We start from the raw sequence: 115,343 nt of genomic DNA on the forward strand, positions 1-115,343 counted from the left end.
CTTCACCAAATGGTGCTTTATTTATAATCGTTGGAAACGCAAAGAATGCCAAACCAATCCCACCTTTTGCTACCTCGTTGACTTCTTGACCAGAAGCCGTGGCCATAAAGCCTAATGCTGCGAATACCCCTATTCCAGCAAGCAGTTCAAAACTACTATTAGCAAAACCTACAACGAGACCATTACCAGTAAGGTTTGAGTCCTTTTTGAGGTAAGAGGCGTAGGTTATCATAATGCCAAAACAAATAGAAAGTGAGAAGAAAATTTGTCCATAAGCCGCAATCCATACGCTTGGATCTGAAAGTTTTGACCAATCTGGTGTGAATAATGCATTTAAGCCTTTCTCAGCACCCGGCAAAAATAGTGATGATACAACAAGGATAATAAACATCACTAACAATACAGGCATTAAAATTGTTGAGGATTTTGAGATGCCTCTTTGTATACCGAGAGATAACACACCAAGTGAAATGAGCCACACAGCAATGAGAGGACCAACTACCATGCCGACAAATTCAAAACTGACACCTTGAGCAATATCACCCATTTTTAAAAAATCATGTAAGAAAAAGTCAATCGGCTTATCTCCCCAAGCAGAACTGAAAGAGAAATAGGTATAGCTAGCAGCCCAACCTAAAACAACAGCATAATAAATCCCGATAATTACATTGACCATTACTTGCCACCAACCGAAGGTTTCAAAATGTCGGTTGAAACGGCGATAAGATAATGGCGCTCCACCCCGGTGTCGATGGCCAATGGCATAATCGAGAAATAATAAAGGAATACCAGCGGTTAACAGTGCAATAAGATAAGGAATAATAAATGCGCCGCCACCGTTTTCGTATGTGGTATAGGGAAAACGCCAAATATTCCCTAATCCTACCGCAGAACCAATAGCAGCTAAAATAAATGCTCGGCTACCTGAGAAGGTTTCGCGTTTTGCTGATTGTGTCATATTTTTACCTATAAACGTTAAAGAAATGTTAAAGGTAAGAAATATAGCTGAATATCCAAGTTAGTCAATAGTTAAAAATACTATAAATAGATAAAGCTTCTGTATTTTTGGAATTTTTATAGTTTTAAATTTTGCTAAAAATTTAATTTTTAGAATTATATGCTAAAATGGTTGCATTAATAAATGATCGTGCTAAAAAGCCTATATTCTTTCCATATAAAAAACTGGTGTAAAAAAATGCAAAAAATTTTGTTAAAAATAACCGTTTTTTTGTTTGCATTTTAACCAATAAAAAACCTAGCACATTAAGCTAGGTTTTTTTATTAGGATTAAAGGTTTTTAAGTAACGGTTCTACATCTGGCATTATACCGCGCCATAAATAAAAGGCGTGGGCAGCTTGGCCGACTAGCATTCCGAAGCCATCGCTGTAATGTTGTGCGCCTTGTTGTTTGGCGAGGGCGATAAATGGCGTGTTTGCGCCTTTGCTGTATTGCATATCGTACACTGCACCTGCTTGTTGCAAAAGGGCTGGATGAATTGCCACGGTTTTACCTTGTAAGCCGAGCGAAGTGGCATTGATGATGAGATCGAATTTTTGCATAGGAATATCGGCAAGGGTGCAACCTTGAATATTGCCGTATGCGCTGAATTTTTCAGCCAATTCTGTGGCTTTGGCTAAGGTGCGGTTAGCCACAAGAATAGTTTGCTCCGCCTGCAATAAGGGAAACAACACGCCTTTGGTTGCCCCACCTGCGCCTAAAATCAGCACGGATTGTTGTGGTTTGAGCCAGCCTAAACGCTGTAAATCGCTCACCAGCCCTGCGCCGTCTGTGTTATCCGCATAAAGCGTGCCATCGGCGAGTTTTTTTAATGTATTACAAGCACTTGCCAGTAAGCAACGTTCGCTGTGTTGAGTGGCTAGCTGAAAAGCGCGCTCTTTAAATGGCGCGGTGATATTGCAGCCTTTGCCGCCTTCAGCAAAAAAGGCAAGTAGTTGCTGTTCAAAGTGTTGTGCATCACCAAGTATTGCCACATAGTCCAAATCTTGCTGCGTTTGTTCAGCAAAAATATGATGAATTTGTGGGGATTTACTTTGTGCAATGGGATTACCCCACACGGCGTAGAGATCTTTGCCTTTGTTATTTATAGCCTTATTCATAAAAATCCTTATTAACCTTGACGAAAAAGTTGTTGGGTAAATAGATCGCGTATTTCTGAAGGGTTTTGCGCCGTACCGATAGTCATTTCTAACACGGGAAAGTGATCGCCAAATTGCGCTTTTACTTCCGCACTCGTGCGGCAAGGTGGCAAGCCGGTTAAATTGGCGCTGGTGGAGGTGAGCGCAAAGCCTGCTTGTTCGCAAAGCAGTTTTACCGCAGGGTGATCGCTTATGCGCACGGCAATAGTGGAAAATTGCCCTGTGAGAAATTTCGGCGTTTCGGCTTTTGCTGGCACAACCCAAGTGGTTGGGCGCTCATAATGGGCGTTTAAGCGCTGCCAATGCTGTTCGGAAAGCTGGCGTTCATCAATAAAAGGGAGCAGGAAATCCAAACTTGGCGCAATTAAAATCAAGCCTTTTTGCACAGGGCGCTGTTTTAAAACTAATAATTTTTGCACCGCACTTTCACTCAATGGATTGCAACCCAAACCAAACACCGCTTCGGTGGGGTAGGCGATGACTTCATTTTGTTTTAATTGCTCAACCAGTTGAGCCACATTCTGTTCGTTATTCATTGTCTGTTTCAAATTGATGACGGCACGCTTTGTTGGCACACAACCAAGTGCGATACAAAGTGCGGTCGGTTTTTTCTTCTTTTTTTAGCGTGCTAATGGGGTAAGCGCATTGCGGACAAGGCTCGGCATAGGGCTGGCTGGCAAGGGTAAATTTGCATTTTGGAAATTGATCGCAGCCGTAAAACACTTTGCCTTGGCGTCCGCGCCGTGGCACAAGATGACCTTTGCCACAAGCGGGGCAAGGCAAATGTGCTTGCTCAGGTTCAAGTTGCTCGTGAACAATATAATCACAGTGCGGATAATCGCTACACCCGATAAACATACCAAATTGCCCTTGTTTTAATTGCAAAAAATGACCGCACTTTGGACAATGTTGATCTAATTCTTTCAATACGTTGGTTTCGTGAGTGGGCTGTAATGGCTTGATAAAATCGCATTGCGGATAGGCGCTGCAACCTAAAAATAAGCCTTTTTTGCCCTTTTTAATTTGCAGCAACGCGTCACATTGTGGGCAATGTTCTTCGTGTTTGGTGGCTTGGAATAGGCTTTTACTCATTGCATTTCTCACTTGAACTGAATAAATTAACCCCAACTTTGCGCAGCAATTCCGCCGTTTCAAACACGGGCAAGCCCATCACACCGCTGAAACTGCCTTCAATATGAGAAATAAAAATGCCGCCCACACCTTGAATGCCATAAGCGCCTGCTTTATCCATTGGCTCATTTGTACGGATGTAAGCGGAAATTTCTTGCTCTGTCAACGGTTTAAAGGTTACTTGGCTGGTTTGCACAAGGCTATGTTTTTGATCTGGCAAGCTGACACACACCGCGGTTAGCACTTGATGTGTTCTGCCGGAAAGCAAGCGTAGCATTTGTGCGGCTTGATCGTTACCTTGTGGTTTGCCTAAAATTTGCCCATCGCACACCACGCTGGTGTCTGCGGACAAAATGGGTAAGTGCGGTGAAAAATTACCAAGTTTTTCAAGTTGTTGGCGCGCAGCGTGATTTTTCTCTTGCGCCATTCTGTGTACATAATCCACAGGCTGCTCATCGACTTTCGGGGTTTCATCAATATCTGCATTGAAGATTTCTACCTCCAATCCTAACTGTTGTAACAGCTGTAAACGGCGTGGGCTTTGCGAAGCAAGATAAAGTTGTGGTTGTGTTGTCATTTTTTCCGCTGATTAAACCAAAATTGCATTATACTTTATTACAGTTCCACAAAGATTTCATCTGAAAAATCCACCGCACTTTGAGCCACTGTACTTTGGAACGAGAAAATTTAGCTAAAAGTGCGGGGTAAATTTTGTTAATTTTAAGGAAAACAATGATCGAACTCACTCAATCTCAATGGCTAGGCGTTGCCGTCTTATTGCTTATTTTGTGCCTTGTGCTGTTTTTTATTAGTACTAAACATCAACGAGATAAGCAACAACTCGCTCAAGAGCTGAATAAAAATGTCAATGATTTTAACCAGTTATTAGAAAAATATGAAACCTTATCGCAGCTGCGTTATCAGCTTGAACAAGAGAGCGTGAAAGCACAAACGCGCGCGGAGGGCTTACAGACACGGCTCAATGAACGTGATGAGAAAATCCATTATTTGCAACAAGAATTGGACGAAGAACAAGCGCGCCACAGCAATATTGCTGAGAAAATTACCAGCCTTAAGGAGCAATTTGGCATTGCCACAGCACAGGTGCATAGCTTGCAAAATCAGCTTAATCAAAGCCGTGCAGAATTAAAAAGTAAGCAGCAGGATTATGTAGATTTAAGCGAAAAATCCACCGCACTTTTGCAGCAACTCACAGAGCTAAAAACGAGCCTTGGCGAAAAAGAAAAGCATTTTGCTCAGCAACAAGAGGATTTTATTAAAACGAAACAACAGCTTAGCGTTGAATTTCAAAATTTAGCGAATCGTATTTTGGAGGAAAAGAGCCAGAAATTCGATCAAACCAACCAAGCCAGCCTTGATGCCTTGTTAAAACCATTCCGTGAGCAAATTGAAGGTTTCCAAAAACGGGTGAATGAAATTCATTCGGAATCCTTAAAAGGCAACGCCAGCCTTGAAAGTGAAATTAAAAAAGTGCTAGATGTGGGGCTTGCGATGTCGCAAGAAGCGAATAATCTCACTTCTGCCTTAAAAGGGGAAAAGAAAACCCTCGGCAACTGGGGCGAGGTTCAGCTTGAGCGCGCCTTGCAATTAGCGGGCTTAGTGGAAAACGATCATTATAAAGCGCAGGATCATTTCCGTAATGCAGAGGGCAAATCCAATTATCCAGATTTTGTGGTGTATTTGCCGGATAATAAACATTTGATTATTGACAGCAAAATGTCTTTAGTTGCCTATGAAAATGCAGTGAGTGCCGACAATGAGCAAGCGCAGCAACAATTTTTGCGTGAGCATCACAAGGCGATTAAAAATCATATTGATGATCTTTCACGCAAGGATTACAGCAATTTAATTGGCGTGCATAGCCCGAATTTTGTGCTGATGTTCATTGCCATTGAGCCTGCTTATATTGAAGCGATGAAACAGGATAGCAACTTGTTTAATTATGCCTATGAAAAGAACGTCATTTTAGTATCGCACACTACCTTAATGCCGATTTTACGCACGGTGGCGAACCTATGGCGCATTGAGCGCGGTAATGCAGAGGCGCGCGAAATTAGTGGCAAGGCTGGGGATATTTATAACCAAATGTGTTTGGTGGCGGAGCGTCTGGCTAAACTGGGTAACAGTTTGGCAACAGTGAGTGGACATTATAATCACGCTGTTACCGCCTTTGCTGGGCAACAAGGTTTAGCAGGAAAAATTGAACGATTTAAAGATTTTTCTGCCAAAGCTAACAAAGTAATGCCACAAGTGGAATTGCTGCATAATGACCTTGATTTAGCCAAATTAAGCACCATTTCAGCAGAACAAATTGTATCTGGAGAGCATTGACATTTTGTGGCTAACTAGATGATTACTTATCTATTTTTTATTTATATATAGCATTATTAATGCTGATTATCATAGGACATTTATGCAACAAAAATCTTCAAATAAAGTACGAATGTACAAAACACCCGCCATTTTTAGTCAAATTATTTTTGCAAGCAGATGGCTTCAATTGCCGATTTATCTTGGTTTAATTGTGGTGCAGGGAATATATGCCTATAAATTTATGAAATCTTTATGGGAATTATTAACCTCTCTACAAGAATTAGATTCCAATGCTGTTATGCTTTCGGTGTTAAACCTGATTGATGTGGTAATGATCGCCAATTTATTGGTTATGGTGATTGTGGGCGGTTACGAGATTTTCGTTTCCAAGTTATATACTGAAGGCCATCCAGATGAACCAGAATGGCTTAGCCACGTTAATGCTTCGGTGTTGAAAGTAAAACTGTCGATGTCAATCATCAGTATTTCGTCTATTCATATGCTACAAACTTTCGTTAATGCAGCAAATATGCCTGAAAAAACAATGATGTGGCAATTATTCCTACATTTAGGTTTTTTAGTATCTGCGATTGCAATGGCTTATACGGATAAGGTTTTATATAGCACAAGTCATAAAAATCATTAAATTAATTTTTAAATTTAATAGAATGACTCAGACAAAATTGTACTGAGTCATTTTTTATTTATCGGTTTTTATATCCCGCATTTTGTAAGCCTTGCAAAGAGTAAACGTGATAATCATCTAAATTCTTCACGCTTTGTACTAAGGCTTCGGCAGCGGCGAGGGTAGTTTGGATAAACACTTTCTGTTGTAACGCACTGCGGCGAATGGAGTGGCTGTCTTCCACGCTTTCAGGCAAGCAGCCTACGGTGTTTATTACCATTGCGATTTCCCCATTTTTGATCGCATCCACAATATGTGGGCGACCTTCACGCACTTTATTGACGATTTGCGCAAAGATGCCATTTTCACGTAGGAAGTTTGCTGTGCCAATGGTGGCGCATAAGCCGTAGCCTTGTTCTTGCAAGCGTTGGGCGATTGGCAATAAACGCGCTTTGTCTTTGTTATCCACGGAAAGGAACACTTTGCCGGTTTTCGCAATGCGTTCGCCTGCACCAAGCTGGGCTTTGATGAAGGCTTCTGCAAAGGTTTCACCCACACCCATTACTTCGCCAGTAGAGCGCATTTCAGGGCCTAAAATGGTATCCACCCCTGGGAATTTGATGAATGGGAAAACCGCTTCTTTCACTGCATAAAAGTGCGGTTGAATTTCGCCTTGAATTTGCTGTTCGCTTAGGCTCATTCCTGCCATTACGCGTGCGGCAATTTTGGCTAATGGTCGCCCAGTGGCTTTACTCACAAATGGCACGGTACGGCTGGCGCGCGGATTCACTTCTAACACATAAATCACGCCATCTTGCACCGCAAATTGCACATTCATCAAGCCTACTACGTTCAAGGCTTTTGCCATTGCCGCCGTTTGACGGCGAATTTCATCTTGAATTTCCGCGCTTAAGGAATAAGGTGGCAGGGAGCAAGCGCTATCGCCACTGTGAATACCTGCTTGTTCAATATGTTGCATAATGCCACCGATCACCACTTGGCTGCCATCGCAAATGCAATCTACGTCCACTTCAATGGCGTTGTTTAAGAAGTGATCAAGCAAAATCGGGCTGTCTTCAGAAACTTGTACCGCTTCACGCATATATTTGTTCAGTTCGTCCACGTTATACACGATTTGCATTGCTCGTCCGCCTAGCACATAGGAAGGACGCACCACCAGCGGATAGCCCACTTCTTCCGCTAATTGCACTGCTTCAATGGCATTGCGTGCCGTGCGGTTATTCGGCTGTTTTAAGCCGAGTTGTTGCAGAATTTGTTGGAAGCGTTCGCGATCTTCGGCAGCGTCAATGCTGTCTGCGGATGTGCCGATAATATTCACGCCATTTTCCGCCAAGGCATTGGCAAGTTTTAATGGGGTTTGACCGCCATAATGCACGATCATGCCATAAGGCTGTTCAACGTGAATGATTTCTAACACATCTTCAAGGGTGAGCGGCTCAAAATAAAGACGATCTGAGGTGTCAAAATCGGTAGAAACCGTTTCAGGGTTACAGTTCACCATAATGGTTTCAAAGCCACTTTCACGCAAGGCAAGGGCGGCGTGTACACAGCAATAATCAAACTCAATACCTTGCCCGATACGGTTCGGTCCACCACCTAAGATCATAATTTTTTTACGATCAGAAGGATTGGCTTCGCATTCTTCTTCATAGGTGGAATAAAGGTATGCTGTGTCGGATTTAAACTCGCCCGCGCAAGTATCCACACGTTTATAAACAGGGTGAAGATTGAAAGATTTGCGTAAATTTCGCACCGCACTTTCCGTGCTTTTTACTAGCTGGGCAATACGTTTATCGGAGAACCCTTTGCGTTTTAAACGGCGCAGTTCGGCGTAATCCAATTGTTCCAGCGTTTTTTGCTCAAGCGCTAGCTCTTCTTGCACAAGATCTTGAATTTGCACTAAGAACCAAGGATCGATTTTGGAATAATGATGCACTTCTTCTAGGCTAAATCCTGCGCCAAAAGCATCTGCCACATAAAGAATGCGGTTAGGGCCGGGATTGCCAAGCTCGGTACGGATTTTTTCTGGCGCCTCAGACAGCAAATTGAACCCACAAATGCCCGTTTCCAAGCCGCGCAAGGCTTTTTGCAAGCTTTCTTGGAAAGTGCGCCCCATTGCCATCACTTCCCCTACGGATTTCATTTGTGTGGTTAAGCGATCGTCCGCTTGCGGGAATTTTTCAAAGGCGAAGCGTGGCACTTTGGTGACCACATAATCAATAGACGGCTCAAAAGAGGCAGGGATTAATCCCCCCGTGATGTCGTTACGTAATTCATTGAGCGTATAGCCCACGGCTAATTTGGCGGCTACTTTGGCGATTGGGAAACCCGTGGCTTTAGAGGCAAGGGCAGAAGAACGGCTTACGCGCGGGTTCATTTCAATCACAATCATTTCGCCATTGGCGGGATTAATGGCAAATTGCACATTTGAACCGCCTGTATCCACGCCAATTTCACGCAACACCGCAAGGCTGGCGTTACGCATAATTTGGTATTCTTTATCGGTGAGCGTTTGCGCTGGCGCAACGGTGATGGAATCGCCCGTATGCACGCCCATTGGGTCAAAATTCTCAATGGAGCAGACGATAATGCAGTTATCTGCTTTATCACGCACCACTTCCATTTCATATTCTTTCCAGCCTAACACCGATTGTTCGATGAGTAATTCGTGGGTCGGCGAGGCATCAAAACCGCGTTCGCAAATGGCGACAAATTCATCACGGTTATACGCGATCCCACCGCCAGAACCGCCCATTGTGAAAGACGGACGAATTAAGGTTGGAAAACCCACTTCGGCTTGTGCTGCCCACGCTTCATCGAAAGTATGGCAAACAAAGGATTTTGGCGTATTTAAGCCGATTTTCGCCATTGCTTCTTTAAAGCGTCCACGATCTTCCGCTTTATCAATGGCATCTTCGCTTGCGCCAATCAGTTCCACGCCGTATTTTTTTAGCACGCCATTTTGGGAAAGATCTAAGGCACAATTCAGCGCGGTTTGTCCGCCCATTGTTGGCAAAATGGCATCAGGACGCTCTTTCTCAATGATTTTTTCTACCGTTTGCCAAGTAATTGGCTCAATGTAGGTAACGTCCGCCATATCGGGATCTGTCATAATGGTGGCTGGGTTAGAGTTCACTAACACCACCTTATAACCTTCTTCACGCAACGCCTTACAGGCCTGCGCGCCCGAATAATCAAATTCACACGCCTGCCCAATCACAATCGGGCCAGCACCGATAATTAATATTGTCTTTATGTCTGTACGTTTTGGCATTTTGGTTTCTCTTATAATATTTTTAACGTTGTGTATAAATTGTTAATCCAGCTTTGTGGCGAATCATTGGTTTTATTTTTGTTTAGCTTGTTCTAATGCCGCTACAAACTTATCAAACAAATACGCTACATCATTTGGGCCGGGGCTGGCTTCGGGGTGGCCTTGGAAAGAAAATGCCACTTGGTCGGTTAGCTCAATGCCTTGCACAGAATCATCAAATAAAGAGCGGTGAGTTATTTTCACATTTTTTGGCAAGCTGTGTTCGTCCACTTCAAAACCGTGGTTTTGGCTGGTGATATACACTTTTTGCGAATCCAAATCTTGCACGGGGTGGTTGGCACCGTGGTGGCCGAATGGCATTTTTTTAGTTTTTCCACCCACCGCAAGGCCTAATAATTGATGACCTAAGCAAATGCCGAAAATCGGTTTTTTGCTTGCCAGTAAGGTTTGGATAGCGCTAATGGCGTAACCGCAAGGTTCAGGATCGCCTGGGCCATTGGATAAGAAAATGCCGTCTGGTTGATAAGCCAGCACTTGTTCGGCAGTGGTTTTAGCTGGCACTACAGTGATTTTACAGCCTCGTTCTGCCAACATTCTGAGGATATTGTGTTTGACACCGAAATCGTAAGCGACAATATGATATTTCTGTTCTGGCTGTGGATTATAGCCTTTGCCTAATTGCCATTCCCCTTGTGTCCATTCATAAGGCGATTGGCAGGTAACTTGCTGGGCTAAATCTTTGCCTGCCATTGAGCCAAAACTTTGTGCCAGTGCAAGGGCTTTTTGTTCATCAATTTCGCCCGCCATAATGCAGCCTGCCATTGCCCCTTTATCACGCAATAAACGGGTCAAACGACGTGTATCAATGTCTGCAATCGCCACTACGTTATTGGCTTTTAGGTAATCTGCTAGGCTTTGATTGGCGCGGAAATTGCTGTGTAATAAAGGTAAATCGCGAATGATTAATCCGCTGGCGTACACCGCATTGCTTTCTTGATCTTCATTATTGGTGCCAGTGTTGCCAATATGGGGATAGGTCAGGGTAACGATTTGTTGGAAATAGGAAGGATCGGTCAAGATTTCTTGATAGCCAGTGATTGACGTATTAAAAACCACTTCGCCAATGGTTGTACCACTTGCGCCAATAGACGTGCCGTGGAAAACGCTGCCGTCAGCCAATACTAAAATTGCTGGACTAGACATAAAAAACTCCTTAATTGTAGGTGAACACTTACGAATGCTCATTAACCGAAATTTAGCGAAAATACACCGCACTTTGGTTTGGTGTTTGCACTAAATTGGATTGGTTATTAGCTCACAGGCTAATTGCATCGATTCTAAAAGATAATTGCACATAACACAAGCAAATTCGCAAGGAATGAATTGTTATTTATGCTTTATTTTTGCATAAATAATCAATGTTATGCAACTAATTTATTTTTCTTTGATTTATTTTGTAGATTCTGGCTAAGTTGTTTACAATGTACCTTATTTTAAGTAACAAGGCTTATTTATGAAAAAATCTGTATTACTTGCCAGCGTTGTACTGGGCTCTGCAATGCTTACAGGCTGTGCGACTATTGATCCGCAAACTGGTGAGCGTAAAGATCCTCTTGAAGGATTTAACCGCGCAATGTGGGATTTCAACTATAAGGTTGCTGATCCCTATATTCTCAAACCTGTTGCTAAAGGTTGGAAAGATTATGTGCCGCAGCCCGTTAAAACAGGGATCATCAATGTGGCCAATAACCTTGATGAGCCAGCCAGTTTCGTCAACCGCTTATTGCAAGGTGAATTTAAAAAAGCAATGGTGCATTTCAATCGCTTCTGGATTAACAGTATTTTCGGCTTAGGTGGCTTGATTGACTGGGCGAGCGCCAGCCCACCATTACGCGTGGACGACAAACGCCGCTTTGGTGATACCCTAGGCGCTTATGGCGTAGAAACAGGCACTTATGTGATGTTGCCAATGTACGGGCCTGCCACTCCGCGTCAGGATCTTGGTAATTTAGTGGATACCACTTATCCAATGCTTTCTCTATTAGGTCCTTGGGGATTATTAAAGGCTGGGATTCAAGGCATTGATGCACGAGCTAAAATGTTAGATAAAGAAGCATTGTTAGACCAGGCACAAGATCCTTATGTGAGTTTTCGTGAAGCCTATTTTCAAAATTTGGAATATCACGTTAAAGATGGCAATGTGCAAAGCAAAGGCGAAACCCTTTCACAAGATGAATTAAAAGAAATTGATTAATTATAGGAAATAACACTATGGAAATGACCTCAACACAACGCTTAATTTTAGCCAATCAATACAAACTAATGGGATTGTTAGATCCTAATAATGCGGCGAAATACGCTCGTTTTGAAACCATTGTGAAAGGTGGTTTTGGCTTAGAATTAAAAGAGTTAGACAAAGAATTTTCTAACCTTTCAGAACAAGAATGCCAAACTGTGCGTGATACTCTTGAAATGTACCACGCCTTACAGGTTTCTTATAACAACTTAGGCGACACCACCAGCGTAACACCACACCGCTTACAATTTGCGGGTTATTGTGCGGTACGTGAGAAAAAATATCTCAACTATTTACGCTTTATTACCACCACGGAAGGCAAATATTCAGAGTTTATGCAGTGTGAACACGGTTGTGATTCTCAGACCCCAATGTGGGATAAATACATCAAAATGCTAGAAGCGTGGCGTAGCTGCCCGCACGAATATCATCTAAGTATGGCTGAAATAGAGAAAATTCTAAATGCCTAATTACTATAATATGGAATAAGATGCATTATATTGTTTAGTGTAGGATTGTTTATGAGTACAGAACCGATAAAGATTTTCGAAAATCCGCTTAATATTGAGGAAAAAACTTCGGAATTATTAGGAAAAGTCCACTCAATGGGAATGGATGATATTTTGAATAATTATGTGTTTCCTTACGGTACAAGAATTTTGCTTGCAATTGCTATTTATATGATAGGTAAACGTATAGCACGTTTTCTGAGTCGTTTATTATCAAAAGCAGTATATCATTCTACCGAAGATGAGATGCTACAAAGTTTTGTTAAATCCATCAGTTATTTCTTATTTTTACTCATAGTGATTATTGCATCGCTTTCCCAATTAGGGCTTAATACCTCATCATTAGTTGCATTGATTGGTGCAGCAGGATTAGCGATAGGTTTAGCATTACAAAATTCACTGCAAAACTTTGCTGCAGGGGTGATGATTTTAATTTTCAAACCATTTCGTAAAGGAGATACGGTAGAATCTGGCGGCGTAGTTGGTAAGGTTGAAAAAATTAGCTTGCTTTTTTTAGAATTAAGAACAGGGGACAATAAAACAATTTTGATTCCTAATGGCAAAGTATTTGGCGATAGTATTACAAATTATTCAAGTAATGCCACACGCCGTATCGATTTCATTTTTGATATTGCTTATGATGCCAATATTGAGCAGGCTAAGTCCATTGTGGCAAAAATAATGGAACAAGATTCTCGTGTTCTGAAAGAACCCAAATGTACGATTGCAGTGGGTGCATTGGCTCCTAATAGTGTTCAGTTGGTGGTGCGCCCTTGGGTCAATACTGCGGATTATTGGACTGTACATTTTGATTTAACGGAAAAAGTTAAGCTAGCATTTGATGAAGAAGGGATTGAGATCCCATTCTCAAAAACGAATATTCAATTGAGCGAAAATGCCAACCTTGAAGGTTGATTACAAATCACTTTTTAATTATTAAAAATGAAGTGCGGTGGAAAAATCACAAATTTTTCACCGCACTTTTGTTTTCTATACCATTCTTATTTAGAAGCTTTTCTCAAAAATCAGATTAATGCTTTTGTTTTGATAATTATAGAGTGATGGTAAATTACTGCGTTGTTTTCGCCATTGGAATTGCAATTTAGGGGTAATGCTAAGCCAGTGCCAATCACGTTTCCATAGTAAAATTTCCGCACGATAAATGTAATCTTGACGAATTTTACCCAGAGTGAAAATCGCAATTTTGGCTTTTGTGCTTTATTCCTGCATAAGTACGAGTGTAGAGATCATCATAAGCGTGATTATCCCAATAGGTTTTGCCAAATAATTCTGCGTTTAAATGTAGATAATAGGCTTGCCAAAGGTTGAAATCTCGTCTTGCTTGCAAGCTATAAGCAATGCCGTGTGCCGTTTGTGGTAACCAATCATCTTTTTTATAGAGCTGAGAGATACCTTCAATTTGCCTTGTATTATTGGCGTTATTCACATTTGTATCACGCACATAATACCCACTGAATTGAATTTCCCATTGGTTTCGATGTCGCAAGGTATTGAGATAGGTGCCGATTTCTCGTCGTAGTGGTGTGGGTAAATCTGGTGCGGAAAGTAATTTTTCAAATTGCGTGCATTATCATCTTGTTATTTAACAAAATAAGCTGAATTACAATTTATTTGCTGGGGTAAATCTCGGCACTTTAGGCATTCTTAATTGAATGCGTTCGCGGTTGAGTTTTAGGGCGTTTTCTGTGGGCTGATAATCTTGCCATAGGCTAGGATCTTGCGGTAAATCTTCCGCCCAAAAATATTGCACGTTAAAGCCGCGCGCTTTGCATTCTTGGTGGAGTAGATCGTAGCGGTTTTTGAGAAATTGCAGTTTGTTGAAAAAGAATCGAACGTGTCCTTCGCCTAATTTGTAATCCGCAGGTTGTCCTGTGAGATTGTATTTCCCTTTGGCAACGGCGTTGGGAATGCGAGTGAGTTCACGATGTTCAGCGAGCAGGTGTTGGTCACAAAGTTCTTGTGGCGGGACAACATTGATTCTTGTCATTATTTTTCCTTATTTATGAAAAGGTTAGGTCTAAATCTAATTCTTTTAATAATTTTTTTTCAGCGCTGAGATCATTTCGCACTAAGGGATTATGCACTAAATAATTTGGCTCAAATTGGATTGTCCATTGCGCTAAAGTGCGGTCGATTTTTAGTGCAATTTTTTCACTCCATACGGTGGCTTGGCGTGATTTATTCAGCAAAATGGCTAAGCGTAACAAACGCACAAGGGCGATAACGTCTTGTTCCGTATAACGAGAAAATTTCGCAAAATCAGCCTGTTTGATATTGTTGATTTGGTAACGAACCAAGGTGGTGAGCAATCGCTGTTGCTCTTTATCAAAGCCCGGTAGTTCCATATTTTGCAGAATGTAGGCGGAGTGCTTTTGCAAGCCTTTATGATTGATGACAATACCTACTTCGTGCAGACGTGCTGCCCAAAGGAGAATATCCACCATTTCATCTTGTAATTTGCTGTTTTGCCAAGCTTTGTATTGTCCGGCAAGGCGTTTAGCGCTTTGATAGACTCGCTCAGATTGCGCCATATCAAGGTTAAATTGTTCTGCAAGGGCAAGGGCGGTGCGTTGGCGGATATTGCTCACTTGGAAGTTTTTTTCTAGGCTGTACATCACGCCTTCACGCAATGCGCCGTCTGAATAACGCATTTGTTCAATGCCAAACACTTCAAATACCGCAGTGAGAATAGCTAGCCCCGGCACGAAAACGTCTGCGCGATCCTCATTTAAACCGTCCAAATGCAGATCATCAAAATGGCTGACTTGTAGCACTTTTTCACTGAGCTGCGCTAAACGGGCGGAGGTGATAATGCCATTGGGATCAAGATTTGCCGCAATCACTTGATAGACGGTTTTGATCGTACCTGATGAACCCAGCACCGATTGCCAACCTAATTTACGATATTCAAAGGCTAAATCTTCAATTTTATTCACCGCAATTTGTTTGGCACGCTGAAAATTTTCGGCAGAAATTTCACCTTGCGGGAAGAGTTTTTTGGCGAAGCTCACACAACCCATATGACGGCTTTCTGCAATTAGGGGATGAAAATCATCACCGATGATCATTTCTGTTGAGCCGCCACCAATATCCACCACAAATTTTCGCCCTGTTTCTGGCTGGGTGTGAGAAACGCCGGCGTAAATGGTTTTGGCCTCCATTTGTCCGCTGATAATGTTAATCGGATAGGGGAAAACTTGTTCCGCTTGGCGTAAAAATGCTTCATTATTTTTCGCTGTACGCAGGGTAAACGTGCCTACTACATTGACATTTTCTGGACGAAATCCTTGCAGCCGTTCAGCAAAGAGCGCTAAACAATTTATGCCGCGCTGAATGGCTTCTTGGCTTAACTGATTGTTCTCATCTAAGCCTTCAGCCAGTTGTACTTTCTGTTTTAGGCGTGAAAGCACTTGGATTGAGCCATTGATAATGCGAGCGATGATCATATGAAAGCTGTTTGAACCCAAGTCAATTGCAGCAATTTCACGTACTTCGCCACGCTGATATAAATAATCAGAGGCTTTGGCTAGAAGGTTTTCGTTATTCATAAAATAGTCCTAAAAATCAAAATGATAAAGTAGATCAAAGGCTTGATTGACACCGGAAACTGATTGTAAGTAAAGCTGTGGTAATAGTTTATAGCGCACAGTAAATTCTGCCAATCCGTCAAATAATCCAATGCCGTATTTGAGCTGTAATCGAGGCGTGATGTTACCACTTACCGTTACTTTTGAATTATCTCCAACGCCTTGAGTTCCCAAACTGAGATCTTGAATTCCAAATGCCTCACCAATACCGCCAACTAACTTACCGCTTTTCGCTAAGCCAATTCCGAGTAATGCTGCACCAATAGCACCTCCAGAACCGGCTTCACCACTATTCTCTAATGAACGACCTGTGAGCAAATAAGAAAGCGCCTCATCTTGTGAAGTGGCAGGATTAGAGAATACGGTAACCTGTGGTGATGTGGCCAAACCGATTACTTTCACTCCAGCAGTAATGTTGCTATTTTCCATCGCAGTTGGATTGCGAATTGCCTCGATATTAAGCATAGGTTGTGATGGTAAGCCTGAAAAGTTAATTTGCCCTTTGCGAATGAGTAAATCTTGTCCGTAGGCGGTATAACGTCCATTTTTTAGGTAAATTTGACCGAATAAACCTAGCTTGCCTTTATCTTGTTTTACTGAAAGCAAGCCGTCCAAGTTAGTATTTAAGCCATAAGCCTTGAGCGTGACATCATTCCCTATATTAATTTTAAGGTCAGAACGAATTTCCATTCCATTTTTTGTTCGGGCTTTTATTTCACCTTTCTTCACCCCAATTTTTGTTTTATCGGGGCCATCTAAAATTACCTCATCAGGACTAACTGTCACCGCGCTATCTGGTAATGCTTCGATAGCAATTCTTGCCCAAGGGATATCAACTGATCCTGATATTTCTAAAAGTTTAGGGCTAGCCACGAGTTCCACATTTGGGCTAATTTTTAATTTTGCCATTGATGGAATATTCATATTAAAGCGATCTGCTTGTGCTTTGATTCTGGTATTCCAGTTATCAATATCTTTCCAATTTGCCTCACCACTAATATCTAAACGACTTTCAGCGTTTCTTACATAGCCCAGCAAGGTAGAGCGATTGCCTGCAAAACGCATAGATAAATTACCGTCTTTGATGGTGAATGGCAGGGATTTCATTGTGGCACTTAAATGGTTGACATCAAAATTACCGTGAATAAGCGGTGCATTGAGATTGCCCCCTAAGGTAAGATTTGCTGCAATTTCACCATCGATTTTCTCGCCACTTGAAAGCAGTTGTTTGGCTAAATTGAGATTTAACCGCTGAATGTTAATGGTTCCCCCTAAGGTGCGAGATTTTGCCAAATCTTGCAATTTAAGTGCGGTGGTAATGCGACCATTTTCCATTAAATCAATGGCGGAATCCAAGTTTAGATTGTTGTTTTCCATTTGTGCTTTGATATCCACCTTCGGAATGGCAAGGTTGAAGGTGCGATAATCAATTTTTTTCGCCACAGATAAATGATTACCGGCTACCTGCACATTGAGTTTGAGCGGTTTATCACTAAACCACGCCACCGTACCCTGACTTTGTAATTGCCCTTTGATTTTCGTTTGGCTTTGTTCTTTATCCAATAATTTGTTGATTAAGGCTAAATCCAATTTACGCACTTGGAATGGCACTTCGCCGTTTTTCCCTGCGGTGAAATTTTTTGGGAAACATAATTCAATATCGCTATTTAACCAACAATGTGAGGAAATGCTTGCTTCCATTTTATTTTGATTGTAATTTACTGCAATGCCTTGATTAGTTTGCCATTTTCCCACCGGTGATTGAATATCCACGCCGCTAATTTGCCCTTTCCAGATTTGTGAAGTGCGGTCAAAATTTCCCGCAATTTTGAGATTAGCCGCTACAGGTTTGCCTTGTGATTGCAGTTGTAACTGATGGTTTTTTTCATCGCCTGATAAAGCAAAGGTCGCTTGGCTAATTGCCACATCGGCATATTTCAACCCCGTTACATTGGCGTTTAAATCACCGCTAATGATTTTCTGCGAGCGAATATCCCCTTTAACGGCGAATTTATTCAGCTGTAATTGTTGGAAACGAATATTGTTACCGCTTAAATCCACATTTAAATTAGGTTCACGAATATCTCCTTTCAATTTGACATAACCAAATAGAGTAGCGGAAAGTTCAGGCAGTAAACCACGCAAGTTTGGCGCGTGAATATCAAGGGATAAATCTGATTGTTGACCGATTCCCCCTTGCATTGCAATGCGGTTTTCACCGTAATTGAGCAACAGATTTGGTATTTGTAGCCATTTGTTGTTATCTGCACTGAGTTTACCTTTTAGGCTTAATGGCTGGCGAGAAAGCGAACCGTTAATGTCTAAATCGGGAACGTTAATGGTCCAATTTTGTCCATCAACTTGTCCTTGCGAGCTGAAATGACCAGACAGCACCGCGGGCATTGAAGGCAAATATTGAGTGATATTTAATTGTGAAAAATCTACCGCACTTTGCCATTGCATGCCTTTTTGCCAGTTTACTTCACCGCTTAAATTAGCCTTGCCTTGTAAGGTGTTAAGCTCAAATTGTGTAATGTTCGCTTGCCAAAGTTTGCCGTTAATTTGGCTGCTAATTTGCGTTTTTGGTGTACTCATTCCAGAAACGTCGGCATTCAGTTGCACTTGGTAATCCAGCAAATCGCCTGTCAGATTGAGCGTTAAATTTTGCACTTTCAGCGGATCTTTTTCCTTTTTATCAAAAGGATATTGCAAACTTTTACTGGTTAGCTTGAGATCAAAGGGCGTTTTTTCTTGGTTAAGTGCTACGTTGCCCACCAGCTCTGCATTAATATCCCCTTTGCTTTGTAGATGAAGTTGTGTTTTCCCACGTAATTTGCCTGAAAGTTGTAGGCTCAGATCGCCTTGTGGAATATTCAATGGCGCATAGCCTTTGAGTTGACTGTTAAGCTCAAAATCAAGGGGAAAATCATCGTCCAGCTGCATTGAGCCTTGCCCTGCTAGCGTTCCCAATGAACTGGCGATATTCAGGTTGTGCAGTTGCACTTGATTGCCTGTGGCATCCGCTTTGATTTGCAAAGCGGATACCTCAATTTGCTGTGTAGGGACAGGTATTGTTTCACTTTTCTCAGCCTTATTTTGTGCATTATCTTGTGTCTCATTTTTGCGGCTGAAATGCTGTTGATATTGCCAGTTTTTGCCTTGAATATCGGTAATATGGAGATCAAAAGGCAGCTCGATTTTGTCTAAATTACCGAGCAGTGCTGGGGTAAGGTGTTGTTCTAACTGTTGCCAATCAATGGCTTGCCCAGCTGGTTGAGCCGGTTTGCTTTCCGTTTTTTGTGTGGTTTTTTCTTCTTCTGGTGTGCCGTAAGTTTGTACTAACAAATCATTAATCTGCGTTGGCTCAAGGGTAAAACCGCTTTCATTGTTTAGGCTAAGTGCGGTGGAAAAATGGGCTAAATTAATCTGCGTTTGATCGATGGTTAAAGCTAAATCCTGCACTTCCACATTATCTGCTTGCACCGCCACAGGCAGATGAATTTTCTTCATCGAACTAGGATCTTTGTCCTTTTCTTGTGAAGGTGGAAGCAGTGAAGTGTCGATATGAATTTGCGGTTTTTGAATGCTCAGATCTTGTAGGCAAACTTTGGCTTGTAGCAAGCAAGATAAATCCAGTCGCAAATGAGCTTGCGGAATTGTCGTATCGACGCCTTCGGACTGAAATTTAACATTATGCAGGGTTAATCCGTTTTGCAAACCACCTTCTACCTGCTCAATAGAAAGGCTATCCATGAGTTTATCAACAAGTTGAATCAAACCACGCTGACCTTGATTAGTGGCAAGGGTGGCGAGCAAGGCAAAAACTGGCAAAAAAATCACCGCACTTATGCATAGCAACTTTTTCCATAACGGGCGTTTTTTCTTTAAGCTAGGGGATTGTTCCGCCTGATTTTCAGCGCCTTGGTTTTCTATACTTTGGTTTTCTGTACCATGCTTTTCCATATTTGGGGTGGATTGCGCTTCTTTTGTCATTTTTTTGCCTATAATTCCGAGCCTAAACCAATGTAAAACTGTACGTTTTTGCTGTTGTCTTTATCGCGAATTGGGGTGGCAATATCAAGTTTCAGTGCGCCGATGGGAGAGGCCCAACGTACCCCCATTCCTGCGCCATAGCGTAGTTCTTTTAAATTGAAACTATTCGCTGCAAGCCCTGTATCAGCAAAGGTGGCAAGCCACCAATTTTCATAGACTTGGTATTGATATTCTAGAGTACCCGTGGCAAGACGGGTAGCCCCAACTAATTTTCCTTCCGCATTTTTAGGGGAGATTTTTTTATAGCCATAGCCCCTAATGCTGCGATCACCGCCCGCAAAGAAACGAAGTGCGGGTGGAATTTTTTCTAAATTTTTAGTTTGTAACCAACCGAACTCTCCGCGTATTAAGAAGCGGTGATTATCGGCAAAAGTACGAATCCATGCTGTTGAACCTTGCACTTTGAAAAAATTTGCATCAGAAAGCCAGATTTTATGCCCGAAATCCACCGTTAAACGTTGTGCATCGCCCCAAGTTGGGAATAAACCACCTCTTAAACGTGTACGGCTAATAGACGCAGTGGGATAAACCAACCAAGTGCGATCAGAATGATTAGCTTGGGTGAAAGAATCATAGCGTACCCGTAAACCTAAAGCATGCCGCCAGCCTGACACGCGATTCCAATAGCGTAACGCTGCAAAAGTGCCAGAGGCTGTTTCCGTGTCGTTCGTTTTTTCGCGTTCGTAACCAGTAGAAAACTCGTAATAATAGCGTAATGGGTTTTTCAATAAAGGCATTTTATACACCGCTTCCACTGTTTGTTTTGGCGCAGAAGCATAAAGATTAAAACGGAAACTATGCCCACGGCTATTAATCCAAGGTTTTATCCAACTCCATTGAAAGCGCGGGCCAACATCGGTGGAATAACCTATCCCCACGTCCATTGCATTTTTTTTACGGGGTGTGAGTAATACTGTAACATCTACAATTTTGTTTTCTTCATCAAGATGAGGTTGCACTAACACTGAATTAAACCAATTGGTAGCGGTATAATCATTGGTAAAACGCGAGAGATCATCAATTAAATAAGGTTGCCCTTCTTTAATTTCCATCATATTACGCAAGTAATCTTCACGAATTTGTGAGCGCTCAAAGGTAAATTTGCCAAAGCGATAACGTTCGCCACTATCAAAAATAATTTTCCACCATCCTTGGTAAGTGGAGGGTCGAACCAATAATTGGGAAACATTAAAATCGGCATCAAAATAGCCTCTTGCTAGCGCCAAAGATTGAAGATCACTTTTATAGTCATCATATTTAGAGTGATACAGCAACTCCCCAAGTTTCGGTAATCTTTTATCTAAGGTTTTGAACGTATCGTCATCTTTCGCTTGACCAAGTATTTGAATATCCATTCCTGTCAGCAAAACAGGTTTACCCGCATTGACATCCGCGATGAGTACAGGGCGTTTACCTCCTTTGGCAGGTTGCAGGGTGAAATTAATTTTAATGTTGTAATAACCATAAACACGTAAGGCTTTCTTGATTTCTTCGCTCACAATATATTGATGACGATCCGAACCGTCGGATTCTTCAGGATCGATCATTTTGGTGTAAATGTCCACGTTTTCAATGGCTTTTACCCCTTTTACCCCAATCACTTTAAGATCCACGGTATGTTCAGCATAAACATTTAAACTAGTTAAAACAGCGGTCGCAAGTAAACTGAGTGCACTGAGTAAATGGCGTTTTTTTGACTGTAATAATTTCATAATGTTCCCCAATAATCTCGCTCTAGTTTACGTTTTAGTGGCGCCCTGCGCAAATATTCCTGCGGTAAAGTGCGGTGAAATTTTTCGTTATTTTTATAATCTGGTTTATGAATGGACTAAATGGCGTTTGCGAATGCCTAAAAGTAACAGCGCACCACCATAAATTACCGCTGCAACAGCAATCAGCCACACTAGCCAGTGAATACGCTGAACAAACGCCATTTGTTGCCACTGGATTAAACTTGGACAATAGTGCCAAACTACTGCCCCCATTGCCAGCCCCGCGATGAAAATTTTGGCAAAAAATACCGCACTTTGTTTGCTAAAGTGATAGACATTTGCTTGCACCAGTCCACGGTAGAGCAAATAGGCGTTTAAGGTGGCAGACATCGCCGAAGCAATGGCAAGCCCCACATAGCTAAAAGGAATGGCAAGCAGGTTGAATGCCATATTGCTCACCATTGCGATAATACCGATTTTCACTGGTGTTTTGGTATCTTGACGAGCGTAATAGCCGTTGGCGAGAATTTTGATCAGCATAAAACTAAGCAAGCCCATATTAAATGCCCACAAAGAATAAGATGCCGCTTGCACATCAGAAAATAAAAATTCGCCACGCATAAAGAGCACTAGCAACATTGGTTGGGCAAGCACGCCAATGCCGATCATCGCTGGCACGCCGAGTAATAAAATCATTCGCACGCCCCAATCCATTGTGTTACGAAAATCCACCGCACTTTGTTCAGCATTATCTGTGCGATTAACGTGGTGGCGTGCAAGTGTGGGTAAGATCACAGTAGAAATCGCAATACCAAATAAACCAAGGGGAAATTCGAGCAAACGATCAGAATAATAAAGCCAGCTGATCGAGCCTGTCATTAAGAAGCTGGCAATAAAGGTATCAAGTAGTAAATTGATTTGGCTTACAGAAACCCCAAATAACGCAGGGATCATCAGTGTACGGATTTTTTTTACCCCTTCATCATTCCACGCCCATTTTGGTTTCACCAATAAGCCAGCTTGCTTTAAGAAAGGTAATTGAAATAAAAATTGCAACCAGCCACCAATGAAGATCCCAATAGCAAGGGCAAGATCAGGGCTTGATGTGTATGGCGCAAGGAAAAGTGCGGCGCAAATCATCGCAATATTGAGTAACACGGGCGAAAATGCCATCACGCCAAATTTCCCTAAGGTGTTTAAAATTGCTCCTGATAAGGCAACAAAGGTGATAAACCATAAATAAGGAAAGGTGATTTTGAGTAACAGTGAAGCTTGCTCAAACTTCACACCATTTACTCCATCATTAAGCCAATCAATAAACCAGCCCGTGCCAAAAATGGCGACGACCACTGGTGAGAAAATCATCGCAAAGGCGGTCACGATAGTGACTAATCCGCCTAATGTCCCCGAAACTTTGCTGATAAATTGCTGGGTTTTGTTGAGATCACCAGCTTTTTGGTATTCTGCTAACACGGGTACAAAGGCTTGGGAAAATGCCCCTTCAGCAAATAAACGGCGTAAAAAATTAGGAATACGGTTAGCAAACAAGAACACATCAGCACTTAATCCTGCCCCGATGATTTGTGCGATAATTACATCACGCACGAGTCCAAGTACGCGTGATAATAAAGTCATTGCACTGACAATAATGCCAGATTTTAATAATCGTTTACTCAAAATAGCTTTCTCATCAAGAAAAATTTGGCTTAATTGTATAGAAATTTTGTTTTTAAGCTATATTCTAGGCAAAAAAACTGATAAAATTCGCCCACATCGTTTGGGTGGGCTACATTGAAAGCCGCATTTTCAGCGAACGATGCAGACTTTCGGTTGTGTCTCACCGAGTAATCAAGCTAAATTTTGCTAATTGTTTGTTGACAATTATGGAACGGAAAGGCATAGTTTACGCCTTTATTTATCTCATAAACTAACAGAAATTTTTAGGAGTTTGACCTTGGCTAATATCAAGTCAGCTAAAAAACGTGCGGTTCAATCAGAAAAACGCCGCCAACACAATGCAAGCCAACGCTCTATGATGCGTACTTACATTAAAAAAGTTTACGCCGCTGTAGCAGCAGGTGAGAAAGCTGTGGCTGAAGCCGCTTTTGTAGAAATGCAAAAAGTTGTGGATCGTATGGCATCTAAAGGCTTAATCCACAAAAACAAAGCAGCGAACCACAAATCTAAATTATCTGCTCAAATCAAAAAATTAGCGTAATTTAAGATTAAAAAATTCAGAAAAATAAAACCGCACTTTTTAAAGTGCGGTTTTTTTTATCATATCTATTGACGATTTGATTTTTATAACGCCTTCGCCAACAACGTGATCGGATGTAGGCAGGTAAGGCTGGTAGACATATCAATTTGCCATTTGCAGGTTTCGCACTCTGAAATCACAAAATCAAATTGGCCTTCTTCAATATGCTCAAACAAGGTTTTGCCAATGGCTTGGGAAACCTCATAGTTTTCAGCTTTAAAGCCATAAGTCCCAGCAATACCACAACATTGGCTTGGGAGCATTACCACCTCTAAATCAGGAATCCGTTTTAGTAGCGCAAGTGTATAAGGCGCCCAACCTGCTTTATCAACGTGGCAGGCGGTGTGATACGCCACTTTTAACGGCATTGATTTAAACTGCGGTGAATTTTGGCGTTGGATTAGCTGGTATAAATATTTGGTTACAATATTGATATGCGGACGCACTTTGGCGTTATCCATACCTAAAATATGATGATATTCATCACGTAAATTCATTGTGCAGCTAGAAGAGGTGCCAACCACATCAAGCTCTTGGTTAAGAATGGTATTTTCTAGTTGAGCAAGGTTAAATTCGGCAAGTTGTCTGGCACGTTTTGGAAATCCGTTCACGCTTAATGGCAAACCGCAACATTTTTCTTTTTCTAGCAACATTACGCCAATATCTAAGGCGTTGAAAACTTTAATTAAATCCTTACCGAGCTGTGGATTATTATAATTTACATAACAACCGTGATAGTACGCCACTTTGTCTTTGTAATAACACTGACGCTCAAGGGCATTATTTTTATACCATTGACGGAATGACCTGAAGGAATATTTCGGCAGGCTGCGATGCTGGCTGACTTGTAAGGTTTTTTCCAGCAGGAATTTTGTGGCTTTCAAGCCTGTAATCGTGTTCACCACTGGGGCAAAAGGCGTATTGAGTTTGCCCATTATGTCGGTGTTACTTAGCACCGCATCACGCAATTTATGAATAAGCGATTTTTTCTGCTCTTTCAAATGGTTATTGCGCGCACGAACGATCAAATCACCAATTTTTACATCAGAAGGGCAAGCCACTTCACAACGTTTGCAGTTGGTGCAATATTTCAGTGCTTCATCATAAAATGCGGTGCTTTTTAGACGAAAGCGTTCCCCGTCTGGGCCAGCTTGTTTTGGGCCGGGATAGAGTGGGTTTTGTTTTGATACCGGACAAACTGCCGTGCAAGCTGTACATTTTATGCAGCTTTCAAAACTGTTATCCACATATTGGTGGCTGGGTGGCAAGGTGGCATTTTGTTTTGCGTTTTCAATTAATTGTTGAATGTTCATTATTTGCCCCCTGCAAGAATCTGTTCTGCCACGGTGAGCGCGGTAATTACCGCCACACCAGAGCTACAACCGAGCTCTAAATTATTGTAGCCACCAATGACCGAGCCTACGGCGTATAAATTGGTTAAAATCTCACCGCACTTTTGTACTTGGCATTTTGCGTTAATTTTTACCCCTACACTTTGATAAGGCTGTGGTGCGGAGAAACGATCTTTCGTCCAAGAAAGGCGCTTGTCATTGTCAAAATCGCCATAGCCGATAATATCCAAATCAAAAATCGGTTCTAAAATGCGATCGAAATCGGCCACAATACCCGAGCTAAAATAATGCCCTGAAGCCAGCACAAAATGCTCGGCATAAAGCGCATCATCTTGATGTAATTGCGTGTAAAGGGCTTTCACTTGGTGATCGACAATTTCTGCACGCAAGGCTTTGTCACCATTGAGCAGCACACCGCCTAATTTCTCAAATTCTGTTTTTAAGGCTTTGCGCTGACGCATTCCCAATAAAGACGGTGGCAAGGTAGGTAGTTCGTATAAATTCAGCCCTGTTGCTTGTTTTAGGCTATTGAAAAAGTGCTGATCATCTATGCCAAAACAAGCCGGTAAAAACACCGCACTTGCACCATTTGCGGCTTGTTTGATTTCTTGAGCCAATTCACTAAAGGCCAGCTTATGCTCTAACATTTGGGAAATATTGACGCTACGAAATTCCCGTGCGTTGTTGCGCAGTTGGTCTAGCTGTGGAATATGCAGGTAGCCGATGTTGATTTCGCAATGGGCAAATTGCGGATTTTGTTTTAGGTTATCCGCCAATAATTGTGGTTGGAAATCGTGATAGCCTTCAATACCTAGCACTGCAATGCGTTTATGGGGAAATTCAGCTTGTGATAAAGGTAAGGTCGGCACGCTGTTGGCAGATAGCCAGGTACGGCGCAAGCCACCCAGTGGGGTAACTCGGAAGTGATTTTCCTTGCTTGAACCAACCAGATCCAGATTGAGCGATTGGGTCAATTGCTCAAAGCGTTCGGCCTTGGCTAGCACCTGTTCTTTGCCTAACAATGTATAAGGGTGGTGCGGCAGCAGTTTGGTAAAGTGCGGGTAAATTTCAGCGAAATTTTCCACCGCACTTTTTTCCACCGCACTTCCTTCGGGAAGCTGACTAAGTAAATCTAATGAGCCAGAGGAAAAATCCATTGCCGCTTGCCCATTATTGACAATAGCGCACTGTTTGCCTTGCTGTTGCAGTGCAATGGCACAGGTTAAGCCTGCTAAGCCACCGCCGATAATAATTACATCAAATTTCATTGCTATCTGTCCCCTGTGTGGCTTGTTCATCAAGTGGTTTAACATCATTCAAACCGAGTAAACTGTAATAAATCCAGCTGGTAAATTCTGCTTCGCGCACTGCTTCTCCCCAAGCAATAGGCTGAATGCCACGCCAACGTTCTTCCATAAAAGAAGCCAGTTGCGTGGTGGATTGGCGTGGTGTGGCAACATTAAAACGTGCCATTAAGCCCGCTGCACGACAGGCGCAAAGTTCCGCTTGGCAGGTTCCCATTCCTACACGGGTACGGCGGCGTAAATCCACCAAATTATTCACTTTGAGTTCATCAACGGCATAACGAATTTCCCCTGCGCTCACCGCTTCACATTCACAAACCAAGGAACGATCTAAGCGTTCTTGATCGAGCAATTTGGTGGCGCGCTGGCCGTGGCGATATACCGCAGAAATTTTAATTGGTGTTGGCAGTGAAATAATTTGTTTGTAGGTTTCTTCTTGTGTTGCGCCTGACCCCGGTAAAGGTTGACTCGCGGTAGTGCAAGTGGCGGATTTATTGAGTTTTTTGCACACCAAGTCCGTTGCCCATTCCGCCATTAGGCGATAGGTCATTAATTTGCCGCCTGTAATGGTTACGAAGCCCTCTAAGCCATCACGTTGTGCGTGATCGAGCAATACAATGCCACGGCTCACGTTGCGCCCTGAAGGATCGTCATCAGTGGCAACCAGTGGGCGCACCCCTGCATAAGCACGCAGCACACGGGTATGGCGTAGGGAGGGGGCGAGTTTTTCCCCTTCACGGAACAAAATATCCACTTCTTCAGGCGTTACCACCATATTATCAATTTGATCATAAGGAATACGACTTGAGGTTGTACCGATCACGCAAATGGTATCCCCCGGTACGAGAATATCCGCGTCAGCAGGTTTACGGCAGCGGTTAATCACCAGATTATTAATGCGGTGTCCCATAATTAACAATGCTCCTTTAGCCGGGAACATTCGGATTTTCAGATCGGCATATTCGGCAATGCCTTGCCCCCAAATCCCGCCCGCATTCACCACAACAGGGGCAAAAAACAAACGTTCGACTTTATTTTTATGATCGTAAACTTTCGTCCCAATCACGCGATCACCTTCACGGATTAGCCCTTTTACTTCGCAATAGGTGAAAATTTTTGCACCACGTTCGCTGGCATCAAGCATATTGGCGGAAGTAAGACGGAAAGGATCGATCGAACCATCAGGCACGACCACCGCCCCCACTAAATTTGGATTGACCGAAGGCTCTAAGCGTTTGGCTAAATCAGGCTCAATCGCCACCGCTTCAATGCCAGCATTATCGCAAGCGGTAAGAAAGGTTTTTTGATAGGCCAAATCATCTTCAGGCAGCGTGATAAATAGCCCTTTGGTGTCTTCAATACAATGGCGCGCGATATTTTTTAAAATGAGATTTTCTTGGATACATTCGCGCGCAGATTCTTCATCATTCACCGCATAACGCGCGCCACTATGCAACAACCCGTGGTTACGCCCTGTTGCCCCTGTAGCAATATCACGGCGTTCCAACAACACACAATTAATGCCACGCAACGCACAATCGCGAGCAATCCCCGCGCCCGTTGCACCGCCGCCAATAATAATCACATCTGTATTAATAGGTAAAAAGTCCTGTGCATTTTGATAAAAGTGCGGTGATTTTTTCATCGCTTTTCCCCACATTAAATGTGTAAACAAAAAGATAAAATTAATAGCTTTATCATACGATAAATGTTCGTTTTAGAAAATAAAATGAGCGAGTTTGTATTAAATTATGTGAGGTAGATCACTATTTGTCCACCATTGAAAAATTTTTGTTATTTTTTTGTGATAAATATCACATCTTAAACTTTATCTTCTTTTCGTTTTTTATTTTCTCGCTATGATATGTTGGAAATGTTCGTAAAAGAGCGTCTTTCATCTATAAAAAATAACAATTTGGAGAATTTCTATGTTTGGACCGTTTAAACCAGCTTCTCATATTGCGGAGCTGCCAAAAGAGAAAATCGATCCCACTTATCAACGCTTACGCTGGCAAGTATTTATGGGAATTTTCTTTGGTTATGCTGCTTATTACTTTGTGCGTAGTAATTTTGACTTAGCACAAAAAGGCTTAATCGAAGCAGGAATGTACACAAAAACTGAATTAGGGGTAATTGGTATTGCGCCTGGCTTAGCATACGGCTTATCTAAATTCTTTATGGCAGCAATTTCTGACCGATCTAACCCAAAAATGTTTTTACCTTTTGGCTTGGCGTTGTCTGGGTTGTGTATGACATTAATGGGACTTGTGCCTTGGGCGACCTCAGGCATTCTTATTATGTTTGTGATGTTATTCCTTAATGGCTGGTTCCAAGGTATGGGCTGGCCACCGTGTGGACGCACAATGGTGCATTGGTGGTCGAAAAAAGAGAGAGGTACGATTGTTTCGATCTGGAATACCGCTCACAACCTTGGAGGAATGGTACCTGCATTGTTGGTTGGTTTAGCAAGCACAATTTATGCTGCAAATCACCCTGAAGTGGCTAAAGTTACCTTCGGACACGTTTGGCAAGAAGCGCTTTATTATCCGGGCATTGCCGCAATGGTCGCCTCTGTCATTATCTTTTTCGTGATGAAAGATACACCACAATCTTGCGGTTTACCACCAATTGAAAAATACAAAAATGATTATCCCGAGGATTATGATGAAAAAACCTACGAACATAATCTTAGCACGAAAGACATTTTTGTGACTTATGTATTAAAAAATCGCTTATTGTGGTATATCGCTATCGCAAACGTATTTGTTTATTTGATTCGTTACGGCGTGTTGAAATGGTCACCTGTGTATCTAGGTGAAGTGAAACATTTCAATATTAAAGCTACCGCTTCTGCCTATGCAATTTATGAGTTTGCCGCTATTCCGGGCACGTTATTATGTGGTTGGGTATCGGATAAACTATTTAAAGGTAAACGTGGTTTAACCGGTTTTATCTTTATGGTGTTAGTCACAATTGCGGTGGTGATGTTGTGGCTCAATCCAGCAACGCCAGAGGCTGAACTTGCACATTATGCTCAATTACCGTGGTATGAAAATCCTTATCAATTAATGGATTTCATTATGATGACCACTATTGGTTTCTTAATTTATGGCCCAGTAATGTTGATAGGCTTACACGCCCTTGAACTTGCACCGAAAAAAGCAGCAGGTACATCAGCAGGCTTTACAGGTTTATTTGGTTATTTAGGTGGCACCGTAGCAGCAAGTGCAGTTATCGGCTGGGCGGCAGACAAATTTGGCTGGGACGGCGGTTTCTATGTGATGATCGGCGGCGCAGTATTAGCTTGTGTATTAATGCTAATCACAATGGTTGAAGAAGCTAAACATAAGGCAAAAATTGCTAAAGAAGATCGTTACGGTAACTAATTAAATATGAAAAAGGGCGGATAAAAATTCGCCTTTTTTATTGGACGCTATCAGAGTGTAAAAAACAGACACAGAAATATAAGTGTTTGATTGCAAAATAATATTGCATTACATCGTGTTGCCGCATTATTTGCACTGTCTTCAGCTTATGACCTTGTCTTATTTTAAACTGTAGTAAAATAAAGGAAAATTAAATATGAAAATGAACAAAAAGTTTAAATCTCATTTTTTATCTGGGTTAGTTGCACTTTCTGCATTGGCGGGCAGTGTCACGTTTAATCTAGCTCTTGCTGATAATATGAATAATACAAAATTAGTTATTGCACACCGTGGTGCAAGTGGTTACTTACCCGAACACACCTTAGAATCAAAAGCGTTAGCATTTGGTATGAAAGCGGATTACTTAGAGCAAGATCTGGTGATGACCAAAGATAACCATCTTATCGTTATTCACGACCATTTCTTAGATGGATTAACCGATGTTGCAGAAAAATTCCCTCAACGCCACCGTAAAGATGGCAAATATTATGTGATGGATTTCACACTAGATGAAATCAAAAGCCTTAATATGACGGAAAACTTCAAAACTGAAAATGGTAAACAAGTACAAGTTTATCCAAACCGTTTTCCTATGTGGAAATCTAACTTTAAAATTCATACCTTTGAAGAAGAAATTGAATTTATTCAAGGTTTAGAAAAATCTACTGGGAAAAAAATTGGTATTTATCCTGAAATTAAAGCCCCTTGGTTACATCATCAAGAAGGGAAAGATATCGCCAAAGCAACACTGCAAGTATTGAAAAAATATGGCTATACCAACAAACAATCACCTGTCTATCTACAAACTTTTGATTTTAATGAATTAAAACGCATTAAAAATGAGTTATTGCCAGAGTTAGGAATGGATCTGAAATTAGTTCAGCTTATTGCTTATACTGATTGGCACGAAACGGAAGAAAAAAATCCGCAAGGCGAGTGGGTAAACTATGATTATGGTTGGATGTTCAAAGAGGGGGCAATGGCAGAAGTGGCAAAATATGCTGACGGCGTAGGGCCAGGTTGGTATATGTTGATCGATGAAAACAATTCGACCAAAGACAAAGTGGTTTACACCCCACTTGTGCAAGAATTGAAAAAATACAATATGGAACTGCACCCTTACACGGTACGCAAAGATGCCTTACCTGCATTTTTTACTAACGTAAACCAAATGTACGATGCCTTATTAAACCAAGCCGGCGCAACAGGTATTTTCACGGATTTCCCTGATACGGCAGTTGAGTTTTTAGCTAAATAGTTTTATTTAGGTAATAAAAAACCCTACTTGCGTAGGGTTTTTTATCATCAACAATCTTATTTTGTGCTTGGAATGTTGAAACGTTTGTTGAAGCGTTCAACACGACCACCAGTATCAACAACACGCTGTTTACCAGTGTAGAATGGGTGGCAGTTGCTGCACACATCCAAGTTCAAATCTTTACCTAAAGTTGAACGCGTTTTGATTACGTTACCGCAAGAACAAGTTGCAGTAATTTCTTTATATTCTGGGTGAATACCTTGTTGCATAGAAAACCTCAATTTGAAGCCACTCCGCTCTCTAAAACTGAATTTAGCACCGAGTGTGGTTAATATTACGCTTATAACACATCGCCATAAGCAGGATCTTTCATTTAAGCTTGTAGATTATACCGAAAAAAAAGGAATATTCAAGGGGCGAGATTATTCCGCTATAATAAGGCAATTTTTATTTGTTAAGGTTCGCATAATGAAACTTGTTCGTGTGGCGCTGGCTGTGCCGCTGTTCCAATTTTTTGATTATCTTCTGCCCGAAGGCTTAAGTCCTGTGCTGGGGGGGCGAGTGGTGGTGCCATTTGGAACGCAAAAACGAGTAGGGATCGCGGTGGCTTTTCCTACTGAAAGTGAAATTGAGCCACAACAGCTCAAAGGGATCTTAGGCGTGCTAGATGAACAAAATTTATTTAACGAACCTGTGTGGCGCTTAATACACTGGGCGGCAAATTATTACCAAGCCCCTTTGGGGGAAACCTTATTTCAAGCCTTGCCAGTGAAATTGCGACAGGGCGAAAGTGCGGTGCAAAATGCACAAGTTTTTTTCCAGATCACAGAATTTGGTGAGCAAGCCTTGCGTGAGAATTGGCTGAAACGTGCGAAGAAACAGCAAGAAGCCTTGCAATTATTGGCAAAACAGCCAGTGGAAAAAGGGCAGAATCCCTTTGCAGCGAGCATCTGGCACAACCTGAAAGAAAAAGGCTATATGGTGGAAAAAGAACAGCTAGCGGAAATTCGCCCTTGGCAAGATATTGAACAGCCGATTGTGAATGAGCAAAATAAACATCGCTTAAATAAAGAACAGGCGTTGGCACTAGGGCAAATTTTATTTCATCAAGGCTTTGCAGCGTGGTTGATTGATGGCGTAACGGGGTCGGGCAAAACGGAAATCTATTTACAAAGTATTGAAGAAACCTTGAAAAAAGGGCGACAAGTGCTGGTGCTAGTGCCTGAAATTGGCTTAACCCCACAAACCGTGCAACGTTTCAAGGCGCGTTTTAATGTGGAGATTGATGTTCTGCACTCTAATTTGAACGATATGCAACGCTTGCAGGCTTGGAAACGGGCAAAATCGGGGCAAAGTGCGGTGGTCATTGGCACCAGATCGGCGCTCTTTACTCAATTTGCTGATCTTGGTTTGATCGTGATTGATGAAGAACACGACAGTTCCTTTAAGCAGCAAGAGGGGTGGCGTTATCACGCGCGGGATCTGGCAGTGGTGTATGCCAAACAGCTAGATATTCCCATTTTATTAGGATCGGCAACGCCAAGCCTTGAGAGCTTAAATAACGTGAAATTGGGCAAATACCAGCACATTATTTTGCAAAAAAGAGCAGGAAATAGCACCGCACTTCAACAGTTTGTCATTGATCTGAAACATCAGCGTATGCAAAATGGCTTGTCAGATGCCCTTGCCAACAAAATGCAGGAACATTTACAGCAAGGCAATCAAGTGTTGCTGTTTTTAAATCGCCGTGGTTTTGCACCTGTACTGTTCTGCCACGAATGCGGTTGGGTTGCTGAATGTCAGCATTGTGAAAAACCTTATACTTATCATCAACATCAACGGGTGTTGCGCTGCCATCATTGTAACTCACAAAAGCCCATTCCAATGCAATGTGGGCATTGTGGTTCAACCCATTTGATGACCACAGGGCTTGGCACAGAACAGTTGGAAGAAACCCTAAACCAACGCTTCCCTGATTATGTGGTAACCCGTATTGATCGCGATAGCACCGCGCGCAAAGGCAAACTAGAACAGCATTTGCAAGATATTCAGCAAGGCAAAAGCCAGATTTTAATTGGCACGCAAATGCTCGCAAAAGGCCATCATTTTCCTAATGTTACCTTAGTGGGCTTAATGAATGTGGATAACGCCTTGTTTTCTCTGGATTTTCGTGCAGAAGAACGACTTGCTCAGCTTTATGTGCAAGTGTCAGGGCGCGCGGGGCGTGGTGAAAAACACGGGCAAGTGGTGCTGCAAACGCACTATCCCGATCATCCCTTATTACGTACCTTGTTAAAAGATGGCTATGGCGAATTTGCTCAGCAAGCTTTGCAGTTACGCCAACAAATGGGGCTGCCACCTTATAGCGCACAAGCCTTATTTCGCGCGCAGAGCCGACATAGCGAAGAAGCTGAACAGTTTTTACAACACATTGCCGAACAGCTACAACAACAAAATGTTGCAGGCTTGCAAATTTACGGCCCATTGCCAGCACCTTTTAGTAAAAAAGCAGGGTTTTACCGCTGGCAATTATTGTTACAACATGCTTCCAAAGCGAAATTACAACAAGTGTTAAACCTATTTAAACAGCATATTCCGCAAAAGGCTCACCAAGTGCGGTGGATTTTAGATGTCGATCCGTTAGATTTAAGTTAAAACTCGCTAGCCATTGCTCCTATTTTTCAGTAGAATTGCGGTTATTTTTTATTACGGTTGGGGATAATTGTTAAATTCTCCACTGGTTAAGCAAATTTATCCTGAATTTTAACCGCACTTTTAATGGAAACTAGGTGTTATTGTGGCTAAACGTGATTATGTTTCTCGCCGATCTGGCGCAACAAATAAGAAAGCAAAGAAAGTCAATAAATCAGTAATTTTAACGATTGTGGCGTTAGTGATTGCCATTTTTGCTGGTGGATTATATCTTCTTAAACAAAAATCTAACCAAATTGCACCGGTGGTGCCAACACCAGAGAAAAAGGCCCCGAAAAGTGTTTTGCCAACCCCACCGGAAGAAGTGTGGAGTTATATTAAAGCCTTGGAAACTCGTACAGTACCAGTGGACGATAATCCAAAATCTTTAGAAAAAAATATGCGTCTAACAGAAGAGCAGAAAAAAGTGCTTATTGAAATGGAGAAAGAGCAAAAAGCTGCCGAAGCCGCACGCTTAAAACAGGCAGAAGAACGTAAGAAAGCAGAAGAGCTGGCAGCTAAAGAAGCGTTAAAGAAACCTGAACCAGCTAAAGTAACCGTGGTGGAAAGTAAGCCTGCAGTGGTGGAAACAAAACCAGTTTCGAAAGTAAAAGAAGAAAGCAAAAAAGTAGAAGCACCGAAGAAAGTGGAAACGGTGGTGACGAAAAATACCAGCGGAGAGAAAAAATATGGTTTGCAATGTGGTGCATTTAAAAATCGTCAGCAGGCTGAAAATGTGCAAGCGAAGCTGATTATGTCGGGCTTTAATGCGCGTGTCAATGCAAGTGCTGACTGGAATCGAGTAGTCATAGGGCCAATTGGCGATCGTGCGACAACGGTTAAATCCCTTGAGAAAGCTAAAGCTATAACACCTTGTGTGTTGGTGGGAATGTAATTCATATTAGTCAATTGAATTGTAACGAAAGCCATCTTGCCATCTCGCAGATGGCTTTTTTGATGAGAAATGAAAATAGTAATAATCTTTGTCTAGCTTGAGTGATCGCTTAAAGAAAATGAGCACATGTTGCTCATTAGTGTATAAATTGTAGTGTCATAGTAAAACTCCATTAAATATGGCTCACTAGCCACATGACATACTCATCAGGTTACCGGCAAATGATACAAGCGACGCTTGAAAGTGGTGCAGGTTTTCGAACGCTGGTATATGTAGTTTTATAGCGATTTCTAATGGTTTTTACTGTATACTGTAGTGGTGCAACAATTAAAGTGCTATTTTAGTAGCGCATAAGTCAGACCTTTTTATTATTCAAGTTAAGATTGTGGATTATTTTTGAAATACTAAGCTATGTTTACGCTTTAACCGTGCCTGTTGTGCTAATGTGTTATCAATAAAAAGTAGTCAGACACGTTGTGTGACTCATTTCAGAATTAAAAGAACGCATAGGGTTTCGATAGAACGTAGTTTATTGAATTACAAAGAAAAAAGTGCGGTAAAAAGACCGCACTTTTTCGTTTTGGTGACTAAGTTACATATTTGTCACAATTTCTTCAGCAAATTCAGACGTGGAACATAATTTTGCGCCTTCTAACATTTCTGCAAAATCGAAAGTAACAGTTTTGTTTTCAATAGCTTTGGCAACCGCATTTACCACTAAATCGGCGGCTTCTGTCCAGCCTAAATGGCGTAACATCATTTCACCGCTTAGGATTAATGAACCTGGGTTGCCTTTGTTTTGCCCTGCGATTTTGGGTGCTGTGCCGTGGGTAGCTTCAAAAATTGCTGCTTCTGCACCGATATTTGCCCCCGGTGAGATACCAATCCCGCCCACTTGTGCGGCAAGGGCATCGGAAATGTAGTCGCCGTTTAGGTTGAGCGTGGCGATAACATCGTAATCGGCTGGGTGGAGCAACACTTCTTGCAAGAACGCATCGGCAATGGAATCTTTGATGATAATTTCACGTCCTGTTTTTGGATTCGTCAGTTTCATCCACGGGCCTTCATCAATGAGGGTTGCGCCAAATTCTTTCGCCACGTCATAACCCCATTCTTTAAACGCCCCCTCAGTGAATTTCATAATGTTGCCTTTATGCACAAGGGTGAGAGATTTTCTATCATTATCAATGACATATTGCAAAGCCGCGCGCACTAAACGCTGTGTACCTTGTTTTGAAACAGGTTTGATACCAATACCACAATCTTGTGGGAAACGAATTTTATTCACGCCCATTTCTTGTTGCAAGAATTGGATCACTTTGTCCGCTTCAGGCGAGCCAGCTTTCCATTCCACGCCGGCGTAAATATCTTCTGAATTTTCACGGAAAATTACCATATTCACTTTTTCAGGGTGCTTCACAGGGCTTGGCGTGCCGCTGTAATAACGAATTGGGCGTAAACAGTTGTAAAGATCCAAGCCTTGACGCATTGCTACGTTTAGTGAGCGAATACCACCACCTACGGGAGTCATCAAAGGGCCTTTGATGGCCACGTGATATTCTTTAATAAAATCAAGGGTTTCTGCTGGTAGCCAAGTGTTTTCACCATAAACTTCATTGGCTTTGCCACCGGCATAGATTTCTAGCCAAGAAATTTTGCGTTTGCCTTGATAGGCTTTTTCCACGGCAGCATCGATGACGCGCTGCATTGCAGGCGTTACATCCACGCCAATGCCATCGCCTTCAATAAACGGAATGATCGGATTATCTGGCACCATTAATGCGCCCTGTGCATCTAAACGAATTTTTTCACCTTGTGGGATTACAACGGCGGATTGGGTTTGGCTCATTGGATTTCTCCTTTATGCTTGATGTTGTGTTATAGTGGACGAATAGTAAGCAAATTGAAATTGCGCTTTTAGATTTTTATTCACTGATTCACATAACATATATGAAGGCTAAATTTCTTTCAAGCCGTAATCATCAAGAACGGCAAAATTTACATAAAAAAACGGTTCAGCATTTTGCGCGTAAAAAAACAAGTACACCGAATTTCGCCCAAACCAAAGTGGTGCTGTTTAATAAGCCCTTTGATGTACTGACCCAATTTAGCGATGAAAAAGGGCGACGAACCCTGAAAGATTTTATTCCCGTTACGCATATCTACCCTGCAGGGCGTTTAGATCGTGATAGTGAGGGGCTGTTAATTCTTACTAACAACGGTGAAATTCAGCATCGCTTGGCCGATCCTAAATACAAAACGGAGAAAACCTATTTCGTGCAAGTGGAGGGGGAGCCAATGGAGAGCGAGCTTGAACCATTGCGTCAAGGCGTAATGTTAAAAGATGGCAAAACTTTGCCAGCGAAAGTGCGGTTGATTCCTGCACCAAATTTTTTATGGCAACGCAATCCCCCTATTCGCGAACGAAAAAATATCCCCACAAGCTGGCTGGAAATTAAAATTCGTGAAGGCAAAAACCGCCAAGTTCGCCGAATGACCGCGCATATTGGCTTTCCCACTTTGCGTTTAATTCGTGCCAAAATGGCAGGGTTTAGTGTGGAAAATTTGTCATTAGGGCAGTATTATCAACTCAATAATCAAGAACTAGAAGCGCTTTATCAACGGTTAAAATTAAGGAAATCGAATGCATAGACCTTATATTACAATGGCGTGCGTCGTGCATTGCCAAGGCAAATTTTTATTTGTCAAAGAATTTGAATACGGCAAAATGACCTTAAACCAACCAGCTGGGCATTTAGAGCAAAACGAAACGATCCTTGAGGGGGCAATACGAGAATTACGTGAAGAAACAGGGATTGACGCAACACCAAGTAAGCTGATTAAAATCTACCAATGGCACGCGCCACGTAGCCAAAAAGATTATTTACGCTTTGTGTTTGCTGTAGAGCTTGCGGAACCATTGCTCATTCGTCCAAATGATCCTGATATAGTAGGCGGTTTATGGCTCACTCCTGCAGAATTTCAGCATTATATCCAGCAACAAGGACAGGCAGAACGCAACCCACTCGTCAGCCAAGCCCTGCAAGATTATTTAAATGGTGAAGGGGTGAGTTTAGATGTATTGAAGGTGTTTGAATAAAAAGTGGTGAAATTTACACCGCACTTTATGTTAGGCAAAAATAAAGCCCGAATGATTTGAGCTTTACTTTATTTGCGATTAGGCTGGCCTTACCGTTCTTATTTGCATTTCGTTTTAAGTAAAGCACGATAGAAGGGTCATTAATATGCCACAAACATTGGTGTATGACTAATGGGATCTTGGTGAATTTCCCCTTTCAAAGAAAAAACTTGATACAATAATTCTTGGCTCATTACTTCATCTGGGCGGCCTTGAGCCATCAATTTCCCTTGCTTTATGACCACCAAATGATCGCAGTAGCGACTAGCTTGATTTAGATCGTGAAGTACGGTAATAATCGTTTTTCCTTGCGCTTGCAGGGCTTTCATCATTGCCATTAATTCTGTTTGGTGGTTTAGATCTAAATAAGTAGTGGGTTCATCAAGTAATAAAAATGGTGTATCTTGTGCTAATGCCATTGCAAGAAAAGCGCGTTGCCGTTGACCGCCAGATAAATCACTGACTAATTTTTGTTGTAAATGCGTGGTCTGAGTAATCTCCATCACTTCATCAATTTTTTCGCGATCAACACGACTTAATTTTCCCCATAAATTCACATAAGGGCTTCGTCCATAAGCCACTAATTCTTTAACGCAAATTCCCTCTGGTACGATATGTTGTTGAGGGAGTAAGGCGAAATATCGTGCAAATAACTTTGGTTTTATATCTCGAATGTTTTGATTGTCCAAACAAATTTTACCTTGCTGTAGGGGTAAAAGGCGAGCGATGCTTTTTAACAAGGTGGATTTTCCACAACCATTCGGGCCAATAAGTGCGGTGATTTTATTATGTGGAAAATCGAGGCTAAAATTGTTGATGATGGTATGTTTTTCGTAACCAACAGAAAGTTGATGGATTGAAAGTTGCATTAGTTTTTCCTCATCAATAACACAAAAAAATAAGGGGCGCCAATGATAGCAGTTAAAATGCCTGCAGGTAGTTCTATTGGTGGTGCAATGGCTCGTGCTAGAATGTCAGCGGTCTGTAATAGGAGAGCGCCAATGAAGCAAGAGGCGGGAATTAAAATAAGGTGCCGTCCGCCAAAGCATTTGCGTGCTAAATGTGGTGCGATAAGTCCTAAAAAGGAAATGGGTCCACATACGGCAACAGCGGTAGCGGAGAGTGCCACCGCAATAAGTAGCGTGATAAGTTGGATGGCACGCACATTAACCCCAAGATTATGGGCTTTTTCTTCTCCCAGTGCGAGGGTATCAAGTGATTTTGCCAGCATAATTGTGAGTGGTAAAAATACCAATAACCAAGGTACAGCGAACATCACAACGTGCCAACTTCTCCCCCAAAGGCTACCTGTAAGCCATAACATTGCAAGGTTAATTTCCAATGGATTGGCGAGCATCATATAATGGGTTATCGCAACATATAATGCTGACAGAGATATACCTATTAATGCCATTTTGAGAGGGGAAAAACGATAATGACATAGTATAAGCAGTAGTAAAAAGGCAAGCAACCCTGCGCCGAAAGCGATAGGTGGAAGCCAAAAGATAGATATTGTAGGGAAAAAGGTTAGTATGGTTACAGCGGCTAAACCTGCCGCGTTATTGATCCCTAACACTTCAGGAGAAGCAAGAGGATTACGGATAATCCCTTGAACCAGTGTACCAGATAGTGCTAATGCGGCCCCCAAGAAAATAGCTAATAAGGCTCGGGGTAAGCGATATTCAACGAGAGTGAAGTAGTCTTTATGTTGTGGTGTGGTGAGAATTTCGCCAAGTTCATTAAAAGATAGCCAATAAGTGCCAATCATTAGGCTTAAGATGAACAAGAAAATGACGCTTAAGGGCATTAAATATAGATAAAAACGTGAAATTTGCATTAGCGCTTTCCTCGTGCGATCCAAACAAAAAATGGTGCACCGATCAGGGCTAGAATCGCCCCGGCAGGTAATTCATTTGGAAAAACGACTGCTCTTGCTAGGTTATCAGCTAAGAGCATTAAACTGGCACCAAAGATGATTGCTATAGGTAAGCTCTTGCGCAAATCATAGCCAATCCAATAGCGAGCTAAATGAGGAATAAGCAAACCAATAAAGGCAAATGGCCCTGCAACACTGACACTCACCCCCACTAACACTAAAGCTGCAATATTCAATATGAGGCGTAATTTTTTCAGCTCAATGCCCAATGATTTAGCATTGTCATCACTTAAATTCATAATATTAAGCTTATTGGCAAGCAAAAGGCTAATAATGATCGCGGGCAAAGAAAAAAGGGCTAAAGTTTGCACCGCACTCCAACGGATATGGCTGATATTGCCAGCCAGCCAGCTCATAATGCCATAGGCGTTATCTTCGGATAAAATCAAGGTCATTTTTGTTAAGGCTGCACACAGCATTGAAACCGCAATACCTGCAAGGACAATGCGCGTACGCTCAATATGTTGTGCCCAGCCTTGACTAATCAGCATGACTAATGCCCAACTTAGTCCTCCTCCTAACGCGGCAATGAAACTGATACTCAAAGAGGATAATATACTAGGACTAATTGCACTTGCTATAACCATTGCTAAGGAGGCACCAGAATTAATGCCTAACAAAGTAGGAGAAGCGAGAGGGTTGCGTGTCATCGCTTGCAATAATGTTCCAGCCACAGCCAAGGCACTTCCAATTAGCATTGCACCTAAAGATCTTGGAAGACGCAAATTGGTTACCGTAATGTCTGCAATGCTGTTATCAGAACGAAAAAGTATTACACCTAATGCATCAAGTGGTGCTACCTTGAGGGGGTAAAAGAGAAAAAGGCTACCCCAAAATACAAAAAGTAATAAGATAATTGGGAGTAGCCAACGGAAAACTAAACGCATTATTCTTTCAATATTGCCGTTTGCAAAATTTGTGCAATTTGCTCAGCTGCATCAAGCCCACGAGAACGTGTCCATAAGGCAGAATCATTTGTATTAATTAGTTGATGTTTTTGCACGGCTGTTAAAGCTTGCCATAAAGGTTCATCAGCCCATTTTTTGGTAATACTTTCATCACGATAATGGACGATAACTAACCAAGCAGGGTTTGAGGCGGCAAGTTGCTCTAGACCTGCTGGATTGTTGGCTTTATTTTTACTATTTAATGGTTTATCCACAATAAAGCCTAGTGCCTCTAACAAACTACCTGTGTAAGATTCATTGGTGGTGATTAAGAATTGATTTTCGCGAGAAATACCTATCATAGCGTGTACTTTGGGTAAGGTTTTGCTAATCGCAGCGATTTTCTCATTATGTGCCTTGATACGTTGACGCATTTGCTCTGATTTGCCAACTACATCGGCAATCGTTTGTGCAGAAACTAAATTTTCTTGATAGGTTTCTTGACGCGATTTGAGTAATAATGTTGGGGCAATTTTTTTTAATTCATTATAAACAGCACTATGTCGATTTTGATCAGCAATAATTAAATCTGGTTTGAGTTCAGCAATCGCTTCAAGGCTTGGTTGTGAGCGTGTGCCCACAGACTGCCAGTCGTTAATTTTATCTCGTACACTTTGCAAAATACGGGTTTTATCTTTATCATCAGCCACGCCAATAGGGCTAACACCAACATTTGCTAAAGCATCAACAAAGGAATACTCCAATGCAACAATACGTTTAGGTTGGTAATTGATAGTAAATTCGCCTTGCGCATCTTTCACTGTAATAGCATTTGCAGTGAAAGAAAAAATAGCAAAAAAGAAGCATAAAAGTGATTTGGCCTGTTTTAACAACATTATCATTTCCTTAATTTTATTAAAATCAGTAAAAATAATACCAATAGGAGCACTTAAATACAAATGATATTTTTTATTATTTGCTAGATAACTAGACTAATCCTAAATTTAGAAATACGCGATATAGGCCAGAGAAAATCAGTTCTATAATGAGAAAGGAAAGCTGAAGTACAGATTTGTTACAAAGTGCTTGTATACATTGCTCAGATATAATTTGGCAAAAAATAATATGATCGAATATCGACCATATTATTTTACAATTAAGCTTAATTTTAGCTAATTATTTGTTTTCCTAAACAAAGTCAGGGAAATAAAAATAAAGGCAAGGATACTTGAGGCGATGAGTATATAGAATCCGCCGTCCCAGCCAAAATTATCAACTACTGCACCTAACACTGTCCCTGCACTAGCTGATCCTAGTAAATAGCCAAATAAGCCTGTTAATCCTGTTGCTGTGCCAGTGGCGACACGAGGCACAAGATCAGCGGCTTGTAAACCAATCATCATTACAGGACCATAAATGAGGAAGCCGATTGCGATTAAACAGATGTTATCCACCATTGGGTTACCAGCTGGATTTTTCCAATAAACGAAAATTGCAATTAATACGCCTACTAAGAACATTAGCATCGGTGGCGCACGGTGTCCTTTGAACACTTTATCACTCAAATACCCACTTGCTAGCATTCCAAAAATTCCTGCATATTCATAAAGGAAATATGCCCAGCTTTGTTTATCAAAAGTGAAGTGTTTAACTTCTTTCAGATAGGTTGGCGCCCAGTCAATAATACCGTAACGAATAAAATAAACGAATACGTTAGCAATTGTAATAGCCCATAAGAATTTATTGTTAATAATATATTTAAAGAAGATTTCTTTACCTGTTAAGGTGTGGGCAGATTCAATTTGTTGCACTTTACCTTCTTTGTATTCTTCAATGGGTGGTAAGCCTTGCGATTCAGGCGTATCACGCATTAAGAAAAACATCACAATACTAAGCAAAATGGCTATTGTGGCTGGGAGATAGAACAACGCTTGCCACGCACCAAAAAGGTATAAACCTAAAATAGCCAGTGGGCCAATTAAGCCGCCACCAAGGTTATGAGAAACGTTCCACCAACTCCACCAACTTCCTCGTTCGGAAGTAGAGAACCAGTTGGTCATTGTTTTTGCCCCCGGCGGATAGCCCATACCTTGGAACCAACCGTTTAAGGCACTAAGCACAATCATTGCTGAAAGTGAAGAAAGCACGCCGGGCACTAAACCAAAAATCATACTTACCATTGCTGAGGCAACTAAACCAATGGTAATGAAATATTTTGGGTTACTGCGATCTGATACATTCCCCATAATAAATTTACTAAAACCGTAGGCAATGGCTAAAGCAAAGGAAACGGTACCAAGCTGAGCTTTTGTGTAGCCATATTCTTCAATTAAATGTGGAATGGCGAGAGAAAAATTCTTGCGGATTAAGTAATAAGCCGCATAACCAATAAATACGCCAAAGAAAACTTGCCAACGTAAGCGATGATAATCTCGGTCAATCTTGGTTTTATCAGTGATACGTGGGGCAGGTGGTGAAGCCTTTAAAAATCGAAACATAAGATCTCCTATTTTGTGAAATTGGGCGTATTATTAGGTATTTGAATAAACTAATCTGTGATATTCTTCACAAAAAGATCATTGTGAAATTTAATTGCTTAATTAACTCTCAAATAGAGGACATAAAATGCGCCCTATGCTTGGCATTACAGGATACAGTGGCAGTGGCAAAACCACTTTGCTGGAAAAACTTTTACCTCAGCTTGCTGAGCTAGGTTTGCGTGTGGCGGTGATTAAGCACAGCCATCATAACGCGCAGGTGGATAAAGAGGGCAAGGATAGCTGGCGAATGAAAGAAGCGGGGGCGAGCCAAGTGGTAATGGTGTGTGATAACCGTTGGGCATTGATGACAGAAACACCACAGCCAGTGAGTTTAGCGTATCTGGCAGCGCAATTTGATCCGCAGCTGACGGATTTGATTTTGGTGGAAGGCTTTAAACACGAACCTATTGCAAAGATTTTATTACATAGAAAGGCAATGGAGAAAGCCTTGCCTGAGCTTGATGAAAAAGTGATTGCGCTGGCAACAGATTATCCTTTAGGTTGTGCGGTGCCACATTTAGATATTAATCAGGTTGAGCAAATTGCTGAATTTATTTTTCATTGGTATCAACAACAAATGAAATAAAGTGCGGTGTAGAATTGCAGAATTTTTATGACAGAAACGAATAATTATACCGGCTTGGCGTGGATTGCAGCTGTTGCCTTTTTTATGCAAACCTTAGATGCCACCATTTTGAATACGGCATTACCCACCATTTCGCATAGCCTAAATGAATCACCACTGAATATGCAGTTGGCGATTATCAGTTATGCCTTAACCGTAGCGCTATTTATTCCTTTAAGTGGTTGGATAGCAGATAAATTTGGTACGCTCAAGGTTTTTCGTTCTGCAATTGGCATTTTTGTGTTGGGATCGGTAGCGTGCGCCTTATCCCAATCTTTGTCGCAATTGATCTTTGCTCGTATTTTGCAAGGATTTGGCGGCGCGTTAATGATGCCCGTTGCGCGCCTTGCCATAATCCGTTGTGTGCCGAAAAACGAACTATTAAATGCGTGGAATATTATGGCGATGGCAGGGCTGATTGGACCAATTCTCGGACCTGTATTAGGTGGTTTAATCGTTAGTTATATGACCTGGTATTGGATTTTCTTAATTAACATTCCTATTGGGCTAGCAGGTATTTTTCTTGCGGGCATTTATATGCCAAATATGAAAGGGCAGTCGAACCGTTTAGATAAATGGGGTTTTGTGCTTTTTGCAGGCGGGCTTGTTGGCTTGACTTTGGGGTTAGATCTGATGGCAGAACATTTCACCGCAACTTGGATTGCGTTAGTCGTACTCGCTGTGGGAATGACATTCCTTGCCTGCTATTATCTTTATGCTAAACGCGTTCCCACTCCCCTAATGCCCCTTTCTTTGTTCCGTATTCGTACCTTCCGCTTAGGCTTTATTGCTAATTTATTTATTCGTCTTTGTGGCTCCGGCGTGCCGTTTTTGTTACCCCTAATGCTTCAAGTGATATTTGATTACAGCGCAGAAGTCACAGGTTGGCTAATGGTGCCGATTGCAGTGAGCTCCATCGCATTCAAACCGCTGATTCGCAGCATTCTTTTTCGTTTTGGTTATAAGAAAACGCTTATCAGCACCGCCATTGTGATGATTTTTGTGATTGCTGCAATGAGCTTACTGCAACGCCACACACCAATTTGGCAAATTGTACTGATTTTATTGGCATATGGTGGTTGTATGTCGATCAGTTTCACCGCAATCAATACCTTAACCGTAGGTGATTTATCAGACAACAACGCCAGCGCAGGTTCAACAATGTTGAGCGTGATTCAGCAAGTAGGGATTGGCATTGGCATTGCGGTTTCTTCGGTGATTTTAGGCTTATATCGCAATGCTTTTGGGGAAAGTGCCGAACAGCTACAACAGGCTTTTAGCTATACCTTCTTAACCTCCAGTTTATTCGGCTTTATTCTGGTACTGATTCTTTCTGGTTTAAGAAAGCAAGATGGTGAGAATTTGCAAATTAGAGTGGCAAAAAAATAGCAAAATTCTTACCCCACTTATCTTGTTTCTTATTGCGCAAGATAAATATCAAAACGATGGTTTTTGGTTTCTCGGCTAAAGTGCGGGGCTTTTTCTGCGAGAAATCGAGCGTAGCCGGGGCGTTTTACCACCACACGTTTTTGTGCGATGTGTAAGGCGGGAGCGAGTAGCGTATCCGCATCTTCATCTGCGCCTACTAAATGTTGAAAAACGCGCATTTCTTTTTTCACTAAGGCACTTTTTGCTTTATGAGGATACATCGGGTCTAGATATACCACATCTGCTCGCACGCCTTGTTGAGCAAGCTCACTGATCTGTTTTACGGGCAATAACTGCATATTTTGTTGCATCATTGCACCGATTTCAACATCTTGATAAGCCCGTTGCAAGCCGTCTTGTAGCAATAAATAGACCACAGGGTGGCGCTCAACTAAGCGTACTTGGCAACCAATGGCGGCGAGAACAAAGGCATCGCGTCCGAGCCCTGCAGTAGCGTCAATCACGCGAGGTAGGTAATCTTTTTTTATCCCAACCGCTTTAGCGATCGCTTCGCCACGTCCGCCGCCGAATTTTCGCCGATGCGCCATGGCACCGCTGACGAAATCTACATATACTGCGCCTAATTTGGGCTCGTCTAATTTGCGCAATTCTAAACGCTCAATGCCATTTTGTTCCGTTTGTACCAAGGCCAGTTGACTGTCTGGGTGGTGGATTAAACCTTGTTGTTCACAAAGTGCGGTGAAATTTTGCAAATTTTTTGTTTCGCAAATCAGTTGCACGGCTATTTTCGCATTAACCATACACCTGACTCCATATGTTCAGTATAAGGGAACTGATCAAACAGCGCCGCACGTTCAATGCGGTGGGTTTGACACAGGGTTTGCAAGTTATCGCATAGGGTGTATGGATTGCAGGAAATATACAAAATGCGATCATATTGTTGCACCAATTTTACCGTGTCAGGATCAAGCCCTGCCCGTGGTGGATCAACAAAAATGGTATTGCAATCATAAGCTTGCAAATCAATGCCTTTTAAACGATTAAAGGCGCGCACGCCGTTCATTGCTTGGGTAAATTCTTCTGCCGACATTCTTATAATCTGCAAATTATCAATATGGTTCGCGGCGATATTAAATTGTGCTGCGGCAACCGATGGCTTGGCGATTTCGGTTGCTAGCACATTACGAAAGTTTTGCGCTAGTGCGATAGAAAAATTGCCGTTACCACAATAAAGCTCGAGCAAATCCCCTTGGCTGTTTTGGGTGCAATCAATCGCCCATTGCAACATTTTGCTATTCACTATCGCGTTGGGTTGTGTGAAACTGTTTTCCACTTGGCGATAAATATATTCTTTGCCGTTTACAGGCAGAATTTCGTCCACATAATCCTGATCTAAACAAATTTTTTGTTTAGACGCGCGTCCGATGATCTGCACGTCAAAACCTTGTTGTTGTAAGGTTTGGCGTAATGCTACCGCAGCCTGTTGCCATTGTTCATCTAAGACTTTGTGATAGAGCAGGCTTACGACAATTTTATTGCTTAGCGTGCTGAGATAATCAATTTGGAATAAACGATGCTTGAGAATGGCTTGCTGTTTGAGCAGGGGTAGCAAGGCTTGCATCATTTCATTGATAAGCTGGCTGGCAATCGGAAAATGGTCAATGCGATACGGCTTGCGCGTTTGACGGTCAAACATAATATGATAAAAATCATCATCTTGATGCCAAACACGAAATTCAGCACGCATACGATAATGTTGTTTTGGTGAATCAAATACCGCTAATTTTGGCGCATTAAAGGGCACTAAAAGTGCGGTCAATTTTTGGTGTTTTTCTGCCAATAATTCATCATATTTTTCGATTGGTAAGGCTTGCATTGATAGTTCTCATTATTCGTTGCCAACAAAAAGAAAAGGCTTGATTGCTCAAGCCTTATGATCTTGTTAGGCAGATTAATCCGCGTTGCTGATCTCTTCTAGGTTATCCGCAACCACACCAGATAAGGTATAAACACGTTTTGTTGCGCTGGTTAATGTGCGATATTTATGCCAAGTTTTTTCAAAGAACGTTTCTGGCTGGCGCTCACCTTTACAAAAGGCCACAAAGTCTTTTTCCTCTTTTGTTACTGGTGTACGCTCACCGCTATCTAAAGCCTTAAAAGCTTGACCATATTGCTCTAAAGCTTGAGATTCTTTGATTGTATAATCACCGTGGCGAGCAAAACCGCGGGGATAGTTTTTATCGTCAAAAAAACGACGGGTTACGCTAAAATTTTCTGCCATAATATCCTCAAATATTGCGAATTCAAAATCGGCACGCATTAAACCAATTTTTGCTTATTTTTGCAATTTATTTGTTACTTTTGTAGCAGGCCTTTCACGGTTTCTACATAATCTTGAATGAAACCCTCTTGACTGTGCGATAATCCTTCTGGATTTACACGATATTTACCGTTTACGTAGAAATCTGGCACGCCGTGTACATCAAAACGCTTGGCGGCTTGCACTTGTTGATTATATAAACCCGTTACCGCAAAGCTGTTAATGCCACCGTCAAATTGCTCTGCCGTTACACCATTATCAAGAAAAATTTGACGAATCACGTCTAAACTCGGTGCACTTTGATCACGATTTTTCACCGCACTTTGTGCTGCTTCAAATAATGGTGCTTTGACTTTATCTTCCACGCCTAATGCCATCGCTAATGCCCAAGCACGAGTAAGATTTTCAGATTGGAAACCTAAAAAATCAACGTGATATTGCTTAAATTTTGTGCCTTCAGGTAATGCTGCGCTCACTTTTTCAGGAATGTGATAATCCATTTCAAAGGCATAGCAATGTGGGCAATAAAAGGAGAAAAACTCAATCACTTCAGGCTGAATCGCACGTTCTGTGTTTAACGCAATATATTGTTTTCCTTCTGTTAAATCCGCAGCTTGTACATTTGCTACAAAAAATAGTGATGCTAAGGCAACAAGAAATTTTTTCATTACAATTTTCCTTATTCAATAATGCCGCGTGCTTTTAATAACGCGGTTTTAAAATCTTCTTCATAGTCTTTTTTAATCCCAGGAATCGGCTCGTGCTTATCTGTGCCATACATTTTTAAATGGTAGATAATGACTTCATCCGTTAATTCTGCCACAGGTTTATCAAACCCCGCCTCATCAGCGATTTTTTGCAAAATCTGGGTTAAACTCAAATCAGGATCTTGCGACCAATAAGGTTGCAATAATTCCAATACTTCATTTAGACGATGACATTTCATAACAGTTCCTTACCTTGAATAACAAAGGTTAAATAATACTGTAATTAGGGGGAGAAAGGAATAAGTTGGCGGAAAAAAGCTGATCTAACAAGTGCGGTAGGAAAACGCATAATTTTTCCACCGCGCTTTTTTATTTACGGATTTATCAAGTAGAATGGCATCATTTGATGGTGGTTGGATGGTTAAAAATGAGAATAAGGGAAAATGAAAATTAGTGCGGTGATTCTTGCTGGTGGGCGGGCAAGGCGTATGGGGGGCGTGGATAAAGGGTTGCAGCTTTTCCGTGGGCAGCCATTGGTATGGCATTGTTATCAGCGCTTGAAAGCTCAAGTGGCACAGGTGGCAGTGAATGCCAATCGCAATCAAGAACGCTATGCACAGTTTGGGTTGCCAGTGTTTGCTGATGAATTGGCGGATTTCCAAGGGCCGTTGAGTGGTATTTTAACAGGGCTAAAACAGGCGGAGAGCGATTTTGTGTTGTTTGTACCTTGTGATTGCCCCTTTTTACCGTTGAATTTATTGGAAAAGTTGCAGCAGCCTATTTTGCGATCTTTGCAACATTATCAAAGCGATAGCCAAAGTGCGGGAGAAAATTCGCCAGTTTTACTCACTTATGCCTCTGATGGTGAGCGCGAACACCCGACATTTTGTTTGGTTTCCACCTTGTTGGTGGAAAAGCTCACCACTTATTTACAGAGCGGTGAGCGGCGAATGTTGCAGTTTATGCGAGAAAATGAGACGATTGCGGTAGATTTTAGCGATCAGAAAGACGCGTTCCAAAATTTTAATACGTTGGCGGATTTAGAAAGCAAAGAGTGGTGAAAAAATCACGGAAATTTGGCTTTTTATTCAAATCATAATCAGTATAATAAGGAAAATCTGATTAACAAAAAACGGATAAGTTATGTTCAAAATTATTTCAATTTCAGTGTTAAGTGCCTTTTTAGTGGCGTGTTCTTCTTTGACTTCTTATGTGCCGTTTATGGACAAGGAGAAAAAGGTCATCGATCTGGATAAAGATAAAATCGATCAAAAATCCTATGCCTCTGCTTATGCGGCAACGGTGCAAACCTATTCCGGTCGAGTGAATCAAGATTATGATGTGAATTCTTTTGCCAGCGGCGTGAATGATTGGTATCTCAACCGCATTTTAGTGCCGATTGAAGAAGTGAAAGCGAAATTATACCAAGGCGGTGGCGTGGATAGCCAAGTTTATGCGTATTATAGTGGTGTGGTGTTCGCTTCTGAATTACAGAATAATTTCAATCGCTTAAGTGCAAATTGTTGGTCGCAAATCAGCCAGTCAAGTGCAACGCAAGGGATTTATGATGCAATGCGAGATCTACAAAAAGGGCAACCCCGTTCCTTAGATGAGGGCTATATCGCAGAAGGCAGCGATCAAGTGTTGAAAGTCTGTACTGGTAAATAATGTGTGAGGTTACTGACGTTTAGTTAGTAACCTTTTCTTTTTTAGAAGATTCCTCATTTTGTAGAATCTTGACATTAAAAAATAATTTTAATATCCTTTTACATAGATATGTAGTAATACTTGTGATGACGTTGTCAATATTACATATCTTAAATAAGCCTTTATTATTTATTTAATTCAACAAATTAGGAGCGAAATTATGAATTGGGAGCAACTCGAAGGTAAATGGGATCAAATAAAAGGTACTATTAAAACCAAATGGGCTGAATTAACAGACGATGACCTTTTATTGATCGAAGGTAAAAAAGATAAATTTATCGGTATGCTTCAAGAGCGCTATGGCATAACTAAAGAAGAAGCAGAAAAACAAGCTGATGAATTTGATTTGGATTTATAAAATGTATAGAGCCTGCTTATAAAGCAGGCTTTTTTATTGGCGAATTAAATTTACATAGTAATCTGCGTTTATCCAAGATAATCTAGTCTATAGCAATAAGCTACTCTCTAGGTGTGGTCGTTAAAGCTAGAGAATAACTTTGTTAGTAAATATAATGCGTTATTTTATTCTTTCAGTTAAACGCAATAATATTGTGTCAAATGAATCTCATTGTATGAGATAAAAACATCCCCAAATAAATTAACTGAATAATATTATCTCAAGTAGATAAGTAGAAAGGTGATGTTGAGAGGTTTATTTTATTATTAAATAAGGGATGGTCCTAGATAGCGACTAAAAATAAAAACGCTATTTAGATTAACATAATACTATGAGAACAATCATTTAACTCAGCATAAACGGAATTGAGAATTTTGGAGCAAAGAAAAACGCCATTTACGCAAGTTTAACGGTATTCCGAAAGCCTATTTTGAGCTTTATTTAAAGGAATGCGAATAGCGTTTTTATTACAGTGATATACAAATTAAAATTTCCCTTTTAAGAGAGTTAATTAAGATTAAGGCTAGTTATTTGATATGATTTCGTTTACTATTTCAGCTGAAAGGTTTTTGCTTTGTTTGGCAAGCCGTTAGTCAAAATTATCACCAAATTGGTTTTGCGAAGAAGTCAGCCGGTATCACAACGCCATTTGGTATTCAAACCAATATTCTGGAGAGAAAATGCTTAACTTATCAGAAAAAAATATTCATTTATCGGCGCAGGCCGAAAATAAACAGCAAGCTATTGAATTGGTGGCGCAAGCCTTAGAGCAAGCAGGCAATGTGGAAGCGGGATATTTAGCAGGAATGTTGGCGCGCGAAACGCAAACGTCAACTTTCTTAGGCAATGGCATTGCCATTCCGCACGGCACATTGGAAACGCGTCCAATGGTAAAAGAAACGGGCGTGCAAGTGTTCCAATTTCCACAAGGGATTGAATGGGGCGAAGGCAATAAAGCTTATGTGGTGATTGGCATTGCAGCCCGTTCAGATGAGCATTTAACCTTGCTGCGTCAGCTCACTCAAGTGTTAGGTGATGAAGAAAAAGCAGCAAAATTAGCGACATTACAAGAGGTAGAAAAATTCCGTGCCATTTTAATGGGCGAAGAAACGCTGGAAGTGAAAAGTGAAGATCTGAGCCTTGATGTGGATACTAAAAGCCTGCTTACTTTAATTGCGATTAATGCCGGTAAATTGCAAAACCAAGGGGCGGTGAATAATCAATTTGTGGCAGAGGTGATCGCTTCCCCAGCCTTACCATTAGGCGGTGGGTTATGGCTTACTGATTCCGTGCAAGGTAACGAGAAAAATGCCCTTGTATTCAGCCGTGTAAAGCAAGCTTTCCAGCATAATCATAAAGACGTGAAAGGCGTGCTAACCGTCGCTTGTGTGAATGAGCAAATCGATGAGCTGCTTGCGCGATTGCTAGAAAATTCCGTGCAACAAGCCTTATTAAATGGAAATACTCACCAAATTTTGACCGCACTTAATGGTGGCGAAGTGAGTGTTGAAAGCCCTGCGCCTGCCAATACCAGTAGCGAAAATGCAGGGACGGTTATCGGCACATTCACCGTGCGTAATGAACACGGTTTGCACGCGCGTCCTTCAGCGGTATTAGTGAATGAGGTGAAAAAATTTGCCTCAAAAATTACGGTAGAAAATCTCACCCGTGGTGGTGAAGCCATTAGCGCTAAAAGCCTGATGAAAATCGTGGCATTGGGTGCAACCCTTGGACATCGTTTACGTTTTAGCGCGGTGGGTGAAGATGCCAAGCAAGCCATTGAAACCATTGGTAAAGCCATTGCGGACGGCTTAGGGGAAGAAGTGTCTTCTTTATCGCCGAAAGAGCCTGATCATATTGAAGTGATTGGCGAAAGCAACACGACTAGCGAAAAAACCGTTGAAAAAACCACCGCACTTGATAATCAAGATCCAAGCGAAAGCGTTGAAGCAGTGTTTGTGGTGCGTAACGAACACGGTTTGCACGCACGTCCTGCCGCTGTGTTAATTAATGAAGTAAAGAAATATAACGCTTCAGTGGCGGTGCAAAATCTAGATCGCGATAGCCAATTAGTGAGTGCTAAAAGTTTGATGAAAGTGGTGGCACTTGGCGTGGTGAAAGGGCATCGTTTACGTTTCGTGGCAACCGGTGAAGAAGCACAAAAAGCCCTTGATGGCATTGGTGCGGCGATTGAAGCTGGCTTGGGTGAGTAGGAGTTGATAATGGCAAAAGTGGCAACTATCACGTTAAATACCGCCTATGATTTAGTGGGGCGGTTAAAACGTATTGAGCTAGGTGAAGTTAATACGGTGGAAACCTTGGGCTTATTCCCTGCGGGCAAAGGCATCAACGTGGCAAAAGTGTTGAAAGATTTAGGCGTTGATGTAGCGGTGAGTGGTTTCCTTGGGCGTGATAATCAAGGGGATTTCAACATAATGTTTGCGGAACTGGGCTTAGAAGATCGCTTTCAGCGTGTGGCGGGCAAAACCCGTATAAACGTGAAAATCACCGAGACAGAAGCCGATGTAACGGATCTCAATTTCTTAGGCTATGAAATTTCACCACAAGATTGGCAAGATTTTGTGCAGCAATCCTTGTTGTTATGCAAAGATTTTGACATTGTCGCAGTGTGTGGCAGCTTGCCGCGCGGTGTCAGTCCAGCAGATTTTGCAGATTGGCTTAAACAGCTACAACAAGCAGGCGTAAAAGTGGTGTTAGACAGCAGCAATGCAGCGCTCAGCGCGGGGTTATCCGCCAATCCTTGGCTAGTGAAACCCAATCATCGTGAGCTTGAGGCTTGGGTTGGGCATTCCTTGCCAACCCTTGAAGAGATTATTGCTGCCGCAGAAAAATTGCGCGCACAAGGCATTGCCAATGTGATTATTTCAATGGGAGCAGACGGTTCTCTGTGGTTAAGCGAACAAGGTGTGATCCAAGCGAAACCACCAAAATGTGAACAAGTGGTTAGCACCGTGGGCGCGGGAGATTCGATGGTGGCTGGATTAATTTACGGATTGAGCAAATCGCTTTCACAGCAAGACACCTTGGCGTTTGCCAGTGCGGTATCTGCCTTTGCGGTATCGCAAAGCAATGTGGGCGTGAGCGATCCTACATTATTAACACCAATCTTAGAAAAAGTAGAAATTTCAGTGATTAAAGGGTAGAACAATGAAGATTTTTTTGACAAACACACAACAATTAGGCAATGCCAAAGCCTTTTTGATTAAACAGGTGCTTACTGTGGCAGCAAAACAGCAAGGTGATGAAGTGGTGGCAGAAGCCAACCAAGCGGATTTAGTGATCGCCTTAGGCAGTACGCCAAATAACAGCGCATTACAAGGCAAAAAACTGTTTGTGGCAGAGGTGGAAAACGCCTTTAATGCGCCAGAAGCGATCTTAAAACAAGCGCAGTTGGAAGCGGTGGAATATCAGCCTGAAAATTCAAATGGGGCAGAAAATAAAAGTGCGGTGCAAAATGCGCCAGATTTTTCTAATCAAACGAAAAATATTGTGGCAGTGACCGCTTGTCCAACGGGCGTAGCGCATACCTTTATGTCTGCGGAAGCCATTGCTGAATATGCTAAAAAACAAGGTTGGAATGTGAAAGTGGAAACCCGTGGGCAAGTGGGATCGAGCAATATCATTTCGCCTGAAGATGTAGCGAACGCGGATCTCGTCTTTATTGCCGCTGATATTGATGTGGATTTAAGCAAGTTTGAAGGCAAGCCGATGTACCGCACGTCCACCGGACTTGCGTTGAAGAAAACGGCGCAAGAATTTGAAAAAGCCTTCAAAGAAGCGAAAATTTATACGGGGGCAAATGTCGCCAAATCACAAGCCAGCGAAGAAAGCACTGGTGAGCGTAAAGGGTTGTATAAACACCTGATGACAGGGGTTTCCCATATGTTGCCATTGGTGGTCGCAGGGGGCTTGCTGATTGCCATTTCCTTTATGTTTGGGATTGAAGCCTTTAAAGATCCGAATATTGCAGGTGGTTTACCAAAAGCCTTGATGGATATTGGTGGCGGTGCAGCGTTCCACTTAATGATCGCGGTATTCGCAGGTTATGTGGCGTTTTCTATCGCTGATCGCCCTGGATTAGCCGTGGGGTTAATTGGTGGTATGCTCGCTACCACCGCAGGCGCTGGGATTTTAGGTGGGATTATTGCCGGCTTGCTTGCAGGCTATGTGGTGAAATTCTTAAACCAAGCCATTCAATTACCTGCTAGTTTAAGCTCATTAAAACCGATTTTAATTCTGCCATTGCTCGGTTCTGCGATTGTCGGCTTGGTGATGATTTATCTCATCAATCCACCGGTAAAAGGCTTAATGGACGCATTGGTGGAATGGCTCAACACAATGGGACAAAGCAATGCGTTGTTATTAGGCGCGGTGCTTGGTGCGATGATGTGTGTGGATATGGGCGGTCCAGTAAACAAAGCGGCTTATACTTTCGGTACAGGCTTAATCGCTTCTGGCGTTTACACCCCAATGGCTGCGGTAATGGCAGCAGGGATGGTGCCACCGATTGGAATGGCAATTGCTACATTATTAGCACGCAAAAAATTCACCGCCAATCAACGTGATGCGGGTAAAGCGTCTTTTGTATTAGGTTTATGCTTCATTTCTGAAGGTGCATTGCCATTTGTGGCGGCAGATCCTGTGCGTGTGATTGTATCAAGTATTATTGGTGGTGCAGTAGCTGGCGCGATTTCTTTAGGCTTATCGATCGGCTTACAAGCACCACATGGTGGCTTATTCGTGATCCCATTTGTGACTCAGCCATTAATGTATTTAGCAACAATTGCTATTGGTGCAGTGCTAACTGGCGTAATTTATGCAGTCATTAAACCAAAACTTACAGAAAAATAACCGCACTTTAGCGAACGTGTACAAGCTCAAAGCGTTATAAAAGATGTAAATAAAATGGATTATTGTTTGGTGATAAATTAATTTGCCAAAATAATCCATTTTTTACTAAGACTGTTGTTGATTTATGTCTTGAATTTGTAGTAGAATTCGCAGTCTATCCATATAGTTTGGATAGGTTCGTCCCGAAAGGGTGTTATTAATTTTAGCGGAGTACTAAGATGATCCAAGAACAGACTATGCTGGACGTTGCTGATAACTCAGGCGCTCGCAGTGTAATGTGTATCAAGGTTCTAGGTGGATCGCACCGTCGTTACGCTGCTATTGGTGATATCATCAAAATTACTGTGAAAGAAGCAATTCCTCGCGGTAAAGTTAAAAAAGGTGATGTATTAAAAGCAGTTGTTGTGCGCACCAAGAAGGGTGTTCGTCGCCCAGATGGATCAGTCATTCGCTTCGATGGTAATGCTTGTGTAATTTTAAACAATAACACAGAGCAACCAATCGGTACTCGTATTTTTGGACCTGTGACTCGTGAACTTCGTTCTGAGAAGTTTATGAAGATCATTTCTTTGGCACCAGAAGTACTATAAGGAGTAAGAAATGGCTGCAAAAATTCGTCAAAATGATGAAGTAATTGTTCTTGCTGGTAAAAGCAAAGGCAAACGTGGTAAGGTAACTAAAGTGTTACCAAACGGTAAAGTAGTTGTTGAAGGTATCAACATTATCACTAAACATGAAAAACCAGTTCCTGCATTAGGAAAAGAAGGTGGTTTAGTGAAAAAAGAAGCACCAATTGATGCGTCAAATGTTGCGATTTTTAACCCGAAAACAAATAAAGCTGACCGTGTAGGTTTTAGATTTGAAGATGGTAAAAAAGTACGTTTCTTTAAATCTAACAATGAAATTATTTAATCAAAAACTGGAGTAATGCGATGGCGAAACTGCATGATTACTACAGAGATCAAGTAGTTAATGAATTGAAAGAGAAATTCAGCTACTCGTCTGTCATGCAAGTCCCACGAATCGAAAAGATTACCCTGAATATGGGTGTGGGTGAAGCATTGACCGATAAGAAGTTGCTAGATAACGCAGTTGCGGATTTAGCAGCGATTAGTGGTCAGAAACCTTTAATTACTAAAGCACGCAAATCTGTTGCAGGCTTTAAAATCCGTCAGGGATATCCAATCGGTTGTAAAGTGACACTACGCGGTGAGCGTATGTGGGAGTTCTTTGAACGTTTAATTACGATTGCTGTTCCACGTATTCGTGATTTTCGCGGTTTAAGTGCTAAATCATTTGATGGTCGTGGAAACTATAGTATGGGTGTGCGTGAGCAAATTATCTTCCCTGAAATCGACTACGATAAAGTAGATCGCGTTCGTGGTTTAGATATCACAATCACAACTACTGCTCGCAGCGATGAAGAAGGTCAAGCACTATTGGCTGCCTTTAATTTCCCATTCCGTAAATAAGGCAGGTTACAAATGGCTAAACAATCAATGAAAGCACGCGATGTGAAACGCGTAAAACTCGCTGAGAAATTCTATGCAAAACGTATGGAGTTGAAAAAAATCATCTCTGATGTAAATGCATCAGACGAAGATCGTTGGGCTGCTGTGTTAAAGCTACAATCTTTACCACGTGATTCAAGCCCTAGCCGCCAACGTAACCGTTGCAACCAAACTGGCCGTCCACACGGTTTCTTACGTAAGTTTGGATTAAGCCGTATTAAAGTTCGTGAAGCAGCAATGCGTGGCGAAATTCCTGGCCTTAAAAAAGCAAGTTGGTAATTTACTACTTTATTTTGGAATCGGAGTAAAAGCACAATGAGTATGCAAGATCCAATCGCAGATATGTTGACCCGTATTCGTAACGGTCAAGCTGCGAATAAAATTGTGATCAGTATGCCTTCATCCAAGCTAAAAGTGGCAATTGCCAATGTATTAGCTGAAGAAGGTTATATTGAAAGCGTTAAAGTTTTAGAAGGTGTTAAGCCTGAACTGGAAATTACTTTAAAATATTTCCAAGGGAAACCAGTTGTAGAAAGCATTCAACGCGTAAGCCGTCCTGGTCTTCGTATTTATAAACGTAAAGACGAATTACCAAAAGTTATGGGTGGATTAGGTGTGGCTGTAATTTCTACATCTCAAGGTGTAATGACTGATCGCAAAGCTCGTCAAGAGGGCTTAGGCGGTGAAGTTATTTGTTATGTAGCTTAATAGAGAGGTAGGAAAATGTCTCGTGTTGCAAAAGCACCTGTTAGTATTCCTGCCGGCGTTGAGGTAAAACTTGACGGACAGCTACTAACAGTTAAAGGTAAGAATGGCGAATTATCTCGCACTATTCATAACTCAGTTGAAGTTAAACAAGATAATAATGAATTAACTTTCACACCTCGTGAAGGTGTTGTTGGTGCTGACGCACAAGCGGGTACAGCGCGTGCATTAGTTAATGCAATGGTTATCGGTGTTACTGAAGGCTTCACTAAGAAGTTACAATTGGTGGGTGTTGGTTATAGAGCGCAAATGAAAGGCAACGTTGTTGCATTAAGTTTAGGTTTTTCACACCCTGTTGAGCATACATTACCTGCAGGCGTTACTGGTGAATGTCCATCACAAACAGAAATCGTTCTGAAAAGTGCAGACAAACAGTTAATCGGTCAAGTAGCCGCAGATATTCGTGCTTATCGCCGTCCTGAGCCTTACAAAGGTAAAGGTGTACGTTACGCTGATGAAGTTGTACGTACAAAAGAGGCTAAGAAGAAATAATTAAGGTAACACTATGGATAAGAAATCAGCTCGTATCCGTCGTGCAGCTCGCGCTCGTCATATGATGAGAGAGCAAGGTGTAACTCGTTTAGTTGTTCACCGTACTCCTCGCCATATTTATGCGCAAGTAATCGCACCGAACGGTTCACAAGTGCTTGCCGCTGCTTCTACAGTTGAGAAAGCAATCAGTGAGCAAGTTAAGTATACCGGTAATAAAGATGCTGCAGCAGTAGTTGGTAAAATTGTTGCAGAAAGAGCCTTAGAAAAAGGTATCAAAGACGTAGCATTCGATCGTTCCGGTTTTAAATATCATGGTCGCGTCCAAGCTTTAGCGGATGCTGCCCGTGAAGCTGGTCTACAGTTCTAATAGAGGTAATTTGAGATGGCAAACATCGAAAAACAAGCTGGTGAACTGCAAGAGAAGCTCATCGCGGTAAACCGTGTATCAAAAACAGTTAAAGGTGGTCGCATCATGAGTTTCACTGCATTGACAGTGGTTGGTGATGGCAATGGTCGCATTGGTTTTGGTTATGGTAAAGCGCGCGAAGTTCCGGCAGCGATCCAAAAAGCGATGGAGAAAGCTCGTCGCAATATGATTACTGTGGCTTTAAATGAAGGCACATTACAACATCCAATTAAGGGTTCTCATACAGGTTCACGCGTATTTATGCAGCCTGCAAGTGAGGGTACTGGTATTATTGCAGGCGGTGCAATGCGTGCAGTTTTAGAAGTTGCTGGTGTTCGTAACGTTCTTTCTAAAGCATACGGTTCAACTAACCCAATTAACGTTGTTCGTGCAACAATTGATGCACTAGCAAATATGAAATCACCAGAAATGGTAGCTGCTAAACGCGGCAAGACCGTTGATGAAATTTTGGGGTAATGCAGAATGGCTAAAACTATTAAAGTAACTCAAGTTCGTAGTTCTATCGCTCGTTTACCGAAGCATAAGGCTACCTTGCGTGGACTAGGTCTTCGCCGTATGCACCATACTGTTGAGTTAATCGACACTCCCGCTGTGCGTGGAATGATTAACCAAGTTTCATATATGGTTAAAGTGGAGGAATAAGAGAATGCGTTTAAATACTCTATCTCCGGCTGAAGGTGCTAAGCATAGTGCAAAACGCTTAGGTCGTGGTATTGGTTCTGGCTTAGGTAAAACAGGCGGTCGAGGTCATAAAGGTCAAAAATCTCGTACTGGTGGCGGTGTTCGTCGCGGTTTCGAAGGTGGTCAAATGCCTTTATATCGTCGTTTACCGAAATTTGGTTTTACCTCAATGAAGTCGGCTGTAACTACGGAAGTTCGTTTGAATGATTTAACAAAAGTTGAAGGCAACATTGTGACATTAGACACGCTAAAAGCGGCTAATGTGTTAACTAAAGATATTCAATTTGTTAAAGTTATTCTTTCAGGTGAAGTAAAAGGTGCTGTAACTGTTCGTGGTTTACGCGTAACTAAAGGTGCAAAAGCGGCGATTGAAGCAGCCGGCGGTTCAGTTGAGGAATAGTTCATAAATGGCTAAACAACCAGGTTATCAAAGTAGAGCCACACAAGGTGGAACAGGAGAGCTAAGAACCCGATTACTATTTGTATTGGGGGCTCTGATTGTTTTTCGTATCGGTTCTTTTATTCCGGTTCCTGGTATTGATGCAGCTGTTTTAGCTCAATTGCTTGAGCAACAAAAAGGTACCATCATTGATATGTTCAACATGTTTTCTGGTGGTGCCTTGAGTCGTGCGTCAGTTTTTGCTTTAGGTATTATGCCATATATTTCGGCATCAATTATCATTCAATTACTGACAACGGTTCATCCAGCATTAGCTGAATTAAAGAAAGAAGGTGAAGCAGGACGCCGTAAAATTAGCAAGTATACTCGTTATTCCACATTAGTACTTGCTACTATTCAGGCGATTGGTATTTCAACTGGTTTACCACATATGCTACCAGGCTTAGTACCAAACTTGGGTTTTAGTTTTTACTTTACTGCGGTCATTAGCTTAGTAACTGGTTCAATTTTCTTGATGTGGTTAGGCGAGCAGATTACTGAGCGTGGTATTGGAAATGGTATATCTTTAATTGTTTTTGCTGGTATTGTTGCCGGATTACCATCAGCGATAGGGGCAACAATCGAACAAGCTCGTCAAGGGCAAATACATTTGTTAGCACTTTTATTAATCGCTGTTATTGTTTTTGCGGTAGTCTTCTTTGTAGTCTTTGTTGAAAGAGGACAGCGTAGAATTAAAGTTGAGTATGCTAAACGTCAACAAGGTCGTCAAATTTTAGGTGGACATACAACGCATCTTCCACTAAAAGTGAATATGGCGAGTGTTATGCCTGCAATTTTTGCTTCAAGCGTAATTTTGTTTCCAGCGACATTGACTTCTTGGTTTGGTCAAGGAACTAATTTTGATTGGCTGACTGATCTTTCAATGCTCTTGCATCCGGGTCAACCTTTATATTTGATCGTTTATGCTATCGCAATTATATTCTTCAGTTTTTTTTATACTGCGATGCAATTTAATCCACGTGAAACAGCAGATAATTTAAAAAAATCTGGTGCATTTATTCCAGGGATTAGACCAGGTGAACAAACATCACGTTATATTGATAAGATTATGACTCGCCTAGCCCTAATTGGCGGTTTATATATTACGTTTGTATGTTTAGTTCCTTATGTTATGACATCAGCTTGGAATGTTCGTTTCTATTTTGGTGGAACTTCTTTGTTGATTGTTGTAGTTGTAATTATGGATTTCATCGTTCAGATTCAAAGTTATTTAATGTCAAATAAGTATGAATCTGCGCTGAAAAAAGCAAACCTAAAAGGTTTAGGGCAGTAATGCCATATAGAAAAGGGATAAGCAATGAAAGTTCGTGCTTCCGTAAAGAGATTATGTCGTAATTGTAAAATTGTTAAACGCGAAGGTGTTGTACGAGTATTGTGCAGTGACCCTAAGCATAAACAACGTCAAGGTTAATGGCATAATTTTCTTGCAAAGAACCAGCTGAGCATATATAATGCTCAGCTCATTTATGTCCTTGGTATACTGTTTGAGTATCCTGAAAACGGGCTTTTCAAGATCAGTATATCAATTTAGTTAAAATAATAGGAGTGCATAGTGGCCCGTATTGCAGGCATTAACATTCCTGATCAGAAACATACTGTAATTGCATTAACTTCAATTTATGGTATCGGCAAAACTAGAGCAAAAGCTATTTGTGCTGCAACAGGAATTGCTGAAGACGTTAAGATCAGAGAATTGTCTGAAGAGCAGATTGATAAACTGCGTGACGAAGTTGGTAAATTTACCGTTGAAGGTGACTTACGTCGTGAAGTAACACTTAACATTAAACGTCTATTAGACTTAGGTTGTTATCGTGGTTTACGTCATCGTCGTAGCTTACCAGTGCGTGGTCAACGTACTAAAACTAATGCGCGTACCCGTAAGGGTCCACGTAAGCCGATCAAGAAGTAAGTCGGGGTAAATTAAATGGCAAAAACACCAGTTCGTGCACGTAAACGTGTAAAAAAACAAGTGGTAGATGGCGTTGCTCACATTCACGCATCTTTCAATAATACAATCGTTACTATTACCGACCGTCAAGGTAATGCTTTGGCATGGGCTACCGCTGGTGGTTCAGGTTTCCGCGGTTCTCGTAAATCAACTCCGTTCGCTGCACAAGTTGCTGCTGAACGTTGTGCAGAAATGGTCAAAGAATTTGGCTTAAAGAACTTGGAAGTTATGGTAAAAGGACCGGGACCAGGTCGTGAATCGACAATTCGTGCGCTAAATGCAGCGGGTTTCCGAATCACGAATATCACTGATGTGACCCCGATCCCGCATAATGGTTGTCGTCCACCGAAAAAACGTCGTGTGTAAGACGTACTAGGATAGTTGGAGAAAGAAAATGGCAAGATATTTGGGTCCAAAACTCAAGCTAAGCCGTCGTGAAGGTACTGACTTATTCCTTAAGTCAGGAGTACGCGCGATTGATTCAAAATGTAAAATTGATGTAGCGCCTGGTCAACATGGTGCTCGTAAACCGCGTTTGTCAGACTATGGTAGTCAACTACGTGAAAAACAAAAAGTTCGTCGTATCTATGGTATTTTAGAGCGTCAATTCCGTAACTACTATAAAGAAGCAAACCGCTTAAAAGGTAATACTGGTGAGAATTTATTGGTATTGCTAGAAGGTCGATTGGATAACGTTGTTTATCGCATGGGATTTGCAGCTACTCGTGCTGAAGCTCGCCAATTAGTGAGCCATAAGTCAGTAGTTGTAAATGGTCGTGTTGTTAACATTCCATCATTCCAAGTTTCGGTCGATGATGTTGTAGCTATTCGTGAAAAGTCTAAGAAACAAGCTCGTATTAAGGCATCATTAGAACTCGCAGAGCAAAGAGAAAAGCCAACTTGGTTAGAAATTGATTCTGCAAAAATGGAAGGTGTGTTCAAACGTGTTCCTGAACGTTCTGATTTATCAGCAGATATTAACGAACATCTGATCGTAGAGCTTTATTCTAAATAATAGTTAAAGCTTCGTAGCAAAGAGAGGATAAAATGCAGGGTTCTGTTACAGAATTTTTAAAACCACGTTTAGTTGATATTGAGCAAATTAGCCCAACTCATGCTAAGGTGATCTTAGAGCCGTTAGAGCGTGGTTTTGGCCATACTCTAGGTAATGCATTACGCCGAATTCTTCTTTCTTCAATGCCAGGTTGTGCTGTAACTGAAGTAGAGATTGATGGTGTTTTACACGAGTATAGTAGTAAAGAAGGCGTTCAAGAAGATATTCTTGAGGTTCTTCTTAACCTGAAAGGTCTAGCGGTTAAAGTTCAGAATAAAGATAACGTATTTCTGACACTACATAAATCTGGAATTGGCCCTGTTGTTGCAGCTGACATTATCCATGATGGTGATGTTGAGATTGTCAATCCTGAGCACATAATTTGCCATCTGACAGATGAAAATGCATCAATTAATATGCGTATTCGTGTTCAGCGTGGTAGAGGATATGTGCCAGCTTCTTCGCGTGCTCATAGCCAAGATGAGGAGCGTCCTATTGGGCGTTTATTGGTCGATGCTTGTTACAGCCCCGTTCAACGTATTGCTTATAATGTAGAAGCGACTCGTGTTGAACAACGTACTGATTTGGATAAGTTAGTCATTGAGCTGGAAACAAACGGAACTATTGAGCCAGAAGAGTCGATTCGTCGTGCAGCAACAATTTTAGCAGAGCAACTAGATGCATTCGTTGATTTGCGAGATGTTCGTCAGCCTGAAGTCAAGGAAGAGAAACCGGAATTTGATCCGATTCTTTTACGTCCTGTTGATGACTTAGAGTTGACAGTTCGTTCTGCTAACTGTTTGAAAGCAGAAACAATTCACTATATCGGTGATCTAGTACAACGTACAGAAGTTGAGCTATTAAAAACACCTAATCTTGGTAAGAAATCACTTACTGAAATTAAGGATGTGCTGGCTTCTCGTGGCTTATCACTTGGTATGCGCCTTGAAAATTGGCCACCAGCAAGCATTGCTGAAGATTAGTGGTCATTGGGTTAAGATTTTTCTGAGAAGGATAAGATCATGCGCCATCGTAAGATTGGTCGTCAACTAAATCGTAATAGCAGCCATCGTAAAGCGCTGTTTCGTAATTTAGCAACTGCATTAGTTAGTCATGAAATCATCAAGACAACATTGCCAAAAGCAAAAGAATTACGTCGTGTAGTTGAGCCGTTAATCACATTAGCAAAAGAAGACAGCGTTGCAAATCGTCGTTTAGCTTTTGCGCGTACACGTAACATTGAAACTGTTGCGAAATTATTCAACGAATTAGGGCCACGTTTTGCACAACGTGCTGGAGGATATACTCGTATCCTTAAATGTGGTTTCCGTGCTGGAGATAATGCACCAATGGCATACATTGAGTTAGTAGATCGCCCAGCAGCTGAAGAAGTTTCAGCATCTGAATAATATTAAATATAGCAGTTTTTACCGTTATATTTAATTAACGTACAATTGGCTTTAGCTATTTATAGTTAAAGCCAATTTTTTATTGTGATTATAAATCAAACAAATCATTATCACGTAATAAATGCACATTGCCTTTACGGCGTAAGAATCCGCAGCGATCAAAGTACTCCATTAATTGTACCGTCATTTTTCTTCCCCATTGCAATTCATCACGCAGCTGATTGACGGAAATCTCACCCTGTTGCAAAATGAATTCTTTGATCCAGCGAGCGTAAGCATAAAGGGTTTCGGTGAGCATAAAACGATCACGTATAATGGGGGTGAGATAGCCTAATTTGCCTGCTTTGTAGAGAAAGTTGCGCATTTCGCTTTCTTCAAGATTGAGTAAATTGGCTAGATCACGTACCCAAAGGGCTTGTCCTTGTTGCAGTTCAAAGTATGTTAAGATTTTCTGCCACAAAACGTGTTCTTCAGCATTGAAACGAATTTTATGCTCAGGAAGATGTAACCACCCTCGTGTCTGCTGAATTTTATTTTGTTCCAGAAGCTTTTCAGTAAAATGATAAATCAAGGTTTCAGGCTGATTAATGGCCGCAATGCGATATAAACGCGCTTTGCTTAATCCCAGTTGATCTGGCTGTTGTTGATGATAGTTTGCCAAGGTTTCAATGAGTTTATCGGATTGCGTTTGTTGATAGTCTTGGCTAAACGCCCAACCTTGCCAAGCCAGCGCCTGATTATCGACAATCAACGCGCTGAGTTGGGCTCCTTCCATTTGTTCCAGCCACGCCAGTTCAGCCAACTGCATAGGACGATGGTGTAAATAGTAGCTCAAGCGTTGAGCGGAATGCTGTGCAGTGAGTAAATTTTGCAAAAAATTCAACCGCACTTCGGTGCGTTTATAACGTTTTGGCGAATGAATTTCGATCACTTTGCCGCCTGCCAATAAGCATTTTGCATCGCCTGTACGTAAAATTAATTTATCACCATAGGTTAAAAATAGCGGTTCTTGTAAAATTAGCTCTGCCAAGGCTTTTTGTTGGGAGGGAAGCTGTTTAGCTTGTAATAATGTGAGCTTTCCAGTGGTGCGAGATGCTGCGTGATAAATATGTACCACCTGGCTTTCTTGCAAGTTTTGCGCGGCTTCTACTTCAAGGGTGATCCGATCCGTTGGCGAGAGTGGGGGGGAAGAAAAAAGCCAATCCCCACGTTGAATTGCCTCTCTCGAAACCTCGGTTTGAATATTTAACGCCAAACGCTGCCCCGCTTCGCCAAATTCGGCTTGGCTATCTTGGCTGTGGATATTTTTTACGCGCACTTTCTGCCCTGTGGAAAGATAAAGTTCATCATTGATTGTTACCTGTCCACTAAAAGCGGTACCCGTTACCACCGTCCCTGCACCTTTGATGGTAAAAATTCGGTCAATGGCATAACGGAAAGGTTTGTTACGATCTGCCAGTTCAGGTAAATTAGCTAAATAATGTTGTAATTGTGCAATACCTTGCTTTGTTTGGGCGGAAGTAATAAAAAATGGGCCTTCTGCTAGAAATGGATATTGCTGAATAATTGATTGTTTTACTTCATTAATTTTTGATTCACTGACTTTATCCGCTTTCGTCAGCACCACAATAATTTGTTCAAAATGCAATAAACGCAAAATGGCTAAATGTTCCGCCGTTTGTGGCTGAATGCCCTCATCTGCCGCCACAATCAACATTGCATAATACACGCCACCTAAGCCCGCGAGCATATTAGAAAGAAATTTCTCGTGGCCGGGGACATCAATAAAACCAAGCCTTTTCTCTTGCAATGGCAAATAGGCATAGCCTAAATCAATGGTCATACCACGTTTTTTTTCTTCAGGCAGGCGATCGGCATTCGTGCCAGTTAAAGCTCGTAGCAACGCGGTTTTGCCGTGGTCAACGTGGCCTGAGGTAACAATAATCATAGTTGCTCCAAGGTATTTAGTAGGCGCTCAAAATTCGCAAGGCTACGCAAATCGAGCCAAAGTTTATTTTGTTCCACTCGACCAATAATCGGTTGAGAAAGTTGTTTGAAGCAGTGGATAAGTGCGGTCAATTTTTGCGAGGTTTTTTCTTCAACGGTTACCGCAACAGAGGGAATTTTCGCTAAAGGCTGCGCACCACTGCCAATCTGTGCTTGGCTTTCTTCCACGCGGATTGTATAGGCAAAATTTAACTGATTTTCCAACCGCACTTTGAGTATTTCCGCTTGCTGGCGTAATGTTGAAACAGGCTGCGTGAGCAAATGCAAACTGGTGAGATTTTCCGCTAATTGCTCAGGCTGAAGATATAAACGCAAGGTCGCTTCTAAGCCCGCTAAAATCACTTTATCGCAACGCAACGCCCGTTTCAGCGGGTGGGATTGTAATTGGTCAATAAAATCTTTTTTCCCAACAATAATGCCTGCCTGTGGGCCACCTAGTAATTTATCCCCAGAAAATGAGATTAAATCCACACCTTGTTGCCATTTTTCCTGCACAGTGGGTTCAGCTGGCAAGCCATACTGGCTGAGATCCACTAATGCACCGCTGCCTAAATCAGTCATCACTGGCACATTCATTTCCTTGCCAAGTTGTGCTAATTCGGCTTCGCTGACAGAATGTGTAAAACCACAAATTTGATAATTACTGCTGTGAACTTTCATTAAAAAGGCGGTATTTTCGTTGATTGCACAGCGATAATCCGCCAAATGGGTGCGATTTGTTGTTCCCACTTCCACCAGTTTACAACCTGCTTGCTGCATAATATCTGGAATACGGAATGACCCGCCGATCTCAATTAGCTCACCACGCGAAATCACCACTTCTTTACCAGCTGCAAAGGTGGCTAACATCAGCAACACCGCCGCTGCATTGTTGTTCACCACGCAAGCTGCTTCCGCGCCCGTGAGCTCACATAATAATTCGCTGATATAATTATCTCGATGGCTACGCTTGCCTTCGAGTAAGTTATATTCCAACGCCACATTCTCTTGCATCGCCAATAACGCCGCTTGTTGTGCTGTGTTTGCCCATAACGCACGTCCTAAATTGGTATGCAGCACTGTACCTGTTAAGTTATGCACAGGCTGAATTTTGATTTGTTGTTGGGTTTGTAATTGTCGTTGAATTTCTGCGATCAGTGTGGAATTATCGTGAAAAAAGTGTGATATTTTTTGCGTGCTTTTTATCTGATAGCGTGCATTCTCAAGCAAGTTTCGGCAAATTTTCACTACTGCACTACGTCCAAATTCTGCGATCAAAGACGTAATTTCAGGCTGTTTTAGCAATTTATCAATGGAAGGAAGTTGTTGGAATAGGCTGTTCATTATGCTGTCCTATCTATCATTTATGCCATTCTAGGAAAATTAGCCTTAATCATACTGTTTTTTTGTTGAAAATTCAGCCCTAACTTATCAAGTGTGCCGTATTGACTAAATTTCCCTAGCAACACCTTGAATAATCAGCTGATTTCCTTTAAAGTGAACACACTTTTGGAAGATAGGCGTTTCCGGTGAAACGGCAGGACTTCAAATCCTGTTAAGGTTGCCAGCAATCTTGGGTGGGTTCGACTCCCATTGTCTTCCGCCAATTCACTGTTCTACACGTCTCTAACTAAATCCCACTGCTTCAAAAATCCTTGTAAAATCTAGCCTTTGGCGATTTGTATGTGTCTGATTGCGTCTTCGTAAATCTCTATAACGCAATATAATTGTACCAAGAATTGTACCAAGATTTTAAAATTTCTCTACGTTACTCCCAAAAGTAATGATTTAGACAATAAAAATCTTGGTACAATTATCCTAAAAATCATTTATTTTCATATGGTTAGATTATGCCACCAGGTGGCAAAGTGGTTGTTTTTTCTTGGTACAATTTTTTAAAGGTTGATACTATGGCAAGAAAAACACAGCAACTAACAGACACACAGATTAGAAAGGCGAGAGCCGACAATAAAGAAATCACTTTAAGCGATGGTAACGGGCTTTTTATTGTGGTTGCATTGTCTCAATCTAAGATATGGCATTTTAAATACACTAACCCACGCACTAAGAAGCGAACCAAAAAGACTATAGGGCATTATCCTACTATCACACTTGCGCAAGCACGGGCTAAGCGTGATGAATATCAAGCCTTATTAGCGCAAGGCATCGATCCAAAAGACTATGAGCAACAGCAAAGCCAACTGCAAGCCAATGCGTTAAACAATACCTTTGAGAAAGTGGCGTTGAATTGGTTTGAGGATAGGAAGCTAAAACCTGACTTTTCGGAGCGTACCGTACAAGATACTCTAAAGCGTTTTCAGCGGCATATCTTTCCCACTATTGGCAATTATCCTATTACAGAAATCACGCCATTAATGGCAATCAATGCGCTTAAACCGTTGGAATTAGTAGGCAAATACACAGAGTTATCCAAGGTAGTCACGAAGATTAACGAAGTGATGACCTATGCGCTTCACCGTGGGATTATCCCCACTAATAACCTTGCTAAGATTGGCAAGGAGTTCACCAAGCCGACACCGCAAGGAATGAACACCATAGAGCCGCAAGAGCTAGAGAGCTTTATCACAGCATTTTACCAAGCCAAAGAGAAAAACCGCTTTAGCCCGTTTTCTTTCTATGCGGTGCTATTGGTGCTTTTAACTGGTGGAAGACCATCAGAGATAGCGGGGGCGAAGTGGGCAGATATAGATTTTAGTGAGAACCTTTGGGCGTATCGCGTGCAGAAAGGCAATAAGAACTTAAAGGGCGGACGGTTGCATATTGTCACCCTATCACGGCAAGCGGTGGCGGTATTGCAAAAAATGCGAGAAATTAGCACCGCACTTAGTTTAAGTAGTGAATTTGTGTTCCCTAGCCTTACTGCAAAATCTGGCCATATTACGATTGAAGCAATGCGCAACGCCATAATAAAGACTCTAGGCAAGGGAAAAGACCGCATAAGAGAGATTTACAATAAGGCGAAGTATTTAGAGCAACGGGCGCGAATGTTGCAAGATTGGGGCGATTATTTAGAAAGCATCGCGCCAAAGCCTTTTGTTTAATTCCACCACAAAAAACTTTTAAAGCCGATCTAATGATTGGCTTTTTTTTTGTTCGTTTTTACCAATAAAATTTTTTTACATGTGCGAGAAAAAATCGTAGAAGCTTAGCGCTTACACAAAAAATAAATATCTCAATGTCTGATAAAAGTTAAAGAGTCTACTGTGGCTATAAAAATTTGAAGAAAGCGAGTATAATTTACTTAACATAAGCACGGTGCAATATGCCAGTTTAAATAACAAGGCATTTATCAAAAAAACACAGTTGAGCGCTTTTCGCTGATCTTCTCCTGTCTGTCAGGTATGATCATTAACACTTAATAAAACGCCAACATCACACCAAATTTTCTGCTCAAAAAATGAGAATATCCGTTATAATCATTTTATTAACACAAAAAGAAAAGAGATAACAACGATGATACGCTTTGAAAACGTCAGCAAGGCTTATTTGGGTGGCAAGCCTGCCTTGCAGGGATTAAACTTTCATCTTCCCGTGGGGAGTATGACCTATGTCCTTGGACATTCTGGCGCGGGGAAAAGTACCCTATTGAAACTCATTATGGGTATGGAACGAGCTAATGGCGGGCAAATTTGGTTTAATGGACACGATATTACGCGCCTGTCTAAATACGAATTACCATTCTTACGCCGCCAAATCGGTATGGTGCATCAAGATTATCGTCTGCTTGCTGATCGTTGTATTGTAGATAATGTAGCCTTACCATTAATTATTGCTGGCATTCATCCGAAAGAAGCGCAAAGCCGTGCCTTAGCGGCGTTAGATCGCGTTGGCTTGCGTGATCGTGCTAATCACTTGCCAATCCACTTATCTGGTGGTGAACAGCAGCGTGTAGATATTGCTCGCGCCATTGTCCATAAGCCACAATTATTGCTTGCCGATGAGCCAACAGGCAATTTAGATAACGCTCTTTCGCTGGATATTTTTAATTTATTTGAAGAGTTTAACCGTCTTGGGATGACGGTGTTAATTGCCACTCACGATATTAATATTGTTCAACAAAAACCAAAACCTTGTTTGATCTTAGAACAAGGTCATTTACGTTAAGGAAAGCCCAATGAGTTCTCGTCCGATCAATGCCTCTTGCTGGGTACAAACCCATTATGTGCTGCGAGCCGTGCTGGCAGATTTAATTAAGAAAAAATATGCAACCTTATTAACCATTCTCGTTATTGCCGTTTCGCTGACAGTGCCAACGGTAAGCTATTTATTGTGGAAAAATATTCATCAGGCCACTACGCAATTTTATCCTGAAAGTGAACTGACTGTTTATTTGCATAAAAATCTTACGGAAGCTGATGCCAATTTAGTGGTGGAAAAAATTCGTCAACAAGTAGGGGTGGAAAGCCTGAATTATGTTTCTCGCCAAGAGAGCCTTAATGAATTTAAAAATTGGTCTGGTTTCAATGAGGGCTTGGATATTTTAGATGATAATCCATTACCTGCAGTGGTGATTATTAAACCCGCCAAAGACTATAACGAAAGCAAGAAACGCAATGAACTACGGGAAAACCTAAACAAAATTAAAGGCGTGCAAGAAGTGCGTTTAGATAATAATTTAATAGAAAAACTTACTGCTCTTTCGTGGCTTATTGCACATATTGCGGTGGTTTGTACTATTTTGATGACTATTTCTGTTTTCCTTGTAATTGGCAACAGTATTCGTTCTGATGTATATAGTAATAAAGCCAATATTGAAGTAATGAAATTGCTCGGTGCGACAGATCACTTTATCCTACGCCCTTTCCTTTACACGGGAATGATTTATGCCGTGTTAGGAGGGTTACTTGCCTCTATTTTCAGTGCCATTGTGATTGGCTATTTCACCAGTGCAGTGAAATATGTCACGGAAATTTTTGCCGTAAACTTTGAGCTACACGGCGTAATGATCGGCGAACTGCTATTTCTTCTCGCGATGTGCGCTTTCGTGGGCTACACCGCAGCATGGTTATCAGCGAAAAAATACAGCTAATTTTATCCCCCTTTCCTCGTGTAAAGGGGATTTTTCCTTTTCTGTTCTTTCCCATTTTATCAACACTTTGTGAGTCAAATTGAGTATTCTTTATAGAAAGATCAATTATTCGCAACTTTTTTATAAAAACACTTGCTTTTGTTTACGCTATCTTGTACGTTTTTTGTTACGGTTTAACGTAATCACTTTCCCGTGAATTAAAGCTGAATGGGTATTTCGTTTTACCCTTTCAGTGTGGGTAATTCACTCAGATTTTATTTTCAACACAACATTATTTATAAGGAAAATTTTATGCAAAACGTTGGTTTTATCGGTTGGCGTGGAATGGTTGGATCGGTACTAATGGATCGTATGCAACAAGAAAATGATTTCTCGAACATCAATCCTATTTTTTTCACTACTTCACAAGCGGGGCAAAAAGCGCCTGTATTTGCAGGTAAAGATGCGGGCGTGTTAAAAGATGCGTTCGACATCGCTGAATTACAAAAATTAGATATCATCGTTACCTGTCAAGGTGGTGACTACACCAACGAAGTGTATCCAAAGTTAAAAGCGGCTGGCTGGAATGGCTATTGGATTGACGCGGCTTCGGCATTGCGTATGGACAAAGATGCGATCATCGTGCTTGATCCAGTAAACCAAAACGTGATCAGCGAAGGACTAAAAAATGGCGTGAAAACCTTTGTAGGCGGTAACTGTACGGTAAGTTTGATGTTAATGGCACTAGGTGGCTTATTTGAGCGTGATTTAGTGGAATGGGTATCCGTTGCCACTTACCAAGCAGCATCTGGTGCGGGTGCGAAAAATATGCGTGAATTATTAGTGCAAATGGGTGAATTAGAAGAGTCTGTTAAAGCAGAATTAGCCGATCCCGCTTCATCAATTTTAGACATTGAGCGCAAAGTTACCGCAAAAATGCGTGATGCGTCATTCCCGATTGATAACTTCGGCGCACCGCTTGCAGGTAGCTTAATTCCTTGGATCGACAAATTATTACCAGAAACCGGACAAACCAAAGAAGAATGGAAAGGCTACGCGGAAACCAACAAGATTTTAGGTTTAAGTGATAATCCAATCCCAGTAGATGGTTTATGTGTGCGTATCGGCGCATTACGTTGCCACAGCCAAGCTTTCACGATTAAGTTGAAAAAAGATTTACCATTAGAAGAAATTGAGCAAATTCTAGCTTCTCACAATGAATGGGTGAAAGTGATACCAAACGATAAAGAAACCACCCTACGTGAATTAACACCAGCCAAAGTAACCGGCACATTAAGCGTACCAGTGGGACGCTTACGAAAATTGGCAATGGGGCCAGAATATCTTGCCGCTTTCACCGTTGGCGATCAATTATTATGGGGCGCTGCAGAACCTGTCCGCCGCATTTTAAAACAGTTAGTAAATTAATTTAGCTAACAGATTTAACCGGTTGTTTTTACAAGTAATGGGGAATTTCTCATCTTAATTCCCCCAAAAAAAGAGCGGTGAAAAATCACCGCTCTTTTATTTATAAGGAAGTAAGTTAAATTATTTCAGTGCTATTCTGGCATTTCTAAACAATCGCATCCATGCACCGTCTTCTGTCCAATCTTCTGGATACCACGAGTTGGAAACCGCGCGGTAAACGCGTTCTGGATGTGGCATCATAATAGCAATACGTCCGTTGCAGTTAGTGAGTGCGGTAATACCGTCCACTGAGCCATTTGGGTTGGCTGGGTATTGAGTGGTTGGCTTGAGATCATTATCAATATATTGCGCAATAATCAAATTCTGTTCACGTAACATCGTAAGTTGCTGATCATTTTTGAACTCAACGCGTCCTTCACCGTGCGAAACGGCGATTGGCATATGAGATCCTGCCATTCCGTTAAACCATAAAGACCCTGTATCATTAATGCGAACCATTGCTGCGCGCGCTTCAAAACGTTCTGATTGATTACGCACAAAACGTGGCCAGGCTTCTGTTCCTGGGATAATTTCAGCCAAATTCGCTAACATTTGACAGCCATTACATACCCCTAAGGCAAGGGTGTTTTCACGCTCAAAGAAGGTAGCAAATTGATCACGAAGTGCGGTGTTAAATAAGATAGATTTTGCCCAGCCGCCACCTGCGCCTAGCACATCGCCATAAGAGAAACCACCACAAGCAACAAGGGCTTGGAAGTCTTTTAAGTGATGGCGTTGCTGTTGTAAATCGCTCATATGCACATCAATAGCATCAAAACCTGCGCGGTCAAAGGCGGCTGCCATTTCATAATGGCTGTTCACCCCTTGCTCGCGTAAAATAGCAATGCGTGGACGTACACCTTTAGCAATATAAGGGGCGGCAATGTCTTCATTGACATCATAAGTTAAAGACACGGAGAAGCCTTTATCATTTGGATTTTTCTTCGCAGCAAATTCCTGATCGGCACATTCTGGATTATCACGCAATGCCTGCATTTTGTGAGTCAATTCCGCCCAAATACCACGCAGTTCAGAACGAGTTTCTTTCAATAACACTTTCGTGCCACGCGTAATTTCAATTTGATTGTCTGTGGTTACCGTGCCAAGTTCTTTCAATAAATGTAATACGCCATTTTGCTCGAAAGCCTGACGGACAGTGGCCAAATCGCCTTCTTTCACTTGGATCACCGCACCTAATTCTTCATTAAACAGCACCGCCAGATCGTTATTGCCTAAAGCACTAATATCTACAGAAACACCACAATGCCCAGCAAAGGCCATTTCGGCAAGGGTGATGATCAAGCCGCCGTCTGAACGATCGTGGTAAGCCAGCAATTTTTGTTCATTCACCAGTTGTTGCATTGCATTGAAGAAGCCTTTCAGGCTTTCCACATTTACTACATCTGCAGGTTTATCACCTAATTGTTTATAAACCTGCGCCAATGCCGTTGCGCCTAAGCGATTTTTGCCCTCACCTAAATCAATCAACAATAAACGGCTGCTGCCTTTATCTGTGCGTAATTGTGGCGTAACGGTTTTGCGCACATCTTCCACGCGCGCAAAGGCACTGATAACTAAAGAAAGCGGTGCGGTAACGGATTTTTGTTCGCCATTTTCCTGCCAAGTGGTTTTCATAGACATTGAGTCTTTCCCCACTGGAATGGTTAAGCCTAATTGCGGGCAAAGTTCTTCCCCCACGGCTTTCACGGCTTCATAAAGCCCAGCATCTTCGCCAGTATGTCCTGCGGCAGACATCCAGTTAGCAGAAAGTTTAATGCGTTTAATATCACCAATATCTGTTGCAGCAATATTGGTTAGGCTTTCTGCCACGGCCAAACGCGCAGAAGCAGCGAAATCTAACAATGCCACAGGCGCGCGTTCGCCCATTGCCATAGCTTCACCGTGGTAACTATCTAAAGCGGTGGTGGTTACCGCACAGTCAGCCACTGGTACTTGCCACGGGCCAACCATTTGATCGCGCGCCACCATACCCGTTACGGAGCGATCGCCAATGGTAATCAGGAAAGTTTTCTCAGCCACTACCGGCAAGCGTAATACGCGGTGTAGCGCTTCTTTTAGCTCAATAGCTGATTGATCAAGTGGTGGATTATGCACTTGTTTAGATACCACATCGCGCGTCATTTTTGGCGTTTTACCGAGCAACACGTTCATTGGTAAATCAATCGGATCATTATGGAAATGCTGATCGTGCAAGGTAAGATGCTCTTGTTCTGTCGCTTCACCAATCACGGCAAATGGTGCACGTTCACGCTGACAAAGTTGCTCAAATAACGCTAATTTGTCTGGTGCAACAGCCAGCACATAACGTTCTTGCGATTCGTTACACCAAATTTCCAATGGTGACATTCCTTTTTCATCACATAAAATATCACGCAATTTAAAGCGCCCGCCACGCCCACCATCGTGAACTAACTCTGGCATTGCGTTAGATAACCCACCCGCGCCCACATCGTGGATAAACAGAATAGGGTTATCCTCGCCCATTTGCCAACAGCGGTCGATCACTTCTTGGCAACGGCGTTCCATTTCAGGGTTATCACGCTGTACGGAAGCAAAATCTAAATCCTCTTTCGATTTACCTGATGCCATTGAAGAAGCCGCACCACCGCCTAAGCCAATATTCATCGCAGGACCGCCAAGCACGATCAATTTCGCGCCCACAGGGATTTTACCCTTTTGCACGTGTTCTGCACGGATATTCCCGATACCGCCTGCGAGCATAATTGGCTTGTGATAGCCACGCACTTCTTCACCGTTAAAGCTGTTGACTTTTTCTTCATAAGTACGGAAATAACCAAGCAAGGCTGGGCGACCAAATTCATTGTTAAATGCCGCACCGCCTAAAGGTCCTTCCAACATAATATCTAGGGCAGAAGCGATGCGGTTCGGTTTAGATAATGGACCTTCCCAAGGCTGCTCAAAATCAGGAATCATCAAGTTAGAAACGGAAAAGCCAACCAAACCTGCTTTTGGTTTTGCGCCACGCCCTGTTGCCCCTTCATCACGAATTTCACCGCCCGATCCTGTTGCTGCACCTGGGAAAGGGGAAATTGCCGTTGGGTGGTTGTGCGTTTCTACTTTCATTAGAATATGGGCATCTTCACTATGGTAACGATATTGTCCATCTTTATCGGGGAAAAAGCGTCCAACCTTCGAGCCTTCCATAACCGCTGCGTTATCTTTATAAGCAGAAAGTACATAATCAGGGGTTTTCTCAAAGGTATTTTTGATCATTTTGAACAGGGATTTTTCTTGTTTTTTGCCGTCAATGATCCAATCTGCATTAAAAATTTTGTGGCGACAATGCTCTGAATTCGCTTGTGCGAACATATAAAGTTCCACATCTGTTGGATTACGTCCAAGTGCGGTGAAATTTTCCACTAAATAATCAATTTCATCTTCTGCCAATGCCAAGCCGAGTTCCACATTTGCCTGTTCTAACGCATTACGCCCACCAGCCAAAATATCCACAGGGGTAAATGGTTTTGGTGGCTGTTGTTGAAATAGCACTTCCGCTTCTTGTGGGGTGCGGATCACCGTTTCCATCATTCGATCATAAATATGGCTAATGAGTTGTGCCTGCTCTTGTTCATTTAACGCACGTTCTAGCTCAAAATAAAATGCCAACCCACGCTCTAAACGCAACACGTTGTTTAAACCGCAGTTGTGTGCAATATCGGTGGCTTTTGATGACCAAGAAGAAATGGTACTAACCCGTGGAATCACAATAAAACATTCCCCTTGCGGTTCGTGTTGTGCTAAGGTTGGACCATAATGCAATAGTTGGGTTAATTCTTGCTCTTCAAGCGAATTTAGTGCTTCGCTGAGTTCTGCAAAGTGCAGGTATTCTGCATAGCAAGATTTCACTGGAAGTTGTGCTTGTTGAAAGCGTTGGGTGAGTTGGTTTAAACGGAAAGGCGAAAGGGCTGGTGAGCCACGAAAAATCTGCAACATAGACTTTACCATTAAGTTAGGTGAATGAAAAACGCGTCTATTATAAAAGAATTTTGCGCAAAACGAAAACGTTTGCGTATAAGATTATTGAAGAAAGGAATTTTTGCAAAAAGCACCGCATTTTAGAAATGCAGTGCTTTTTATTTATGAAGTAAGAAGATAAAAAAATCAGCCCATACCGTATTTTTTTAATTTTTTGCGTAATGTGCCACGGTTAATGCCAAGCATTGTTGCTGCACGAGTTTGATTACCGCGAGTGTATTGCATAATCATATCGAGCATAGGGTGTTCAACTTCCGATAAAACTAATTCATAAAGATCGTCCACATCTTGACCATCTAATTGAGCTAAATAATTTCTAATCGCTTGTTTCACAGAATCACGAAGTGGTTTGTTTGTTACTTGAGATTGTGAATTTAATACTGAAACAGTCAGAGCTTCAGCTGGATTACGTTGTTGTTCTAACATTGTTGTCTTTATCCAATAAAATCAAATTAAAAAATTCTTCCAATGCCATTATTTGCGTTCGCGCATCGGTGATGGCATTAAAAGTCTGTCTAAAACTGGAATTAGGTTGAATTCCCTGTAAATACCAAGCAACGTGCTTGCGTGCAATGCGATATCCCTTTTCTTCACCATAAAATTGATGAAGTTCTTGGATATGTCGCAAAATAACACCGCACTTTTCTTTTAAACTTGGTGTTAAAGTCGTTGAGCCGTTTTCCACTAGTTCTGCCACCGATTGAAAAATCCACGGCTGACCTAGTGCGCCACGTCCAATCATTATTGCATCAGCACCGGTGTAATCAAGCACCGCTTGGGCTTTTTGTGCCGATGTAATATCGCCATTGGCAATCACTGGAATAGAAACCTGTTGTTTCACCGCTTTAATATTGTCGTACTCGGCTTCGCCCTCAAATAAACATTCACGAGTTCGCCCATGAATGGTGAGCGCTTGCACACCTGCTTGTTCGGCAATTTTAGCGATTTCCACGCAGTTTCGATTTTGTCGATCCCAGCCTGTTCTAATTTTTAGTGTTACAGGCACGTCCACAGCACGCACCACTGCTTCAAGAATTTGTTGCACTAAATCGGGATATTGCAAAAGGGCAGAACCTGCCAATTTACGATTTACCTTCTTTGCAGGGCAGCCCATATTGATATCAATAATTTCTGCCCCATAGCCCACATTTACTTGCGCAGCTTGTGCCATTTCCTGCGGATCAGATCCAGCAATTTGCACAGCGTTAATGCGTACATCTTGATGATAAGCAAGACGTTGTTTCGATTTCTCTGTATGCCACACGCGCGGATTGCTCGCCATCATTTCTGAAAAGGTCAATCCTGCCCCATAGTTCGCACAAAGGCGTCTAAAAGGTTGGTCGGTAATCCCTGCCATTGGCGCAAGCAAAATACGGTTTTTTAATTGATAATCACCAATTCGCACTGCGCTACCCCTAACAAGTTACTACCTTTAACACACAATCTATCGCCAGCCCCAACGGGCAAGGCGTGCTATAATACGCACTTTTCACCCATTTGAAAAGCATATTTTTTATACAAAAAGGAATTTTTTTAATTGACTTGACCTAAGTCTATTAATTATGTAGAAAGGCGGCAAATAAGAGCGATAATTGTTAATAGTAACTAATGAATTTATAATTATTTTTAGCTAGTAGTTGTTTGAATTTTGGGAAATTATTATTTGCCATTAAATTCAATGAGAATTGTCATTATTTATATTATAAGTTCATAATAAAATTTCAACAATGTTATTTATCCTTAGCGTTATCTGCCCTCTTAAGATATTGTAGCGAATGCGGAGGAATTAGATGTGATTGTCGTTAAAAGCGAGCCTGAAATTCAAGCAGAGCAGAAAAAAGGTGAGATTTATCTTCATAATATCGTCAATCCCAATATGAATGCACTTTAGATACTCTCAGCTATCATTGATAGCTATTAGACGCTGTGATGAGTCTTATCGATTTTAAAGGCGTAATTAGCACATAACCGCTAATCGGTGAGCGATCACTTTTAAATTCATTGACTAAACCTCTAAGCCCAACACTTTTCGTCCATTGATACTAGCGATGTTTACCATTGCGTCTAAATCTGGGAAACGGCAGCCAGCGGCGAGTAGGCTGAGTTCTTGCCACATATCCCCTTCACACAGTGGTACCATATAATCACAGATGTTGTCTGTGCCAATGGCAACGGTGATGTTTTCTGGGATCATTTCATCAACGGGGGTGAGTGCGTTATGGAATGGCATTAAATCTTCTTTACGGTTACTGTCGATCCACGCCATTGGGCAGGCGATCATCATCATTTGCGCTTGGCGCATTTTTTCGTACAGTTTGTAGCGATATTCACGGGAATGCGCGCCGATGGAAATGCCGTGAATAGCCACCACACGCCCTTCCATTCCGTGTTCAATGGTTTTGTCACACAGCTGTTCCGTTTCTTTTTCTGTTGGCGTGTTGAATTGATCAACGTGAATGTGGCACATAATGCCGAGGGATTTGGCTTTATCGAGCAGAATATCCATTGCTTCCAGACCACGTCCGTAATCCAGCTCATCACGATAAGGAAGCCCGCCGATCATATCCACCATTTCTGAACCAATATCAAACCATTTTTTTGCGGTAGGTTCGATTACGCCTTTCAGGGTTTGATTGGCGAATTTGAGGGTGATGTCGTGTTTATACACATCGCGGGCTTTGTGGGCGGCGATGATAGCGCGATCTTCACAAATCGGATCAATATCTACGAAGGTGCCAAATGCCGTTACCCCTTGCGAGATCATCAATTCAATGGATTGACAAAAGCTGGCTTATAAAAATCCATCGCATGTTTATTCTTCTGTCCAACGCTTAAAAATAAGCGACGTATTCACTCCGCCAAAGGCGAAGTTATTATTCATCACATAATCTGCGTGGATTTCTCTTGCCGTGTGGCGAATATAATCTAACTCGCCACAACATGGATCGATATTGTCTAGGTTGAGCGTTGGGGCAAACCAGTTATCCCGCATCATTTCAATGGAGAACCAAGATTCTAATGCACCGCACGCACCGAGCGTATGTCCAAGATAGCTTTTTTGAGAACTAAGCGGTACGTTGCCAAATAAAGCAGCGGTGGCAAGGGTTTCAGCAATATCGCCTTGCTCTGTGGCGGTGCCGTGTCCATTTACATAGCCAATTTGCTCAGGACGTAAGCCTGCGTCTTTTAAAGCCAATTCCATACAGCGTTGCATCGTTTCTTTTTGCGGACGCGTGATATGACTGCCGTCGCTGTTTGCGCCATAGCCTACGACTTCCGCTAAGATTGTTGCATTACGCGCTTTCGCGTGTTCAAGTTCTTCTAAGACTAAGATCCCAGCTCCCTCGCCGATCACCAAGCCATCACGATCTTGATCATAAGGGCGCGGTGTTTGCTGTGGTTGGTCATTACGGCGGCTTGCGGCATAAAGGGAGTCAAACACATAAACTTGTGAAGGGCAGAATTCTTCACCACCTCCAGCTAACATCATTGGGATCATTCCATATTTGATCGCTTCATAGGCATAGCCAATGCCTTGGCTGCCTGATGAGCAGGCGCTTGAGGTGGGAATGATGCGTCCGCTTAAGCCAAAGAAAATGCCGATATTTGCCGCTGTGGTATGGGGCATCATTCGCACATAAGTATTGGCGCTGCTGGTGTTCGGATAGCCTGCCATCATTAAGCCAATATCTTGAATATCTTTGGTACTACCTGATGATGAACCACTTGCTACCCCCATATTACCATTGAGTACACAAGGATCCAGTTCGCCATTTTGTAATAATCCTGCATTTGTTAGCGCCATTTCAGCAGCATCAACACAAAGCTGAGCCACTTTCCCCATACTGCGTAACTGCTTACGATTCCAATGGCTTGGCGGTGTATAATTGTTGAGCGGTGCACCAAGACGAGATTCAATTTCTCCGTCTAACTTGCCCCAATCCATTGTTTGCACCGCATTTTTTTGTTTCGCAAAGGCTTGCTTAATGCTCGCCCAATCACGCCCAAATGCGGTAATACCGCCAACACCTGTTACCACAACTCGTTTCATCATTTGTTCCTTAGCATAATCCGCCATTTACGGCGATCACTTGGCGAGTAATATAGCCTGCTTTTTCATTCATTAAGAAATCTACTGCGTGTGCCACTTCTTCAGGTTCCCCCATTCTTGCAGCGGGAATGGCTTTGAGAATCTCTTCAACAGGCACATTTTCGTCTAAAATTTCTGTATTAATTAACCCCGGTGCAACACAATTGACCGTGATTTTGCGTTTTGCTAATTCCACTGCAAGGGCTTTGGCAGCGCCAATAATCCCCGCTTTTGAGGCGCTGTAATTCACTTGTCCACGATTTCCAATTAAGCCTGACACGGATGTGATACACACAATTCGCCCTGCTTTTCGGCGGCGGATCATCGGCATCATAATGGGGTGAAGAACATTGTAAAAGCCATCTAAATTGGTGCGTAACACAATATCCCAATCTTCATCAGTTAATGTAGGAAAGGCGTTATCTCGGGTTAATCCTGCATTGAGCACCACGCCATAGTAAGCCCCAAATTGCTCAACATCAGCCAGTAATTTTTGTGCGGTGTCATCACGATCACTCACATCAAATTGCAAAATGCGTACATTTTGTCCCATTGCTCGAATTTGTTCTGCCACTGCTTGTGCTTCTGCCACTCGACTACGGCAGTGCAATACAATATCAAAGCCTGATCGCGCCAGTTGTAACGCAATAGCTTTGCCAATACCACGGCTAGAGCCTGTAATTAATACGCTATTTGTCATACTTTTTTCTCTTTTGGTGGACGCAATACATTTAGCGTCCCTTCAATAATCAGTTCATTCGTATTTTTATTTCGCAATTGGCAATCAAATACGCCAAAGCCAGTGTCATCTTCAAGAGAGCGCTGAATGCGAATTTCTAATGTGCTGTCAACAGGAATATCTTGCTGATAAATATGTAATTTTCTTGTGCCAAGCCAATAACCTAGCCGAATAGGCTGACCTGCTCGAACACATTTACAACCCGCCCAAGCCGCAATGCCCTGAGCCATAATTTCAGCCCCTACAAAACTTGCTAGTTTGCCATTTTTTAGCAAAATATGATCCGCACTTACCTGCGCTTGCGCAATGAGAAAATCTTCCCCAAATTCATCAATTTGTTGTAATAACACCATTTCACCACTGTGTGGCAAAAGTGGTGCAATATGGGTAATTGGGCAGGCTAAATCAAACATCGCTTTCTCCCAAAATGATCACCGTATTATTGCCGCCAAAAGCAAAGGAGCTGCTTGCACCAATGCGTTTTCTATGCGTCCAACGGCTATTATCGTCTGTAATCGCAACTTTTGGTAAGGCAGGATCTGGCTCGCCGTCCCATAACTGTGGAGGCAATTTCCCCTCGGGATTGAAATCAGAATGAATCATTCCCCACAAAATTGCCGCTTCTACAGCACCGGCAGCGCCTAATGTATGCCCTGTATAAGGTTTCGTTGTGGTGCAAGGGGTATTTTCACCAAACACATTATGCACCGCTAAAATTTCCATTTGATCGTTATGGAGCGTGCCTGTGCCGTGCAAATTGATCCAACCGATTTCATCTGCTGCAAGCTGGCTATTTGCTAAAGCGGCACGAAATGCCGCAATAGCTCCTTCGCCCTCGGGGTGTGGAGAAGACATATGATACGCATCACTACTCGCGCCATAACCTAATAATTCCACCGATTGTCCTAAAGGTTGTTTAGACAGCACAAACATTGCTGCACCCTCGCCAATATTAATCCCTTTACGATTTGCTGAAAGCGGATTCGTTTGGCTATCAGATAACACAGATAAGGATTGAAAGCCCTTGATAGTTAAAGGCGATAAGGTATCCACGCCGCCACAAATCACCGCATCACATAGATTATTTTTCAATAATCGTGCCGCACTCATTAAGGCTCTTGCCCCAGACGTGCAAGCGGTGGAAATGCCATAACATAAGCCATCTAAACAATATTGCCACGCAACAAAATCTGCAGGTGCTGAAAAATATTGTTGTTGCTGTTTAAATGGAGTACACGACCAATCTTGATATTCTGCACCCTGCTTAAACAATGCAATATTTTCATCAACCCCCGTTGTGGAGGTTCCAACCACCACCGCAATACGATGTTTACCGAAAATCTGAATAGCTTGTTCAATCTGCGTTTCTAACTGTGTGAGACAATGCCACAATAGTTGATTGTTACGGCTACGATGTTCGTCAGGAACAGTATCTTGAAAAGGGCGAAGTGGCACATTCACCGCACCATACATTCGTGCATTGTCTGACAGCCCATTTTCGGTAAATGGCGTATCACACAAACTTAATGTAGAAGGTGCGCCTGATAATAAGGTTGAAATATGGGCTGCCAGCCCTTCACCTAAACTACTTACCACCGCAGGTTGCGATAAATACAATTTACTCACATTATTCCTTAATTTAGTAACGTTACACGCCAGTGGCTGTTGTCGGTTAAATCTATTTTCCACGCAGGGGATTGCCCTTCAATCGACCACACTGGTTTGTGATTAATAAAATAAACTCGTCGTTTACCTTGCATTTCCACTGCGCTAAATGGAAAAAGTGGGGCGTCTGGATATAACGCCGTTGCGATCGCAGAAAATAACCACTTCGCTTGTGGGTTTGGCATTACAAAACCATCATTTTGCCAACCTTGCGGCGTTAAAATCGCCCGTGCTAAGGGCGCACCAAGGGGATCGGTTTGCACCCAACGCCATTGTTTAGGTTGATATTGCAAGGCAAGTAAACTTTGTTGCTGTGAGAGATGTTGCTCATCTTGCCGTTCAATTTTAAATAATTGGCTCGTTGGCGTATTCGCTGGAAAATCTTGCGGTTGTGGCAAATTCTGACAGCCCATCAAACCACATAGCACAACAGTAATAACCCCAGCTCGCCATTGATTCATTCTTTTTATCATCATATTAAGTGCGGTTGTTTTTTTTTGATTTTTTCGATTGTAGCATATTTCTTTTTATTTCAATTCACAGAAAAACGAGAACCTGATGCTATGCACCAACGAATTTGGAAAAACACGCAAAAATCCCACCGCACTTTAATTTTCTATCTATTTTTATTTCTCATTACTCTTGGCTTGCCGCACCACAAATCTCAGCTAACGCAGCAAGGCGTTGTTTTGATTTCGCCACAAATGGATTGGCACTATCCCACGCATAGCCAGCTAAAATAGAAGAAATCATACGGCGAATTTCAGGCTGTGGATCTTTGGCATACACCACATCTTGGAACGAACCATCATACCAGCCATTCACATAAGTGCGGAAGGTATCAACGCCAAGCATTAATGGCTCGGCAAATTCTTTTTGCCAATCAACGCTCTCGCCTTTTAATTGACGTACAATTAACGGCACAGCAAGATGTGCGGAATGCAACGCAATGGTGACCCCTGATGAAAATACGGGATCTAAAAACTCCGCCGCATTACCCAATAAAGCAAAGCCTTTGCCGTGCAAGGTTTTTACATTCGCAGAATAGCCCTGAATATGGCGATAAGGGAAGTCGTTTTCCCACACTGCATTTTTTAATATCCGCCCTAACATAGGGCATTCTAAAGCAAACTTTTTCAGCACCTGTTCATCATCACCATCAAGGGTTTCTGGCAAGCCTACCACGCCAATTGAGCAACGATTATCGGCAAATGGAATTAACCATAGCCACACGTCACGATGCACTGGGTGGGTGGTAATAAGGATTTTGTTTCGATCAAACTCAGGATCATCAATATTGTCATCAATATGGGTGAAGCGAGCCACACGAGCAGGCAAGTGCGAAGGTAACTCTAAATCTAATAAGCGTGGTAATACGCGCCCGTAACCACTTGCATCAAGAACAAATTTCGCGTGCAAATTGTAGCTTTCGCCTTTATCATTACGCACCTGTAATTGCACACCATTGTCTTGAGGTTCAAAAGCTAATACTTCATTGCCAAAACGCACATCAACACCACGTTTTGCCACTTCATCAATTAAAATTTGATCGAAAATTCCTCGTCTAACTTGAAAGGTTGTACCAGCACCAGTGGTAAATTTGTCGGTAAAATCAAAATAAGTATAGCGATTGCCCCAAGTGAACGCTGCGCCATTTTTAAATTGGAAACTCGGTTCGCGGTTTACTGCATCCACCAATTCTGCTTCACGCAAAATCTCCATACAATAAGGCAGTAGGCTCTCACCAATCACAAAGCGTGGGAAATATTGTTTCTCTAACACGCATACAGACAGCCCTTGCTTTGCTAACAATGCCGCAGCCACTGAACCTGAAGGCCCTGCACCAATAATTGCAACATCACATTGACTCATTTTTTTCTCCCTAAAAAGTTTAGTTATTATTTACGATACATTATAAACGCAATCCCCACTGCACAGATCACGCCGATACTCACGCTTAGTCCAAACAACGCCACTGCTGGCGTGCTGCTTAACGTGAGCAAACCGAAAGAAATCAGCGTGGTACTGGCAGCGAGTAAAATGGCGAATTGCTTATGCGCAGTCAATGCCGACACACTTTGCAAATACGCCACATAATCCACTGCAATGGCGGAAACTAATAACATTCCAAACATCGCAAACAAACTGATTGGCAAGCCAAGCCAGCCGAAAATCCCCAAGGTGGCAAGCACCGCACAAACTGGCACAAATAACATTTTGCCACTGGTTTTCGCACCGAAATAACGCCATAACAACAATCCCGCCAACGCGAAAGAAAGCAGTTTCAACCACGCGGCTTGATTACGGGTTTGTTGGAAAGATTCGTTTAAGTGGCTACGCTTGTCTTGCCAGAAAATATCTTGATCATTCGCAAGTTGCGATAAGGCTTGGTGAACCCCACCATTAACAGGAACAATCGCTGTGCGTTGTCCGTTTATTTGCCCTAAATACAAACTTTGCCACCCTTGCCCTAAGGGACTTTTTAGTGCGGCTTGTAAAGATACCGCAGATTGGGGTGTCAGCGAGTTAAGTTGCTGTTGCACAATTTCAGCAGGAATACCCATTGCTGTGAGCGGTGCGAAATCCTGTTCAGATAAATGCTGTAATTGTTGGGCAAAATTATGTTGCTGCTTTTCGCTCATTAACCATTGGCTCAAAGATTGATAACTTTCTAGCTGCTGTTGCTGCTTGGCTTGCTTTAATCGAATATCAAGTGCGGTCAATTTTTCGAGTAATTTTTCATCATTTTCTGCTAGCACTAAAAAATATTGCCCACTTAGCTGCATTCCGGTTAATTCACCAATTTTTTGTGCTTGGCTTACTAAGTTGGGCGACAATGCCACCCATTGGCGAATATCATCTTGCCATTTAGATTGAGTAATTCCGCCTACCACAAAAAGAATGAACATAGCGTTCAAGGCTTTTCTGTAAACCAAAAACTTTTGCAAAAAGCACCGCACTTTGTAAAAGGCATATAACAAATTTGTTGGGCGTTTAGTTTGATAATGGCGGAAAAAATAAGGCAATAAAAGTTGTGTACACAACACCGCGGCTAATAGTGCCACCGCTGAAAATAGCGCAGTTTGCTGTAACACGGGCAAGGTGGTGAAACCCAGCAAACTATAGCCAAGCAAGGTGACTAATAAACTCACACTAAAGGTTAGGCGTAATTTCTGCATTGCAGGCTGTGGTTTCCAGCGGCGAGAAAGCAATGAGCCAGATAGCCAATGTAACGGAAAGTCAATCAATACACCGATTAAGCTCGTACCGATGACCAGGGTTAAAATATGCACTTGTCCAAACCAAGCAAGGGTTGCCACTAAACCGACCAACACGCCAGCCGCAATGGGAAAAAATAGCCATAATACGCGTAACGAGCGAAATACCATCAGCAATAAGATTAAAGTCAGCCCAATACCAAAGCCGCTCATTAATTGGCTTTCTTGTTCCGCTCCTTGTTTGGCTTGCAGCGCAAATAAACTTGCTCCAGTGATCGCCATTTCCGCCCCCTGTTCTTGCACAAGGTGCTGATTTTGCGCAATCAGTTGCTGCAATGCCAAAGGTGGAGTAAGCCAGTTTTGTGGGGTTAATTCGCCTTGTAATAATACCCAAGTTTTTCCTTGCTCATTGACTGTTAATGCGCCACTTTCTGCCTGCCATTGCACATTGCTTTGTGGCTGTGCTTGCGCGAGTGTAAATCGTCCGAAGCCAAGCCAATCTTGATCTAAGGGCAATAAACTTTGTGCCGTAAAAGGATTGCTAATTTGCTGGGCATATTGCTGAAAATATTGATGAGGCTGTTGAATTAATTGTGTTTGAATATTTGCAGGCAAGGTGGCGAAAGCAAGAGCTTTTACGCCCTCACGAAGCTGATTAAGATCGGGTTGAAATTCACTCGCCACTTGGCTGAACAATCCGCTCTCACGCCAGCGCTGTGCGATTTGTTGCGAAAGTTGCAATGCTTGGTGAGCTTGCAGTGAGCCGACAAGGGCAATAATTTTGCGGTTAAGTTGTTGTTCCTGTTGTTTATCCACTTGTTGCTGCACCGCTTGCCATTGTTGATCCTTAGGGAGTAGCGCTTGCAAATCTGTTTGTAGCCAATTCCCACGCCAAATAAACACCGCCAGCACAACCACACAAGACACCAAGCTTATTACATAAGCAAGACGAACCGATGTAGAAAAAAGTGCGGGGGAAAATTTTGCTGTTTTTATTGGCAAGTGCGACATTTTGGCTCTCACTTTTTATTCTAGTGCTTGTTTCACCGCAGGTGGTAAGGGTTGATTAAGCTGAATGTGCTGAAAGTGAATTTTGGTGCTATCACCTTGCACTTCATTCAGTTGCATTGTGGTAACGCTTTGATTTCCCTGCACAATAATTGACGTAAAGATCTGTTTCATTAAGAGTGAACTAGGCGTAAGGTGCAATGTCCATTGTTTTGCATCGCCATTCAATACCACGTCAAAATGGCTTTTTAGCCCTGATAAATCTCCCGACAACAACCCTAAAAACAAGCGAATTTGTTGCGATTGTGTCATATTTCCGTTGGAAATCCAGTGTTGCCCATTCCATTGCTCAATGCCTTGTGACGTGATGCGTAATTCCGTGCTAAACGGCTGTTGCATTTTCCACAGCAATCCTTTTTCTGTCACCAAGGCAAATTGCCCACTGCTTTCAATCGGCTGAGGTAATGCTTTGAGAAAGCGTTGCTGCAAAAAATCCCCTTGCATATTATGGCTTTGTTGAAGTTGCTTGATCAGATCTTGCTCAGAGAACGCCCAAAGGGGCAAGCTGATTACCCATAACAATAACACCAAATATTTTTTCATTTCTGTTTTTCCTGTACCTTAGGCTAACGGTTGAAAGCCTTTGTAGGCTTCAAAGGCTTTACGCCAATTTTCTGTTGCCTCTAATTGCATTTCACCTGTTTGGGCGTCCACCACCACTTGTGTGGTGCTAGCGACCGTGAGTTTTTTGCCCGTTGCTAAATCGGTAATCACATAATCAATACGCAGGCAGGTATCATATTCCACCACGGAAAGGGTTACGCGGATTTTTTGACGAAAAAGCGCAGGGCGAACGTATTTCACATTCAGTTGTACAATGGGCCAACCATAGCCATCTGCACGAATATCATCATAAGTGTAGCCAATGTCTTCCAGCAACGCACAACGCGCCATTTCAAAATATTTAATGTAATGCCCGTGCCACATAATATGCGCAGAATCCACATCAAAAAAGGGAATTTCATAATCAGATTGATGTTGGCAATAAACATGTTTTTTCGCTTTCATTCTTTGTTATCGTTCCAAAAATCGTAAAAATTAAACCATTGTAATGGCTGCTCACGGCAGGCTTGCGCCAATACATCAGCATATTGTTGCATTGCCTGTTGAATATGTTGCTGGCGCACTTCACCTCGCCCTGAAATGGCAGTGCTGAAACGGCGCAGTTTTAATTGATAGCGTCCTTGCGATTTCACACAAAACACCGTATTAAGCGGTGCTTTGAGCAATGCTGAAAGCAACCAAGCACCTTGCGGGAAATCCGCTGGCTTACCAAGAAAATTAACTTTTTGTGTTTTATCGCCACGCACAGGAATGCGATCCGCAGCAATGGCAATCCATTCACCACGTTCTATACGTTGGTGCAATTCAAACATCTTTTGTGCATCTAAATCCGTTACCTGAATGACAGGAAGCGCTTTTGCCCCCGCTTTTTCTAAGGCTTCATTGAAAGCCTCTGCGTGGTGGCTATGTACTAACACGTTCAGCACAAAATTAGGATGATGTCCGCTATCAACTAACGCGCGACAAATTTCAATGTTGCCAAAATGGGAGCATAATAAAATTTGCCCACAGCTTTGATGATCAATGTCGTGATAAAGATTATCCATATCATCAATATGCAAATCGTGATAGTTAATTTTATTTTGCCACACCGCAAAGCGATCCGTGATTGCTTCGCCAAAAGTCAAAAATTGACGAAAAACCGCCCAAGTTGGTAATTTCACCTCTGGAAAGGTTTGACACAAACGTTGCTGATATTCAGCAATATACTGACGCGCTTTCTTTGAAGTGGCAAAAAAATAGCTCACCACCACGAAGGTGGCAATGCGGATCGCCCACAAAGGCAGATATGCCACAATCAAGCGGGTGAGATTGAGAAAGAATCGAGTTCCACGCTCTTGTTGCTTTGCCCAATGTTTTTCTTGTTGGCTCATAACGGTTTGCCTCGTATCATTCGCCATACCATTTGCCAAAAAAGTTTGGTGTGCATTTTGCTGATTTTCCAGTTATCCGCAAAAGCACGGAAATGTGATGTGCCATTCTTATCATAACGCACGGGGGTATCCACCCACACCATTGGAATTTTATACCAATGTGCTTTGACAATAATTTCAATGTCAAAATCCATTCGATCGCCAATTTTTTCCTGTTTCAACAAATCCATCATTGCCACCACAGGATAAAGCCGAAAACCACACATTCCATCTAAAATATCCCCTGAATGGGTGTGAATGGCATTCCAAAAATCGGTAATCTTTCTACCGTATAAACGGGATTTTGGCGCATCATCGCCATAAATAGGACGTCCACAAATAAGTGCGGTGGGATTTTCTGCACTTTTTTGTAAAAAGATCGCTACATCAGAAAGTTGATGTTGCCCGTCTGCATCGACTTGTACGGCATAGGCAAAACCCTGTTCCCACGCCAGCTTAAATCCCACTTTCATTGCTGCACCTTTGCCCCCATTCTGCGGACAAAAATGAACTTGAATACCGTCTTGTTGTACAAGTTCTTGAAGTGCTGCTTTATGATCTGCTGTTGAGCCATCATCAATAATCAGCACAGGTAAATTAAGTTGGCGTAGCTGATGTGCCACGGCACCTACGGTGTTGGAATGATTGTAATGAGGAATAAGGGCAATCACTTGTTGATTTATTGGCTGATTATACATGGGTTAATTCCTTTTGCTGGCGGAGGAAAACCTGCTCGAAATCCGCTTTTAAAATTTTTGATTGGCTGTTGCGTGGCAGTTTATCGGTAAAACGCCAAAAACGTGGCAATGCTGCGGCTTCTTGAGTTTGGCTAAGATGCTGGCGAAGTGAATGAATGACCGCATTACGCCCTTGTGTGCGATATAGGTTTACCCCTTCTTCATTTAATGCTACCCAAGCCGCAGGGCGAGCCTGATTAGGGTGCTGTGCAATAAAGCAATCCACCACCCAAGAATGCTGCTGCAAGGCTTGTTCTATATTAACCAGCGAAATGCGTTTATCACCCAGTTTCACTATGCGATCTACACGCCCTAGCAATAAAAAACGCTCACCGTGCATTTCCGCCGCGTCTGCCATAATTTCTGGCTGATCAAGCCAAGGGGATTTCACCCAAAGCGTGCCATTTTCTGTTAATCCTACTGTGGTAAATATGGTCGGCGTCCATAATGTTTCTTGCTCACGAAACGCAATTGCCCCTGTTTCAGTGCTACCGTAACATTCGATCATTCGGCAAGATAAGGTATCACGAATACGTTTTGCCGTATCCAAAGGTAAGGGCGAACCTGCGGAAACAACAGCACGAATGCCACAACGAGCAAGTTTGGGATCTTTTAAATTAAGGTGAGTCAGCAAGGCAGGGCTACTTACCCATAATACATTTTCTGCGTGTAAACTTTCGCTCATCAAATATTCGGGATAATGATATTGCAAGCGTGCCAACGGCCAGCCTAAATAGAGCGGTAAGAAAATTCGGTAAGATAAACCGTAATGATGTTGGGCTGATACACTTGATACCACATATAGCGGTGTATTCTCTGAAAATGCGACACTCTGCGCAATAGCTTGAGCTTCCTGCCACATTTTTTCTGCGGTTTTAACTAAAATTTTTGGCTCACCACTGCTACCTGAGGTTTTAAGCCAAATTTCACTTTGACAATGGGGATCGATTAAAGGCTGGGCTAAAGTTTCATCGTTAATTTGTTGTGCTAAACCAAAGATGGCAAAGCATTCATTATCCATCAACATCGCATTTTCTTGTGCTAGCCATTGTTGGTTTTCCGCCAATAAATTTGGCGGCAATAACACGCGCACTTTTGCCTGAAAACACGCCAGCAACACACACGCCATTTGTGCCGCATCATCAAGCCATAAACCTAGGCTATGTATCTGTTGCTGCTGTAATTGCTGACTAATTTGCCACGCACGAGAGGTAAAATCTTGTTTTGACCAAGAAGGATTTAAGGTGATGTCCTTCATTGCTGAAAAATTAATTTGCATGATGTTTTTTTACTTGTTGTCGAATGATCCATTCAATGCCCATTACTAAACCAATGAACACATAGGAAATCACCCCTGAATATAATGCCCAATAATCATAATATTGCCCGAATATTAGTGCGCTGGTAATCACAATATTGATAATAAACACAACGCACCATACTTGGGTTACAGTTCGGGTGTAACGCACACCTTCTGCGGTTAAATTCGGTTCTTGCAAGCGGGCTAAACGCTCTACAAAAGTTTGCGATTGCCATAGGCTGCTTGCAAATAAGGTGAGCATTAATCCATTGATAATCACGGGATACCAAAACATTCCCACTAAGGCGCGTGTGCCTGCGATCACCGCTAAAATTAATGCTAGGCAAAAAGAGAAATAACGCTGCGCTGAGGGCTTTTGTAGCAGCCCTTTCACCGCCCATAATGCCGCCATTATCCACGGCAGATAAAACAAAATGGGGCTATTTGCCCCTTGCCACCAAAAAACAATGGGAAAAGCCACCGCACTTACTGCAAGGAATAAGGTGATAAGAACGGAAGTTAGGGCTTTCATTATGTTATTCCGTTAAAAGTGCCACACCGCTACAGCAAGTTTCTTCGGCAACTTTAAGCTGGAACGCGATCCGCCGCTTTTCAGGCTGCCAACTAAGCGTGAGTTCAAATTCATCATTTGGACGTAAAAAATGCTGGAACTTCAAACGATCAATGCTCGAAAAATTAAGATTCCTACCTAAAAAATCCTGCATTTTTTCGCTGATCCATTGTAACTCAATCACGCCCGGCACTAAGGGAAATTCAGCAAAATGATCTTTTAAGAAACGCAATTCCAACGGCACTTTGCCTTTGATCACATATTGATTGCCATCACGCTCAGGCCTAGACCAAATAGGATCAAGCACGCTTTCCACACAAACCTGATTAAAGGCTAATTTATTAATTTTCGATTGACTATTGCGCGGTAATTTATCAGTAAAACGCCAAAAACGTGGAATGGCGGATTTATCTTGATTTGCAGCAACAGCTTGTTTCAGTTCGGCAATTAATGCACGGCGACCTTGTTCACGGAAAGCATTAATGCCAGCCTCCGTTAATCCCACCCACGCAGCTAAGCGATTTTGCTCTGGGTGGCGTGCGATATAACAATCTTCCACAAAAGGGTGTTGTAATAACTGACGTTCAATGCTCACTAAAGATGTACGTTTATCGCCAATTTTTACAATGCGATCACAACGTCCAAGTAAACGAAAGCCTGAGCCTTCAAATTTCACCATATCTGCGGTTTGCTCGCGTCCTGAAATCCAATCCGCTTCAATCCATAAGGCATCTTGTTCATCTTGCCCAAGCTGGCTATTTGGCAATCTTTGCCAAAGATGAATATCATCACGGATTGCAATTGGGCCTGTTTCCGTGCTGCCGTAAATTTCTACCACGGGGGCGTGGATTGCCGCACGGATTTGAGTTGAAACATCTTCAGCCAATGCGCCACCTGAAGAAACAATACCGCGCAGACTTTTTGGCATTGCCATTGTGTCCCAAGTAATGCTTGATAACATCGCAGGGCTACTCACCAACACGGCATTTTCTGATTGGTTAAGCGCCGATTTGATACACTCAGGATAAAACAATTGCTTACGCCCAATTTGCCAGCCAAGCGCTAACGACATCATAATATGCACGGTTAAGCCATAAACATGCTGAATGCTCACCGTGCTAATGGCACGCCAGTGATTATCCGCAGGGAAAGACAGAGCCTCTGCTAACACTTGCGCACTTCGCCACATTTGCTGAGCAGTTTTCACAATGGTTTTTGCTTCCCCTGTGCTACCTGACGTTTTTAGCCAAATTTCTGTTTGTGCATTACGATCAAAGTGCGGTGCAAAATTTTCTTGTTTTTGTACCTGCTGATCGCCACCAAAATCCTTAAACGCCATACAAGGTGAAAGTTCAGCGTCATTATCACACAACCAGAACTGAGCGTGCTGCGCACCCCATTCACGGCTTTCTTGGGTTAAATTGGGTGGAAAAAGCACGCGTACATCAGCCTGCCAAGCAGCAAGTAGGGTGCAGGCAAGGTTTGCGCCGTCTTCTAACCAAACCGCAATAGATTTCACCTTTTGCTGTTTGAAAGCTTGCGCCATTTGTAGGGCTTTGTAAGTAAAATCGCCATAGCGCCAATCGGGCTGCGTGGCGATAAGACTATGTTCCGTGTAATTAGGCATTCTGAGAGTCGTCTGTGGCTTGTTGGGCTTCTTGGCTCATTTTTAACACCGCTTGCACCACATCATTTACCGTACGCACATTGCGGAAATCTTCAGGTTTCACTTTGTATCCTGTGTTGCGTTTGATGTAGTCAATTAAATCAATGGCGTCAATGCTATCAATTTCTAGATCTTCATAAAGATTCGTTTCTGGGGTGATTTTATTGGGATCAATTTCAAATAAAGATACTAAAGCTTCAGAAAGTAAATCTTGGATTTGTTGTTCTGTCATCATCGTCATTAACCTTGTTGTGAGCGAATAAATGCGGCTAAAGTATTGACATTAGTGAAGTGATCGCGCAATGCGTGCTGTTCACTATCTAATTGTAAATTAAAGGCTTTTTGTACGGCTAAACCGAGTTCTAGCGCATCAACAGAATCTAGCCCTAAGCCCTCATCGCTAAACAGCAATGTATCGTTTTCAATATCTTCTGGGTTGATGTCTTCCAATGCTAAACTTTCGATAATGATATTTTTAAGTTGTTGTTCTAATTCCATTTTATTTATCCTTTTTGTTGAGTTTGAGAATTAAAATAATCATTTAAATATTGTGTTAAGCGACGCGCTGCCAACGGTAAGGGTTTTTCAGCAAGCCAATTTTGTGGATCAATATTCTCTCCCACAGAGAGTTCATAAGTAATGCGGCTTTTAGGTAATTGGTACCAAGGTTGCCCCTTTTTGAAATTCAACGGGTGCATTTTGATCACCACAGGGGTAATCACTTTTGCGCTACGCAAACCAATAGATACTGCACCACGGTTAAGTTTCACCACACCGTCCCAACCTGTTCTAGTTCCCTCAGGGAAAAGCAAAATTGCCTGTTCTTTCAGCACGTTATCGCATTGTTCTAACAGCTCAAGGGATTCCGTATTCGGCAAAAATCCACAAGCCAAAATTTGGTTTCGCATTGTCGGGTTATGCAATAAATCTTGTTTGACAATGCAATTTAATTCTGGCGTTTTCGCTAAGGTCAGCACTACATCAAGCAAAGAGGGGTGATTGGCAATAACTAATTGCCCGGCTCGCCCTAATCTTTCAAAACCTTGATATTTGACTTCTAGCACGCCACTCCAAACAGTAAAACGCACAAAATAACGCCAAATTTTTCCGACAAAACGGCGTACTTTTAATTGCGTAGCTAAGTTTTGTGGGCAGCGTGCATAAGGGTATAACACCAATTGCAATAATGTTCCTGCCACGCCCCAAAAAGCGAATCCTATGGCAGTGGCAAGAAAACGGCGTAGCCAATCTAATTTTTCTGCCATAACCAAATATCTCCACGCGAACTTGGGGTTTGCCACTGAGATTGGTCTAAATATTGTTGCTGTACCCAAAATAACGCATTATCACTACATTTTTCTGCAAGATCTCCACGTTCTTCAGTACAATGTAAGCTAAGTTGATATTGATTGCCTTTTTCTACTATTAAGGCTAACGCATAACCAAAAGGCTGACGCACCACAGGTTCGGCATTATATTGTTCGGTCAATGGTGATTCTGCTACCACCACAAGCACGCGTTCTTGCCCTTCTTGCAACAAGAAATAAGCCTCAAGCAATGCCACTTCCAAATTATCTTGTTTTGCCATAATTGCCGTGGTTTCTGCTTTGACTTGGCGCATTTCCGACCATTGTCCCACCAGTGCATTATGCACAGATAAATTGAATGAAGTCGGCGAAACATCACCCTCTGTTAAAAGACTATGCCAAAGGGCAAAGTTTCGATTGATTTCGCTATTGGCAGAGGCATAAACCACAGGGATATTGGGTTGTTCTTCAATAAGATCCCAAGCGGCTTCAAAAAATAAGCGAGCCAGCTCACTTAAACGTCGCCGTTTTAAAGGGGGAAGAAAGGCTAACTTAGGCGCAAAAGGCTGCCATAAATGGCTATTCTTCGCCCAATGAGCTTCGCCTAATTGCCAATCTTGGCGAGAAAGTTCACGGTTAGTAACCACTTTCCAGCCGCGCAGAGAAAAATTAAACTGACAAATTGCGGTGTTCATTGATTATTATTGAAATAATTCGTTAATCATTAAATCTGTTTGACCTTGCAAGCCCACTTCTTTTACACGCTCTGCTTCATCGCCACGTCTTTTGTATGTGATAGAGCCAAGCATTTGCTTATCTTGCACAACAGTTAAACGCGCATGGGCAATAATGGTACGATTACCGCGAACAGCAGCTTTCAAAATTGATGTGCAGCCTGCTAGTTCACGAGATCTAACAAAATTCGCCTTAATACCACGTTTTTTTAAGCTCGCTAAAATCGCGTCAGCAAAATCTTCGGGGGCTTTTCGTAAATCAGTGGTAACGCATAATGGCTGTTTAAGACTGCTTAATTGCACGGGTTGTGAATCACTAATACCAGCGGCACAGCCCACTAAAGTCTCGGCACATAAACAAATCAAAAATAATTTTTTCATTATCAAAACCTAATTAGTTATTAATAAAAAATATGGTGGAAGTTTACCTTAATTTACGTTAAATTACCAAGCGGAAAAGCAACCGTTTACGATAGAATAATCACCTAATCTCACGCATTTTATTAATGCTTACAAAAAAGGAAAAACTATGAAACATTCAGGAAAACTTGCTATTGCTTTAACAGCTCTTTTACTCGCAGCTTGCGCCCCTAGAGATACCACCCATTATTACTCCATTCAGGAAGCATTAAATTCCCCTGAAGCAAAAGAAGTGTTAGATCCAAAAATTAAACTTTATTTTGGCAAACCCGCACCGGGTAAAGTTGTCAAAGCGGGGTTAGTGAGTAATCGTAAAACCAATGCGGCAAATAAGAGCGATGAAAAATCTTGTCAATGGGCGTTCCTAACTGTAGTGAAACAATTCCAAGATACCGCAAAAAAACAAGGTGCAACCAAAGTTGGCAACCTTATTAGTTTCTATAAGAAAAATCCTTATCGCAGCACAACACAATACGAATGCCACGCTGGTAATTTAATGAGTGGCGTTGCCTTAAAAGGCGATATTGTTCGCTAATTCATTTCTTTAAGTGCGGTCGAAAATTTGGAAATTTTACACCGCACTTAACATTTTAGCTGGCTTGACAATCAGATTATCAAATTTATAATTTCGCGCCGAATTTTATTGGCACACATTTTTTAGCATTTAACTTTATGGACACGCATTCACCTAAACATATTCTTGTGGTTTCTTATTCACAAACAGGGCAACTTTCTCGTCTAGTAGAAAATTTTCTGCAACCATTACGCACACAGCAAGAGATCATTATTGAAGAATATCAGGTGAAACCGCAGCAAGATTATGCGTTTCCGTGGAAATTTACCCCATTTTTTAACACCTTTCCTGAAAGTGTTCACTTACAACCTGCGCCAATTCAGCCACCGCAATTACAGCGTGATCACTATGATTTGGTGATTATCGCCTATAGCGTTTGGTTTCTTTCCCCCTCTCAACCTATTACTGCGTTTTTGCAAAGTGAACAAGGTAAACAAGTCTTGCACAACACGCCTGTGATCACCTTAATCGGCTGCCGTAATATGTGGTTAATGGCGCAAGAAAAAGTCAAAGCCTTGTTAAATCAAGCGGGCGCAACGCTGGTGGGTAATATTGTTAAAACCGATCAATCTAATGCGTGGGCAAGTTTTATCACCACGCCATTATGGCTGTTTACAGGAAAAAAGCGTCCTTATGAATGGTTACCTAGCGCGGGCATTAGTGAAGAAAATATTACCGATATGCAGCGATTTGGTCGAGAACTTGCAGAAAAATTAGCAGAAAATGCCTCGCTCGATCAACCGCTATTTCAACATATGGGCGCGGTGCAAATTGATGAGAAACTGATGATGAGTGAAAAAGTAGGACACCGCAGTTTTTATTTATGGGGAAAGTTATTACTCAAGTGCGGTCAAATTTCGCCACGTTTACGCCAAGCAGTGCTGTATGTTTATATCGCTTTTTTAGTCTTATTAATTATCACTGTTGTGCCAATTTCCGCCCTAATTAAGCGTTTACTAAAACCTTTATTAAAAGAAAAACTTGAACGCCAAAAACGCTATTTTGCTGCACCATCTGGAGAATAATGATGTCGCAACTTTCTGAGGTTTATATTAATTCTGTGGCAAGTTTTTTGCCAAATGCTCCCGTTAGCAATGATCAAATGGAAGCCGTGTTGGGAATGGTCGGCGATGTGCCTTCCCGTGTCCGTAATATGATTTTACGTTCTAATGCCATTCGCACGCGCTATTACGCCCTTGATCCGAAAACACGCCAAGCTACGCACAGCAGTACAGAACTTGCAGTCTGTGCCATTGAAAAATTAGTGGAACAGGGCTTTGATATACAGCAGCTTGACTGTTTAGCCTGTGGCACCTCTTACCCAGATCAAATTATGCCGGGGCAAGGGGTAATGGTACACGGCTTAATTCCCAATGCGCCAGCTTGCGAAGTGCTAACCACCGCAGGGGTTTGCGTGGCAGGAATGGCTGCGATGAAACACGCTTATAATGCTATTCGCACAGGGGAACATCAAAATGCCATCGCAGTGGCTTCAGAAGCGGCTTCAGCGGTGATGCGTAGCGAAAATTTTCGCCCTGAAATAAATCAAAAACAACTGGATAATGCAAAACCGGAAATTGGCTTTGAAAAAGATTTTTTACGCTGGATGCTTTCAGACGGTGCTGGGGCAGCACAACTAAGCCACCGTCCTAATCCAGCAGGCATTAGCTTTAAAATTCATTGGATTGATCTCATCTCTTACGCCAATGAAATGCCTGTTTGTATGTACGCAGGTGCGGAAATTGACAATGGTAAGTTTGTTAGCTGGAAAGCGGTGGATAACGAACACCGTGACAAACACAGCCTAATGGCAATTAAACAAGATGTAAAATTACTCAATGAAAATATTGTTAGCTATACAGTGGAAAAAGCCTTATCGCATTTAATAGAAAAATATCAGCTCAGTGCGGAAAAAATTGATTATTTTCTACCGCACTATTCTTCAGGCTTTTTCCGTAACAAATTATCAGAAGGCTTACAGCGCATTCAGTTTGATATTCCGCAAGAAAAATGGTTTACTAACCTTGCAGAAAAAGGCAACACGGGTTCCGCTTCCATTTACATTATTTTAGAAGAGTTTATGCGCACCTTCTCACTCAAAAATGGGCAGAAAGTGCTGTGCTATATTCCAGAGAGCGGTCGTTTTTCTTCGTGTTTTATGTTGCTTGAGGTCGTGAATGGAGCTGAATGAAATCCCCCAAGATGATAGCCGCATTTTTCGCGGACAAAAAAAAATCATCTATGCTACGCAAAATGGGCATTACCAGCCTAGCACTAGCACAGGCTGGCAAACGGAGGAATTTGCCACCCACCAAGCCGTTGATGCCTTAAATGAACTGACTGAACAGGCACTTCAGGCGGTTAAAAAAGGGGAAAAATCGGTCATTTACTACCTGATGTATAAAAACCGCTATGATCTCCAAACCCTCGCCCAAGCCACTGGTTTCTGGCAATGGCAAATCAAAAGGCATTTTAGGCCTGAGGTGTGGCCTAAATTATCTAAGAAAACGCTGGCACGATATGCTGAAGTTTTTGGAAATGATATTCAATTATTGGTAAAAAAATGACATTTAAAACAACAGATCAAAAAGAACAATTTCAAAATTATCCTAAATTTTATATAACGAATAATATTTTATTTGATTGTATAGGTATGGGAAACCCAAAGTTTGATGGCTTTAACGGAAATAAAGAATCATTTGGATATGCACTATTAACTTATTTTACATCATATGCCCTAAATATTAGACGCAATCCCTTTTGTTTAGATCGAGTCTATTCAACTTATTGCCATCGTGAACTGTCTGAATATAGAGAAATATTAGAAAAACTAAATTCAAAAGAAGTAGATGAAATTATTAATGAAGTCATACAACTTTATGAACATACTCAAAAAGCATTAGAAAATGCAGAGTTAGAATATGTATATTTAAGAAGGCAAATTCGATATCAAGAAAGAAAAGGAATAAATTTCAATCTTACAGACAAGGATTCTTATGCTGAAACACTGGTGATGTTACGTAAAGCTTGTGATGAATTGAACATTAAGGAAATACAAATTGAGATGGATATGCTTAATTCTTTTACTGATGAGGCTGGTTTCTACCAAGATACCAATAAACCACTTTGTCTAGAATTGAAAATTCCAGCTAAGGATGTTTTTTATTGCAGTCAGCTTATTGGTGAAAGGAAAGAAAAATCATATCCTGTCGAATCAGGGGAATGGGTAATTCTTAATCATGCCCCAAATGGAATTATGACTATTCCTGTAGCTTCTATCAAATATAATGAAACTGATTGGAACTTTGACAATATGATAGATCCAAAAAAATTTATAGAAGGATACAGTCCAATAGTAATTAGACAGCCATATAGATGGCCAGAAAATTATCCTACTTATGGAATTAAATTACCTTGGAAAAGAAGACTTGGTTTATATCTATTAGATAGAGAATATGAATAACAACTTCCAACACCAACATACCGCCCATTGCGAAAGTGGTGTGATGTCCACTTTACTCAAATCGCAAGGCGTTGATTTCAACGAGGCAATGGTATTCGGCTTGGCTTCGGCATTGACCTTTGTTTATATTCCACAAATTAAAATTAGTGGAATGCCGTTAATTTCTTACCGAATGCCGCCGGGGTCAATTCTTAAAAAAGTGTCAAAAATATTAAAAGGGAAACTTGCGTTAAAACGTTTTCGTTCGGCGCAACAAGGGCAACAGGCTTTAGATAACGCCTTGGCGCAAGGAAAGCTGGTGGGGTTGCAAACTTCGGTATTTTGGCTACCTCATTTTCCACCCGAAATGCGTTTTCATTTTAATGCACATAATTTGCTGGTTTATGGCAAACAGGAGAACGAATATTTAATTAGCGATCCCGTGTTTGAGCAGGTGCAACGCTGTTCTGCACAGGATTTAGAACGTGCGCGTTTTGCCAAAGGCGCGCTCGCAGCGAAAGGGTTGATGTATTATTGGAAAACTTCGCCAAATTTGACCGCACTTGATTTACCCACAATTTTACGCAAAGCCATTCGCAAAAATGCCAAGCAAATGCTCGCACCACTTTGGTTTGTTGGCGTGCGTGGAATGTGCTCTCTTGCAAAGCAGATTGAAAAATTTGCTTATAGCAAACAAAGTGAAAAATACAAGAAATTATTTCTCGGTCATATCGTGCGAATGCAAGAAGAAATTGGCACAGGTGGTGCGGGTTTTCGTTATATTTATGCCTATTTCCTAGAGCAAGCGGCAGAAATTTGCCAAGAACCCAAATTCAAACAAGCTTCACAACAAATGACCGAAATTGGTGATCAATGGCGACAATTTGCCAGCCTTTGTGTGAAGCAATGTCGAGAGCCGAGTGTTGAGGGTTATCAAAAGATCGCCAAGTTTTTAAAAGTTATTGCTGAAAAAGAAGAAGTATTATGGCGTATATTAAGAAATAAATAGCAGGGAAAATATGCTAAGTTGGACTGATATTGAACAAATGCTAGTCTCTGGCAATTTATATACTGAGCAAGAGTGGCTAGAATATAAAGAGGCTAAAAATGATATTCCTAGATCAATGTGGGAAACCTATTGTGCTTTTGCAAACCAATCGGGCGGTTTTATTATACTTGGTGTATCAGAAAAAGAAGGGCTGCATATTCTAGGTGTCAATAATGCTGAAAAAATCCAAGAACTTATTTTTACTCAATCTCGCAGTAAAGAAAAAGTCAGTGCTGCTTTATTATCTGATGGGAATGTCCGTTGTTTTACGATCAACGATAAACAAGTTATTGTGGTTTATGTACCCAAAGCAGAAGAAACCGATCGCCCAGTTCACTTGAATCAAGATCTTCGTCGTTCTTACATTCGTCTGAAAACAGGTGATCATAAATTAAATGACGGGGAACTACGTTCAATGATTTCAAATGCCACGAGTAAAAATCGTGACGGAAAAATTCTGCCTCAGAGTGACTTAAATTATCTAAATTTAGATACCTTAAATAAATATCGTAATTTGCTTAAAGCACAAAAAGCTTCTGAACCATTACTTTTATTATCTGATGAGGAACTATTGGAGCGTATTGGCGCAATCGCAATGGATATTGAAACAGGGCAAAAAGGAGTTACTTTTGCTGGGTTACTTCTGTTTGGTAAAGGGCATATTATCAAAAATTTTCTTAAACACTTTTTCTTTGAATATTACGAAACTAGTGAACAAAACAGTCGCTATGATTTACGTATTACAGACTTTGATATAGAGGAAGGAAATCTACTTGAATTCTATTGGAAGATTGCTCCTCTATTGACCTCTTTAGGAAAAGATAGCCACTTTAAACTTGATAACCTCACTCGAACCGAAGAAAATGAAATTACGAAATCATTACGTGAAGCTTTAGTCAATGCTATTGCTCATGCAGATTATTTTAATGACAGCCGGCATTTAAAGATTGTAAAAACACAAAATCAAATTTGTTTTGAGAATGCAGGAACTATGCTAGTTGATATTCAACATGCTATTGTGGGAAATCGTTCAGAATGTAGGAATGGTACTATTCATAATATTTTACGCCGTGTGGGTTTATGTGAACGTCAAGGACAAGGAGTAAAAGATATTTTTCAAAATTGGCAAAATTACTATTTCACAACCCCTAAATTAGAAAGCCAGATTGATTACACAAGATTAACCTTAACGTTCCAAGATGGTGAAATTATAAAATGGGAAGAAAAGTTAGCAGATCACTTTGGTACTCGCTTTACACAACTAAAGCGAAGAGTGAAAGATTGTTTGTTATATATTGCTATCAACGGGCAGCAAGCAAATCATAAACAAATTGTTGAGGCCATTCCTCAATATACAGGACGTGAAATTACCCTTGCTTTATCTCAGCTTAAAAAGAAGGGTTTCTTGGTTGTGCAAGGTGTAAAACGCAATGAGCTAATCTACCGACTTGTTAGTTTTCATGAAATCAAAACTAAATCAAAACCTGATTACACTATTATTTCATCTGAGAAAGAAAGTCCAGAGGCCTTATTAAATAAGGATTTAGGAAATATAAAAGTAGCATCGCCAATAGAAAGTGATAAAGAAAGTGATAAAGAAAGTGATAAAGAAAGTGATAAAGTAAAACAATTACTTGCTGCTTTAGGGAATGAATATCAAAGCGCGAAAGAATTGATGGAGATACTTGGTGTCTCCCACAGAGTTAACTTTGGAAAACGCTATCTAAATCCGGCATTATGCCTTGGTTTAATCGAAATGAAATACCCAGGTAACCCAAAACATCGTAACCAAAAATACCGAAAAAGAAAGTAACAAAAGTATGATTGATATTGATAAACTCAGCCATCAATACCCTAATGGTTCAAACTTAGCTTTAAGCGGTATACATCTGCAAATCAAAAAAGGCTCCGCTATCGGTTTGCTTGGCCCTAATGGCGCAGGGAAGACGACATTGATGTCTTTGCTTTGTGGGTTACAAGCGGTGCAGCAAGGGCAGATTTATTTTGAAGGAGTACCGTTTCACAAGTTAAGCAAAAAACAGCGTCATCAAATTTCTTTAGTACCACAGGATTTTGCGTTTTATCCTTTATTAACGGTATGGGAAAATTTAAAATTTTTCGCTGCACTTTATCATATCAATGATAAAAACTGGCTCATTGAATTATTGGAAAAAGTGGGGCTAACTTCTTATAAATCAAGATTGGCAAAGCATTTATCAGGCGGATTAAAACGCCGTTTAAATTTCGCTATTGGTTTAATTAATCGCCCTAAAGTCATTTTTTTAGATGAAATTACGGTTGGCATTGATCCCCAATCTCGCCAATTTATTTTAAATTCCGTAGCGGAATTAACTCAGCAAGGTATCACGGTGATTTACACCTCACATTATCTGCAAGAAATCGAACAATTATGCGATAAATTAGTTTTATTAAATGAAGGAAAATTGATTTATCAAGGTCAAATAAAAGGCATTCTTGCGGAAGGGCAAAGCCTTGAGCATTTTTATTTGGATTTTTTAGATAACTAAAGACTTGCTAATTAGCAAGTCTTTAGTTGTTTTAACTTATCGCTAAAATAAATTTGTTTAGCAATAATTAATCTATTATTGGAAATATATTATACCTTAATATCGTGTCTTCACTCTTTTTAATGATGATATGTCTCTCTTACCTTGAGATTCTGAAACTTCAACCAGCTCAGCTCCAGCGAAACCAATACCCATTTTTAATTTTTGTCTTACAAAATAGTTTTTTCCACCTTCCATCGATAACTCTATATGATTTTTACCAAATTGAGAATAAGTGGAAATTTGATGCTTACCAGCAGGAAGGTGCGTATATAAAAAAGTTCCTCGAACTAAAGAACCAATTTCCTCACCATCAATACTAATTGATTTTCTTAATGCATATCCTCCGAAATGTTTTTCTCGATAGACATATAAACCTGCTTGGTCTTTTGGTGGCGCATTAAATTGCTTTGCTTGCGCATCCTGCTCAGAAGTAGTTAGAGGAACTCTTGCACAAGCGGTTAAAAGCAATACCATGATAAAACTTACAACTTGAACTAACTTTCGCATAGAAAATCCTTATAAAATATATAAAATAGGTGCGGTCATAGTAGTATAAAAATAATGCAACTGCAAATAATTATCTCAAAAAAATTATAGTGTTATTAAAAGCATTACTTTAAACTTGCACAACATCACAAGTTTTTAGGAACTAGAATAGCCCAAACAATTTATATGATATTATCCTCTATATTTAAAGAATTACGCCTATTAAGTCGCGATCTGCACGGTGTAGCAGTATTATTTATTATGCCGATTTTATTTATGTTGATTATGTCCGCAGCGTTAAGCAGTGAAAAGGAATTAGGTAATCGTGGCGAAATTTTGCTACTAGGCACGCCAAATGATCCCCTCAATGACGGATTTTTTAGCGCACTACAACAAGAGGAATTGCTCATAAAACAAGGGGATATTGCGCAATTAGAGGCTTATCAGCAAGATTTGCAGCAAGAAAAATTTGCTTTGATTGTGGTTAATCCAAATCAAGATAAAAATGCCCTAAAAGAAGAACAGCCTTTGCAACTTTGGCTTAATCCTAGTGTGGATCGTGCGTGGTTGCTTGGGGTGAAAGGTATCTTGCAAAAACATTATAGCCAGCAACGGCTTGAGCGTTATTCCAAAGATAATCACATTGTGTTGAAAAATAATCAACGCAATCCGATGAAACAAATTCAGAAAGAAGTTAATCAAGCGTTGGATAAAAAATTCAATGAAATAAATATTTATTTGGCACGAGAACGCTGGCAGGAAATTTATCTTAACCGTCAAGGGGAAAGGGTTAGTCAGCCTAATGCGGTGCAACATAGCGTGCCTGCGTGGTTAATTTTTGGTATGTTCTTTATTATGATACCCCTTTCTAACGTAATGGCGATGGAGCGACAAACCAACACGCTTACTCGTCTGCGTTTGGCAAGAGCCTCAAGTTTGCAACTGATTTTGGCAAAATTAGTGCCGTATTTTTTTATCAATCAATGCCAATTTATTGGAATGATCGCCCTAGGCTATTGGGTACTACCTATGCTTGCTATGCCCGCTTTTAGCTTAAATGGTGAATGGTGGTATTACGCGGTGCTGTCAGCTACGGTAAGCCTTTCTGCGTTAGGTTACGGCTTATTAATTAGTGTGATTGCACGCACCACAGAACAAGCCGTGGTGCTAGGTGGCGGTGGCATTATCATTATGGCAGCTATTGGTGGCATTATGGTGCCAACCTATGTAATGCCTGAGATTATGCAAAAAATCGCCCAATTTTCACCAATGGGGTGGGCATTAACGGCATTTCAGCAGCTATTATTAAATCAGACAACCTTAATGCAAATTCAGCCTGAACTTTGGCTTTTAACGGGATTTGGTGCAGCGATGCTATTGATTGCTGTGCTAGTTTACGCCTATCAACTCAAAACACAAGCGAGATTTTAATGAGCTACATTTTTACTCTCAGCCAACCTGAGTTAGAACAACAACTGAAAAACTTGATCGTGCAAGAAAGCGATAAAATGGACATTGATCCCAGCACAATTAGCGATGATGAGCCGTTATTTGGTGAACAAAGCCGTATCCAGTTAGATTCTTTAGATGCGCTGCAAATTGCGGTGGCACTGCAAGCCCATTTTAAAGTGAGATTAAATGGCGATCGAATGGTGCGTAAGCATATGATGAATATTCGTGATTTAGCGAGCTTTATTCGTAACCAACATTCTTAACAATGCAAAAAGTTTATATCACCGCAGTCAGCCAGCAAAATGCACAAACTGCCAAACTCAATCCTTGGCAGCAATCTTCAATGCTTGGGCAAACGCAGAATTTGCCCTATTTTCGTGCTTTTGAGCAACCGCTGCTGAATTTCGAGCAGCTCTGCACTTATTTAGAAAATCACATTGACAACCTATTAACGCAACGGGGTTGGCAAGCTGATAGATTGCACAATGCCCCCATTCTTTTAGGCTCAACGGCGTATTTAATGAGTGATTGCGAATTTCGTTGGCAAAACAATCAACCTTTACCGCAAGAATACTGCCTAGCGGTGATCGCGGAACGACTAAAAGCTCGCTATCAAACACAGGTTTTCAGCTTTGCCACGTCTTGCACTTCATCTGCACAGGCAATGGGCTATGCTTATCAAATGATTGCGCAAGGACAATGTGAACGTGCTTTGGTGGTTGGATTTGAAATGTTTAACCGTTTAACCTTTGAACATTTCAACGCAATGCATTTGCTGGCGGAAAATTTCCCCTATCAGCCTTTTGTACAAAGTAACGGCATTATTTTAGGGGAAGGCATCGCTTGCGTGGTATTGGAAAATCAACCAAATCCAGAGAAAAAGCTAGAAATTTCTGCCATCACCACCATTACGGATTACCATAATCTCACCAATAGCTCCGCAGACGCATTTGCTCAACTGATCGGAAATTGTTTGCATAAGGCAGGATTGCAAGCTCATCAACTAGCTGGCATTAAAGTTCACGCTGTAGGTGGAAACAGCGATGAAATGGAAATCGCATTTTTACAACATCAATTTGCGGCTATTCCTTGCTTTTTAGCAAAACCTTACCTTGGGCATAGTTTAGGTGCAAGTGGGACAATGGAAACCGCATGGCTTTGGCAGCAATTACAACAAGAGAACGCAGATTGCCTGTTCATCACGCCACAAGGTGCGATAGATCAGCAATCGCAACCACTTTCCACTGGCTATTATTTGAATTATTTTTTAGGCTTTGGTGGCAGCAATATTGCTTGGATTCTTCACTGGCAAGGAAAGCGTAATTAAAATGAAATCAAACAGTTATCTCCAACAGCAAAGCCAATTTATCACTCAAGGGCAGAGTGAGGCGGAGCTACGCCAACAGCTTAAAGCGTTTGGCGTGGACGCTCGCCGTTTAAGCAAATTTACCCAGCTCTGCTTGCTTGGAGCATTACCGCTAAAGCCCTATATTACGCCAAATACAGCCATTTACTTGGCTTCCCCCTTTAATTCACCAAGTAAATTCAACAAATTATTCCACCAGTTAATGGAACAAGACTTACCTAGTCCGTTGGATTTTATGGCAAATCTCAATAACGCGACGGTTTTTCAGCTGTCGCAGCTGTTGCAAACCACAGGCAATAGCATTTTCTTAATCACTTCACCAGAAGATAAGGCGCAGCCATTACAACTGCTGCAAACAGAATTGAAAAACGGCATAACGGATCAAGTATTGTTAGGCTGGGGATTTGAATCGCCCACTGATACGGAATGGGAAGGAAGCTGCTGGTGGTTGCTCAGTAATGCCACAGGAGAAAATACGCTAACAACAAGCGCGGTGCAAAATTCGCCAAATTTTTCTACTGCACCTTATTCTATGCCTGAAAACCATTATTTGCATTTTGCATTGAACGGACAGAATTTTAATATTGGCGCATAAAAAGTATTATGCAAAAATAAGAGAGTCTGATAAGGTGAAAAAATCACCTCCATCATGATGGAGGATTTTTATTTGTGGAGGTTAAATATCTAACCCCAACACTTTTCGTCCATTGATACTGGCGATGTTTACCATTGCGTCTAAATCTGGGAAGCGGCAGCCTGCGGCGAGTAGGCTGAGTTCTTGCCACATATCCCCTTCACATAGTGGCACCATATAATCGCAGATGTTATCTGTGCCAATGGCAACGGTGATGCCTTCGGGGATCATTTCATCAACTGGGGTGAGGGCATTATGGAACGGCATTAAATCTTCTTTACGGTTACTGTCGATCCACGCCATTGGGCAGGCGATCATCATCATTTGCGCTTGGCGCATTTTTTCGTACAGTTTGTAGCGATATTCACGGGAATGTGCGCCGATGGAAATGCCGTGAATCGCCACCACGCGTCCTTCCATTCCGTGTTCAATGGTTTTATCGCACAGCTGTTCCGTTTCTTTTTCTTTTGGTGTGTTGAATTGATCAACGTGAACGTGGCACATAATACCGAGAGATTTAGCTTTATCGAGCAGAATATCCATCGCTTCCAAGCCACGTCCGTAATCCAGCTCATCGCGATAAGGCAGCCCGCCTATCATATCCACCATTTCCGAGCCAATATCGAACCATTTTTTCGCGGTGGGTTCGATTACACCTTTTAGGGTTTGATTGGCGAATTTAAGGGTGATGTCGTGTTTATACACATCACGGGCTTTGTGGGCGGCGATGATAGCGCGATCTTCACAAATCGGATCAATATCTACGAAGGTGCCAAATGCCGTTACCCCTTGCGAGATCATTAATTCAATGGCTTGGCAAAAGCGTGCATAATAGTCATCTACGGTGGAAGTGCGTTTCACTTCGTCCACTAAATCCCATTTTTGTTGTAAATTACTACTGTGATAAATGCCGATTTTTTCCGGCGTCATCGTGAATGCACGGTCTGCGTGAGCGTGAGAGTTTACCCAACCGCCTTTCTTGATAATTTCATCTCTGATATAGGTTTTAAAGCTACGAACGTGATTACGCATAATTTTCTCCGTAATAATGAAAGCGAGGCGGACAATAGGCTAGATATGAAAAAATCCCAATAAAGTGGGATCTTGTTATTAAGAGAAAATAGCTTTGCGCTCAAGCGGTGAGTGTCTTGATTGGTATGTTGTGTAATGTTATGAAAAATTCGCAGATTTTTACTTAATAACATTCTATCTTGTCCAGATTGATTTGAATAATAAGAAGGCGAAATGCCTTTGTTGGGGCGATAGTATAAGCGGTTCAATAGTAAAAATATAATTGGTTTTAACTATTGGTTGTCTAAATTTTCTGCATTTTATTTTTCAAAAAATGCACTATCTTGGTTAAACACTTCTAGGAACAAGCCCAGCGGTGGCGTGCGTGAAGAGGCTTTTTCATAAGTGCGGTCATATTTTTGATAATTTCCGCGCCGATCAATGTGATATTGTGTGCCATTAGCGGTTATGATTACATTCCAGCGATAATTGCCAGCTTGCACCCAAGTGCGGCGTAATGTAGGGTTAAATAAATCCACGCCCTGCGCATAATCGGAAGCAGGATTTTGCACGCCAAATAAATGTTTCATTAAGGCAGGCAAAATGTCTGTGTGGCTGGTGAGTTTTTCGACTTGACCTTGCGCTAACCCTTGCCACGCAATAATCAGCGGAACCTGAATTTGTTCTGGTGCAAAATAATTGATTTGTTGTTTCTCACTTAATGGCTTGAAGTGATAGCCCTCTTCGGCGGTGATCAAAATTAACGTATTTTGACGATCAACTTGATTTAATACGCTATCTAGCAAGCCGTCTAATTCATTCAGTTGAAGGGCATAGCCTGTTTCATTTAAGCCTTGTGGAATAGTCAAACTTAAATAGCTGAAATAAGGCTTTTCGCTATTGCGTTTCGCATACCAATTTTGCCATTGCTGCACGCTGGCTTGGTTACTGCGAACTTTGTGATTTAATTTTTGCTGATTAAACACATTCTGGCTTAACAAGCTAGCGTGAAATCCATCGCTGGCAAATAATCCCAGTTGATAAGACGATTTTTCTTCAGTGAGTACACGAATCAGTACAGAAGGCGTTTTATTGCTTAATAAGCTATCGGTGTAATTCGCTGTTAATCCGTAGAACAAACCAGTTAAGGCGGTATTATTGTTATTGCCCGTGCTGTAATGATTGAGATACTGCGTGGCTTGCTCGGCAAAGGCGCTGAGTTTTGGCATTTTGTCTGCACTAACGGCATCATAACGTAGCCCAGATACCGTGATCATCAGAATATTGCTCGGCTTAACTGGAGTAAAATGCAATGGCGATTTCGGGTAATCGATCTTTAAGGCTTCAGGCCGCCCTTCTTGTTCTAGGGTTTGGCTATATTGATCCTTATCTAAGAAACCGTGCTTTTCCAAGAAAGAGCGCGCCGTCATTGGGTAAGAGAGCGGAAAGTTGGATTTCTGCATTGTGATTGGGCGATAGATAAAGGCATCTGCCCAAGCATAAATTAAATGGGTGGCAATAAAGGTGCAAACAAAGAATACGCCCACGCCCTTGAGCCATTTTTGTCGTTCAAGACTGCGCAATTTTTCCCACGACCAACGAGAAAACAGCATTTGAATCAATAGAATAATCGGCATTGGCACGAAGAATAGTTGCCAGTTGCGCGAAAGTTCACCATTATCAGGATTCACCAATAAATTCCACACTAACGAAGAAAGGTGAAAATTAAAGCGTGCAAAAACTTCGGTATCGACTAATAATAAGGTGGCACCAATGGTGGTGAGAATCACACTCAGCCCACGGAAAGTGCGGTTGTTTTTTACGATAAAACTGAGCGGAAAAATAATCAGTAAATACAGGGAAAAAACAATAAAACTAAAATGCCCGAGCAGGCTGATGAAAAAATAGAGCTTGCCAAATAGTGTGTCTGGCCAATCGATCAAAAAGGCGTAACGCGCACCAATCACAATCGCCCAAAGGATGTTAAAAAAAGCAAACCAATGCCCCCAAGCGATTTTTCGCGAGGTGTTTTCACGATATTGTTTGCTTGTTTTAATGCCAAACATTTGATTATTGTTTCTCTTTTAAGGAATTCATTAGCGCGTCAGAAAAAGTTTGTGCAAGGGCGATACGTTGCTGTTGTCCCATATTATTTTTTAGCACATTGGTAACCATATTGCCTAACACCACTAAAGATAAATCCACCGGGGTTTGATGTTTTTCAAACACGGCAATGAGTTCATTTAATAACGTATCGACTTGTTTATCTTGAAATTTTGATTGTTTCGCCATAATGAATATTGTTGTTAAATTTGAAGGCTGAGAATAATTTTGCGTATGCTAGCATATTTTCGCCTAAAGTGCGGTTATAATATCGCACAAATTTGTTTTTATAAATATGGATTAAAAAATGAGTATTACGGTTAAGCAAATTGTGTTACACCAATTGGTCAAACACCAGCAAGAAGAGGCCATTCAACTTGATGTGCAGCTGCGCAATGAGCTGTTGCTCATTAGCCCTGAAGTCGAACAAATGATGTTACACTTACACCAAGGCTATCAAAATAAAGCCAAAGCCTATGGCGTGTTTGAAGAGGCTTCAGCGTTTGCGCAAAATCTTAACCGTTTTCTCGAAAATGAATTAGATTTCCTGCCGTTTAGCCACCAATCGGCGCAAAAACTCGCCCAAGAGTTAGGCAAGTATAGTTTTGCTGATAGCGGAACGTTCGTGCTGTGCCAATATAATTTTTTAGCCACCGATTATTTATTTATTGCCTTGCTTGATAGCCGAGCCAGTATGTTGGTGGACGAAAATTTAGAAATTCATCGTACGCAATATTTGGACCTCACTCAATTTGACATTGCTGCACGCATTAACCTGACTGATTTGCAAGTGGACGCCAATTCCAACCGCTATCTTACTTTTATTAAAGGCAAAGTGGGGCGTAAAATTGCCGACTTTTTTATGGATTTTCTACAAGCGGAAGAAGGCTTAAATCCCCAAGTGCAAAACCAATGTTTATTGCAAGCAGTGAGCGATTATTGCGAACAAGGCGAATTAAATAATGAGCAATCGCAAGCGGTGAAAAAGCAAGTGTTTGAATATTGCAAAGGACAAATGAGTGCAGGAGAAGAAATTGAATTGCGGGAACTTTCCGATAATCTGCCGACTCTAAACGAGCAGTCTTTTGCAGATTTTACCCAAACGCAAGATTACGGCTTAGAAGAGCATATCCCACCTGTGCGTTCAGCGTTGAAAGGCTTAACCAAGTTTTCAGGCTCAGGCAAAGGGGTCACCATCAGTTTTGACGCAGAGCTAATTAACCAACGTGTGATTTGGGATGAAATGGACGATATACTGACCATTAAAGGTTTGCCGCCAAATTTGCGCGATCAATTACAACGTTGGTTAAAAGATAAGAATTAATTTGGCAATATGGAGAAGTTTAGGTATTATCCGCTTAATTATTAAAGAATAAAAGGTAACGAATATGCAGTTAAAAACTCTTATTACAGCAGCAATGTTAGCACTAAGCGTAACAGCTTGTTCAACCGTTAGCAAAGTGGTATATCGTATTGATGTACCACAAGGAAATTATCTTGAAGCCGCAACGGTTGACCAAGTTAAGGTAGGGATGAATAATCAACAAGTTCAATATTTATTAGGTACTCCTGTATTAATTGATCCTTTTAGTCATAATACTTGGTACTATGTATTCCTTGTTCAAAAAGCGTATCAAACACCAGAGCAACATACTTTTGTGGTGAATTTTGATGATCGTGGCATTGTTACTCATATTGATTTAGACAAACCTTTACCAGATTCAGATAAAAAAGAGATTAATAATGCAATTATTAAGGCAGTTGCTGTAGAAAAACATTGGTGGCAATTCTGGAAGTAGAAGGAAATACTGGAGTTGGTTTAACCATTTTCTGTTGTTAGGAGCGGGTATGGCAAAGCTATTAGTGGTTGATGATGATCTGGAATTACTTGAATTATTAGCTGAACTACTTCGAATTGAAGGATTTGAAGTGGAAACGGCAAATAATGGCAAAGTTTGTTTAGAAAAATTAGATGAAAGTTATCAATTAGTTTTACTGGATATAATGATGCCTGTTTTAAATGGTATTGAGACGTTGAAAAGAATTCGACAGAATTTATCTATTCCAGTTATGATGCTTACCGCACGAGGTGATGAGATTGATCGCGTTTTAGGTTTAGAGCTAGGTGCGGATGATTATTTAGCCAAGCCTTTTAATGACCGAGAATTAGTGGCACGCATTAAGGCAATTTTACGCCGCACAGAATCTCACACTTTGCGCAATGAAGATAATGAGAAAAACGAGCGTCCCACTCAGCTTCAATTTGAAGATTTGGTTCTATACCCAAAGCGCCAGCAAGCAATTTATAAAGAGAGAGATCTAGAGCTTACTGGTACAGAATTTGCCCTGTTACAAAGCTTAATGTCTAACCCCGGTCAGGCATTATCTCGGGAACATTTAAGCCTAACAGTATTAGGGAAATCGCTTACTCCTTTTGATCGCTCTATTGATATGCATATATCTAACTTACGGCGAAAATTACCCAAGCGTAAAAATGACTTACCTTGGTTTAAAACATTGCGTGGAAAAGGTTATTTCTTTGTGGGCGAAAAGTAGGCAGATTTTGACCAATGAATATTGCTAAACCCACCTTTCTGAACACATTATCTATCAGAATTTTTGCACTATTCTGGTTAGCCTTTACACTCCTTTTTGCATTGATTTTTATGCTACCTTATTTTGATTCAAGAAGCTATTCTAACCTAAATAGCGATGAGATTTCAGGCTATTATGGGGAAATCAGTAACGCAATTCGAACTAATCAACTTAGGCACATTTTATCAGGTCTGCCCGTGGTTGCTTTTGATGAGCTTGACGGGATACGCCCCGTTTTAGTGGATGAAGACGGGAATCTTTTTGGTACAAGAAAAAAAATAGAAATTTCTGCCATACAACAGTTTATGTATAATACTACTGTATTATCTAGACCCTTAAAAAAGAATTTCTATGATTTACAGGTGGTTGGCCCCTTTACTGTCCATTTAGAATTGGAGAAAAAAGAAGCGCAATATAAGCTTTATTTTTTGAGTAAAGTGAACCCACAACAAGAAATAGTTTCTTATATTTTTGACCGCCCTTATATTGTCATTTTATTTGTAATGTTCATTTCTACTCCCTTGCTATGGTGGTTATCTCGTAGTATTGGGCGACCATTACGTCAATTACAACAAGCGGCTAATCACGTGGCATTAGGAAATTTTAAAGTGGACAAATCTTTGGAGACACAAGGAACTTTAGAATTACGCCAAGTTGGACAAAGTTTTAACCGAATGACAGTTGCGCTTGAAGATTTACTATCAAATCAGCAGACCTTATTATCTTCTATATCACATGAACTTAGAACGCCTCTCACCCGATTACAGCTAGCCTTAGCTTTGTTAAGGCGTAGGATTGGTCATAATGCAGAGATAGAGCGCATTGAAAAAGAGGCTATTAGACTAGATGAAATGATAAATGATTTATTATTACTTTCTCGTCAACAGCTAAATAGCCATATGTTGCGTGAAATTTTTCCAATTTCTGACATTTGGCAAGAGATTATTAAAGATAATCAATTTGAGGCAGAACAGCGTCAATTACAATTTAAAGTACATTTATTGATCAATAATCCAGCTAAATATTACATTAATGGAAATAAAACCTTGCTTTGTAGTGCAGTGGAAAATGTATTACGTAATGCGCTGAAATATACGAAATCAAAAATTGAGACGACTATTTTTATTGAATCAGATATGCTTGTCATCGCAATTGATGATGATGGAGATGGCGTTCCTGATTCAGAATATAGTAATATTTTTAAACCATTTTATCGTATTGATGAGGCGAGGACGAGAGAAACAGGCGGTACGGGGCTAGGTCTTGCAATTGTAGCAAACGTCATTAATGAGCACCAAGGATACGTGATTGCGAGACATAGTGAATTAGGTGGGTTAAGAATCAAGCTTTCCTTACCTTTATGGATTTTCGAATAATTTCGATGAACTTTTTCTTTACTTTTATCAAATATAGATTAAAATAGCCGACCTATTTTGTGCACTGCACAAATTATGATGGTGCTTACCAATATCAAGCCCCGTCCAAGACCGTAGGCGAAATGATGCGAATCATTTCTTAATTTTAACGCCTGCGTAGATGGTGGACAGACAGAATTTTCTGCTTCTGGACACCTTAGCCTCAAAAAAGAAATTGCCTTGCAGTAAAAGTGCGGTTGATTTTTTGAGATTTTTTAGAAGTTCCGCTTAGGCGGAGTGTATCAGGAGCTAACAGCCAATGGCATTAAATCTTCAAGACAAACAAGCAATTGTTGCTGAAGTAAATGAAGCAGCCAAAGGTGCCCTATCAGCAGTTATCGCGGATTCTCGTGGTGTAACCGTTGATAAAATGACTGAATTACGTAAAGCAGCTCGTGAAGCTGGTGTTTCAATGCGTGTTGTGCGTAACACTTTATTACGCCGTGCAGTTGAAGGCACTGATTACGAATGCTTAAAAGATGCGTTTGT

Annotated in this window: 115 protein-coding genes, 1 tRNA gene and 2 pseudogenes (2 of these 118 cut by a window edge); 60 read left to right on the plus strand and 58 right to left on the minus strand. The window is 41.5% G+C overall.

What is annotated here, in order from left to right:
- From L5B71_RS08825 to L5B71_RS08845, 5 genes are all read right to left on the minus strand, one after another.
- Positions 1-958, minus strand: partial view of a sodium-dependent transporter gene (locus tag L5B71_RS08825; protein WP_265758021.1) — the 5' portion only. Its footprint begins 572 nt before the window's first position; 958 of the gene's 1,530 nt are visible here — the first part of the coding sequence; the start codon lies at positions 956-958; the stop codon falls past the left edge of the window.
- Between the two features lie 329 nt (positions 959-1,287).
- Positions 1,288-2,118 carry a shikimate dehydrogenase gene (gene aroE / locus L5B71_RS08830; protein WP_265758022.1) on the minus strand — a complete coding sequence of 277 codons (831 nt, stop codon included), beginning with the start codon at positions 2,116-2,118 and terminating at the stop codon, positions 1,288-1,290.
- Positions 2,119-2,129: 11 nt separating this feature from the next.
- Positions 2,130-2,693, minus strand: a complete 564-nt coding sequence (locus tag L5B71_RS08835; protein ID WP_265758023.1) for a Sua5/YciO/YrdC/YwlC family protein — start codon at positions 2,691-2,693, stop codon at positions 2,130-2,132.
- On the minus strand, positions 2,686-3,249 hold the full coding sequence (locus L5B71_RS08840) for a DNA topoisomerase family protein (RefSeq protein ID WP_265758025.1): 564 nt from the start codon (positions 3,247-3,249) through the stop codon (positions 2,686-2,688). Before L5B71_RS08840 ends, L5B71_RS08835 begins: the two co-directional genes overlap by 8 nt.
- The gene (locus L5B71_RS08845) at positions 3,242-3,865 is read right to left on the minus strand and encodes a Maf family protein (RefSeq protein ID WP_265758026.1); all 624 of its coding nucleotides are present in this window, start codon (positions 3,863-3,865) and stop codon (positions 3,242-3,244) included. The genes L5B71_RS08840 and L5B71_RS08845 overlap by 8 nt, the downstream gene beginning before the upstream one ends.
- Before the next feature lie 155 nt (positions 3,866-4,020).
- Between L5B71_RS08845 and rmuC the strand changes: the two genes are divergently transcribed.
- Entirely contained in the window at positions 4,021-5,640 is a 1,620-nt protein-coding gene (gene rmuC, locus L5B71_RS08850) for a DNA recombination protein RmuC (RefSeq protein WP_265758027.1), read from the plus strand.
- A gap of 82 nt (positions 5,641-5,722) precedes the next feature.
- Positions 5,723-6,268: a TIGR00645 family protein gene (locus L5B71_RS08855; protein ID WP_265758028.1), complete on the plus strand. Its 546-nt coding sequence runs from the start codon at positions 5,723-5,725 to the stop codon at positions 6,266-6,268.
- A gap of 58 nt (positions 6,269-6,326) precedes the next feature.
- Here L5B71_RS08855 and carB read toward each other — a convergent pair whose 3' ends face one another.
- Both carB and carA read right to left on the minus strand, forming a co-directional pair.
- On the minus strand, positions 6,327-9,542 hold the full coding sequence (gene carB, locus L5B71_RS08860) for a carbamoyl-phosphate synthase large subunit (RefSeq protein WP_265758029.1): 3,216 nt from the start codon (positions 9,540-9,542) through the stop codon (positions 6,327-6,329).
- A 72-nt stretch (positions 9,543-9,614) separates the two neighbouring features.
- Positions 9,615-10,745, minus strand: coding sequence for a glutamine-hydrolyzing carbamoyl-phosphate synthase small subunit (gene carA, locus L5B71_RS08865; protein ID WP_265758030.1), 1,131 nt, complete (start codon positions 10,743-10,745; stop codon positions 9,615-9,617).
- 310 nt (positions 10,746-11,055) lie between these two features.
- Here carA and L5B71_RS08870 point away from each other — a divergent pair, with 310 nt between their 5' ends.
- Genes L5B71_RS08870 through L5B71_RS08880 form a run of 3 tightly spaced genes read left to right on the plus strand, consistent with a single transcriptional unit; the run spans position 11,056 to position 13,262 of the window.
- Positions 11,056-11,796 (plus strand): MlaA family lipoprotein, encoded by a 741-nt coding sequence (locus tag L5B71_RS08870; protein WP_265758031.1) that lies wholly within the window; start codon positions 11,056-11,058, stop codon positions 11,794-11,796.
- A 17-nt stretch (positions 11,797-11,813) separates the two neighbouring features.
- On the plus strand, positions 11,814-12,308 hold the full coding sequence (locus tag L5B71_RS08875; protein ID WP_265758032.1) for a YfbU family protein: 495 nt from the start codon (positions 11,814-11,816) through the stop codon (positions 12,306-12,308).
- A gap of 51 nt (positions 12,309-12,359) precedes the next feature.
- Complete coding sequence (locus tag L5B71_RS08880; RefSeq protein ID WP_265758033.1) at positions 12,360-13,262, plus strand: mechanosensitive ion channel family protein; 903 nt, start codon at positions 12,360-12,362, stop codon at positions 13,260-13,262.
- Positions 13,263-13,352: 90 nt separating this feature from the next.
- On the opposite strand, the gene L5B71_RS08885 is transcribed toward L5B71_RS08880, so the two are convergent.
- The 7 genes from L5B71_RS08885 to murJ form a co-directional block, all read right to left on the minus strand.
- Entirely contained in the window at positions 13,353-13,550 is a 198-nt protein-coding gene (locus L5B71_RS08885; RefSeq protein WP_326938254.1) for a surface lipoprotein assembly modifier, read from the minus strand.
- Positions 13,528-13,809 (minus strand): surface lipoprotein assembly modifier, encoded by a 282-nt coding sequence (locus L5B71_RS08890; RefSeq protein WP_265758034.1) that lies wholly within the window; start codon positions 13,807-13,809, stop codon positions 13,528-13,530. Before L5B71_RS08890 ends, L5B71_RS08885 begins: the two co-directional genes overlap by 23 nt.
- 159 nt (positions 13,810-13,968) lie before the next feature.
- A complete protein-coding gene (locus L5B71_RS08895; RefSeq protein WP_265758035.1) occupies positions 13,969-14,355 on the minus strand; it encodes a pyrimidine dimer DNA glycosylase/endonuclease V in 387 nt (128 codons plus the stop codon).
- Between the two features lie 13 nt (positions 14,356-14,368).
- Positions 14,369-15,916, minus strand: coding sequence for an exopolyphosphatase (gene ppx / locus L5B71_RS08900; protein WP_265758036.1), 1,548 nt, complete (start codon positions 15,914-15,916; stop codon positions 14,369-14,371).
- Between the two features lie 9 nt (positions 15,917-15,925).
- On the minus strand, positions 15,926-19,948 hold the full coding sequence (tamB, locus tag L5B71_RS08905) for an autotransporter assembly complex protein TamB (RefSeq protein WP_442780746.1): 4,023 nt from the start codon (positions 19,946-19,948) through the stop codon (positions 15,926-15,928).
- Between the two features lie 8 nt (positions 19,949-19,956).
- Positions 19,957-21,720 (minus strand): autotransporter assembly complex protein TamA, encoded by a 1,764-nt coding sequence (gene tamA / locus L5B71_RS08910; protein WP_265758037.1) that lies wholly within the window; start codon positions 21,718-21,720, stop codon positions 19,957-19,959.
- Positions 21,721-21,825: 105 nt separating this feature from the next.
- Positions 21,826-23,397 (minus strand): murein biosynthesis integral membrane protein MurJ, encoded by a 1,572-nt coding sequence (murJ, locus tag L5B71_RS08915; protein ID WP_265758038.1) that lies wholly within the window; start codon positions 23,395-23,397, stop codon positions 21,826-21,828.
- Positions 23,398-23,674: 277 nt separating this feature from the next.
- Here murJ and rpsT point away from each other — a divergent pair, with 277 nt between their 5' ends.
- A complete protein-coding gene (rpsT, locus tag L5B71_RS08920) occupies positions 23,675-23,938 on the plus strand; it encodes a 30S ribosomal protein S20 (protein WP_017805402.1) in 264 nt (87 codons plus the stop codon).
- 83 nt (positions 23,939-24,021) lie between these two features.
- Here the strand turns inward: rpsT and glpC are convergent, their stop codons facing one another.
- The 3 genes from glpC to glpA are packed head-to-tail and all read right to left on the minus strand — an operon-like array spanning position 24,022 to position 28,278.
- Positions 24,022-25,290: an anaerobic glycerol-3-phosphate dehydrogenase subunit GlpC gene (gene glpC / locus L5B71_RS08925; RefSeq protein ID WP_265758039.1), complete on the minus strand. Its 1,269-nt coding sequence runs from the start codon at positions 25,288-25,290 to the stop codon at positions 24,022-24,024.
- Positions 25,290-26,597 (minus strand): glycerol-3-phosphate dehydrogenase subunit GlpB, encoded by a 1,308-nt coding sequence (glpB, locus tag L5B71_RS08930; protein WP_265758040.1) that lies wholly within the window; start codon positions 26,595-26,597, stop codon positions 25,290-25,292. The genes glpC and glpB overlap by 1 nt, the downstream gene beginning before the upstream one ends.
- The gene (gene glpA / locus L5B71_RS08935; RefSeq protein ID WP_265758041.1) at positions 26,587-28,278 is read right to left on the minus strand and encodes an anaerobic glycerol-3-phosphate dehydrogenase subunit A; all 1,692 of its coding nucleotides are present in this window, start codon (positions 28,276-28,278) and stop codon (positions 26,587-26,589) included. The genes glpB and glpA overlap by 11 nt, the downstream gene beginning before the upstream one ends.
- A 283-nt stretch (positions 28,279-28,561) precedes the next feature.
- On the opposite strand from glpA, the gene glpT reads away from it, so the two are divergent.
- Together glpT and glpQ are read left to right on the plus strand one after the other, a co-directional pair.
- Complete coding sequence (glpT, locus tag L5B71_RS08940) at positions 28,562-30,019, plus strand: glycerol-3-phosphate transporter (RefSeq protein ID WP_265758042.1); 1,458 nt, start codon at positions 28,562-28,564, stop codon at positions 30,017-30,019.
- 202 nt (positions 30,020-30,221) lie between these two features.
- Positions 30,222-31,316, plus strand: a complete 1,095-nt coding sequence (glpQ, locus tag L5B71_RS08945) for a glycerophosphodiester phosphodiesterase (protein WP_265758352.1) — start codon at positions 30,222-30,224, stop codon at positions 31,314-31,316.
- A gap of 56 nt (positions 31,317-31,372) precedes the next feature.
- On the opposite strand, the gene rpmE is transcribed toward glpQ, so the two are convergent.
- Positions 31,373-31,585: a 50S ribosomal protein L31 gene (gene rpmE / locus L5B71_RS08950; RefSeq protein ID WP_265758043.1), complete on the minus strand. Its 213-nt coding sequence runs from the start codon at positions 31,583-31,585 to the stop codon at positions 31,373-31,375.
- A gap of 199 nt (positions 31,586-31,784) precedes the next feature.
- Here rpmE and priA point away from each other — a divergent pair, with 199 nt between their 5' ends.
- Together priA and ftsN are read left to right on the plus strand one after the other, a co-directional pair.
- Positions 31,785-33,971 (plus strand): primosomal protein N', encoded by a 2,187-nt coding sequence (gene priA / locus L5B71_RS08955; RefSeq protein WP_265758045.1) that lies wholly within the window; start codon positions 31,785-31,787, stop codon positions 33,969-33,971.
- Between the two features lie 142 nt (positions 33,972-34,113).
- Positions 34,114-34,902 carry a cell division protein FtsN gene (gene ftsN / locus L5B71_RS08960; RefSeq protein WP_265758046.1) on the plus strand — a complete coding sequence of 263 codons (789 nt, stop codon included), beginning with the start codon at positions 34,114-34,116 and terminating at the stop codon, positions 34,900-34,902.
- A 592-nt stretch (positions 34,903-35,494) separates the two neighbouring features.
- Here ftsN and icd read toward each other — a convergent pair.
- On the minus strand, positions 35,495-36,751 hold the full coding sequence (gene icd / locus L5B71_RS08965; protein ID WP_265758047.1) for an NADP-dependent isocitrate dehydrogenase: 1,257 nt from the start codon (positions 36,749-36,751) through the stop codon (positions 35,495-35,497).
- A 101-nt stretch (positions 36,752-36,852) separates the two neighbouring features.
- Between icd and L5B71_RS08970 the strand changes: the two genes are divergently transcribed.
- Positions 36,853-37,554 (plus strand): pseudouridine synthase, encoded by a 702-nt coding sequence (locus L5B71_RS08970; RefSeq protein ID WP_265758048.1) that lies wholly within the window; start codon positions 36,853-36,855, stop codon positions 37,552-37,554.
- On the plus strand, positions 37,547-38,002 hold the full coding sequence (locus tag L5B71_RS08975; RefSeq protein WP_265758049.1) for an NUDIX domain-containing protein: 456 nt from the start codon (positions 37,547-37,549) through the stop codon (positions 38,000-38,002). The genes L5B71_RS08970 and L5B71_RS08975 overlap by 8 nt, the downstream gene beginning before the upstream one ends.
- A 140-nt stretch (positions 38,003-38,142) precedes the next feature.
- On the opposite strand, the gene fecE is transcribed toward L5B71_RS08975, so the two are convergent.
- The 5 genes from fecE to pgtP form a co-directional block, all read right to left on the minus strand.
- Positions 38,143-38,910 (minus strand): Fe(3+) dicitrate ABC transporter ATP-binding protein FecE, encoded by a 768-nt coding sequence (gene fecE / locus L5B71_RS08980; RefSeq protein WP_265758050.1) that lies wholly within the window; start codon positions 38,908-38,910, stop codon positions 38,143-38,145.
- Complete coding sequence (gene fecD, locus L5B71_RS08985; RefSeq protein ID WP_265758051.1) at positions 38,910-39,878, minus strand: Fe(3+) dicitrate ABC transporter permease subunit FecD; 969 nt, start codon at positions 39,876-39,878, stop codon at positions 38,910-38,912. Before fecD ends, fecE begins: the two co-directional genes overlap by 1 nt.
- Positions 39,878-40,867 carry an iron-dicitrate ABC transporter permease FecC gene (fecC, locus tag L5B71_RS08990; RefSeq protein ID WP_442780752.1) on the minus strand — a complete coding sequence of 330 codons (990 nt, stop codon included), beginning with the start codon at positions 40,865-40,867 and terminating at the stop codon, positions 39,878-39,880. Before fecC ends, fecD begins: the two co-directional genes overlap by 1 nt.
- Complete coding sequence (locus tag L5B71_RS08995; protein WP_265758053.1) at positions 40,864-41,760, minus strand: Fe(3+) dicitrate ABC transporter substrate-binding protein; 897 nt, start codon at positions 41,758-41,760, stop codon at positions 40,864-40,866. The genes fecC and L5B71_RS08995 overlap by 4 nt, the downstream gene beginning before the upstream one ends.
- Positions 41,761-42,036: 276 nt before the next feature.
- A complete protein-coding gene (gene pgtP, locus L5B71_RS09000) occupies positions 42,037-43,362 on the minus strand; it encodes a phosphoglycerate transporter protein PgtP (RefSeq protein WP_265758054.1) in 1,326 nt (441 codons plus the stop codon).
- A gap of 127 nt (positions 43,363-43,489) precedes the next feature.
- On the opposite strand from pgtP, the gene mobB reads away from it, so the two are divergent.
- Together mobB and L5B71_RS09010 are read left to right on the plus strand one after the other, a co-directional pair.
- Positions 43,490-43,990: a molybdopterin-guanine dinucleotide biosynthesis protein MobB gene (gene mobB, locus L5B71_RS09005; RefSeq protein WP_265758055.1), complete on the plus strand. Its 501-nt coding sequence runs from the start codon at positions 43,490-43,492 to the stop codon at positions 43,988-43,990.
- 27 nt (positions 43,991-44,017) lie between these two features.
- Positions 44,018-45,418 carry a DHA2 family efflux MFS transporter permease subunit gene (locus L5B71_RS09010; RefSeq protein WP_265758056.1) on the plus strand — a complete coding sequence of 467 codons (1,401 nt, stop codon included), beginning with the start codon at positions 44,018-44,020 and terminating at the stop codon, positions 45,416-45,418.
- Between the two features lie 29 nt (positions 45,419-45,447).
- Here L5B71_RS09010 and L5B71_RS09015 read toward each other — a convergent pair whose 3' ends face one another.
- The 5 genes from L5B71_RS09015 to L5B71_RS09035 form a co-directional block, all read right to left on the minus strand.
- Positions 45,448-46,218, minus strand: a complete 771-nt coding sequence (locus L5B71_RS09015; RefSeq protein ID WP_265758057.1) for a class I SAM-dependent methyltransferase — start codon at positions 46,216-46,218, stop codon at positions 45,448-45,450.
- Entirely contained in the window at positions 46,200-47,294 is a 1,095-nt protein-coding gene (gene trmA / locus L5B71_RS09020; RefSeq protein WP_265758058.1) for a tRNA (uridine(54)-C5)-methyltransferase TrmA, read from the minus strand. The genes L5B71_RS09015 and trmA overlap by 19 nt, the downstream gene beginning before the upstream one ends.
- A gap of 75 nt (positions 47,295-47,369) precedes the next feature.
- Complete coding sequence (locus L5B71_RS09025) at positions 47,370-47,699, minus strand: DUF413 domain-containing protein (RefSeq protein WP_265758059.1); 330 nt, start codon at positions 47,697-47,699, stop codon at positions 47,370-47,372.
- Positions 47,700-47,773: 74 nt separating this feature from the next.
- A complete protein-coding gene (gene dsbA, locus L5B71_RS09030) occupies positions 47,774-48,406 on the minus strand; it encodes a thiol:disulfide interchange protein DsbA (RefSeq protein WP_265758060.1) in 633 nt (210 codons plus the stop codon).
- A gap of 11 nt (positions 48,407-48,417) precedes the next feature.
- Entirely contained in the window at positions 48,418-48,684 is a 267-nt protein-coding gene (locus L5B71_RS09035; RefSeq protein ID WP_103853621.1) for a YihD family protein, read from the minus strand.
- A gap of 204 nt (positions 48,685-48,888) precedes the next feature.
- Here L5B71_RS09035 and mobA point away from each other — a divergent pair, with 204 nt between their 5' ends.
- The 24 genes and pseudogenes from mobA to rplQ all read left to right on the plus strand — a co-directional run bounded on the left by mobA (position 48,889) and on the right by rplQ (position 64,168).
- Positions 48,889-49,506: a molybdenum cofactor guanylyltransferase MobA gene (gene mobA / locus L5B71_RS09040; protein WP_265758061.1), complete on the plus strand. Its 618-nt coding sequence runs from the start codon at positions 48,889-48,891 to the stop codon at positions 49,504-49,506.
- A gap of 82 nt (positions 49,507-49,588) precedes the next feature.
- The gene (locus L5B71_RS09045) at positions 49,589-50,113 is read left to right on the plus strand and encodes a hypothetical protein (RefSeq protein WP_265758062.1); all 525 of its coding nucleotides are present in this window, start codon (positions 49,589-49,591) and stop codon (positions 50,111-50,113) included.
- Between the two features lie 199 nt (positions 50,114-50,312).
- Positions 50,313-50,510, plus strand: coding sequence for a CsbD family protein (locus L5B71_RS09050; protein ID WP_265758063.1), 198 nt, complete (start codon positions 50,313-50,315; stop codon positions 50,508-50,510).
- 394 nt (positions 50,511-50,904) lie between these two features.
- Positions 50,905-51,089: pseudogene (locus L5B71_RS09055) on the plus strand (IS1595 family transposase); the annotation flags it as partial.
- Between the two features lie 140 nt (positions 51,090-51,229).
- Positions 51,230-52,762 (plus strand): fused PTS fructose transporter subunit IIA/HPr protein, encoded by a 1,533-nt coding sequence (gene fruB / locus L5B71_RS09060; protein ID WP_265758064.1) that lies wholly within the window; start codon positions 51,230-51,232, stop codon positions 52,760-52,762.
- A gap of 9 nt (positions 52,763-52,771) precedes the next feature.
- A complete protein-coding gene (gene fruK / locus L5B71_RS09065; protein WP_265758065.1) occupies positions 52,772-53,713 on the plus strand; it encodes a 1-phosphofructokinase in 942 nt (313 codons plus the stop codon).
- Positions 53,714-53,717: 4 nt separating this feature from the next.
- Positions 53,718-55,421: a fructose-specific PTS transporter subunit EIIC gene (locus L5B71_RS09070; RefSeq protein ID WP_265758066.1), complete on the plus strand. Its 1,704-nt coding sequence runs from the start codon at positions 53,718-53,720 to the stop codon at positions 55,419-55,421.
- A 218-nt stretch (positions 55,422-55,639) separates the two neighbouring features.
- On the plus strand, positions 55,640-56,011 hold the full coding sequence (gene rplN / locus L5B71_RS09075) for a 50S ribosomal protein L14 (protein ID WP_005548786.1): 372 nt from the start codon (positions 55,640-55,642) through the stop codon (positions 56,009-56,011).
- Positions 56,012-56,021: 10 nt separating this feature from the next.
- Positions 56,022-56,333 (plus strand): 50S ribosomal protein L24, encoded by a 312-nt coding sequence (gene rplX / locus L5B71_RS09080; RefSeq protein WP_103855457.1) that lies wholly within the window; start codon positions 56,022-56,024, stop codon positions 56,331-56,333.
- A 20-nt stretch (positions 56,334-56,353) separates the two neighbouring features.
- Positions 56,354-56,893, plus strand: a complete 540-nt coding sequence (gene rplE, locus L5B71_RS09085) for a 50S ribosomal protein L5 (protein ID WP_265758067.1) — start codon at positions 56,354-56,356, stop codon at positions 56,891-56,893.
- Positions 56,894-56,905: 12 nt separating this feature from the next.
- On the plus strand, positions 56,906-57,211 hold the full coding sequence (rpsN, locus tag L5B71_RS09090; protein ID WP_103854526.1) for a 30S ribosomal protein S14: 306 nt from the start codon (positions 56,906-56,908) through the stop codon (positions 57,209-57,211).
- A 36-nt stretch (positions 57,212-57,247) separates the two neighbouring features.
- A complete protein-coding gene (gene rpsH, locus L5B71_RS09095) occupies positions 57,248-57,640 on the plus strand; it encodes a 30S ribosomal protein S8 (RefSeq protein ID WP_265758068.1) in 393 nt (130 codons plus the stop codon).
- A gap of 15 nt (positions 57,641-57,655) precedes the next feature.
- The gene (gene rplF, locus L5B71_RS09100) at positions 57,656-58,189 is read left to right on the plus strand and encodes a 50S ribosomal protein L6 (RefSeq protein WP_115248904.1); all 534 of its coding nucleotides are present in this window, start codon (positions 57,656-57,658) and stop codon (positions 58,187-58,189) included.
- Between the two features lie 13 nt (positions 58,190-58,202).
- Positions 58,203-58,556, plus strand: coding sequence for a 50S ribosomal protein L18 (rplR, locus tag L5B71_RS09105; protein ID WP_265758069.1), 354 nt, complete (start codon positions 58,203-58,205; stop codon positions 58,554-58,556).
- Positions 58,557-58,571: 15 nt separating this feature from the next.
- Entirely contained in the window at positions 58,572-59,072 is a 501-nt protein-coding gene (gene rpsE, locus L5B71_RS09110; protein ID WP_265758070.1) for a 30S ribosomal protein S5, read from the plus strand.
- Between the two features lie 6 nt (positions 59,073-59,078).
- Complete coding sequence (gene rpmD, locus L5B71_RS09115) at positions 59,079-59,258, plus strand: 50S ribosomal protein L30 (RefSeq protein ID WP_103854522.1); 180 nt, start codon at positions 59,079-59,081, stop codon at positions 59,256-59,258.
- A 4-nt stretch (positions 59,259-59,262) separates the two neighbouring features.
- Positions 59,263-59,697: a 50S ribosomal protein L15 gene (rplO, locus tag L5B71_RS09120; RefSeq protein WP_265758071.1), complete on the plus strand. Its 435-nt coding sequence runs from the start codon at positions 59,263-59,265 to the stop codon at positions 59,695-59,697.
- A gap of 7 nt (positions 59,698-59,704) precedes the next feature.
- Positions 59,705-61,030, plus strand: a complete 1,326-nt coding sequence (gene secY, locus L5B71_RS09125) for a preprotein translocase subunit SecY (RefSeq protein WP_265758072.1) — start codon at positions 59,705-59,707, stop codon at positions 61,028-61,030.
- Between the two features lie 24 nt (positions 61,031-61,054).
- Positions 61,055-61,168 (plus strand): 50S ribosomal protein L36, encoded by a 114-nt coding sequence (rpmJ, locus tag L5B71_RS09130; protein ID WP_115248907.1) that lies wholly within the window; start codon positions 61,055-61,057, stop codon positions 61,166-61,168.
- A gap of 141 nt (positions 61,169-61,309) precedes the next feature.
- Positions 61,310-61,666: a 30S ribosomal protein S13 gene (rpsM, locus tag L5B71_RS09135; protein ID WP_017805524.1), complete on the plus strand. Its 357-nt coding sequence runs from the start codon at positions 61,310-61,312 to the stop codon at positions 61,664-61,666.
- A gap of 15 nt (positions 61,667-61,681) precedes the next feature.
- Positions 61,682-62,071 carry a 30S ribosomal protein S11 gene (rpsK, locus tag L5B71_RS09140; protein WP_012072238.1) on the plus strand — a complete coding sequence of 130 codons (390 nt, stop codon included), beginning with the start codon at positions 61,682-61,684 and terminating at the stop codon, positions 62,069-62,071.
- Positions 62,072-62,099: 28 nt separating this feature from the next.
- Positions 62,100-62,720 (plus strand): 30S ribosomal protein S4, encoded by a 621-nt coding sequence (gene rpsD, locus L5B71_RS09145; protein ID WP_265758073.1) that lies wholly within the window; start codon positions 62,100-62,102, stop codon positions 62,718-62,720.
- A 32-nt stretch (positions 62,721-62,752) separates the two neighbouring features.
- Positions 62,753-63,742 carry a DNA-directed RNA polymerase subunit alpha gene (locus L5B71_RS09150; protein WP_265758075.1) on the plus strand — a complete coding sequence of 330 codons (990 nt, stop codon included), beginning with the start codon at positions 62,753-62,755 and terminating at the stop codon, positions 63,740-63,742.
- Positions 63,743-63,781: 39 nt separating this feature from the next.
- The gene (gene rplQ / locus L5B71_RS09155; protein ID WP_265758076.1) at positions 63,782-64,168 is read left to right on the plus strand and encodes a 50S ribosomal protein L17; all 387 of its coding nucleotides are present in this window, start codon (positions 63,782-63,784) and stop codon (positions 64,166-64,168) included.
- A gap of 88 nt (positions 64,169-64,256) precedes the next feature.
- Here the strand turns inward: rplQ and selB are convergent, their stop codons facing one another.
- Complete coding sequence (gene selB / locus L5B71_RS09160) at positions 64,257-66,116, minus strand: selenocysteine-specific translation elongation factor (protein ID WP_265758077.1); 1,860 nt, start codon at positions 66,114-66,116, stop codon at positions 64,257-64,259.
- Positions 66,113-67,498: an L-seryl-tRNA(Sec) selenium transferase gene (gene selA, locus L5B71_RS09165; RefSeq protein WP_265758078.1), complete on the minus strand. Its 1,386-nt coding sequence runs from the start codon at positions 67,496-67,498 to the stop codon at positions 66,113-66,115. Before selA ends, selB begins: the two co-directional genes overlap by 4 nt.
- Positions 67,499-67,665: 167 nt before the next feature.
- Here selA and L5B71_RS09170 point away from each other — a divergent pair.
- The 5 genes from L5B71_RS09170 (at position 67,666) to asd (ending at position 72,611) form a co-directional block, all read left to right on the plus strand.
- A tRNA-Sec gene (locus tag L5B71_RS09170) sits at positions 67,666-67,760 on the plus strand.
- A gap of 304 nt (positions 67,761-68,064) precedes the next feature.
- Positions 68,065-69,216 (plus strand): tyrosine-type recombinase/integrase, encoded by a 1,152-nt coding sequence (locus L5B71_RS09175; RefSeq protein ID WP_265758079.1) that lies wholly within the window; start codon positions 68,065-68,067, stop codon positions 69,214-69,216.
- Between the two features lie 412 nt (positions 69,217-69,628).
- On the plus strand, positions 69,629-70,279 hold the full coding sequence (gene ftsE, locus L5B71_RS09180; protein WP_265758080.1) for a cell division ATP-binding protein FtsE: 651 nt from the start codon (positions 69,629-69,631) through the stop codon (positions 70,277-70,279).
- A gap of 10 nt (positions 70,280-70,289) precedes the next feature.
- Complete coding sequence (ftsX, locus tag L5B71_RS09185; RefSeq protein WP_265758081.1) at positions 70,290-71,204, plus strand: permease-like cell division protein FtsX; 915 nt, start codon at positions 70,290-70,292, stop codon at positions 71,202-71,204.
- Between the two features lie 291 nt (positions 71,205-71,495).
- Positions 71,496-72,611: an aspartate-semialdehyde dehydrogenase gene (gene asd / locus L5B71_RS09190; RefSeq protein WP_265758082.1), complete on the plus strand. Its 1,116-nt coding sequence runs from the start codon at positions 71,496-71,498 to the stop codon at positions 72,609-72,611.
- A gap of 120 nt (positions 72,612-72,731) precedes the next feature.
- Here asd and purL read toward each other — a convergent pair whose 3' ends face one another.
- The 23 genes and pseudogenes from purL to L5B71_RS09305 all read right to left on the minus strand — a co-directional run bounded on the left by purL (position 72,732) and on the right by L5B71_RS09305 (position 96,119).
- Complete coding sequence (purL, locus tag L5B71_RS09195) at positions 72,732-76,625, minus strand: phosphoribosylformylglycinamidine synthase (protein WP_265758083.1); 3,894 nt, start codon at positions 76,623-76,625, stop codon at positions 72,732-72,734.
- A gap of 168 nt (positions 76,626-76,793) precedes the next feature.
- Complete coding sequence (gene fis, locus L5B71_RS09200; protein WP_103855173.1) at positions 76,794-77,093, minus strand: DNA-binding transcriptional regulator Fis; 300 nt, start codon at positions 77,091-77,093, stop codon at positions 76,794-76,796.
- Entirely contained in the window at positions 77,074-78,072 is a 999-nt protein-coding gene (gene dusB, locus L5B71_RS09205) for a tRNA dihydrouridine synthase DusB (RefSeq protein ID WP_265758084.1), read from the minus strand. The genes fis and dusB overlap by 20 nt, the downstream gene beginning before the upstream one ends.
- 600 nt (positions 78,073-78,672) lie before the next feature.
- Positions 78,673-79,458: pseudogene (locus L5B71_RS09210) on the minus strand (amidohydrolase family protein); the annotation flags it as partial.
- Between the two features lie 21 nt (positions 79,459-79,479).
- On the minus strand, positions 79,480-80,718 hold the full coding sequence (locus L5B71_RS09215) for a beta-ketoacyl-ACP synthase (protein ID WP_265758353.1): 1,239 nt from the start codon (positions 80,716-80,718) through the stop codon (positions 79,480-79,482).
- A 10-nt stretch (positions 80,719-80,728) separates the two neighbouring features.
- Positions 80,729-81,457, minus strand: coding sequence for a 3-oxoacyl-ACP reductase FabG (gene fabG / locus L5B71_RS09220; protein ID WP_265758085.1), 729 nt, complete (start codon positions 81,455-81,457; stop codon positions 80,729-80,731).
- Positions 81,454-81,909: an ApeP family dehydratase gene (locus L5B71_RS09225; protein WP_265758086.1), complete on the minus strand. Its 456-nt coding sequence runs from the start codon at positions 81,907-81,909 to the stop codon at positions 81,454-81,456. The genes fabG and L5B71_RS09225 overlap by 4 nt, the downstream gene beginning before the upstream one ends.
- The gene (locus tag L5B71_RS09230) at positions 81,902-83,122 is read right to left on the minus strand and encodes a beta-ketoacyl-ACP synthase (protein WP_265758087.1); all 1,221 of its coding nucleotides are present in this window, start codon (positions 83,120-83,122) and stop codon (positions 81,902-81,904) included. Before L5B71_RS09230 ends, L5B71_RS09225 begins: the two co-directional genes overlap by 8 nt.
- A gap of 8 nt (positions 83,123-83,130) precedes the next feature.
- Positions 83,131-83,622 carry a DUF3261 domain-containing protein gene (locus tag L5B71_RS09235; protein WP_442780748.1) on the minus strand — a complete coding sequence of 164 codons (492 nt, stop codon included), beginning with the start codon at positions 83,620-83,622 and terminating at the stop codon, positions 83,131-83,133.
- A gap of 175 nt (positions 83,623-83,797) precedes the next feature.
- On the minus strand, positions 83,798-85,033 hold the full coding sequence (locus tag L5B71_RS09240) for an NAD(P)/FAD-dependent oxidoreductase (protein WP_265758088.1): 1,236 nt from the start codon (positions 85,031-85,033) through the stop codon (positions 83,798-83,800).
- Positions 85,034-85,059: 26 nt separating this feature from the next.
- On the minus strand, positions 85,060-87,390 hold the full coding sequence (locus tag L5B71_RS09245; RefSeq protein ID WP_268741571.1) for a hypothetical protein: 2,331 nt from the start codon (positions 87,388-87,390) through the stop codon (positions 85,060-85,062).
- 15 nt (positions 87,391-87,405) lie between these two features.
- Entirely contained in the window at positions 87,406-87,990 is a 585-nt protein-coding gene (locus L5B71_RS09250; RefSeq protein ID WP_265758090.1) for an outer membrane lipoprotein carrier protein LolA, read from the minus strand.
- 18 nt (positions 87,991-88,008) lie between these two features.
- Positions 88,009-88,455, minus strand: a complete 447-nt coding sequence (locus tag L5B71_RS09255; RefSeq protein ID WP_103853665.1) for an acyl-CoA thioesterase — start codon at positions 88,453-88,455, stop codon at positions 88,009-88,011.
- Complete coding sequence (locus L5B71_RS09260; RefSeq protein ID WP_265758091.1) at positions 88,452-89,384, minus strand: LpxL/LpxP family acyltransferase; 933 nt, start codon at positions 89,382-89,384, stop codon at positions 88,452-88,454. The genes L5B71_RS09255 and L5B71_RS09260 overlap by 4 nt, the downstream gene beginning before the upstream one ends.
- Complete coding sequence (locus L5B71_RS09265; RefSeq protein ID WP_265758092.1) at positions 89,381-90,121, minus strand: glycosyltransferase family 2 protein; 741 nt, start codon at positions 90,119-90,121, stop codon at positions 89,381-89,383. Before L5B71_RS09265 ends, L5B71_RS09260 begins: the two co-directional genes overlap by 4 nt.
- Positions 90,114-91,439, minus strand: a complete 1,326-nt coding sequence (locus tag L5B71_RS09270; protein WP_265758093.1) for an AMP-binding protein — start codon at positions 91,437-91,439, stop codon at positions 90,114-90,116. The genes L5B71_RS09265 and L5B71_RS09270 overlap by 8 nt, the downstream gene beginning before the upstream one ends.
- Complete coding sequence (locus tag L5B71_RS09275; RefSeq protein ID WP_126370672.1) at positions 91,429-91,992, minus strand: hypothetical protein; 564 nt, start codon at positions 91,990-91,992, stop codon at positions 91,429-91,431. Before L5B71_RS09275 ends, L5B71_RS09270 begins: the two co-directional genes overlap by 11 nt.
- Positions 91,993-91,996: 4 nt before the next feature.
- Complete coding sequence (locus L5B71_RS09280; protein WP_265758094.1) at positions 91,997-93,658, minus strand: AMP-binding protein; 1,662 nt, start codon at positions 93,656-93,658, stop codon at positions 91,997-91,999.
- The gene (locus L5B71_RS09285) at positions 93,651-93,929 is read right to left on the minus strand and encodes an acyl carrier protein (protein ID WP_265758355.1); all 279 of its coding nucleotides are present in this window, start codon (positions 93,927-93,929) and stop codon (positions 93,651-93,653) included. The genes L5B71_RS09280 and L5B71_RS09285 overlap by 8 nt, the downstream gene beginning before the upstream one ends.
- Before the next feature lie 8 nt (positions 93,930-93,937).
- A complete protein-coding gene (locus L5B71_RS09290; protein ID WP_265758095.1) occupies positions 93,938-94,195 on the minus strand; it encodes a phosphopantetheine-binding protein in 258 nt (85 codons plus the stop codon).
- Between the two features lie 5 nt (positions 94,196-94,200).
- Positions 94,201-94,962: a lysophospholipid acyltransferase family protein gene (locus tag L5B71_RS09295; protein ID WP_265758096.1), complete on the minus strand. Its 762-nt coding sequence runs from the start codon at positions 94,960-94,962 to the stop codon at positions 94,201-94,203.
- The gene (locus L5B71_RS09300) at positions 94,947-95,699 is read right to left on the minus strand and encodes a beta-ketoacyl synthase chain length factor (protein WP_265758097.1); all 753 of its coding nucleotides are present in this window, start codon (positions 95,697-95,699) and stop codon (positions 94,947-94,949) included. Before L5B71_RS09300 ends, L5B71_RS09295 begins: the two co-directional genes overlap by 16 nt.
- A gap of 6 nt (positions 95,700-95,705) precedes the next feature.
- Positions 95,706-96,119 carry a hypothetical protein gene (locus L5B71_RS09305; RefSeq protein ID WP_265758098.1) on the minus strand — a complete coding sequence of 138 codons (414 nt, stop codon included), beginning with the start codon at positions 96,117-96,119 and terminating at the stop codon, positions 95,706-95,708.
- Positions 96,120-96,267: 148 nt separating this feature from the next.
- On the opposite strand from L5B71_RS09305, the gene L5B71_RS09310 reads away from it, so the two are divergent.
- From L5B71_RS09310 to L5B71_RS09345, 8 genes are all read left to right on the plus strand, one after another.
- The gene (locus L5B71_RS09310) at positions 96,268-96,693 is read left to right on the plus strand and encodes an excinuclease ABC subunit A (RefSeq protein WP_103853655.1); all 426 of its coding nucleotides are present in this window, start codon (positions 96,268-96,270) and stop codon (positions 96,691-96,693) included.
- Between the two features lie 137 nt (positions 96,694-96,830).
- Positions 96,831-97,757 carry a dialkylrecorsinol condensing enzyme gene (locus L5B71_RS09315; protein WP_265758099.1) on the plus strand — a complete coding sequence of 309 codons (927 nt, stop codon included), beginning with the start codon at positions 96,831-96,833 and terminating at the stop codon, positions 97,755-97,757.
- 2 nt (positions 97,758-97,759) lie between these two features.
- On the plus strand, positions 97,760-98,923 hold the full coding sequence (locus L5B71_RS09320; RefSeq protein ID WP_265758356.1) for a beta-ketoacyl-ACP synthase III: 1,164 nt from the start codon (positions 97,760-97,762) through the stop codon (positions 98,921-98,923).
- Entirely contained in the window at positions 98,910-99,299 is a 390-nt protein-coding gene (locus L5B71_RS09325; RefSeq protein ID WP_265758100.1) for a hypothetical protein, read from the plus strand. The genes L5B71_RS09320 and L5B71_RS09325 overlap by 14 nt, the downstream gene beginning before the upstream one ends.
- Positions 99,296-100,195 (plus strand): hypothetical protein, encoded by a 900-nt coding sequence (locus L5B71_RS09330; protein ID WP_265758101.1) that lies wholly within the window; start codon positions 99,296-99,298, stop codon positions 100,193-100,195. The genes L5B71_RS09325 and L5B71_RS09330 overlap by 4 nt, the downstream gene beginning before the upstream one ends.
- Complete coding sequence (locus L5B71_RS09335; RefSeq protein WP_265758102.1) at positions 100,188-101,183, plus strand: BtrH N-terminal domain-containing protein; 996 nt, start codon at positions 100,188-100,190, stop codon at positions 101,181-101,183. Before L5B71_RS09330 ends, L5B71_RS09335 begins: the two co-directional genes overlap by 8 nt.
- Positions 101,184-101,193: 10 nt before the next feature.
- Complete coding sequence (locus L5B71_RS09340) at positions 101,194-103,035, plus strand: Fic family protein (RefSeq protein ID WP_265758103.1); 1,842 nt, start codon at positions 101,194-101,196, stop codon at positions 103,033-103,035.
- Positions 103,036-103,042: 7 nt separating this feature from the next.
- Entirely contained in the window at positions 103,043-103,750 is a 708-nt protein-coding gene (locus tag L5B71_RS09345; RefSeq protein WP_265758104.1) for an ABC transporter ATP-binding protein, read from the plus strand.
- A gap of 96 nt (positions 103,751-103,846) precedes the next feature.
- On the opposite strand, the gene L5B71_RS09350 is transcribed toward L5B71_RS09345, so the two are convergent.
- Entirely contained in the window at positions 103,847-104,299 is a 453-nt protein-coding gene (locus tag L5B71_RS09350) for a DUF2846 domain-containing protein (RefSeq protein WP_265758105.1), read from the minus strand.
- A gap of 165 nt (positions 104,300-104,464) precedes the next feature.
- On the opposite strand from L5B71_RS09350, the gene L5B71_RS09355 reads away from it, so the two are divergent.
- The 4 genes from L5B71_RS09355 to L5B71_RS09370 are packed head-to-tail and all read left to right on the plus strand — an operon-like array spanning position 104,465 to position 107,691.
- Entirely contained in the window at positions 104,465-105,709 is a 1,245-nt protein-coding gene (locus L5B71_RS09355) for an ABC transporter permease (protein WP_265758106.1), read from the plus strand.
- Positions 105,709-105,993: an acyl carrier protein gene (locus L5B71_RS09360; RefSeq protein WP_126370692.1), complete on the plus strand. Its 285-nt coding sequence runs from the start codon at positions 105,709-105,711 to the stop codon at positions 105,991-105,993. Before L5B71_RS09355 ends, L5B71_RS09360 begins: the two co-directional genes overlap by 1 nt.
- Before the next feature lie 2 nt (positions 105,994-105,995).
- Entirely contained in the window at positions 105,996-107,057 is a 1,062-nt protein-coding gene (locus L5B71_RS09365; protein ID WP_265758107.1) for a beta-ketoacyl synthase N-terminal-like domain-containing protein, read from the plus strand.
- A gap of 1 nt (position 107,058) precedes the next feature.
- Positions 107,059-107,691, plus strand: coding sequence for a hypothetical protein (locus tag L5B71_RS09370; RefSeq protein ID WP_265758108.1), 633 nt, complete (start codon positions 107,059-107,061; stop codon positions 107,689-107,691).
- Positions 107,692-107,772: 81 nt separating this feature from the next.
- Here the strand turns inward: L5B71_RS09370 and L5B71_RS09375 are convergent, their stop codons facing one another.
- From L5B71_RS09375 to L5B71_RS09385, 3 genes are all read right to left on the minus strand, one after another.
- Positions 107,773-108,762: an amidohydrolase family protein gene (locus L5B71_RS09375; RefSeq protein ID WP_265758109.1), complete on the minus strand. Its 990-nt coding sequence runs from the start codon at positions 108,760-108,762 to the stop codon at positions 107,773-107,775.
- 299 nt (positions 108,763-109,061) lie between these two features.
- Positions 109,062-110,807 (minus strand): DUF3413 domain-containing protein, encoded by a 1,746-nt coding sequence (locus L5B71_RS09380; protein ID WP_265758110.1) that lies wholly within the window; start codon positions 110,805-110,807, stop codon positions 109,062-109,064.
- 4 nt (positions 110,808-110,811) lie between these two features.
- Entirely contained in the window at positions 110,812-111,033 is a 222-nt protein-coding gene (locus L5B71_RS09385; RefSeq protein WP_265758111.1) for a YejL family protein, read from the minus strand.
- A gap of 118 nt (positions 111,034-111,151) precedes the next feature.
- On the opposite strand from L5B71_RS09385, the gene yejK reads away from it, so the two are divergent.
- The 5 genes from yejK to rplJ form a co-directional block, all read left to right on the plus strand.
- Complete coding sequence (gene yejK, locus L5B71_RS09390) at positions 111,152-112,168, plus strand: nucleoid-associated protein YejK (RefSeq protein ID WP_265758112.1); 1,017 nt, start codon at positions 111,152-111,154, stop codon at positions 112,166-112,168.
- A 64-nt stretch (positions 112,169-112,232) separates the two neighbouring features.
- Complete coding sequence (gene bamE, locus L5B71_RS09395) at positions 112,233-112,643, plus strand: outer membrane protein assembly factor BamE (protein WP_265758113.1); 411 nt, start codon at positions 112,233-112,235, stop codon at positions 112,641-112,643.
- Positions 112,644-112,692: 49 nt separating this feature from the next.
- Positions 112,693-113,400, plus strand: a complete 708-nt coding sequence (locus L5B71_RS09400) for a response regulator (RefSeq protein ID WP_265758115.1) — start codon at positions 112,693-112,695, stop codon at positions 113,398-113,400.
- A gap of 14 nt (positions 113,401-113,414) precedes the next feature.
- Positions 113,415-114,815, plus strand: coding sequence for an envelope stress sensor histidine kinase CpxA (cpxA, locus tag L5B71_RS09405; RefSeq protein ID WP_265758116.1), 1,401 nt, complete (start codon positions 113,415-113,417; stop codon positions 114,813-114,815).
- A gap of 298 nt (positions 114,816-115,113) precedes the next feature.
- A protein-coding gene (gene rplJ / locus L5B71_RS09410) for a 50S ribosomal protein L10 (RefSeq protein WP_103854415.1) crosses the window boundary here: on the plus strand, positions 115,114-115,343 show its beginning. It continues 262 nt past the right edge of the window; 230 of the gene's 492 nt are visible here — the first part of the coding sequence; it begins with the start codon at positions 115,114-115,116; its stop codon lies off the right edge, out of view.

Origin of the sequence: Avibacterium sp. 21-586, assembly GCF_026226775.1 — a bacterium.
Lineage (GTDB): Bacteria > Pseudomonadota > Gammaproteobacteria > Enterobacterales > Pasteurellaceae > Avibacterium.

Coding starts and splice junctions, on each gene's coding strand:
- tamB (WP_442780746.1), bottom strand. CDS start 19,948: ATGACAAAAGAAGCGCAATCCACCCCAAATATGGAAAAGCATGGTACA.
- L5B71_RS09260 (WP_265758091.1), bottom strand. CDS start 89,384: ATGAGCCAACAAGAAAAACATTGGGCAAAGCAACAAGAGCGTGGAACT.
- mobB (WP_265758055.1), top strand. CDS start 43,490: ATGCGCCCTATGCTTGGCATTACAGGATACAGTGGCAGTGGCAAAACC.
- L5B71_RS09050 (WP_265758063.1), top strand. CDS start 50,313: ATGAATTGGGAGCAACTCGAAGGTAAATGGGATCAAATAAAAGGTACT.
- L5B71_RS08970 (WP_265758048.1), top strand. CDS start 36,853: ATGAAGGCTAAATTTCTTTCAAGCCGTAATCATCAAGAACGGCAAAAT.
- ftsE (WP_265758080.1), top strand. CDS start 69,629: ATGATACGCTTTGAAAACGTCAGCAAGGCTTATTTGGGTGGCAAGCCT.
- L5B71_RS09350 (WP_265758105.1), bottom strand. CDS start 104,299: ATGCGAAAGTTAGTTCAAGTTGTAAGTTTTATCATGGTATTGCTTTTA.
- L5B71_RS09010 (WP_265758056.1), top strand. CDS start 44,018: ATGACAGAAACGAATAATTATACCGGCTTGGCGTGGATTGCAGCTGTT.
- L5B71_RS09295 (WP_265758096.1), bottom strand. CDS start 94,962: ATGGCAGAAAAATTAGATTGGCTACGCCGTTTTCTTGCCACTGCCATA.
- rpsN (WP_103854526.1), top strand. CDS start 56,906: ATGGCTAAACAATCAATGAAAGCACGCGATGTGAAACGCGTAAAACTC.
- rpmJ (WP_115248907.1), top strand. CDS start 61,055: ATGAAAGTTCGTGCTTCCGTAAAGAGATTATGTCGTAATTGTAAAATT.
- rplR (WP_265758069.1), top strand. CDS start 58,203: ATGGATAAGAAATCAGCTCGTATCCGTCGTGCAGCTCGCGCTCGTCAT.
- L5B71_RS09025 (WP_265758059.1), bottom strand. CDS start 47,699: ATGGCAGAAAATTTTAGCGTAACCCGTCGTTTTTTTGACGATAAAAAC.
- L5B71_RS09015 (WP_265758057.1), bottom strand. CDS start 46,218: ATGGTTAATGCGAAAATAGCCGTGCAACTGATTTGCGAAACAAAAAAT.
- L5B71_RS08840 (WP_265758025.1), bottom strand. CDS start 3,249: ATGAGTAAAAGCCTATTCCAAGCCACCAAACACGAAGAACATTGCCCA.
- rpsK (WP_012072238.1), top strand. CDS start 61,682: ATGGCAAAAACACCAGTTCGTGCACGTAAACGTGTAAAAAAACAAGTG.
- secY (WP_265758072.1), top strand. CDS start 59,705: ATGGCTAAACAACCAGGTTATCAAAGTAGAGCCACACAAGGTGGAACA.
- L5B71_RS09310 (WP_103853655.1), top strand. CDS start 96,268: ATGAAACATTCAGGAAAACTTGCTATTGCTTTAACAGCTCTTTTACTC.
- L5B71_RS09045 (WP_265758062.1), top strand. CDS start 49,589: ATGTTCAAAATTATTTCAATTTCAGTGTTAAGTGCCTTTTTAGTGGCG.
- fabG (WP_265758085.1), bottom strand. CDS start 81,457: ATGACAAATAGCGTATTAATTACAGGCTCTAGCCGTGGTATTGGCAAA.
- rpmD (WP_103854522.1), top strand. CDS start 59,079: ATGGCTAAAACTATTAAAGTAACTCAAGTTCGTAGTTCTATCGCTCGT.
- L5B71_RS09175 (WP_265758079.1), top strand. CDS start 68,065: ATGGCAAGAAAAACACAGCAACTAACAGACACACAGATTAGAAAGGCG.
- L5B71_RS09245 (WP_268741571.1), bottom strand. CDS start 87,390: ATGTCGCACTTGCCAATAAAAACAGCAAAATTTTCCCCCGCACTTTTT.
- L5B71_RS09255 (WP_103853665.1), bottom strand. CDS start 88,455: ATGAAAGCGAAAAAACATGTTTATTGCCAACATCAATCTGATTATGAA.
- L5B71_RS09290 (WP_265758095.1), bottom strand. CDS start 94,195: ATGGAATTAGAACAACAACTTAAAAATATCATTATCGAAAGTTTAGCA.
- L5B71_RS09275 (WP_126370672.1), bottom strand. CDS start 91,992: ATGAAAGCCCTAACTTCCGTTCTTATCACCTTATTCCTTGCAGTAAGT.
- glpQ (WP_265758352.1), top strand. CDS start 30,222: ATGAACAAAAAGTTTAAATCTCATTTTTTATCTGGGTTAGTTGCACTT.
- mobA (WP_265758061.1), top strand. CDS start 48,889: ATGAAAATTAGTGCGGTGATTCTTGCTGGTGGGCGGGCAAGGCGTATG.
- L5B71_RS08835 (WP_265758023.1), bottom strand. CDS start 2,693: ATGAATAACGAACAGAATGTGGCTCAACTGGTTGAGCAATTAAAACAA.
- rplX (WP_103855457.1), top strand. CDS start 56,022: ATGGCTGCAAAAATTCGTCAAAATGATGAAGTAATTGTTCTTGCTGGT.
- rplN (WP_005548786.1), top strand. CDS start 55,640: ATGATCCAAGAACAGACTATGCTGGACGTTGCTGATAACTCAGGCGCT.
- selA (WP_265758078.1), bottom strand. CDS start 67,498: ATGAACAGCCTATTCCAACAACTTCCTTCCATTGATAAATTGCTAAAA.
- L5B71_RS09150 (WP_265758075.1), top strand. CDS start 62,753: ATGCAGGGTTCTGTTACAGAATTTTTAAAACCACGTTTAGTTGATATT.
- L5B71_RS08855 (WP_265758028.1), top strand. CDS start 5,723: ATGCAACAAAAATCTTCAAATAAAGTACGAATGTACAAAACACCCGCC.
- rpsD (WP_265758073.1), top strand. CDS start 62,100: ATGGCAAGATATTTGGGTCCAAAACTCAAGCTAAGCCGTCGTGAAGGT.
- fruK (WP_265758065.1), top strand. CDS start 52,772: ATGGCAAAAGTGGCAACTATCACGTTAAATACCGCCTATGATTTAGTG.
- L5B71_RS09335 (WP_265758102.1), top strand. CDS start 100,188: ATGAATAACAACTTCCAACACCAACATACCGCCCATTGCGAAAGTGGT.
- L5B71_RS09320 (WP_265758356.1), top strand. CDS start 97,760: ATGTCGCAACTTTCTGAGGTTTATATTAATTCTGTGGCAAGTTTTTTG.
- L5B71_RS09225 (WP_265758086.1), bottom strand. CDS start 81,909: ATGTTTGATTTAGCCTGCCCAATTACCCATATTGCACCACTTTTGCCA.
- L5B71_RS08870 (WP_265758031.1), top strand. CDS start 11,056: ATGAAAAAATCTGTATTACTTGCCAGCGTTGTACTGGGCTCTGCAATG.
- L5B71_RS09265 (WP_265758092.1), bottom strand. CDS start 90,121: ATGTATAATCAGCCAATAAATCAACAAGTGATTGCCCTTATTCCTCAT.
- cpxA (WP_265758116.1), top strand. CDS start 113,415: ATGAATATTGCTAAACCCACCTTTCTGAACACATTATCTATCAGAATT.
- L5B71_RS09035 (WP_103853621.1), bottom strand. CDS start 48,684: ATGAAATGTCATCGTCTAAATGAAGTATTGGAATTATTGCAACCTTAT.
- aroE (WP_265758022.1), bottom strand. CDS start 2,118: ATGAATAAGGCTATAAATAACAAAGGCAAAGATCTCTACGCCGTGTGG.
- fecE (WP_265758050.1), bottom strand. CDS start 38,910: ATGCAACTTTCAATCCATCAACTTTCTGTTGGTTACGAAAAACATACC.
- glpC (WP_265758039.1), bottom strand. CDS start 25,290: ATGAACATTCAACAATTAATTGAAAACGCAAAACAAAATGCCACCTTG.
- L5B71_RS09360 (WP_126370692.1), top strand. CDS start 105,709: ATGAGCTACATTTTTACTCTCAGCCAACCTGAGTTAGAACAACAACTG.
- rpmE (WP_265758043.1), bottom strand. CDS start 31,585: ATGCAACAAGGTATTCACCCAGAATATAAAGAAATTACTGCAACTTGT.
- L5B71_RS09250 (WP_265758090.1), bottom strand. CDS start 87,990: ATGAAAAAATATTTGGTGTTATTGTTATGGGTAATCAGCTTGCCCCTT.
- trmA (WP_265758058.1), bottom strand. CDS start 47,294: ATGCAAGCCTTACCAATCGAAAAATATGATGAATTATTGGCAGAAAAA.
- icd (WP_265758047.1), bottom strand. CDS start 36,751: ATGAGCCAAACCCAATCCGCCGTTGTAATCCCACAAGGTGAAAAAATT.
- pgtP (WP_265758054.1), bottom strand. CDS start 43,362: ATGTTTCGATTTTTAAAGGCTTCACCACCTGCCCCACGTATCACTGAT.
- priA (WP_265758045.1), top strand. CDS start 31,785: ATGAAACTTGTTCGTGTGGCGCTGGCTGTGCCGCTGTTCCAATTTTTT.
- yejK (WP_265758112.1), top strand. CDS start 111,152: ATGAGTATTACGGTTAAGCAAATTGTGTTACACCAATTGGTCAAACAC.
- L5B71_RS08895 (WP_265758035.1), bottom strand. CDS start 14,355: ATGACAAGAATCAATGTTGTCCCGCCACAAGAACTTTGTGACCAACAC.
- rplE (WP_265758067.1), top strand. CDS start 56,354: ATGGCGAAACTGCATGATTACTACAGAGATCAAGTAGTTAATGAATTG.
- glpT (WP_265758042.1), top strand. CDS start 28,562: ATGTTTGGACCGTTTAAACCAGCTTCTCATATTGCGGAGCTGCCAAAA.
- glpA (WP_265758041.1), bottom strand. CDS start 28,278: ATGAAAAAATCACCGCACTTTTATCAAAATGCACAGGACTTTTTACCT.
- rplO (WP_265758071.1), top strand. CDS start 59,263: ATGCGTTTAAATACTCTATCTCCGGCTGAAGGTGCTAAGCATAGTGCA.
- L5B71_RS09380 (WP_265758110.1), bottom strand. CDS start 110,807: ATGTTTGGCATTAAAACAAGCAAACAATATCGTGAAAACACCTCGCGA.
- tamA (WP_265758037.1), bottom strand. CDS start 21,720: ATGAAATTATTACAGTCAAAAAAACGCCATTTACTCAGTGCACTCAGT.
- L5B71_RS09325 (WP_265758100.1), top strand. CDS start 98,910: ATGGAGCTGAATGAAATCCCCCAAGATGATAGCCGCATTTTTCGCGGA.
- L5B71_RS09305 (WP_265758098.1), bottom strand. CDS start 96,119: ATGAAAAAATTATTTTTGATTTGTTTATGTGCCGAGACTTTAGTGGGC.
- rmuC (WP_265758027.1), top strand. CDS start 4,021: ATGATCGAACTCACTCAATCTCAATGGCTAGGCGTTGCCGTCTTATTG.
- L5B71_RS09270 (WP_265758093.1), bottom strand. CDS start 91,439: ATGCAAATTAATTTTTCAGCAATGAAGGACATCACCTTAAATCCTTCT.
- carB (WP_265758029.1), bottom strand. CDS start 9,542: ATGCCAAAACGTACAGACATAAAGACAATATTAATTATCGGTGCTGGC.
- L5B71_RS09340 (WP_265758103.1), top strand. CDS start 101,194: ATGCTAAGTTGGACTGATATTGAACAAATGCTAGTCTCTGGCAATTTA.
- L5B71_RS08995 (WP_265758053.1), bottom strand. CDS start 41,760: ATGTTGTTAAAACAGGCCAAATCACTTTTATGCTTCTTTTTTGCTATT.
- purL (WP_265758083.1), bottom strand. CDS start 76,625: ATGTTGCAGATTTTTCGTGGCTCACCAGCCCTTTCGCCTTTCCGTTTA.
- glpB (WP_265758040.1), bottom strand. CDS start 26,597: ATGAAATTTGATGTAATTATTATCGGCGGTGGCTTAGCAGGCTTAACC.
- L5B71_RS09070 (WP_265758066.1), top strand. CDS start 53,718: ATGAAGATTTTTTTGACAAACACACAACAATTAGGCAATGCCAAAGCC.
- L5B71_RS08880 (WP_265758033.1), top strand. CDS start 12,360: ATGAGTACAGAACCGATAAAGATTTTCGAAAATCCGCTTAATATTGAG.
- ftsX (WP_265758081.1), top strand. CDS start 70,290: ATGAGTTCTCGTCCGATCAATGCCTCTTGCTGGGTACAAACCCATTAT.
- L5B71_RS09280 (WP_265758094.1), bottom strand. CDS start 93,658: ATGCCTAATTACACGGAACATAGTCTTATCGCCACGCAGCCCGATTGG.
- L5B71_RS09315 (WP_265758099.1), top strand. CDS start 96,831: ATGGACACGCATTCACCTAAACATATTCTTGTGGTTTCTTATTCACAA.
- L5B71_RS09355 (WP_265758106.1), top strand. CDS start 104,465: ATGATATTATCCTCTATATTTAAAGAATTACGCCTATTAAGTCGCGAT.
- L5B71_RS09345 (WP_265758104.1), top strand. CDS start 103,043: ATGATTGATATTGATAAACTCAGCCATCAATACCCTAATGGTTCAAAC.
- L5B71_RS09215 (WP_265758353.1), bottom strand. CDS start 80,718: ATGAAACGAGTTGTGGTAACAGGTGTTGGCGGTATTACCGCATTTGGG.
- ppx (WP_265758036.1), bottom strand. CDS start 15,916: ATGAATAACGAAAACCTTCTAGCCAAAGCCTCTGATTATTTATATCAG.
- L5B71_RS08875 (WP_265758032.1), top strand. CDS start 11,814: ATGGAAATGACCTCAACACAACGCTTAATTTTAGCCAATCAATACAAA.
- L5B71_RS09240 (WP_265758088.1), bottom strand. CDS start 85,033: ATGAGTCAATGTGATGTTGCAATTATTGGTGCAGGGCCTTCAGGTTCA.
- L5B71_RS09235 (WP_442780748.1), bottom strand. CDS start 83,622: ATGAATCAATGGCGAGCTGGGGTTATTACTGTTGTGCTATGTGGTTTG.
- L5B71_RS09375 (WP_265758109.1), bottom strand. CDS start 108,762: ATGCGTAATCACGTTCGTAGCTTTAAAACCTATATCAGAGATGAAATT.
- fis (WP_103855173.1), bottom strand. CDS start 77,093: ATGTTAGAACAACAACGTAATCCAGCTGAAGCTCTGACTGTTTCAGTA.
- asd (WP_265758082.1), top strand. CDS start 71,496: ATGCAAAACGTTGGTTTTATCGGTTGGCGTGGAATGGTTGGATCGGTA.
- L5B71_RS09400 (WP_265758115.1), top strand. CDS start 112,693: ATGGCAAAGCTATTAGTGGTTGATGATGATCTGGAATTACTTGAATTA.
- L5B71_RS09370 (WP_265758108.1), top strand. CDS start 107,059: ATGAAATCAAACAGTTATCTCCAACAGCAAAGCCAATTTATCACTCAA.
- dsbA (WP_265758060.1), bottom strand. CDS start 48,406: ATGAAAAAATTTCTTGTTGCCTTAGCATCACTATTTTTTGTAGCAAAT.
- L5B71_RS09365 (WP_265758107.1), top strand. CDS start 105,996: ATGCAAAAAGTTTATATCACCGCAGTCAGCCAGCAAAATGCACAAACT.
- carA (WP_265758030.1), bottom strand. CDS start 10,745: ATGTCTAGTCCAGCAATTTTAGTATTGGCTGACGGCAGCGTTTTCCAC.
- fecD (WP_265758051.1), bottom strand. CDS start 39,878: ATGCAAATTTCACGTTTTTATCTATATTTAATGCCCTTAAGCGTCATT.
- rplQ (WP_265758076.1), top strand. CDS start 63,782: ATGCGCCATCGTAAGATTGGTCGTCAACTAAATCGTAATAGCAGCCAT.
- L5B71_RS09385 (WP_265758111.1), bottom strand. CDS start 111,033: ATGGCGAAACAATCAAAATTTCAAGATAAACAAGTCGATACGTTATTA.
- fruB (WP_265758064.1), top strand. CDS start 51,230: ATGCTTAACTTATCAGAAAAAAATATTCATTTATCGGCGCAGGCCGAA.
- bamE (WP_265758113.1), top strand. CDS start 112,233: ATGCAGTTAAAAACTCTTATTACAGCAGCAATGTTAGCACTAAGCGTA.
- L5B71_RS09285 (WP_265758355.1), bottom strand. CDS start 93,929: ATGACAGAACAACAAATCCAAGATTTACTTTCTGAAGCTTTAGTATCT.
- rplF (WP_115248904.1), top strand. CDS start 57,656: ATGTCTCGTGTTGCAAAAGCACCTGTTAGTATTCCTGCCGGCGTTGAG.
- L5B71_RS08845 (WP_265758026.1), bottom strand. CDS start 3,865: ATGACAACACAACCACAACTTTATCTTGCTTCGCAAAGCCCACGCCGT.
- L5B71_RS09330 (WP_265758101.1), top strand. CDS start 99,296: ATGACATTTAAAACAACAGATCAAAAAGAACAATTTCAAAATTATCCT.
- L5B71_RS09300 (WP_265758097.1), bottom strand. CDS start 95,699: ATGAACACCGCAATTTGTCAGTTTAATTTTTCTCTGCGCGGCTGGAAA.
- rpsH (WP_265758068.1), top strand. CDS start 57,248: ATGAGTATGCAAGATCCAATCGCAGATATGTTGACCCGTATTCGTAAC.
- L5B71_RS08975 (WP_265758049.1), top strand. CDS start 37,547: ATGCATAGACCTTATATTACAATGGCGTGCGTCGTGCATTGCCAAGGC.
- rpsE (WP_265758070.1), top strand. CDS start 58,572: ATGGCAAACATCGAAAAACAAGCTGGTGAACTGCAAGAGAAGCTCATC.
- selB (WP_265758077.1), bottom strand. CDS start 66,116: ATGATTATTGTTACCTCAGGCCACGTTGACCACGGCAAAACCGCGTTG.